101 protein-coding genes and 2 pseudogenes (1 of these 103 only partly in view) are annotated in these 115,046 nt (G+C 61.2%); 61 read left to right on the top strand and 42 right to left on the bottom strand.

The window, feature by feature from the left end; all coding sequences use genetic code 11:
- Positions 1-464: the start of a dihydrodipicolinate synthase family protein gene (locus A3AU_RS0130210; RefSeq protein WP_027056220.1), read on the bottom strand. 499 nt of this gene lie to the left of the window's left edge; the window shows 464 of its 963 coding nt (coding positions 1-464); the start codon lies at positions 462-464; its stop codon lies off the left edge, out of view.
- Between the two features lie 107 nt (positions 465-571).
- On the opposite strand from A3AU_RS0130210, the gene A3AU_RS0130205 reads away from it, so the two are divergent.
- Both A3AU_RS0130205 and A3AU_RS0130200 read left to right on the top strand, forming a co-directional pair.
- Positions 572-1,612 carry a proline racemase family protein gene (locus A3AU_RS0130205; RefSeq protein ID WP_027056219.1) on the top strand — a complete coding sequence of 347 codons (1,041 nt, stop codon included), beginning with the start codon at positions 572-574 and terminating at the stop codon, positions 1,610-1,612.
- Between the two features lie 91 nt (positions 1,613-1,703).
- Entirely contained in the window at positions 1,704-2,831 is a 1,128-nt protein-coding gene (locus A3AU_RS0130200; RefSeq protein WP_027056218.1) for a serine hydrolase domain-containing protein, read from the top strand.
- Between the two features lie 293 nt (positions 2,832-3,124).
- Here A3AU_RS0130200 and A3AU_RS0130190 read toward each other — a convergent pair whose 3' ends face one another.
- Positions 3,125-4,447, bottom strand: coding sequence for an MFS transporter (locus tag A3AU_RS0130190; RefSeq protein WP_032918359.1), 1,323 nt, complete (start codon positions 4,445-4,447; stop codon positions 3,125-3,127).
- 209 nt (positions 4,448-4,656) lie between these two features.
- Here A3AU_RS0130190 and cyoA point away from each other — a divergent pair, with 209 nt between their 5' ends.
- The 8 genes from cyoA (at position 4,657) to A3AU_RS0130150 (ending at position 12,935) form a co-directional block, all read left to right on the top strand.
- Positions 4,657-5,838, top strand: coding sequence for a ubiquinol oxidase subunit II (gene cyoA, locus A3AU_RS0130185; RefSeq protein ID WP_027056216.1), 1,182 nt, complete (start codon positions 4,657-4,659; stop codon positions 5,836-5,838).
- Between the two features lie 10 nt (positions 5,839-5,848).
- Positions 5,849-7,846 carry a cytochrome o ubiquinol oxidase subunit I gene (gene cyoB / locus A3AU_RS0130180; protein ID WP_027056215.1) on the top strand — a complete coding sequence of 666 codons (1,998 nt, stop codon included), beginning with the start codon at positions 5,849-5,851 and terminating at the stop codon, positions 7,844-7,846.
- A 9-nt stretch (positions 7,847-7,855) separates the two neighbouring features.
- Positions 7,856-8,482 carry a cytochrome o ubiquinol oxidase subunit III gene (cyoC, locus tag A3AU_RS0130175; protein ID WP_027056214.1) on the top strand — a complete coding sequence of 209 codons (627 nt, stop codon included), beginning with the start codon at positions 7,856-7,858 and terminating at the stop codon, positions 8,480-8,482.
- Positions 8,479-8,856, top strand: coding sequence for a cytochrome o ubiquinol oxidase subunit IV (gene cyoD, locus A3AU_RS0130170; protein WP_027056213.1), 378 nt, complete (start codon positions 8,479-8,481; stop codon positions 8,854-8,856). Before cyoC ends, cyoD begins: the two co-directional genes overlap by 4 nt.
- Positions 8,853-9,674, top strand: coding sequence for an SURF1 family protein (locus tag A3AU_RS0130165; protein WP_027056212.1), 822 nt, complete (start codon positions 8,853-8,855; stop codon positions 9,672-9,674). Before cyoD ends, A3AU_RS0130165 begins: the two co-directional genes overlap by 4 nt.
- Complete coding sequence (locus A3AU_RS0130160) at positions 9,671-11,023, top strand: ATP-binding protein (RefSeq protein ID WP_027056211.1); 1,353 nt, start codon at positions 9,671-9,673, stop codon at positions 11,021-11,023. The genes A3AU_RS0130165 and A3AU_RS0130160 overlap by 4 nt, the downstream gene beginning before the upstream one ends.
- A complete protein-coding gene (locus A3AU_RS0130155) occupies positions 11,013-11,549 on the top strand; it encodes a response regulator transcription factor (RefSeq protein WP_027056210.1) in 537 nt (178 codons plus the stop codon). Before A3AU_RS0130160 ends, A3AU_RS0130155 begins: the two co-directional genes overlap by 11 nt.
- Before the next feature lie 123 nt (positions 11,550-11,672).
- Positions 11,673-12,935 (top strand): DUF763 domain-containing protein, encoded by a 1,263-nt coding sequence (locus A3AU_RS0130150; protein WP_027056209.1) that lies wholly within the window; start codon positions 11,673-11,675, stop codon positions 12,933-12,935.
- 19 nt (positions 12,936-12,954) lie between these two features.
- On the opposite strand, the gene A3AU_RS0130145 is transcribed toward A3AU_RS0130150, so the two are convergent.
- The gene (locus A3AU_RS0130145; RefSeq protein WP_027056208.1) at positions 12,955-13,155 is read right to left on the bottom strand and encodes a KTSC domain-containing protein; all 201 of its coding nucleotides are present in this window, start codon (positions 13,153-13,155) and stop codon (positions 12,955-12,957) included.
- A 137-nt stretch (positions 13,156-13,292) separates the two neighbouring features.
- Here A3AU_RS0130145 and A3AU_RS1000000137035 point away from each other — a divergent pair.
- Positions 13,293-13,902 (top strand): annotated as a pseudogene (locus tag A3AU_RS1000000137035) (alpha-ketoglutarate-dependent dioxygenase AlkB).
- Positions 13,903-13,924: 22 nt separating this feature from the next.
- Here A3AU_RS1000000137035 and A3AU_RS0130135 read toward each other — a convergent pair.
- Positions 13,925-14,710 (bottom strand): SDR family NAD(P)-dependent oxidoreductase, encoded by a 786-nt coding sequence (locus A3AU_RS0130135; protein ID WP_027056207.1) that lies wholly within the window; start codon positions 14,708-14,710, stop codon positions 13,925-13,927.
- A 103-nt stretch (positions 14,711-14,813) separates the two neighbouring features.
- Here A3AU_RS0130135 and uxuA point away from each other — a divergent pair, with 103 nt between their 5' ends.
- Positions 14,814-15,998 (top strand): mannonate dehydratase, encoded by a 1,185-nt coding sequence (uxuA, locus tag A3AU_RS0130130; protein WP_027056206.1) that lies wholly within the window; start codon positions 14,814-14,816, stop codon positions 15,996-15,998.
- 12 nt (positions 15,999-16,010) lie between these two features.
- On the opposite strand, the gene A3AU_RS0130125 is transcribed toward uxuA, so the two are convergent.
- On the bottom strand, positions 16,011-16,868 hold the full coding sequence (locus A3AU_RS0130125) for a sigma-70 family RNA polymerase sigma factor (RefSeq protein ID WP_027056205.1): 858 nt from the start codon (positions 16,866-16,868) through the stop codon (positions 16,011-16,013).
- On the bottom strand, positions 16,868-17,344 hold the full coding sequence (locus A3AU_RS0130120; protein WP_027056204.1) for a carboxymuconolactone decarboxylase family protein: 477 nt from the start codon (positions 17,342-17,344) through the stop codon (positions 16,868-16,870). The genes A3AU_RS0130125 and A3AU_RS0130120 overlap by 1 nt, the downstream gene beginning before the upstream one ends.
- A gap of 311 nt (positions 17,345-17,655) precedes the next feature.
- On the opposite strand from A3AU_RS0130120, the gene A3AU_RS0130110 reads away from it, so the two are divergent.
- The 3 genes from A3AU_RS0130110 (at position 17,656) to A3AU_RS0130100 (ending at position 20,406) form a co-directional block, all read left to right on the top strand.
- Positions 17,656-18,675, top strand: a complete 1,020-nt coding sequence (locus A3AU_RS0130110; protein WP_027056203.1) for an isopenicillin N synthase family dioxygenase — start codon at positions 17,656-17,658, stop codon at positions 18,673-18,675.
- A gap of 395 nt (positions 18,676-19,070) precedes the next feature.
- Positions 19,071-19,760 carry an SDR family NAD(P)-dependent oxidoreductase gene (locus A3AU_RS0130105; protein ID WP_027056202.1) on the top strand — a complete coding sequence of 230 codons (690 nt, stop codon included), beginning with the start codon at positions 19,071-19,073 and terminating at the stop codon, positions 19,758-19,760.
- A gap of 394 nt (positions 19,761-20,154) precedes the next feature.
- Entirely contained in the window at positions 20,155-20,406 is a 252-nt protein-coding gene (locus tag A3AU_RS0130100; RefSeq protein ID WP_027056201.1) for a DUF768 domain-containing protein, read from the top strand.
- 53 nt (positions 20,407-20,459) lie between these two features.
- On the opposite strand, the gene A3AU_RS0130095 is transcribed toward A3AU_RS0130100, so the two are convergent.
- From A3AU_RS0130095 to A3AU_RS0130085, 3 genes are all read right to left on the bottom strand, one after another.
- Positions 20,460-21,596 carry a DmpA family aminopeptidase gene (locus A3AU_RS0130095; protein WP_027056200.1) on the bottom strand — a complete coding sequence of 379 codons (1,137 nt, stop codon included), beginning with the start codon at positions 21,594-21,596 and terminating at the stop codon, positions 20,460-20,462.
- A 2-nt stretch (positions 21,597-21,598) separates the two neighbouring features.
- Positions 21,599-23,164 carry an exodeoxyribonuclease VII large subunit gene (xseA, locus tag A3AU_RS0130090; RefSeq protein WP_027056199.1) on the bottom strand — a complete coding sequence of 522 codons (1,566 nt, stop codon included), beginning with the start codon at positions 23,162-23,164 and terminating at the stop codon, positions 21,599-21,601.
- Positions 23,165-23,242: 78 nt separating this feature from the next.
- Entirely contained in the window at positions 23,243-24,199 is a 957-nt protein-coding gene (locus A3AU_RS0130085; RefSeq protein WP_027056198.1) for a LysR substrate-binding domain-containing protein, read from the bottom strand.
- A 177-nt stretch (positions 24,200-24,376) separates the two neighbouring features.
- Here A3AU_RS0130085 and A3AU_RS0130080 point away from each other — a divergent pair, with 177 nt between their 5' ends.
- Positions 24,377-24,667 (top strand): DUF1127 domain-containing protein, encoded by a 291-nt coding sequence (locus A3AU_RS0130080; RefSeq protein ID WP_027056197.1) that lies wholly within the window; start codon positions 24,377-24,379, stop codon positions 24,665-24,667.
- Positions 24,668-24,838: 171 nt separating this feature from the next.
- Here the strand turns inward: A3AU_RS0130080 and A3AU_RS0130075 are convergent, their stop codons facing one another.
- From A3AU_RS0130075 to A3AU_RS0130060, 4 genes are all read right to left on the bottom strand, one after another.
- Positions 24,839-25,831 (bottom strand): DUF937 domain-containing protein, encoded by a 993-nt coding sequence (locus tag A3AU_RS0130075; RefSeq protein ID WP_027056196.1) that lies wholly within the window; start codon positions 25,829-25,831, stop codon positions 24,839-24,841.
- Positions 25,832-25,908: 77 nt separating this feature from the next.
- Positions 25,909-27,282 (bottom strand): glutamate--cysteine ligase, encoded by a 1,374-nt coding sequence (locus A3AU_RS0130070; protein ID WP_027056195.1) that lies wholly within the window; start codon positions 27,280-27,282, stop codon positions 25,909-25,911.
- A 144-nt stretch (positions 27,283-27,426) separates the two neighbouring features.
- The gene (locus tag A3AU_RS0130065) at positions 27,427-28,161 is read right to left on the bottom strand and encodes a 16S rRNA (uracil(1498)-N(3))-methyltransferase (RefSeq protein ID WP_027056194.1); all 735 of its coding nucleotides are present in this window, start codon (positions 28,159-28,161) and stop codon (positions 27,427-27,429) included.
- 31 nt (positions 28,162-28,192) lie between these two features.
- Positions 28,193-28,840: a hypothetical protein gene (locus A3AU_RS0130060; RefSeq protein ID WP_027056193.1), complete on the bottom strand. Its 648-nt coding sequence runs from the start codon at positions 28,838-28,840 to the stop codon at positions 28,193-28,195.
- Between the two features lie 88 nt (positions 28,841-28,928).
- Between A3AU_RS0130060 and A3AU_RS0130055 the strand changes: the two genes are divergently transcribed.
- On the top strand, positions 28,929-29,627 hold the full coding sequence (locus A3AU_RS0130055; protein ID WP_027056192.1) for a type 1 glutamine amidotransferase: 699 nt from the start codon (positions 28,929-28,931) through the stop codon (positions 29,625-29,627).
- A 381-nt stretch (positions 29,628-30,008) separates the two neighbouring features.
- Complete coding sequence (locus A3AU_RS1000000140830) at positions 30,009-30,140, top strand: hypothetical protein (RefSeq protein ID WP_257784452.1); 132 nt, start codon at positions 30,009-30,011, stop codon at positions 30,138-30,140.
- 31 nt (positions 30,141-30,171) lie between these two features.
- On the opposite strand, the gene A3AU_RS0130045 is transcribed toward A3AU_RS1000000140830, so the two are convergent.
- Genes A3AU_RS0130045 through A3AU_RS0130035 form a run of 3 tightly spaced genes read right to left on the bottom strand, consistent with a single transcriptional unit; the run spans position 30,172 to position 32,928 of the window.
- A complete protein-coding gene (locus A3AU_RS0130045; protein ID WP_027056191.1) occupies positions 30,172-30,939 on the bottom strand; it encodes a metallophosphoesterase family protein in 768 nt (255 codons plus the stop codon).
- Positions 30,940-30,958: 19 nt separating this feature from the next.
- Entirely contained in the window at positions 30,959-32,113 is a 1,155-nt protein-coding gene (locus tag A3AU_RS0130040; RefSeq protein ID WP_027056190.1) for an alpha-hydroxy acid oxidase, read from the bottom strand.
- Between the two features lie 11 nt (positions 32,114-32,124).
- Positions 32,125-32,928, bottom strand: coding sequence for a FadR/GntR family transcriptional regulator (locus A3AU_RS0130035; protein WP_027056189.1), 804 nt, complete (start codon positions 32,926-32,928; stop codon positions 32,125-32,127).
- 209 nt (positions 32,929-33,137) lie between these two features.
- Between A3AU_RS0130035 and A3AU_RS0130030 the strand changes: the two genes are divergently transcribed.
- The 4 genes from A3AU_RS0130030 to glcF all read left to right on the top strand — a co-directional run bounded on the left by A3AU_RS0130030 (position 33,138) and on the right by glcF (position 38,764).
- Positions 33,138-34,460, top strand: coding sequence for a DUF3422 family protein (locus tag A3AU_RS0130030; RefSeq protein ID WP_027056188.1), 1,323 nt, complete (start codon positions 33,138-33,140; stop codon positions 34,458-34,460).
- A gap of 125 nt (positions 34,461-34,585) precedes the next feature.
- Positions 34,586-36,082, top strand: coding sequence for an FAD-linked oxidase C-terminal domain-containing protein (locus A3AU_RS0130025; RefSeq protein WP_027056187.1), 1,497 nt, complete (start codon positions 34,586-34,588; stop codon positions 36,080-36,082).
- Between the two features lie 85 nt (positions 36,083-36,167).
- Positions 36,168-37,373 carry a glycolate oxidase subunit GlcE gene (gene glcE, locus A3AU_RS0130020; protein ID WP_027056186.1) on the top strand — a complete coding sequence of 402 codons (1,206 nt, stop codon included), beginning with the start codon at positions 36,168-36,170 and terminating at the stop codon, positions 37,371-37,373.
- Between the two features lie 65 nt (positions 37,374-37,438).
- Positions 37,439-38,764 carry a glycolate oxidase subunit GlcF gene (gene glcF, locus A3AU_RS0130015; RefSeq protein WP_027056185.1) on the top strand — a complete coding sequence of 442 codons (1,326 nt, stop codon included), beginning with the start codon at positions 37,439-37,441 and terminating at the stop codon, positions 38,762-38,764.
- Between the two features lie 10 nt (positions 38,765-38,774).
- On the opposite strand, the gene A3AU_RS0130010 is transcribed toward glcF, so the two are convergent.
- Together A3AU_RS0130010 and A3AU_RS0130005 are read right to left on the bottom strand one after the other, a co-directional pair.
- A complete protein-coding gene (locus A3AU_RS0130010; protein WP_027056184.1) occupies positions 38,775-39,695 on the bottom strand; it encodes a bifunctional 5,10-methylenetetrahydrofolate dehydrogenase/5,10-methenyltetrahydrofolate cyclohydrolase in 921 nt (306 codons plus the stop codon).
- A gap of 262 nt (positions 39,696-39,957) precedes the next feature.
- Positions 39,958-40,695, bottom strand: a complete 738-nt coding sequence (locus A3AU_RS0130005; RefSeq protein WP_027056183.1) for a L,D-transpeptidase — start codon at positions 40,693-40,695, stop codon at positions 39,958-39,960.
- Between the two features lie 213 nt (positions 40,696-40,908).
- On the opposite strand from A3AU_RS0130005, the gene A3AU_RS0130000 reads away from it, so the two are divergent.
- A complete protein-coding gene (locus A3AU_RS0130000) occupies positions 40,909-41,547 on the top strand; it encodes a DNA-3-methyladenine glycosylase I (protein WP_027056182.1) in 639 nt (212 codons plus the stop codon).
- A 79-nt stretch (positions 41,548-41,626) separates the two neighbouring features.
- Here the strand turns inward: A3AU_RS0130000 and A3AU_RS0129995 are convergent, their stop codons facing one another.
- Entirely contained in the window at positions 41,627-42,016 is a 390-nt protein-coding gene (locus A3AU_RS0129995) for a hypothetical protein (RefSeq protein ID WP_027056181.1), read from the bottom strand.
- A 48-nt stretch (positions 42,017-42,064) separates the two neighbouring features.
- Positions 42,065-42,316 (bottom strand): hypothetical protein, encoded by a 252-nt coding sequence (locus A3AU_RS0129990; RefSeq protein WP_027056180.1) that lies wholly within the window; start codon positions 42,314-42,316, stop codon positions 42,065-42,067.
- A 248-nt stretch (positions 42,317-42,564) separates the two neighbouring features.
- Here A3AU_RS0129990 and hisS point away from each other — a divergent pair, with 248 nt between their 5' ends.
- From hisS to A3AU_RS0129965, 5 genes are all read left to right on the top strand, one after another.
- Positions 42,565-44,067 carry a histidine--tRNA ligase gene (gene hisS, locus A3AU_RS0129985; RefSeq protein WP_027056179.1) on the top strand — a complete coding sequence of 501 codons (1,503 nt, stop codon included), beginning with the start codon at positions 42,565-42,567 and terminating at the stop codon, positions 44,065-44,067.
- 249 nt (positions 44,068-44,316) lie between these two features.
- Positions 44,317-45,438 carry an ATP phosphoribosyltransferase regulatory subunit gene (locus A3AU_RS0129980; protein WP_027056178.1) on the top strand — a complete coding sequence of 374 codons (1,122 nt, stop codon included), beginning with the start codon at positions 44,317-44,319 and terminating at the stop codon, positions 45,436-45,438.
- Positions 45,435-46,133 (top strand): ATP phosphoribosyltransferase, encoded by a 699-nt coding sequence (gene hisG, locus A3AU_RS0129975; protein ID WP_027056177.1) that lies wholly within the window; start codon positions 45,435-45,437, stop codon positions 46,131-46,133. The genes A3AU_RS0129980 and hisG overlap by 4 nt, the downstream gene beginning before the upstream one ends.
- Positions 46,134-46,231: 98 nt before the next feature.
- Positions 46,232-48,004 (top strand): AMP-binding protein, encoded by a 1,773-nt coding sequence (locus A3AU_RS0129970; protein ID WP_027056176.1) that lies wholly within the window; start codon positions 46,232-46,234, stop codon positions 48,002-48,004.
- 68 nt (positions 48,005-48,072) lie between these two features.
- Entirely contained in the window at positions 48,073-49,176 is a 1,104-nt protein-coding gene (locus A3AU_RS0129965) for a calcium:cation antiporter (protein WP_027056175.1), read from the top strand.
- A 46-nt stretch (positions 49,177-49,222) separates the two neighbouring features.
- Here A3AU_RS0129965 and A3AU_RS0129960 read toward each other — a convergent pair whose 3' ends face one another.
- On the bottom strand, positions 49,223-50,131 hold the full coding sequence (locus A3AU_RS0129960; RefSeq protein ID WP_027056174.1) for a LysR substrate-binding domain-containing protein: 909 nt from the start codon (positions 50,129-50,131) through the stop codon (positions 49,223-49,225).
- A gap of 92 nt (positions 50,132-50,223) precedes the next feature.
- On the opposite strand from A3AU_RS0129960, the gene A3AU_RS0129955 reads away from it, so the two are divergent.
- On the top strand, positions 50,224-51,054 hold the full coding sequence (locus A3AU_RS0129955; protein WP_027056173.1) for a class I SAM-dependent methyltransferase: 831 nt from the start codon (positions 50,224-50,226) through the stop codon (positions 51,052-51,054).
- Positions 51,055-51,066: 12 nt separating this feature from the next.
- Complete coding sequence (locus A3AU_RS0129950; RefSeq protein ID WP_027056172.1) at positions 51,067-51,591, top strand: hypothetical protein; 525 nt, start codon at positions 51,067-51,069, stop codon at positions 51,589-51,591.
- A gap of 54 nt (positions 51,592-51,645) precedes the next feature.
- Here A3AU_RS0129950 and A3AU_RS0129945 read toward each other — a convergent pair whose 3' ends face one another.
- Both A3AU_RS0129945 and A3AU_RS0129940 read right to left on the bottom strand, forming a co-directional pair.
- Positions 51,646-52,320 carry a TetR/AcrR family transcriptional regulator gene (locus A3AU_RS0129945; protein WP_027056171.1) on the bottom strand — a complete coding sequence of 225 codons (675 nt, stop codon included), beginning with the start codon at positions 52,318-52,320 and terminating at the stop codon, positions 51,646-51,648.
- 180 nt (positions 52,321-52,500) lie between these two features.
- Complete coding sequence (locus tag A3AU_RS0129940; RefSeq protein ID WP_027056170.1) at positions 52,501-53,445, bottom strand: nucleoside hydrolase; 945 nt, start codon at positions 53,443-53,445, stop codon at positions 52,501-52,503.
- 103 nt (positions 53,446-53,548) lie between these two features.
- Between A3AU_RS0129940 and A3AU_RS0129935 the strand changes: the two genes are divergently transcribed.
- The 4 genes and pseudogenes from A3AU_RS0129935 to A3AU_RS0129920 all read left to right on the top strand — a co-directional run bounded on the left by A3AU_RS0129935 (position 53,549) and on the right by A3AU_RS0129920 (position 57,252).
- On the top strand, positions 53,549-54,562 hold the full coding sequence (locus A3AU_RS0129935; RefSeq protein ID WP_027056169.1) for an isopenicillin N synthase family dioxygenase: 1,014 nt from the start codon (positions 53,549-53,551) through the stop codon (positions 54,560-54,562).
- Positions 54,563-54,593: 31 nt separating this feature from the next.
- Complete coding sequence (locus tag A3AU_RS0129930; protein WP_027056168.1) at positions 54,594-55,451, top strand: ABC transporter substrate-binding protein; 858 nt, start codon at positions 54,594-54,596, stop codon at positions 55,449-55,451.
- 57 nt (positions 55,452-55,508) lie between these two features.
- A pseudogene (locus A3AU_RS1000000137030) lies at positions 55,509-56,449 on the top strand (amino acid ABC transporter permease).
- A gap of 50 nt (positions 56,450-56,499) precedes the next feature.
- Positions 56,500-57,252 carry an amino acid ABC transporter ATP-binding protein gene (locus A3AU_RS0129920; RefSeq protein WP_167335253.1) on the top strand — a complete coding sequence of 251 codons (753 nt, stop codon included), beginning with the start codon at positions 56,500-56,502 and terminating at the stop codon, positions 57,250-57,252.
- A 9-nt stretch (positions 57,253-57,261) separates the two neighbouring features.
- On the opposite strand, the gene A3AU_RS0129915 is transcribed toward A3AU_RS0129920, so the two are convergent.
- A complete protein-coding gene (locus A3AU_RS0129915) occupies positions 57,262-58,170 on the bottom strand; it encodes a hydrogen peroxide-inducible genes activator (protein WP_027056166.1) in 909 nt (302 codons plus the stop codon).
- A 164-nt stretch (positions 58,171-58,334) separates the two neighbouring features.
- Here A3AU_RS0129915 and katG point away from each other — a divergent pair, with 164 nt between their 5' ends.
- On the top strand, positions 58,335-60,533 hold the full coding sequence (katG, locus tag A3AU_RS0129910; RefSeq protein ID WP_027056165.1) for a catalase/peroxidase HPI: 2,199 nt from the start codon (positions 58,335-58,337) through the stop codon (positions 60,531-60,533).
- A gap of 72 nt (positions 60,534-60,605) precedes the next feature.
- Here katG and A3AU_RS0129905 read toward each other — a convergent pair whose 3' ends face one another.
- Entirely contained in the window at positions 60,606-61,283 is a 678-nt protein-coding gene (locus A3AU_RS0129905) for an MIP family channel protein (protein ID WP_027056164.1), read from the bottom strand.
- A gap of 302 nt (positions 61,284-61,585) precedes the next feature.
- Here A3AU_RS0129905 and A3AU_RS0129900 point away from each other — a divergent pair, with 302 nt between their 5' ends.
- From A3AU_RS0129900 to guaA, 5 genes are all read left to right on the top strand, one after another.
- Positions 61,586-62,875, top strand: a complete 1,290-nt coding sequence (locus A3AU_RS0129900; protein WP_027056163.1) for an RsmB/NOP family class I SAM-dependent RNA methyltransferase — start codon at positions 61,586-61,588, stop codon at positions 62,873-62,875.
- Positions 62,876-62,949: 74 nt separating this feature from the next.
- Entirely contained in the window at positions 62,950-63,402 is a 453-nt protein-coding gene (locus A3AU_RS0129895) for a TspO/MBR family protein (protein WP_027056162.1), read from the top strand.
- 96 nt (positions 63,403-63,498) lie between these two features.
- Entirely contained in the window at positions 63,499-63,957 is a 459-nt protein-coding gene (locus tag A3AU_RS0129890; protein ID WP_027056161.1) for a PaaI family thioesterase, read from the top strand.
- A complete protein-coding gene (locus A3AU_RS0129885) occupies positions 63,957-64,622 on the top strand; it encodes a 5'-methylthioadenosine/S-adenosylhomocysteine nucleosidase (protein ID WP_032918355.1) in 666 nt (221 codons plus the stop codon). Before A3AU_RS0129890 ends, A3AU_RS0129885 begins: the two co-directional genes overlap by 1 nt.
- A 55-nt stretch (positions 64,623-64,677) precedes the next feature.
- Positions 64,678-66,240, top strand: a complete 1,563-nt coding sequence (gene guaA, locus A3AU_RS0129880) for a glutamine-hydrolyzing GMP synthase (protein ID WP_027056159.1) — start codon at positions 64,678-64,680, stop codon at positions 66,238-66,240.
- Between the two features lie 910 nt (positions 66,241-67,150).
- Here guaA and A3AU_RS0129875 read toward each other — a convergent pair.
- Positions 67,151-67,879 (bottom strand): Crp/Fnr family transcriptional regulator, encoded by a 729-nt coding sequence (locus tag A3AU_RS0129875; RefSeq protein WP_051355503.1) that lies wholly within the window; start codon positions 67,877-67,879, stop codon positions 67,151-67,153.
- 107 nt (positions 67,880-67,986) lie between these two features.
- Here A3AU_RS0129875 and A3AU_RS1000000139265 point away from each other — a divergent pair, with 107 nt between their 5' ends.
- Positions 67,987-68,391 (top strand): hypothetical protein, encoded by a 405-nt coding sequence (locus tag A3AU_RS1000000139265; RefSeq protein WP_154674694.1) that lies wholly within the window; start codon positions 67,987-67,989, stop codon positions 68,389-68,391.
- Between the two features lie 193 nt (positions 68,392-68,584).
- Here the strand turns inward: A3AU_RS1000000139265 and A3AU_RS01000000136365 are convergent, their stop codons facing one another.
- Positions 68,585-70,885 (bottom strand): mannose-1-phosphate guanylyltransferase/mannose-6-phosphate isomerase, encoded by a 2,301-nt coding sequence (locus A3AU_RS01000000136365; RefSeq protein ID WP_032918354.1) that lies wholly within the window; start codon positions 70,883-70,885, stop codon positions 68,585-68,587.
- Between the two features lie 418 nt (positions 70,886-71,303).
- On the opposite strand from A3AU_RS01000000136365, the gene A3AU_RS1000000139260 reads away from it, so the two are divergent.
- The 3 genes from A3AU_RS1000000139260 to A3AU_RS0129850 all read left to right on the top strand — a co-directional run bounded on the left by A3AU_RS1000000139260 (position 71,304) and on the right by A3AU_RS0129850 (position 74,633).
- On the top strand, positions 71,304-71,639 hold the full coding sequence (locus tag A3AU_RS1000000139260; protein ID WP_154674693.1) for a hypothetical protein: 336 nt from the start codon (positions 71,304-71,306) through the stop codon (positions 71,637-71,639).
- A gap of 174 nt (positions 71,640-71,813) precedes the next feature.
- Positions 71,814-73,670 carry a GumC family protein gene (locus A3AU_RS0129855; protein ID WP_081294030.1) on the top strand — a complete coding sequence of 619 codons (1,857 nt, stop codon included), beginning with the start codon at positions 71,814-71,816 and terminating at the stop codon, positions 73,668-73,670.
- A gap of 168 nt (positions 73,671-73,838) precedes the next feature.
- Positions 73,839-74,633 carry a sugar transferase gene (locus tag A3AU_RS0129850; RefSeq protein WP_081294031.1) on the top strand — a complete coding sequence of 265 codons (795 nt, stop codon included), beginning with the start codon at positions 73,839-73,841 and terminating at the stop codon, positions 74,631-74,633.
- 12 nt (positions 74,634-74,645) lie between these two features.
- Here the strand turns inward: A3AU_RS0129850 and A3AU_RS0129845 are convergent, their stop codons facing one another.
- From A3AU_RS0129845 to A3AU_RS0129835, 3 genes are all read right to left on the bottom strand, one after another.
- Positions 74,646-74,888, bottom strand: coding sequence for a hypothetical protein (locus A3AU_RS0129845; protein ID WP_027056154.1), 243 nt, complete (start codon positions 74,886-74,888; stop codon positions 74,646-74,648).
- 322 nt (positions 74,889-75,210) lie between these two features.
- Positions 75,211-76,536: a polysaccharide biosynthesis/export family protein gene (locus A3AU_RS01000000136360; RefSeq protein ID WP_032918352.1), complete on the bottom strand. Its 1,326-nt coding sequence runs from the start codon at positions 76,534-76,536 to the stop codon at positions 75,211-75,213.
- A complete protein-coding gene (locus A3AU_RS0129835; protein ID WP_027056153.1) occupies positions 76,536-77,408 on the bottom strand; it encodes a glycosyltransferase family 2 protein in 873 nt (290 codons plus the stop codon). The genes A3AU_RS01000000136360 and A3AU_RS0129835 overlap by 1 nt, the downstream gene beginning before the upstream one ends.
- Before the next feature lie 259 nt (positions 77,409-77,667).
- Here A3AU_RS0129835 and A3AU_RS0129830 point away from each other — a divergent pair, with 259 nt between their 5' ends.
- Complete coding sequence (locus A3AU_RS0129830) at positions 77,668-78,900, top strand: glycosyltransferase (protein ID WP_027056152.1); 1,233 nt, start codon at positions 77,668-77,670, stop codon at positions 78,898-78,900.
- Here A3AU_RS0129830 and A3AU_RS01000000136355 read toward each other — a convergent pair.
- Positions 78,893-79,927, bottom strand: coding sequence for a glycosyltransferase family 4 protein (locus tag A3AU_RS01000000136355; protein ID WP_335337259.1), 1,035 nt, complete (start codon positions 79,925-79,927; stop codon positions 78,893-78,895). The two genes, A3AU_RS0129830 and A3AU_RS01000000136355, sit on opposite strands and share 8 nt — an antisense overlap.
- A gap of 280 nt (positions 79,928-80,207) precedes the next feature.
- On the opposite strand from A3AU_RS01000000136355, the gene A3AU_RS0129820 reads away from it, so the two are divergent.
- The 4 genes from A3AU_RS0129820 (at position 80,208) to A3AU_RS0129805 (ending at position 85,023) form a co-directional block, all read left to right on the top strand.
- Complete coding sequence (locus A3AU_RS0129820) at positions 80,208-81,449, top strand: glycosyltransferase family 4 protein (protein WP_081709721.1); 1,242 nt, start codon at positions 80,208-80,210, stop codon at positions 81,447-81,449.
- Between the two features lie 170 nt (positions 81,450-81,619).
- Positions 81,620-82,987, top strand: coding sequence for a polysaccharide pyruvyl transferase family protein (locus A3AU_RS01000000136350; protein WP_051355502.1), 1,368 nt, complete (start codon positions 81,620-81,622; stop codon positions 82,985-82,987).
- Between the two features lie 43 nt (positions 82,988-83,030).
- Positions 83,031-84,008: a glycosyltransferase family 2 protein gene (locus A3AU_RS01000000136345; protein WP_051355501.1), complete on the top strand. Its 978-nt coding sequence runs from the start codon at positions 83,031-83,033 to the stop codon at positions 84,006-84,008.
- Between the two features lie 85 nt (positions 84,009-84,093).
- Positions 84,094-85,023 (top strand): glycosyltransferase, encoded by a 930-nt coding sequence (locus A3AU_RS0129805; protein ID WP_027056150.1) that lies wholly within the window; start codon positions 84,094-84,096, stop codon positions 85,021-85,023.
- Between the two features lie 65 nt (positions 85,024-85,088).
- On the opposite strand, the gene A3AU_RS01000000136340 is transcribed toward A3AU_RS0129805, so the two are convergent.
- The gene (locus tag A3AU_RS01000000136340) at positions 85,089-86,546 is read right to left on the bottom strand and encodes an oligosaccharide flippase family protein (RefSeq protein WP_032918347.1); all 1,458 of its coding nucleotides are present in this window, start codon (positions 86,544-86,546) and stop codon (positions 85,089-85,091) included.
- A 282-nt stretch (positions 86,547-86,828) separates the two neighbouring features.
- Between A3AU_RS01000000136340 and A3AU_RS0129795 the strand changes: the two genes are divergently transcribed.
- From A3AU_RS0129795 to A3AU_RS0129775, 5 genes are all read left to right on the top strand, one after another.
- Positions 86,829-87,899 (top strand): acyltransferase family protein, encoded by a 1,071-nt coding sequence (locus A3AU_RS0129795; RefSeq protein ID WP_027056149.1) that lies wholly within the window; start codon positions 86,829-86,831, stop codon positions 87,897-87,899.
- Positions 87,900-88,202: 303 nt separating this feature from the next.
- On the top strand, positions 88,203-89,585 hold the full coding sequence (locus A3AU_RS0129790) for a DUF4214 domain-containing protein (protein WP_245235600.1): 1,383 nt from the start codon (positions 88,203-88,205) through the stop codon (positions 89,583-89,585).
- Between the two features lie 14 nt (positions 89,586-89,599).
- Positions 89,600-90,961: a glycoside hydrolase family 140 protein gene (locus A3AU_RS0129785; protein ID WP_154674691.1), complete on the top strand. Its 1,362-nt coding sequence runs from the start codon at positions 89,600-89,602 to the stop codon at positions 90,959-90,961.
- 203 nt (positions 90,962-91,164) lie between these two features.
- Positions 91,165-92,226, top strand: coding sequence for an NAD-dependent epimerase/dehydratase family protein (locus A3AU_RS0129780; protein ID WP_027056146.1), 1,062 nt, complete (start codon positions 91,165-91,167; stop codon positions 92,224-92,226).
- 5 nt (positions 92,227-92,231) lie between these two features.
- Positions 92,232-93,551, top strand: a complete 1,320-nt coding sequence (locus tag A3AU_RS0129775) for a DUF4910 domain-containing protein (protein ID WP_032918344.1) — start codon at positions 92,232-92,234, stop codon at positions 93,549-93,551.
- On the opposite strand, the gene rfbC is transcribed toward A3AU_RS0129775, so the two are convergent.
- Complete coding sequence (gene rfbC / locus A3AU_RS0129770) at positions 93,546-94,097, bottom strand: dTDP-4-dehydrorhamnose 3,5-epimerase (protein ID WP_027056144.1); 552 nt, start codon at positions 94,095-94,097, stop codon at positions 93,546-93,548. The two genes, A3AU_RS0129775 and rfbC, sit on opposite strands and share 6 nt — an antisense overlap.
- Positions 94,098-94,426: 329 nt before the next feature.
- Between rfbC and A3AU_RS0129765 the strand changes: the two genes are divergently transcribed.
- From A3AU_RS0129765 to A3AU_RS0129755, 3 genes are read left to right on the top strand one after another with little or no spacing between them, the layout of a single operon-like run.
- A complete protein-coding gene (locus A3AU_RS0129765) occupies positions 94,427-95,722 on the top strand; it encodes a class I SAM-dependent methyltransferase (RefSeq protein ID WP_027056143.1) in 1,296 nt (431 codons plus the stop codon).
- Positions 95,719-96,534, top strand: coding sequence for a sugar phosphate nucleotidyltransferase (locus A3AU_RS0129760; RefSeq protein ID WP_027056142.1), 816 nt, complete (start codon positions 95,719-95,721; stop codon positions 96,532-96,534). The genes A3AU_RS0129765 and A3AU_RS0129760 overlap by 4 nt, the downstream gene beginning before the upstream one ends.
- Positions 96,531-97,184 (top strand): PIG-L deacetylase family protein, encoded by a 654-nt coding sequence (locus A3AU_RS0129755; protein WP_027056141.1) that lies wholly within the window; start codon positions 96,531-96,533, stop codon positions 97,182-97,184. Before A3AU_RS0129760 ends, A3AU_RS0129755 begins: the two co-directional genes overlap by 4 nt.
- Positions 97,185-97,347: 163 nt before the next feature.
- On the opposite strand, the gene A3AU_RS01000000136335 is transcribed toward A3AU_RS0129755, so the two are convergent.
- The 3 genes from A3AU_RS01000000136335 to A3AU_RS0129740 all read right to left on the bottom strand — a co-directional run bounded on the left by A3AU_RS01000000136335 (position 97,348) and on the right by A3AU_RS0129740 (position 100,569).
- Positions 97,348-98,775 carry a glutamate-1-semialdehyde 2,1-aminomutase gene (locus A3AU_RS01000000136335; RefSeq protein WP_081709710.1) on the bottom strand — a complete coding sequence of 476 codons (1,428 nt, stop codon included), beginning with the start codon at positions 98,773-98,775 and terminating at the stop codon, positions 97,348-97,350.
- A gap of 338 nt (positions 98,776-99,113) precedes the next feature.
- Positions 99,114-99,881 carry a LuxR C-terminal-related transcriptional regulator gene (locus A3AU_RS01000000136330; RefSeq protein ID WP_081709709.1) on the bottom strand — a complete coding sequence of 256 codons (768 nt, stop codon included), beginning with the start codon at positions 99,879-99,881 and terminating at the stop codon, positions 99,114-99,116.
- 463 nt (positions 99,882-100,344) lie between these two features.
- Positions 100,345-100,569, bottom strand: coding sequence for a hypothetical protein (locus A3AU_RS0129740; protein WP_027056140.1), 225 nt, complete (start codon positions 100,567-100,569; stop codon positions 100,345-100,347).
- A gap of 545 nt (positions 100,570-101,114) precedes the next feature.
- On the opposite strand from A3AU_RS0129740, the gene A3AU_RS01000000136325 reads away from it, so the two are divergent.
- Positions 101,115-102,641, top strand: coding sequence for a hypothetical protein (locus A3AU_RS01000000136325; RefSeq protein ID WP_418001084.1), 1,527 nt, complete (start codon positions 101,115-101,117; stop codon positions 102,639-102,641).
- Positions 102,642-102,831: 190 nt separating this feature from the next.
- Here the strand turns inward: A3AU_RS01000000136325 and A3AU_RS0129730 are convergent, their stop codons facing one another.
- Complete coding sequence (locus A3AU_RS0129730; protein WP_027056139.1) at positions 102,832-103,065, bottom strand: DUF6894 family protein; 234 nt, start codon at positions 103,063-103,065, stop codon at positions 102,832-102,834.
- Between the two features lie 500 nt (positions 103,066-103,565).
- Here A3AU_RS0129730 and A3AU_RS0129725 point away from each other — a divergent pair, with 500 nt between their 5' ends.
- The gene (locus A3AU_RS0129725) at positions 103,566-105,074 is read left to right on the top strand and encodes a phosphomannomutase/phosphoglucomutase (RefSeq protein ID WP_027056138.1); all 1,509 of its coding nucleotides are present in this window, start codon (positions 103,566-103,568) and stop codon (positions 105,072-105,074) included.
- A gap of 19 nt (positions 105,075-105,093) precedes the next feature.
- On the opposite strand, the gene A3AU_RS0129720 is transcribed toward A3AU_RS0129725, so the two are convergent.
- The 5 genes from A3AU_RS0129720 to A3AU_RS0129700 form a co-directional block, all read right to left on the bottom strand.
- The gene (locus A3AU_RS0129720) at positions 105,094-105,789 is read right to left on the bottom strand and encodes a hypothetical protein (RefSeq protein WP_245235599.1); all 696 of its coding nucleotides are present in this window, start codon (positions 105,787-105,789) and stop codon (positions 105,094-105,096) included.
- 386 nt (positions 105,790-106,175) lie between these two features.
- Positions 106,176-106,853 carry a class I SAM-dependent methyltransferase gene (locus tag A3AU_RS01000000136320; RefSeq protein ID WP_154674690.1) on the bottom strand — a complete coding sequence of 226 codons (678 nt, stop codon included), beginning with the start codon at positions 106,851-106,853 and terminating at the stop codon, positions 106,176-106,178.
- A 244-nt stretch (positions 106,854-107,097) separates the two neighbouring features.
- A complete protein-coding gene (locus tag A3AU_RS0129710; RefSeq protein ID WP_161633545.1) occupies positions 107,098-109,053 on the bottom strand; it encodes an FkbM family methyltransferase in 1,956 nt (651 codons plus the stop codon).
- 94 nt (positions 109,054-109,147) lie between these two features.
- Positions 109,148-111,952, bottom strand: a complete 2,805-nt coding sequence (locus A3AU_RS0129705; protein WP_027056135.1) for a glycosyltransferase family 25 protein — start codon at positions 111,950-111,952, stop codon at positions 109,148-109,150.
- Between the two features lie 10 nt (positions 111,953-111,962).
- Entirely contained in the window at positions 111,963-112,205 is a 243-nt protein-coding gene (locus tag A3AU_RS0129700; protein ID WP_027056134.1) for a glycosyltransferase family protein, read from the bottom strand.
- Positions 112,206-113,401: 1,196 nt separating this feature from the next.
- Here A3AU_RS0129700 and A3AU_RS0129695 point away from each other — a divergent pair.
- Positions 113,402-113,716 carry a hypothetical protein gene (locus A3AU_RS0129695; RefSeq protein WP_154674689.1) on the top strand — a complete coding sequence of 105 codons (315 nt, stop codon included), beginning with the start codon at positions 113,402-113,404 and terminating at the stop codon, positions 113,714-113,716.
- 89 nt (positions 113,717-113,805) lie between these two features.
- A partial coding sequence (locus A3AU_RS1000000140190; protein WP_209444683.1) for a DUF4347 domain-containing protein occupies positions 113,806-115,046 on the top strand: 1,241 nt, incomplete at its 3' end.

Here is a 115,046-nt window from a genome sequence, read left to right as displayed (position 1 = left end):
GCGCGCAGTGCGAAGAACAGGTCCGCACGCGTGGCAAAGCCGTAATAGGGGCTGTTGTAGATGACCGCCGGCAGGTTTGGCGCGGCGGCAAGGATTGCCTTGAAATGATGGCGCTGCGCCGTCACCGACGGCCCGCGCGACAAGACGCGCGGGATAACCATCAGGCCCCGTGCGCCGACCTTCTGGGCGTGCGCCGCGTGGGCCACGGCCTTGGCGCTGTTGACCGCACCGGTTCCCACGATCACCGGCACGCCGGCCTTCACCAGGCGCTCGACGCCCTCCATTCGCTGCTCGTCGGTCAACAGTGGCCAGTCGCCCATCGAGCCGCAATAGACGACGGCCGACATGCCGGCCGCGATCAGCTCGCGTCCCTTGCGCACCAGCGCGTCGAAGTCAGGCTGGCGGTCCTGCGTGCACGGGGTCATCAACGCCGGCATGCAGCCGGAAAAGACATTGGCGGTCATTCGAATTCTCCTTGAGGCCAGCACGCGGATTGGTCAGTTTGTCCCGAAGCGGCATGGCTTGCCAAGCAAAATAGTCGTAGTCGCGCAAACCAGCACGGGGAGCACCAATGCGCACCAGAACCAGCATTCATGTCGTCGGCTGCCATGCCGAGGGCGAGGTCGGCGACGTCATCGTCGGCGGCGTGCTGCCGCCGGCGGGCCGTACGATGATGGAAAAGATGATCACGATGGAACGTGATCACGACCACATCAGGCGAATGCTGATCTGCGAGCCGCGCGGCAGTGTCGCGCGCCACGTCAATCTCTTGGTCCCATCGACGCGCGAGGATTGCGCCGCCGGCGCCATCATCATGGAGCCGACGGAATATCCGCCGATGTCCGGTTCGAACACCATATGCATCGCCACTGTGCTGCTCGAAACCGGCATGGTGCCGATGCAAGAACCCGAGACGCGCTTCAAGCTCGACATGCCGGGCGGCGTCATCGAGGTGCGCGCCGAATGCCGCGACGGCAAATGCGTCTCGATCACCTTCCGCAACGCGCCCGCCTTTGCCGAACGTCTGGATGCATTGATCGAGGTTGAAGGGCTTGGCACGCTCACGGTCGACGTCGCCTATGGCGGCATGTTCTATGCCATCGTCGACGCCAAGGCGCTCGGCTTCTCGGTCGCCCCCGACGAGGCCCGTGAACTGGCGGTGGCCGGCGAGAGGATAAGGCGGGCCGCGCGCGAACAGCTTGACGTCTTCCACCCCGAATTCGCCCATGTGCGCGGCGTGTCGATCGTGCAGTTCGCCATGCCGTTCCAGGGACCGGGCAACGTCACCCGCAACACCTGCATCGTCTCGCCGGGGCGTTCGGACCGCAGTCCGACGGGAACCGGCACATCGGCCCGCATGGCCGTGCTGCAGGCCCGGGGCTTGATGGGCGTCGGCGACGTGCTGATCCATGAATCGATCATCGGCTCGCGCTTCACCGGCAGGATCGTGGAGCTGGCGGAGATCGGCGACCGCAAGGCGATCGTTCCGGAGATCACCGGCCGGGCCTGGATCACCGGCGAGCACAGCTACTATCTCGATCCGACCGATCCTTATCCCCAAGGCTACGTGCTGTCGGATACCTGGGGCACCTCCACCTCGGTGAAGCAGTAGGCGGGCAATTCGCTGGACTGGCATGTCCCCGCCAAGCCAGAATAGTCTACGGCGACACCCCTTCACGTCCAAACTTGGTGAGAATTCTCGCATGAACATAGACGGTCTTTGCGATCCGCGCTTTGCCGCCGTGCGCGAGGCATTCGCCGAATGTTTCGCCCAAGGGCTGGAACATGGCGGTGGCGTATCCGTCGTCGTCCATGGCAGGACTGTCGTCGACCTGTGGGGCGGCCATGCGGATGCCGCGCGAACCCACCTTTGGCGGCAGGACACGCTCATCAACGTCTGGTCCTCCACCAAGGGCGTCGTGGCGCTGGCGATCGCAATGTTGGTGGAGCGCGGCAGACTGGACTATGCCGCACCAATTGCCCGCTATTGGCCGGAATTCGCGGCCGACGGCAAGGAGCGCATCACGCTTGATCAGGTGATGTCGCATCAAGCCGGGCTGAATGGTCTTGCCGTGCCGATGGACGAAAAGGGTTTGCTCGCGTGGGCGCCTTTTGTCGACGCGCTTGCGGCCATGTCGCCACTATGGGAGCCCGGCAGCCGCTCCATCTATCACGCCCTGACCTACGGCCATCTTGCTGGCGAAGTGCTGCGACGCGTCGACGGGCGAAGCATTGGCCGCTTCATCGCGGAAGAGATCGCGGGCCCGCTTGACGCCGACTTTCATGTCGGTCTGCCCGACCGCGAGGATTCCAGGGTCGCCGAAATGATCGAGGGCCCCAAGGCTTCGGACTGGGTCGACTTTGTCCGCGCTTCGCCATTTCCCCACGCAAGCCACAATCCGGCGCCCCGCGCATTGGCTCCCAACGACCGCGCCTGGCGCGCAGCCGAAGTGCCGGGCGGCAATGGCCAGTCGACGGCGCACGCACTGGCACGCATTTACGGCATGATGGCGGCCGGCGGTGTCTGGCAGGACCAGTCTCTGATCAGCCGCGCGGCAATCGAGGCGGCGACGTACCTCCGCTTTCGCGGCACGGATGAAAGCTTTGCCTCACCGGCCGCCTTCGCCGCCGGCTATCAGATGGAGGATCCTGTCTATGCCGGCCGTGCGTCGCCGCAAACTTTCGGCCACACCGGCTGGGGCGGCGCCATCGGCTTTGCCGATCCCGGTGCTGGCGTCGGTTTCGGCTATGTCACCAACCGCATGCTGGGTTTTGACGATCTCGACCCACGCCGCAAATTATTGATCGACGCCGTTTACGACGCCCTTTGACCGGGTTTGTCCGAACAGGTCTTTACGCGTCACGCTACCCCGGCTCCATCTCGTCCATCATCTGCTTGACGGCATCGGCGGCCTTGCTCATCCCCGCTTCATCGATGGAGGCGACAGCCTCAGCTGCCCGCTTCGGACATGCCATTGCTGCGCGCCAGGTCGGCGAGGTCCTAGTCGCCTTGCGTCTGGCGGGGGCGGAACATCAGTCGGGCTTGCCCGGGTCGTTATCGTTGCTGCTCATGCTGGATCGCCCGTGCCATCGGCCACATCATCCGCGATCGCGAACCGCGAAATCAATCGGGTTGACGGTCCGCGGCAGGACGGCGCCCGTCGATCCATAGCGCAAGCAGGGTGCAGGCAGCGCCCGACAACAGATAGGCGCCGGCGGCGATGAGACCGAAATTGCCGGCCAGCAGCAGGGCTGCCAGCGGCGCGAAGCCGGCGCCGAACATCCAAGCCAGATCCGAAGTGATCGCCGAGCCGGTATAGCGATGCCGCCGCGAAAAGCTCGAGGCGACGACGCCAGACGATTGCCCGAAACTCAGCCCCAGCAGGATGAAGCCCAGCACCATGAACAGCGCCTCGCCGACGGTGCCGCCATCCAGAAGCTGCGGGGCAAAGCCGCTGAACGTGGCGATGGCGATCGCCGAACCGCCGAGCAGCGCACGGCGTCCGACGCGATCGGCCAATGGCCCCGACGCGACGATGGCTCCAATGCCGAACAGCGCGCTCACCGCCTCGATGACCAGGAAGCGTGCTGGCCCCTCATGGGTGAACAGGAACACCCAGGAGAGCGGAAACACCGTCACCATATGGAACAGGGCGAAACTCGCCAGCGGCGCGAAAGCGCCGATGACGACGTTGCGGCCCTCGGCCTTGATCGTGTCCCTGATGCGCGTCGGCTGAAGGTCGCCGCTCTCGTACAATTTCGAGAATTCGGGGGTGACGACGATGCGCAGCCTGGCGAACAAGGCCACGACATTGATGGCGAAGGCGACGAAGAAGGGATAGCGCCAGCCCCAGGCGAGGAAGTCGTCGGCCGACAGATTGGCGACGAAGAAAGCGAAGAGAGCGCTTGCCACGATGAGACCGATCGGCGCGCCCAGCTGCGGGATCATGGCATAGATGCCGCGCCGGTTCCGCGGTGCGTTCAGCGCCAAGAGCGAGGGCAGTCCGTCCCATGTTCCGCCGAGCGCCAGGCCCTGTCCGATGCGGGCAAGTGCCAAAAGCCAGATCGCGACCGCGCCGATATCGCCATACCCCGGCAGAAACGCGATGGCGACGGTCGAGGTGCCGAGCAGGAAAAGCGCGATCGTCAGTTTCGCGCCGCGGCCATAGGCACGGTCGATGGCCATGAACAGCACGGAGCCGAAAGGGCGCGCGACAAAGGCGAGCGCGAAGATGCAAAAGGAATAGAGCGTTCCAGCCAGCGGATCGTGCGTCGGAAAGATGAGCTTGGGAAACACGATGACGGACGCGATCGCATAGACGAAGAAGTCGAAGAACTCCGACGTCCTGCCCACGATCACACCGACCGCGATATCGCCCGCGCTGACCTGGCCATGATGCGAGCCGATCAGCTCGCTGTTCGTTTCGGCAGTCGAAGTCTGAGCCATCTTGTCCGTCGCCGCGTGGATTGAACTGTCCAGGATCCAATTTCGGGGGAATCCCCCGGGGGTGCCATTGTGCACTGCACACTGCGCCAAAGCCATGCCGGCTGGGCATTGGACAAATTGTCCAATGTTGCCGCGGCGCGGCGAGCAGTAGCCCTTGATACTGCACTGCAACATGAACGGTTGCCGTGGTCCATCGAGGGCAGCGTTTGATGAAACGATTTGGAGCCTTGCTTCTGTTCCCCCTGGCCGGGTTGTTGAGCGGCTGCGACCTGGTCGTGCTTGCGCCCGCCGGCGATGTCGCGGCCCAGCAGCGCGACCTGCTCGTGGTCTCGACCTTGCTGATGCTGATCATCATCGTGCCGGTCATGGCGCTGACCGTCTTCTTCGCCTGGCGCTACCGGCAATCCAACGCCTCGGCGACCTATGCGCCGGACTGGGACCATTCGACGAAACTGGAACTGGTGATCTGGGCAGCGCCGCTGCTCATCATCATCTGCCTTGGCGCGCTGACCTGGCTCGGCACGCACTTGCTCGACCCCTACCGCCGCATCGACCGCATAGAACCCGGCCAGCCGGTCACCGAGCTGCACAAGCCTCTCAAGGTCGAGGTCGTGGCGCTCGACTGGAAATGGCTGTTCATCTATCCGGACTATGGCATCGCCTCCGTCAACGAACTGGCGGCGCCGGTCAATCAGCCGATCGACTTCCGCATCACATCCTCGGCGGTGATGAATTCCTTCTACATCCCCGCCCTTGCCGGGCAGATCTATGCCATGCCGGGCATGGAGACCAAACTGCACGCCGTCATCAACCGGCCGGGCACCTATAGCGGCTTTTCGGCCAATTACAGCGGCGCCGGCTTTTCGGGGATGCGCTTTGCCTTCCACGGCCTGTCCGACCAGGCCTTCGACCAGTGGGTGGCACAGTCCCGGACAGCGTCGGCGGCGCTCAACCGCGACACCTATCTCGAACTCGAAAAGCCGAGCGAGAACGAGCCGGTCCGCCACTATGCCTCCGTCGATCCCGACCTTTATGGCGCCATCCTCAATTTGTGCGTCGAGCGCGGCAAGATGTGCATGAACGAGATGATGTCGATCGACGCCAAGGGCGGCCTCGGCCTGGCGGGCGTGCGCAACACGCTGCCGCTGCAATACGACAAGCTCGCCCGGCGCGGCGCGGTGTTCGGCAACGATCCGTCCTACGTCGCCAGCATCTGCACGGCGGAAGAGGCCGCCGCCGTCTCGCGCGCGTCCCGCGATGCCTGGCCGACATATTGGCCGGCGAAGAATCTGTCCCCGCTGCGTGGGGCGGGGCTGCTGCGTCCAGGGACCGACAGCCGTAGCGCCGAGGCGGAGACGACGCCGCTCGGCCTGCTGCGGCGTGAACTGTGAGAGAAAGCCGATGCCCGATTCGCTGACCAAATTCATCTTCGGCCGCCTCACCTGGGACTCGCTGCCGCTGCATGAGCCGATCGTGGTGGCCACTTTCGCCGCGGTGGCGCTAGGCGGCATCGCCCTTCTTTGCGTCATCACCTATTTCAAGCTGTGGACCTACCTCTGGCGCGAATGGTTCACCAGCGTCGACCACAAGAAGATCGGCATCATGTACATGGTGCTAGGCCTGGTCATGCTGCTGCGCGGCTTCTCCGACGCCATCATGATGCGCCTGCAGCAGGCCATCGCCTTCAACGGTTCCGAGGGCTACCTCAACTCGCATCACTATGACCAGATCTTCACGGCACACGGCGTGATCATGATCTTCTTCGTGGCGATGCCCTTCGTCACCGGGCTGATGAACTTCGTGGTGCCGCTGCAGATCGGCGCGCGCGACGTGTCCTTCCCCTTCCTCAACAATTTCTCTTTCTGGATGACGGTCGGCGGCGCCATCCTGGTCATGGCCTCGCTGTTCGTCGGCGAATTCGCCCGCACCGGCTGGCTCGCCTATCCGCCGCTGTCGGGCATCGGCTACAGTCCCGACGTCGGCGTCGATTATTACATTTGGGCGTTGCAGGTGGCGGGTGTCGGCACCACGCTGTCGGGCATCAACCTGATCTGCACCATCATCAAGATGCGCGCGCCCGGCATGACGTTGATGCGCATGCCCGTCTTCACCTGGACGTCGCTGTGCACCAACGTGCTGATCGTGGCATCCTTCCCGGTGCTGACGGCAGTGCTCTCGCTGCTGGCGCTCGACCGCTATGTCGGCACCAACTTCTTCACCAACGATTTCGGCGGCAACCCGATGATGTATGTGAACCTCATCTGGATATGGGGTCACCCGGAAGTCTACATCCTCATCTTGCCGCTGTTCGGCGTCTTTTCCGAAGTGACCTCGACCTTCTCCGGCAAACGCCTGTTCGGCTACACCTCGATGGTCTACGCCACGGTGGTCATCACCATCCTGTCGTACCTCGTCTGGCTGCACCACTTCTTCACCATGGGCTCCGGCGCCAGCGTCAATTCCTTCTTCGGCATCACCACGATGATCATCTCGATCCCGACCGGGGCGAAGATCTTCAACTGGCTATTCACCATGTATCGCGGCCGCATCCGCTTCGAACTGCCGATGATGTGGACGATGGCCTTCATGCTCACATTCACCGTCGGTGGCATGACCGGCGTGCTGCTTGCCGTGCCGCCGGCCGACTTCGTGCTGCACAACAGCCTGTTCCTGATCGCGCATTTCCACAACGTCATCATCGGCGGCGTGCTGTTCGGCCTGTTTGCCGGCATCGCCTACTGGTGGCCCAAGGCTTTCGGCTTCAAGCTCGATCCATTCTGGGGCAAGGTGTCATTCTGGTGCTGGGTGGTCGGCTTCTGGTTCGCCTTCATGCCGCTCTACGTTCTCGGCCTGATGGGCGTAACGCGCCGCATGCGTGTCTTCGACGACCCGTCGCTGCAGATATGGTTCGTCATCGCCGCTTTCGGCGCCGTACTGATCGCAATCGGCATCGCCGCCTTCCTGATCCAGATCTACGTCTCCATCCGGAACCGCGAGGCCTTGACGGATCCGACCGGCGATCCCTGGGATGGCCGCACGCTGGAATGGTCCACGTCTTCGCCGCCGCCTGCCTATAACTTCGCCTTCACGCCTGTCGTGCGCGACAACGACGCCTGGTGGGACATGAAGAAGGCCGGCTACGTCAGGCCGCTCTCGGGCTTCAAGCCGATCCACATGCCAAGCAATACCGGCACCGGCGTCATCCTCGCCGCCTTCAGCGTGGCGCTCGGCTTCGGCCTCATCTGGTACATCTGGTGGCTGGCGGCGCTGAGCTTCGTCTGCCTCATCGCCACCGCGATCGGCCACACCTTCAACTATCATAGAGACTTCCACATTCCGGCCGCCGAGGTGACGCAGACGGAGGAGGCGAGGACGACGCTCCTCGCCGCCCAGGGTTAGGGTTTGAGCATGGCTTCAAGTGCAACCACGGCCGGCGCCGAGCCGGTCTTCCACCTGGAAGAAGAGCATGCGCACGCCGAAGGCGGCAGCACCATGCTCGGTTTCTGGCTCTATCTGATGAGCGACTGCCTGATCTTCGCCATGCTGTTCGCGGCCTATGGCGTGCTCGGCGGCAACTACACGGCGGGGCCGGCGCCGAAGGACCTGTTCGACCTCGACCTGGTGGCGCTCAACACCGCCATGCTGCTGTTCTCCTCGATCACCTATGGCTTTGCCATGCTGACCATGGACAAGGGCCGCGTCGCGGCGACGCAAGCCTGGCTTGCCGTGACCGGCCTGTTTGGTCTGGCATTCCTCTCCATCGAACTTTACGAGTTCTCCCACATGATCCATGAGGGCGCGACGCCGCAGCGTAGCGCCTTTCTGTCGTCTTTCTTCACCCTGGTTGGAACCCACGGCCTGCACGTCACCTTCGGCCTCGTCTGGCTGGTGACGCTGATGACGCAGGTCGCCCGGTTCGGCCTCGTCGAGGCCAACCGCCGCCGGTTGATGTGCCTGTCGATGTTCTGGCATTTCCTCGACGTCGTCTGGATCGGCGTCTTCACCTTCGTCTATCTGATGGGGATGTTGCGATGAGCGCTCATGATCACGCTGAGGATCACGGCCACGCCCATGGCGGCGCCGCGCATGGATCGTTCAGGGGCTACCTGATCGGCTTCGTCCTGTCGGTGATCCTGACCGCCATTCCGTTCTGGCTGGTCATGAGCGGCGCCATCGACGACAAGCAGGCGACGGCCATCGTCATCATGGCCTTCGCGGTGGTGCAGATCGTCGTACACATGGTGTTCTTCCTGTATATGAACACGGCTTCCGAGGGCGGCTGGTCGATGCTGGCGCTGATCTTCACGCTGATCCTGGTCGTCATCGTGCTGACCGGCTCGCTCTGGGTGATGTACCATCTCAACGCCAATATGATGCCGGGGCTGCACGACATGCGCGAGATGCCATGAGCCCGACGCCTGGGGCGGGGAGGGCTAGCATCGAGACACGGACGGGGCAGGCCGGCATTGGTTTGGCCGCCGCGCCACGAACGGACGCGGGCAGATCGCCCGCATCGCGGCTGTTCCTTGCGCTGCTCGGCCTCCTCGGCGTGCTGATGTTTGTCGGGCTTGGCATCTGGCAGCTGGAAAGGCGGGTCTGGAAGCTCGACCTGATCGCCCGTGTCGACCAGCGCATCCACGCCCCCGCTGTTGACGCGCCCGGCCCGGCAAGTTGGAGCGGCATCACGGCGGCCGGTTCCGAATACAGCCATTTGCGCTTGGCCGGGCGGTTTCTTGGCGGCGCCAACACGCTGGTGCAGGCGGTTACCGAGCTTGGCGGCGGTTATTGGGTGCTGACGCCGATGCGAACCGACCGCGGCTTCGTCGTTCTGGTCAATCGCGGCTTCATTCCCCAGGAGCGCAAGGCCGAGTTCGAACAAGAGAGCGGCGGCTCCGCCGCGACGGCCGTCATCGATGGGCTGTTGCGCATGAGCGAGCCCGGCGGCGGTTTCCTGCGCAACAACGACGCCGCGGGCAATCGCTGGTATTCGCGCGATGTCGAGGCCATCGCAGCCGCGCGCGGCCTGACGGACGACGTCGCCCCCTATTTCGTCGATGCGGAGGCGTCGGGCGTGGAAGGCTGGCCGCGCGGCGGCCTGACCGTCGTGACGTTCCGCAACAGCCACCTCGTCTATGCTTTGACCTGGTTCACGCTCGCTGCGATGCTCGCCACAGCCCTGGCCGCGCCGATCATCGGCCGCCGCCGGCGGCAAGGACCGGCAAGATGAGCGTCACGACGCCGACGTTTCGCAATGACAAATCCTTCGCGGCGGCATCGCTTGCCGGCAAGAATGATGCGGTCCCCGATCCCGATGCGGCGAACCGCAAGAACCTTCTCCTACTGATTCAACTGCGTTGGCTGGCGGTGGCGGGCCAGGTGCTTACCATTCTGGTCACGGAATACGGGTTCGATATCCCGTTGCCGCTGCCGGAGATGGCTGGCGTGGTGCTTTTTCTCGTCGGGCTGAACATCTTCAGCCTCCTCGCTTCGCGCGGCCGGCGCCCGATCAGCAACGCCCAGCTCTTCGTCGCGCTCATCTTCGACATGGCGGCGCTGACGATCCAGCTTTACCTGAGCGGCGGTGCCTCGAACCCGTTCGTTTCACTCTATTTGCTGCAGATCACGCTTGGCGCCGCCCTGCTGACACCCTGGTCCACCTGGAGCCTGGTGGCCGCCGCTTCGGCCTGCTTTGTTTTCCTCACTTTCCAGTTCCAGCCGATCGCGATCCCGCATCACGGCGGCAGCGACCTGTTGGCCCTGCATATCAGGGGCATGTTCATCTGCTTCGTGCTGGCGGCAGGCCTGATCGTGATTTTCATGACGCGCATCAACCGCAATCTGCGCGAACGCGATGCCTATCTCGCCGATTTGCGCCAGCACTCGGCCGAGGAGGATCACATCGTGCGCATGGGGCTGCTGGCCTCTGGTGCCGCGCACGAGCTGGGCACACCGCTTTCGACAATCTCCGTCATCCTGTCCGACTGGCGCCAGATGCGCGGCGTCACCCGCAATCGTGAGCTGGTCGGGGACGTGGCCGAGATGCAGGCGCAGATAGAGCGCTGCAAAAGCATCGTGTCCGGTATCCTCATGTCGTCGGGGCAGGCGCGGGGCGAAGGTACGATCCGCACCAGCATCAGGCATTTCCTCGACGATCTTGTCCAGGAATGGCGCGTCAGCCGCCAGCCGACCAATCTGGAATACAGAAACGATTTCGAACCCGACGAGCAGATCGTCTCCGACCGGGCGCTGAAGCAGGTCATCTTCAACGTCTTCGACAACGCCCAGGAAGCCTCGCCCGATTGGGTCGGCGTCACCGCCGAGCGGCAGGGCGAAAAACTGGTGATTGCCGTGCGCGACCGCGGGCCGGGTTTCGACGAGGGTATTCTGGCGGCGCTCGGCCAGCCCTATATGTCGAGCAAGGGACGGCCAGGCGGCGGCCTCGGCCTTTTCCTCGTCGTCAATGTGGTTCGAAAGCTGGGGGGCGACTTTTCGGCGCTTAACATGGAGCAGGGCGCCTGTGTTACCCTTTCGCTGCCGCTCGCGGCGCTGACCGATGGAGATGATCATGAGGCCTGATCGATCCCTGTTTATCGTCGAGGACGACGCCACTTTCGCGAAGACGCTGAAACGCTCTTTCGAAAAGCGCGACTACGACGTCATCGTCTGCCACGGCAGGGAAGATCTGCTCCGCGCCCTCGAAACAGCCGTTCCGGCCTACGCCGTCGTCGATCTCAAGCTTGGCGCCGGCGGCTCCGGGCTGGAGTGCGTCAAGCTCTTGAGCGCCCGCGACGCGTCGATGAGGATCGTCGTGCTGACCGGCTTTGCCAGCATCGCCACGGCGGTCGAGGCGATCAAGCTCGGCGCATGCCATTATCTAGCCAAGCCCGCCAACACCGACGATATCGAAGCCGCCTTCGGCCGCGCCGAGGGCGACGTTTCGGTGTCGCTCAGCAGCCGTCCCACCTCGATCAAGAATCTCGAATGGGAGCGCATCCACGAGACGCTGGTCGAGACCGGTTTCAACATCTCCGAAACCGCGCGCCGGCTCGGCCTGCACCGGCGCACCCTGGCCCGCAAGCTCGAGAAACGCGTGGTGAGATAGAGTTCGGCTTGCGGACGGGCCGGAACCGGTTTGGCCATCGATCAGCCACCTCCCGACATTTGACACTTTCCCGCGCGGTCGTCGGTACTTATCTGTCGAGGGAAAACGGAACAGGCAACAGACTTGGCGCAACGATCGGGCAGTGCTGATCTTCCACTTCACGGCGGACGCGTGCCGAAATGGCTGGGTGACCGCATGACGCGCCTTGGCGCCGTCATGTGCGAGGCGATCATTCATCATTATGGCCGCAACGATTTGCTGCGGCGTCTGGCGCACCCGTTCTGGTTCCAGTCCTTCGGCGCCGTCATGGGCATGGACTGGCACTCGTCCGGCATCACCACCAGCGTCGTCGGCGCCTTGAAACGCGGTCTGACGCCGCTGTCGGGCGAACTCGGCGTTCATGTGTGTGGGGGCCGTGGCGCGCATTCGCGCAAAACCCCGCATGAGCTTGCCGCCATTGGTGAGCGCATCGGCTTCGACGGAACGCGCCTGGCCACCGTCAGCCGGCTCGTCGCCAAGGTCGACAGTGCCGCCGTTCAGGATGGCTTCGACCTCTATCTGCATGGCTTCATCGTCACCGACGACGGCGACTGGGTAGTGGTGCAGCAAGGCATGAACGGCGACAGCAAGGTCGCGCGCCGCTACCATTGGCTATCTGAAGGGTTGAAGAGTTTCGTCGATCAGCCGCACGCCGCCATCGAAGGTGCCAACCAGGGCGAGATTGTCAACCTGACCGACCGCCGCGCCGAGGCTTCGCGCCAGGGCCAGTTGGACCTGCTGCAGGACCTCGGGCCGGATCGCATCCTGCGGGAATTCGCTGCCCTGGATGCCGGCACAGCACCGGCTCCGGAGCAGCCGTTGCTGCCTCACCTGGTCATGCCGGCTCACCATGATGTTCGCGAAAGCGATATCGTCATGCGCCGCCTGCATGGAAACATGGCGGCCGCCGCCGAACGTGGCCCGACGGATTTCTCCGAGTTGCTGCTGGTTCCCGGCGTCGGCGCGCGCACGGTGCGCGCGCTGGCCCTCGTCGCCGAAGTGGTGCATGGCGCGCCGTGCCGTTTTTCCGATCCAGGCCGTTTCTCACTCGCCCATGGCGGCAAGGACAGGCATCCATTCCCTGTTCCGCTCAAGGTCTATGACGAGACGATCGGCGTGCTGAAGTCCGCCGTGCAGAAAGCCAGGCTTGGCCGCGAAGAGGAAATCGGTGCGTTGAAGCGGCTCGACGATCAATCGCGACAAGTCGAGCGATACGTCACCGGCCCCAGCCTGAAGGAAATCGTTGCCGGAGAATTCGACCAGTCGCATCTGCTTGGCGGCCGCAGCGTCTTTGGCTGGGAACCGGCGCCGGACCAGGCGCCAGCGGAGTTGAACAAAAAGGCATGAGAGCTGCTACTCCTCCGCGTCACGCCACGCGACGGTAGCTGTAGTGGTCGCGGATGAATTCATTGAAGAAGCGCCCTTTCGAGGCGGCCTTCCTGAATGCCGCATAGGTTGCCGGGGCAACGTCCATATAGTCGTAGCGATGGCCGCTTGGCACAAACCAGACGGAGAGGGTCCCGGTCGAAGGGTCGTATTGGGTGTTTCGGATCGCTGTCGACGGCATGGCGGCACCTGACGGCTCAACCCGATTAACCCACCAGTATGGGTCCGGTTCCCTGCCGTTGCGCAGGATATCATCCGCCACGCACGCAAGCACGGCTCCGTATTGCCTTGCAGTCCGGCCCTCACCATCTAGGCGGGATGTCACCACTGAAACCGAAAGGCGCCGACCGCATTCCAGCATTCCAGCACGATCTCTTCGGCGCTGCGGAGGATCTGCCCCACGGCTTTTCCTACCAGCCCGGCCTGATCACGCCGCAGGAAGAGATAGAGCTTTCCCGGCGAAGGGCTGCCGTTCCAGGCGTTCGATTTCCATGGCCATTTGGCAAACCGGCGCGTCGTCGGTTTCGGCCTGCGTTATGATTATGACCGGCGCGAAGTCGTCGCGGCGGCGCCGATACCCGCGTTTCTGTTGTCTCTACGCCGGAAGGTCGCGGCCTTCGCGCGCCGGCCTGCCGAGGCCTTCGCGCAAGTGTTGATCAATGAATACCGGCCTGGCGCCGGCATCGGCTGGCATCGCGACAAGCCACACTTCGAGGATGTCGCCGGCGTTTCTCTGCTGGCGCCCTGCAGCTTTCGACTGCGGCGAAAGCACGATGACAGATGGGAGCGCCGGACCGTCGTCGTCGAGCCAAGATCAGCCTATCTTATGACCGGGCCTTCACGGACTGAGTGGGAGCACAGCATCCCGCCGCTTGCTGAACATCGCTACTCGATCACCTTGCGGACGCTGCGGTCGCGAGACCCCTGACGTCGAACCCAATCCCGAGATACTACTTCACGCCGATGCCGGCGGTGAGGCCGCCGTCGATCTTGTAGTCGGCGCCGGTGCAGAAGCCGGCCTTGGACGAGCACAGGAAGGCGATGAGTTCCGCCACTTCCTCCGGTTCGCCGATGCGGCCGAGCGGATGGGCCGCGCCGAAGCGCCTGAAGGCCTCTTCGACATCGGCATCGCTGCCATGGTCGCCGCGCGCGGCTTTCTCCAGGATCGGTGTGCGGATCGAACCCGGACTGACCGAATTCACCCTGATGCCCGATGCCGCGTAGTCGAGCGCCAGCGAACGCGTCAGCGTGTGGATGGCGCCCTTGGTCGTTGCATAGGCGGCAACATTCTGCTGGCAGGCGAAGCCCTGCACCGAAGCGACGTTGACGATGGCGCCGCCGCCGCGCTTGATCATTTCCGGGATACCGAAATGGGCGGTCAGGTAGATCGAGCCGACATTGACCGTCATCGCCCGGTTCCAGGTTTCCCAGTCGGTCGTCGTCGCGGTTCCGTAGGGATGGACCGCGGCGGAATTGACGATGATGTCGATGCCGCCGAATTTCGCGACGCCGGCCGCGACCGCGTCGCGCACCTGATCGGAGACGGAGACGTCGACCGTTCGCACCAGGGCGTTCGCTCCGGCTTTGGCAAGGCTTTGCTGCATGGCGGTGTTGGCTGCCCGGTCAATGCCGCAGGCGATGATGGCGGCACCCCCCTGCGCCAGCCGTCTTGCGGTGGCGAGTGCGATGCCGGTCGTCCCCGTCACCAATGCCACCTTGCCGTCGAAATCCGTCATCGTGGAAGCTCCTTCATGCGCTATCGAAAACTCGGGTTCTCAGTTTGACACTCATCAGTGTCAAACAATAGGTTGCCGGTCTCTCGCGAAAAGGAAAGTTGCAATGGAACAGTGCTGGCGCTGGTATGGTCCGGATGACCCGGTAACGCTTGAACATGTCAAGCAGGCCGGTGCTACCGGCGTGGTTTCAGCGCTTCACCACATCTACGATGGCAGGGCCTGGCCCGAAGCCGATGTGCTCGAACGCAAGCGGATCATCGAGGCCGCAGGCCTGACATGGTCTGTCGTCGAAAGCATCCCGGTCCACAATTCCTTCAAGATCGGCGCGCCCGAACGCGAGCGCTATGCCGGTTACTACCGTGACAGCATCCGCACGCTCGCCAAGGCCGGCATCAAGACGATCTGCTACAATTTCATGCCGGTGGTGGACTGGACGCGCACCGACCTCATGTATCGGCTGCCGACATCCGGCTACGCGCTGCGCTTCGATGCCATCGATTTTGCCGCCTATGACCTCTTCGTGCTGCAGCGCAAGAACGGCGCCGCCAGCTATACGCCGGCACGTATCGCCGAGGCCGAGAAGCGGCTTAAGGCGCTGACGCCGGAGCAGATCGAGCAGATCGAGCGCAATCTCATCGCAGGCCTGCCGGCGACCGAGCGCAAGTATGACCGCGACAGTTTCCGCGAGGCTTTGGCGGAGTATGAGGGGATCGGGCCGAAGGAATTGCGCGATAACCTCGCCTGGTTCCTGCGCGAGATCATTCCGGCGGCGCAAGAGGAGGGCGTGCGCATGTGCATCCATCCCGACGACCCGCCCTTCTCGCTCTATGGCCTGCCGCGCGTCGTTTCGACCGCGCAGGATGCGCGCTTCATCCTCGACGCCGTCGACAGTCCGGCCAATGGCCTGACCTTCTGCACCGGCTCTTATGGGACGCGCGCCGACAACGACATCGTCGCCATGGTCAAGGAATTCGCCGACCGCATCCATTTCGTCCATCTGCGCAACATCACCATCGAGGACGATGGTTCGTTCTACGAAGCCGAGCATCTCGAGGGCGGCACCGACATGGCGCATGTGATCCTCGCTCTGATGCAGGAGGAGGCGCGCCGCCGCAAGGACGGTCGCGCCGACTGGCGCATTCCGATGCGGCCGGACCACGGCCATCTGCTCGCCGACGACATCGGCAAGAAGAAGATCAATCCCGGCTATTCCCTCATCGGCCGCCTGAAAGGCCTCGCCGAACTGCGCGGCATCATGCGCGCCGTGGAGAAGTTCGGGATGGCCTGAGCAATCCATTCCTCAGTGCAGGTGCCTGAGCTTGTCAGGATTGCGCACGACATAGATGGCGGCGATCTTCCCGTCCTCGATCTCGAGTGCTGTGGTCTGGAGTTCGCCATCGGCTTCCAGCGTGACGAACCCCGGCAATCCATTGATGAAACCGACGCGGACAAGTTTCGAGCCATGCGCGCGCAACCAGGCCGCGACCTGCTCATACTGTTTCATGACGGCATCGAAACCCAGGGCCGGCTGCGTGGCTGCCGGGCGCTTGCCGCCACCGTCGGCATGGGCGATGACGTCGGCGCTCAACATGGCGCCAAGCGCTTTCATGTCACCGCTGCGCGAGGCCGTAAAAAAGGCCTCCGCAAACTCGAGGCCGCGTTGTCTTTCCACCGTGAAGCGCGGCCGCGCCTCGCGGACATGGCCGCGCGCCCGGGTCGCGAGCTGGCGGCAGGCCGCAGTGTCGCGGTCGATGGCGGCCGCGACCTCGTCGAATCCGAGCCCGAACACATCGTGCAGCAGGAAGGCGGCGCGCTCTAGCGGAGACAGGCGTTCCAGCGCCAGCATCAGCGGCAAGGTGACGTCTTCCACCTCGTCCTCTTCCACCACGGGATCGGGAAGCCAGGGGCCGACATAGGTCTCGCGTTTGTGCCGCGCCGATTTGAGCTGGTCGAGACAGAGACGCGTCACCGTGCGGCGCAGGAATGCCTCGGGTTCGCGCACGGCGGCGCGGTCGGCCTTCATCCAACGGATGAAGGCCTCCTGCACGGCATCCTCCGCGTCCGACACCGAGCCCAGCATGCGGTAGGCAACGCGCATGAGCTTCGGACGCAGCGGGCCGAAGCCCGCTGCCGCATCGTCGGCCTCTGTACTCGTCATCAGGCGGCGGCCACCCGGGCGGCCTTCACGGCAGCCGGGTCGGCATACAGGCCGAAACCGACGGCGATGCGGTTCCAGGCGTTGATGATGTTGATCGTCAAGGTCAGCTTGATCTGTTCCTCCTCGGTGAAATGCGCCTTCAGCTCTTCATAGGCGCCTGCGCGACCGGTGTCTTCCGAAAGCCGGGTCAAGGCCTCGGTCCAGCCAAGGGCCGCCCGTTCGCGGTCGCTGTAGCAGGGCGCCTCGCGCCAGGCCGGCAGCAGGTAGATTCGCTGTTCGGTCTCACCGTTCTCGCGCGCCTCGGTGGCGTGGAGATTGATGCAGTTGGCGCAGCCATTGATCTGCGAGGCGCGCAACTTCACCAGTTCGGTGAGGCTGTGCTCGAGGCTGGCGGCGGAGGAGAGCTCGATCGAGGAACGCTGCCAGTTCTTCATCAGCGAAGGGGCGGCGGCGAAGAGGTCGATTTTTGTGGTCATGGTTGGCTTCCTTCTGTTGGTGCCGATCTCATGACGAGCGAGGACTCGCCGGTGTGACATCCCCGACAGTTTTTTAGGCCGCCGCCGTTCCGATCGCGATCATCATTCGCTTGCTCCTGCGGATGGAAAAATTGTTCGTCACGGCCGCGACGAAGGGCCGATCGTTCCTTTCCCGACCATCCGAAGTCGATAAGACTTGCGCGTATTGATCGTGGCCACGGTCGCGCAAGAGTGCGTGCATGTTCAATCGGCTGGGTTTTCTGGTGGTGTCTTCAAGCAACGCCCGGAAAGCACTGGGAAAGGAGCTTGATATGCCCAGAATAGTACCCATCCTCGATCTGAGCCGTCTTGAGCAAGGCGCGTCGGAACGCCGGACGTTTCTGGCTGACTTGCGTTCCGCTTCGCGTGACATTGGTTTTTTCTATCTGGCTGGACATGGCATTTCTTGGGCCGAGATCAGCGAGGTGCTCATCGCATCGCGCCAGTTCTTTGCCTTGCCGGAGGCCGACAAGTTGGCGATCGAGATGGTCAAGTCTTCGCAGTTTCGCGGCTACACCCGCGCCGGCGGTGAACTGACCAAGGGGAGGGAGGACTGGCGCGAACAGCTCGACATCGGTGTCGAACGCCAGGCAATCGCGCAAGGGCCGGGAGTTCCCGCCTGGACACGGCTGCAAGGGCCGAACCAGTGGCCCGTGGCGCTACCGGATCTCAAGCCGGCACTGCTTGCCTGGCAAAGCAAGGTGACGGCCGTGGCGATCCGACTGCTGAAAGCCTTCGCGCAATCGCTCGATCAGCCCGAGGATACGTTCGACCCGATCTACAGCAGCGAACCCAACCATCGCATGAAGATCGTGCGCTACCCCGGCCGCGATGCAACCGGTGGCGACCAAGGTGTCGGCGCGCACAAGGATGGCGGGTTCCTGACGTTGCTGCTCCAGGATGACAATAAGGGGCTGCAGGTCGACTATGATGGAAGCTGGGTCGATGTCGACCCCATTCCCGGCACGCTCGTCGTCAATATCGGAGAATTGCTCGAACTGGCCTCCAACGGCTATTTGCGCGCGACCGTGCATCGTGTCGTGACGCCGCCTGCCGGCATCGAGCGCATCTCGGTGCCGTTCTTCTTCAGTGCCAGGCTGGATGCGACGATCCCGCTGCTTGGGCTTTCCGAGGAATTGGCGGGCCAGGCGCGCGGACCGGCCAGCGATCCGGACAATCCGCTGTTTCGCGATGTCGGAACCAATGTGTTGAAAAGCCGGCTGCGCTCGCATCCTGATGTCGCGCGGCGCCATTATGCGGATTTGCTCGAAAGGGAAAGCCGGGTTGGCTAGAGCTGAAAAGGACAAGATTTTTCCATCTTGGCCGTTTTTTAGAAAGTCATCCGTCGTATCTGTCTGAGAATCGGTTCAAAAGAGAAAAATCCGTTCGGTGTTTTCCTCCCATTTCGCCGAGCGGTGTTCCCCTCTGAAGGTTATGACCTTCTTTTTTGGCCGGGCCGTTTTCGCGCCCGGCCATTTTTCTCATGCACGTCGCCCGAAAGTGGTGTCGGTTTTGGGCGAACGATATGCATAATCACAAAGCCCCAACGCGCATCGCATGAATCCGTCTCAACGCGACGCGCTTTAGCTGCCGTCGGCGTTGCCGCCGTCGTGCTGATCCGGCAAGCTCCGACACAGCTCATTCGCCCAGCCATCGACCGCAGACCGTGCAAGGAAGGAAAGGTCTCATGACATCCAATGTCGCCGTCATCGCCGGTGCAGGCTCCGGTTTGAGCGCCTCGCTGGCGCGCCTTCTCGCCAAGCAAGGGTTCAGCGTCGTTCTGGCCGCCCGCAATGTCGAAAAGCTTGACGCATTGCGGGGCGAGACAGGCGCGCAGGTCGTGGCAACCGATGTCTCCGATCCCGCTTCGGTGGAGCGTCTGTTCGATGTCGTTGACAAGGCCGGTCCGCTCTCGCTGGCGATTTTCAACGCCAGTGGACGCGCCCGCGGACCGATAGCCGAGCTTGATCCCGAGGCGGTCCGGCAGGCTTTGCTGGTTGGGGCCTATGGCGGGTTCCTGGTCGGCCAGCAGGCGGCCCGCCGGCTGGTGGCTCTGGGTTCGGGTTCGATTCTCTTCACCGGCGCGACGGCCAGCGTGAAGGGCTTTGCCGGCTCCGCCGGTTTTGCGATGCCGAAATTCGGCTTGCGCGGGCTGGTTCAGTCCATGGCCCGTGAGCTGGCACCGAAGAATGTCCACGTCGCGCACTTTATCATCGATGGCGCCATTGCCTCGGCCGCGTCCGGGCAGGAGACAGATACGCAGGATCGCCGGCTGTCTCCGGACGCGATTGCCGAGGCCTATCTCTCTATTCATCGCCAGCACCGTAGCGCCTGGACCTGGGAAATGGAGTTGAGGCCTTGGGTCGAGACCTTCTGATGGGGTGCGCGGGGTGCGACTTTGGTGCAAGCCGCGGGCACGGTTGGGAGGAGTCGACATTGCGTTTGGATATCACTATATAGCGGCGGCTTCGCTGGCTCGCGCCTGGAAGTGCAATGTCAAAGGTGGCTGTAGCGACAGCCATTGAGATCAAGACACGGACTGAAAGCCGTAAAGGTAGAAGCAATTGCTCGGAGCGGGCAGATCCCGCCAACGGTACAGTCCTTCAGAATCAGAAAATGTTCTTCATCCCTCGATTTCCTTCGGCTCTGTGGACCTTGGACGGCATTGACTTGCCGGCTGGCCGCGACTCGGCTCGAATGGCAGGATGCATCCTTTGCGGGATGCCGACGTTTATGATTACCAACCGGCTTTGCCGCCAGGGAACAGCAGTATGAGTGAACACGCGATCGAGTTCTTGCGGGGATGGATCGGCGAAAAGGTCCATTGCCAGTCCCAGGCCCGGATCGACAAGCAGGCCGAGACATTGGCCAAGGAATGTGCCGCCAAGGCTGCCGAAGTCGGTATTCCCCTGGAGGACATTCAGGAAGAAGTCGGCGATATCCAGGAACTCATTGCTTCCCGACTCGAGGAAGCCGCCGAGGCCGACGAGCACGAGCATGCGGCCAGCAAGGCCGCGGAATAGATTTTAACGGCCAGTCTTTGCGAGCGCGCGGGCTTTTGGCCCGCGTTTTCGTCTCAGCCGAGCTTTTCTTTCAGCCCAAACCTTTCTTTCAACCAGGCCTTCGGCAGCGCCGGCACGAAATTGCCGTCGCGCCCGGTCATGTCGTCATTGGCGATGAGGGCGTTGAGGATCGATTCTTCTACGGCCTGGATGACGGCATCGAAAAACGCATCGATGTCTGTGTCGGGAATGAAATCGGCATTGGCAATCCGGCCGGAAGGCGCTAGTGCCGCGGCAGGATTGGCTGTTGAGAAGGCGATAAAGATGTCGCCCGAGCTGTGGTAGCCGAAACCGCCGGTCATGGCGACGCCGAGCGGCACGCGGCGAGCCAGCCGCTTCATCTGATGCGGCAGGAACGGCGCATCGGTGGCGACAACGGCGATGATCGAGCCCTTTTCGGCACGTGGCGTGCCTTCGCGGATCGCCGGCTCCGCGAGTTCGGACCCAGCGCGCAGGCCACGAAGGGTAAAATTGCGCCGCTTGCCGAAATTCGACTGCACGAAGGCGCCGACCGTGTAGGAATGTCCCTGCCATCCAACGATGCGCGATGCCGTGCCCGAGCCGGCCTTGAAGCCGAAGGTGATCATGCCGGTACCGCCACCGACGCTGCCTTCCTCGATCGGACCGCCGGCCGCGCCGTCAAGCGCTTCCGCGACATGCTCTGATGTCAGATGGTGGCCGTTTATGTCATTGAGGAAGCCGTCATAGGTCTCCGCCGCCACCGGCAGGCCCCAGCCGCTGTCAAGCGCGGCCGGCAGCACCTGGTTCATCCAGCGCAGCGTACCGTCACGCGAAACACCGCAGGAATGCGTGTTGGTGATGGTGATCGGGAAGTTGAAGGCGCCGGTTTCCTCGACGATGTGCGAGCCGGTCAGTTCGCCATTGCCGTTCTGGCTGAAAATGCCGGCGAAGACCGGCGTGGCGAGGTCGGCGCGCGGCCTGGGCAGGATCGCGGTGACACCGGTGCGCACCGGTCCCTTGCCGACGACGAGCGCGCCGTCGCCGGAAATCAGCGTCGCATAGCCGACCGCGACGCCTGAGACGTCGGTGATGGCGTTGAACGGCCCGGCTATTCCGTCGAAGCCGATGCCGAAGCTTCGCGCGCGCGGCTTGCCGCCGGGCGTTGCCTGATGGTGCGGATTGTCGGTCATGATCAGAACAGAGATCCCTGATTGCCGGGTTCTTTCGCCTTGACCGCCGGCCTGGCAACCGGCTTCGGCCGCGCCGCACCGCTGGTTGCCACCGCGTCCGCCGTCCCGTCCGCGAACTCCAGCGAAAGCGCCATCCCCGACGCCACATCGGCGGCCTGCTTGATAACGGCGCCGTCGGCATCCTTCACCAGCGCGAAGCCGCGCGCCAGAACGGCCTTGTGCGAAAGCGTGGTCAACAGGCGCTCGGCCTGGCCCAACTGGCCACGCAGGCGTTCGAGCCGCAGCGAGATGACCCGATCCTGCCGTCTGGCGAGCGCCGCCAGTGTGTCGGCCTGCTGTTTCTGGCGGCGCGCGATCGGCGCCGGCGAGAGCCGCGCCGCGCTTCGCGCAAACCGCGTGCGTCGTTCGCGCACGATGGCAAAGAACGCCGCCTGCGCGCGGGCAAGGTCACGGCCGGTCAGGGTGCGGGCCTCGTTCATGCGCCGCGACAGCGTGGCCGGCGTCAGCCTTTGGCCCTGAAGCCGTGCGCGCTTGCGATCGACACTGACTGACAAGCCACGACCGAGCCTCGATGTCGCCTCGTCGAGGCGCCGGCGCGGCAGCGCCAGCAATTGATCGGGCGACGGCAGAGCGCGCGCCGCCGCACGTGCAGCCTGCCGCTTGCGTTCGAAATTGCGTGAGATGGCCGCCTTGAGCCTGGCGCCGAGGCTGGCCAGCGCCGCTTCGAGGTCGGCCTTCACCGGCACGGCGATTTCGGCGGCGCCCGTCGGTGTCGGCGCCCGCACATCCGCGACGAGGTCGATCAGTGTCCAGTCGGTCTCGTGGCCGACGGCGGAAAGCACCGGAATGCCGGAGGCGGCGACGGCGCGGGCCAGCGCCTCATCGTTGAACCCCCACAGATCCTCGAGGCTGCCGCCGCCGCGCGCCACGATCAAGAGATCGGGACGCTGGATGGCACCATCCCAGGCCAGTGCGTTGAAGCCTGTGACGGCATTGGTCACTTCAACGCTCGCGGTCTCGCCCTGCACGCGCACCGGCCAGACCAGCACATGCAGCGGAAAGCGGTCCTTGATGCGATGGATGATGTCGCGGATGACGGACCCGGTCGGCGAGGTGACGACGCCTATGACGCGTGGCATGAAAGGTAGCCGGCGTTTGCGGCCGGCCTCGAAAAGCCCTTCCGCCTGCAGTCGGCGCTTGCGCTCTTCCAGCAGCGCCATCAGCGCCCCGGCGCCGGCAGGCTCCAGATTGTCGATGACGATCTGGTAGTTGGACTTGCCGGGGTAAGTGGTGAGCTTGCCGGTGGCGATCACTTCCATCCCTTCCTCGGGGCGGAATTTCAGCCGGCTCATCGTGCCTTTCCACACAACCGCGTCGAGCCGGGCGCGGTCGTCCTTCAGCGCGAAATAGGCATGGCCTGATGAATGCGGGCCGCGATAGCCCGAGATTTCGCCGCGCACCCGCACATTGCCGAAGACGTCCTCGACCGTGCGTTTCAGCGCGCCGGAGATCTCGCTCACCGTGTATTCGGTGGCGTTGGTACGTGATTCGGTTGCTGCTTCGCTCATCGGTCGATTGGGGGCCGGTTGGCGCCTCACGTCAAGGCGCCCGTGTGGGGCCAGTGTGTCATGACCCCCTGATGCTTCCTACCAGCCGGGCAGGATCTGGTTCGGTCTCGTCCGCTTCATCTTGGCGAAGGCCAGGGCGGCGAAGTCGAATGATCCCGTCTCCTCGCCAAGCGGCACCGAGATGTTGTCCAGGCTCTCGGAGATGTGGCGGGCGAGCGCATCGACGATCTCCGGCCGCGAGGTCTGGCCGCGCATGATGCCGATGCGGCAGTCGGGCAGGGCGCCGAAGCCGTCGGCGTCGCCCAGCACCCGCATGCCGGGCCTGAGCGCGCATTCCGGCAGCACCGAGATCGCCAGGCCCGAAAGGACGGCGGCGGTGATCACGGTCGCCGAGAAGCTGGTGAACAGGATGCGGTAGTCGCGGTTCTGCTGGTCCAGCACATCGACGGCGGCGCGCCGCCAGATGCAGTTCGGCCGGCCAAAGGCCATCGGCAGCGTCACTTGTTCATGCGTCGCGTGGTTGGCCGAGGTGACCCATAGCAGCGGTTCGCGCCGCACCACTTCCGACTGGCCGCGCACGTCATTGTGCGTCACCAGCGCCAGGTCGAGATTGCCGCGCTTGATATGCTCGACCAGCCCCGGCGTCGGCTCGCAGATCACAGTCAGTTCGACGCGCGGATTGGAGCGCGTGAAGCGCGCCATGATCTCCGGCAGGAAACGGTCGGCATAGTCGTCCGGCGTGCCGATTCGGATCGTGCCTTCGAGCCGCTGGTCGTCGAAGGCGGCGAGCGTTTCGCGGTTGAGGTAAAGCAGCCGCCTTGCATAGGAAAGCAGCTTGTCGCCTTCCTCGGTCAGTTTGTTGGTGCGCCCTTCCTTCTCGAACAGCGGCTTGCCGATCCGCTCCTCGAGCCGGCGCATCTGCATCGACACCGCCGATTGCGTGCGCAGCACCTCTTCGGCCGCCCGCGTGAAGCTGCCGGTGTCGGCAATCGAGATGAAGGTCTGCAACTGATCGAGATCGAGCGGCGCTTTCATCGGCATGATCCATCACTGGTGTTGATGCTAAAGATTAGAAACATTCGTTGGATTAATCAATCGGCTGATGGCAAATTGGCATTGTCCACATGAAGGCATGTGAATTGGGACCGGAGCGGCCGCTGTTATCGGCGCCGCTTGGCTGGTTTCGTCCGTTCGAGTCTGAAGGAGACCGACATGACCACGATCGATTTCGCCACCGAGACCTCGCGCATCACCTCGCGTCCGGCCGTTGCGATGCGCGTGGCCAATACCGTCGTCAATTTCTACCGCGCCTGGAAAAACCGTCGCGCCTTCTACCGTCTTGGCGAGATGTCGGACGCCGAGCTTGCCGATATTGGTCTGAGGCGCGCCGACTTGCATGTGGCCATAGACGTGCCGTTCGGCCGCGACCCGACGGCGATCCTGCGTGAAATCGCCAGCGATCGTGTCGAGACGATCGAGGACATCGCCCGCAAAGTGGCCTGATCGTCAGAGTTTCGGTCCTGTTGAACCTTTTCGGGGTTCAGCGCGACCAAGGTTCATGCAGGCTCCCACTCCCTGCCGGTTCCCCGCCGGCCCGCCTGCACGCTGCCCGGTCCTCCCAAGGACCGGGCTTTTCTTTTTTGGCTTTATCGCAAATGGCCACTGGCCCGGCACCTACCGCCGGTCCATGTCCCGCTTGAATTGGTCGAAGATCGTCTCCACGCCCTTCTGGTATTCGTCACGCTGCTGGGCGCCGGTCTCGAACATCTTGCCGAAGATATCGTCGAACGGATTCCTCGGCCTGCCGCTCGGGTTGGCCTGCGGCTGCGGTGCCTGAGGCTGCGGCGCCGGCTGCCCACCAGGCATGCCGAGGCCACCGCCGCCACGCAGCATCTCTTCGAAGATTTTGCCCAGCGGGTTGTCGCCATAGGGGCTTTGCGTCTGTTGCGGCTGCTGCTGCGTCCGGCCTTGTGGCTGCGGGGCGCCGCCACCGAACATGTCCTGCAGCACCTTGCCCAACGGATTGTCACCATAGGGATTGGGTGCTGGCTGCGGCTGGCTTTGCGGTTGTGGGGCACCCCCGCCGAACATGTCCTGCAAGACCTTGCCAAGCGGGTTGTCCATCGGGGTCTGCGGCGGCGGTGCCTGCGGAGCCGGCGCTTGCATGCCGCCTTGTCGCATCATCTGCTCGATGATCTCACCAAGTGGATTGTTGCCGCCGCCAAAACCGCCGGCGGCCTGCATCTGATTTGTCGTCTGCTTGAACAGGCCACCCATCACCATCGAGGCGATCGCCGGCAGCATCTGCTGCAGGATCTGCTGGCTGACGCCGCTTGCTTGTGCCGCCTGGTTGGCCACGGCGCGTGACAGGTCCTTCGAGCCGAACAGATGTCCGAGAATGCCATTGCCTTCGTCGACGCCTTGCGGCGAGAAGGCCCGGGTCGCGTCCTCGAAATACTTGGCGTGCTGGCCGCTTGCCATCGCCGTCATGAAGGCGCCGAGCCCGTAGGGATCGGCGGTGTTGCGTTGCAGCCCCTGCGAGAAGGCCGGCAGCAGGGCGGCGACCGCCGCCTGTGTCTGCTGCATCGAAAGCCCGTATTGCTGGGCAAGCGCCTGCATGCCGTTGCCGTTCTGGGCCTGCGCCAGCATGTCGAACAAGGTAGGCATCGGCTTCTCCTCCTGAATTCCTCGGAGGAGAGCCTAATTCGTTTCAACGCTCGATTGAAGCGGCTTTTGCCGCCGGGTTAGTAGGCGTATTCCATGAACACCGGCTCGATCGAGCCGCCCCAGCGCGTGTGGTAGGCCGAAAGCATCTCCTCGGCGCTGGTGGTGCCGCGCGCTACCACTTCGTCCAAAGTGTTGAGGAACGAGGTTTCGTCATAGCCGTCGCGGTTCTTCTTGCCGCGATTTTTCAACCCGGTGCGCGAAATGGCCATGACGTCGCGTGCGATCTCGCGCAGCGTGGTGTTGCGGAAGGGCGCGGCAATGCCGAGTTCCGGCACCGCGTTGCGCATGGCCAGCACTTCCTTGTAGGTCCAACTCGCGGTCAGCGCCTCCGCCGCATCGAGTGCCGCCTCGTCATAGAGAAGGCCGACCCAGAAGGCAGGCAGCGCGCAGATGCGACGCCACGGTCCGCCGTCGGCCCCGCGCATTTCTAGGAACCGCTTCAGCCGTACGTCGGGGAACAGCGTCGACAAATGGTTCGCCCAGTCGCCCATCGTCGGCAGCCCGTCCGGCACTTCGTTTCGGGCGGCACCGGCCATGAACTGGCGGAAGGTGATGTGCGTCATGTCGTGATAGCGGCCGTCGCGGATGACGAAATACATCGGCACGTCGAGCGCCCATTCGACATAGTCGGCGAAACCGAAATCGGGCGAGAAACAGAATTCGAGCAGGCCCGAGCGCTGGTTGTCGGTGTCGCGCCAGATGTCCCCGCGCCAGCTTTGCAGGCCGTTCGGCCGGCTCTCGGTGAAGGGTGAGTTGGCGAACAGCGCCGTCGACAGCGGCTGCAGCTTCAGCGACACCTGCATCTTGCGACGCATGTCGGCTTCGCTCTCGAAGTCGAGGTTCACCTGGATCGTGCAGGTGCGGTACATCATGTCGAGACCCTTGGTGCCGACCTTGGGCATGTAGCGCGTCATGATCTCATAGCGCGACTTCGGCATTTTAGGCGTCTCGGCCAGCGACCATTTCGGGCTGCCGCCGAGGCCGAGGAAGCGGATGCCCATCGGCTCGGCGATCTCGCGCACCTGTGCCAGATGCGCATTGCCCTCGCGGCAGGTCTGATGGATCGTCTCCAGCGGCGCGCCGGAAAGCTCGAACTGGCCGCCGGGCTCGAGCGAGATCGCGCCCTGTCCAGTCGGCTCGACCAGGCCGATGATGCGGCCATCGTCGATGATCGGATCCCAGCCGAGCTTTGTCTGCATGCCTTCGAGGATGGCGCGGATGCCGCGCTCGCCGCCATACGGCACCGGCGCGTTGCCATCGACATAGAAGGGAAACTTCTCGTGCTCGGTACCGATGCGCCATTTGTCGCGCGGTTTGTTGCCCTCGGCCAGGTGCTCGACGAGTTCGTCGACGCCTTCGATCGGCCGGAAATCGGTTGTGTCGCGCGCCATCACTGTGCCCTCAGAGGCGGTCGGATGACCGCCGGCGGTAGATGGACGAAATGTTAGCAGCCGATCAAGCGAAAAATCCTGAGCCACAGGTCAAGAGGAATTGAAGGCCACGATCCGGGCCGCCTCCTTGCAAGAAAAGCAGTCCTACCAGTCTCCGACAGTTGCCTGCATCACCGCAAGGGCGGCCACGGCCGCGGTGTCGGCGCGCAGGATGCGTGGTCCGAGCGGAATGGCGGTCACGAAGGGAAGGGCGCGCAACATCTTGCGCTCGTCGTCGGAAAAGCCGCCCTCGGGCCCGACCAGCAGCCCGAGTTTCCTCTCCTTTATGGCCTGCAACGCCGGCAGCGGATTGTTGGTCGAGGCATCCTCGTCGCAAAAGACCAGCCGCCGCTCCTTGTCCCAGCCGGTCAACAGGCGCTCGAACTTTTCCGCCTCGCGAAGCTGAGGTACCGCTAGGATGCCGCATTGTTCGGCCGCCTCGACGACATTGGCACGCAACCGGTCGATGGATGGCTTGGCCACTTGCGTGTGCTGGGTGATGACCGGTTGGAGGATCCCGGCGCCCATCTCGACCGCCTTCTGCACAAGATAATCCAGCCGGCCCTGCTTCAACGGCGCGAAACAATAGATAAGGTCGGGCAGGGGCGGTTGCGGCCGCTGCGATGCCAACACCCTGAGTTTGACCGCTTTCTTCGACTTCGCCGCGATGGCCGCCGACCATTCGCCATCGCGGCCATTGAAGACCAGGATCTCCGCGCCTTCGGCGAGCCGCAGGACATGCATGAGATAATGGCTCTGCTGCTGCCCGGCATCGAACTCCACATCGGGCGCGAGGTCGTCAGGCACGAACAGGCGTTGCATCTTGTAATTGGCGCGCATCGCCGAGGAATGGGCGAGCCGGCCGCCGGCGTCAAGTCTCGGCGGACGGGTGCCACACCGGCCGGAAGCCATGACGCAGGACATCGAGCGTCGTTGCTGGAGTGAGCAGGGAAAGTGTCTTTTCGTTCAGGGAGCCGAAATCGGCGGGTGGGCCGTACCCGGCAAATGACCAACGCAGTGCCTTGCCACCGCGCAGGGCATAGGCCGTGCCGCCATTCGCAACCATGGTGCCGTCCGGCAGGTCACGAAAGTCTTCAACGACAACGACAGGTGGCTTGCCGCCGGACGCCAGCCGTTGCCTGTGCAGCCTTTTGTCGACCTCGGGCGCGCGCGGCTCGGCGATGCCGAAGGCTTCGCCGAAGCGGCCGACAAAATCCTTGGCCCGTTCGCGCTGACAGAAAAAGCAGGGGCGATGTCCGGCGGCCAGCGCCGTCACTTCGTCGAGGAAGAACAGCTCTGTCCAACCAGCCTTGCCGCCGGCACCATTTCTGCCCATCGGCTCGCGCCGCACATTGCGGAATTGGCATACGCAGATGATCCAGGCCTGAAGCGCCCAGCGCTTCCTCAGCAGCGTTCTGCTCTCGGGATCGTGGATGATGCCGCGATTGCCGGTGAACAGGCCGCGTTCGGGCACGGCGTGGATGGCGCCGAACGGATCGACCCGGTTCTGCAGTGGCATAGTTTTCTCCCCGAACACGCTTCTTGGCTGCGATATGGACGGCATGATATCGCTCGTCCCGTCATTTTCATGTCAGCAGGATTTTGCGATGCGGGTGCTGGTGGTCCAGAACTACGACAATACCGGCCTCGGCCAGGTCGGTGCGGCACTTGCGGAAGCGGGCGCCGATCTCGACGTGCGCCTTCCCTACAAAGGCGATCCGCTGCCGGACGACGCCGCCGGGCACGATGCCATGGTGGTGCTCGGTGGCGGCCAGAATGCGCTGGCCGATGATGAGTATCCCTATTTCCCCGCATTGCTCGAACTCACCCGTGATTTTGCCGGCAAGGACCGTGCCGTACTCGGCATCTGCCTTGGCAGCCAGCTCGTCGCCCGGGCCTTCGGCGGTGAGAACCGCATCGGCGGCGCCAATGAATTCGGCTGGCGCGGCGTGTCGCTGACGCCTGACGCCAAGCTCGATCCTGTGCTGGCCGCGCTGCCGGAGAAATTTCCGATCTTCCAGTGGCATGACGACACGTTCGTGCTGCCGCAAAACGCCATCCGGCTCGCCGGCAACGATGTCGCCGAAAACCAGGCATTTCGCGTCGGCCGTGCCGTCTATGGCTTCCAGTTCCATTTCGAGGCCGACCGGCCCATGGTGAAGGACTGGAGCACCGCGTTCGCGCCGACCATCGCCGCGCTGCATCCCGACTGGGAGGACAAGCTCGACATCGAAATGGCCCGTAACGGTCCCGACGCCGACGCCGCCGGCCTGGCGATAGCGCGCGCCTGGGTGGCCACGATCTAATGCATATCGCCCAAAAGTCGCTCCGGTTTGGGAGAACGACCTGCATCCTGCAGCGCGGCGCATGAATCCGTTGATACGCGACGCGCTTTAGGAGCCTGCCCTTGCGCTCCGCGTGACATTATTGGCACGCAGCCGTGAAACCGGCTTGGGGAAAACCCCTTTCATCCTTGGCTTGTGTCCGCCCGCCATCCTAGAAGGCGCGCGCTCTGCATCGGCTGTGCAACCGCGATGAACCTTTTGTGTGACCCGTGCGACACACCTCCGACACAGAACGCGCTTAGAAGCGCGAAATCGTCGAAACTTTGAAGCGAATTCTCCGTTTCAACGCATTGGTAACCGCCTGGTGCACAGATGCACGAAGCTCAACAAGAGATGACGTCCGTGAAAGCTGCGCTTCTGTCCTTTGCCATGTTGTCCGCCATCGTGCTGTGCGGCCTCGGCATCTATTCCGCCGACGCCGCCAACAACCATAACGCCGTCGACGGCTACGGCGTTACCGCCTCGCTTCGCTAAAGCCGGCTGGCGGCGCCTCCTGCGGCGCGGCTCAGGCTTCCTTTATCGCCATTTCCAGGATGCGTTTGTCCGCACCGTCGATGACGAGCGCGGTCAGCATGCCTGATTGCCAGGCAAGCGTGTCGACATTGACGCGGTTGGCCATCACTTCCGCCTCGGGGACGGGCGTGTGGCCGTGCACCACGATCTTCGGGAACAAGCCGGTGTGATCATGGAAAACGTCGCGGATCCAGATCAGGTCCTGCGGGTCTTGCTTGTCCAGCGCAATGCCCGGCCTGATGCCGGCATGGCAGAAGAAGAAGTCGCCTGATGTCAATGAGAACGCCAGCGAGCGCAGGAAATCGACATGGCCTGCAGGCATCGCCTCGAGCAGCGCCGCATGTCCCCGTTTCATCGTCTCCGCCTTGCCGAACCAGCTGGCATCGGCGGTGAGCGACACGCCATAGGAAAGCGCCGTCTGGACGCCGCCATAGCGCATGAACAGCCCTTCCGGATCTGGGGTCCGGAGAAAGTCGAGAAAGCCGATGTCGTGATTGCCGGCCAGCATCAGATGGCGCGGATCGCGTTCTCGCGCCGCGATCAGAAAATCGATCACACCCTTGGAATCCGGCCCGCGGTCGACATAGTCGCCGAGGTGGATCACCCGCCAGTCGCGAACCGGTTTCCACTCCAGCTCGCTCTCGATCCGCTTGTGCATGGCGGCCAGCAGATCGAGCCGGCCATGGACGTCGCCGATTGCATAGAGACGCACACCCTCCGGCCCGTGCGCGTCGAGAAAATGGATGCCGGTTTCCGCCAACGCCTCGTGGTCTCCGTGGTCAGGCCGTCACCGGACCCTGGCGCCGGAGCTGGTCCTTGCCCATGTCGGTGACCAGACGCTTTCCGCACAGCGCCAGCGTGATGTCCATCTCCTTGCGGATGATTTCCAACGCTTTGGTAACCCCTTCCTTGCCGAGAGCGCCGAGGCCGTAAAGAAATGGCCGGCCGATATAGGTGCCCTTGGCGCCGAGGCATAGCGCCTTCAGCACATCCTGTCCGGAGCGGATGCCCCCATCCATATGCACTTCGATCTGGTCGCCGACCGCATCGGCGATCTCCTCCAGCGCCATGATCGAGGACGACGCGCCATCGAGCTGGCGGCCGCCATGGTTGGAAACCACGATCGCGTCGGCGCCCGTCTTGGCCGCCATCAGCGCATCCTCCTTGTCGAGAATGCCTTTTAGGATCAACTTGCCGCCCCAGCGTTCCTTGATCCAGGCGACATCTTTCCACGACAACTGCGGGTCGAACTGCTCCGTTGTCCACGACGACAGCGACGAGACGTCGCCGACACCCTTGGCGTGGCCGACGATGTTGCGGAAGGTGCGTCGCTTGGTGCCGGCTATGCCCAGGCACCAGCGCGGCTTCGAGGCCAGGTCGATGATGTTGGCCAGCGTCATCTTGGGCGGTGCCGAAAGCCCGTTGCGGACATCCTTGTGGCGCTGGCCGAGGATCTGCAGGTCGAGCGTAAGCACCAGCGCCGAGCATTTCGCCGCCTTCGCCCGATCGATCAGGTCGAGCACGAAATCCTTGTCGCGCAGCACATAGAGCTGGAACCAGAACGGCTTCTTCGTCACCGAGGCGACATCCTCGATCGAGCAGATGCTCATCGTCGACAGGGTGAAGGGCACGCCGAATTCCTCGGCCGCCCGCGCGGCCAGCATCTCGCCATCGGCGTGTTGCATGCCGGTCATGCCGGTCGGCGCCAGCGCCACGGGCATCGACACTTTCTCGCCGATCATGGTCGATTCCAGCGAGCGGTTGCTCATGTCGACCAGGACGCGCTGGCGGAACTTGATCTTCTGGAAGTCTTCCTCGTTGGCCCGATAGGTGCTCTCGGTCCACGCGCCGGAATCGGCATAGTCGAAAAACATCTTCGGCACGCGCCGGCGGGCGAGGTCCTTGAGGTCTGCAATGGTGAGAATCTCGCTCATGGTGGTCCCCTCTAGGAGCGTCTGCGTGCTGGTTCGGTATCGCCGGCTTCCAAGCGCTGCCGCAGCCGCAGCCGCGACACGCGTTGCCAGTCGCCGCTGCGCTCGGCTTCGGTCATCGACCGCTCGACATAGGTCATGTGGTCCATCGCCGCCTGGCGGGCGCCGGCCGGATCGCCGGCCTTGACCGCGGCATGGATCGCCTTGTGCTGCGCCAGCAGCGCCTCGCGCGCGCCAGGCACGGTGAAGACCAGCAGCCGGTTCTGGAATACGCCTTCCGACAAAAGCCTGTAGCATGAGCGCAGCGTGTGCAAGAACAGGATGTTGTGCGCGCATTCGCAGATCGCCTGATGGAATTCGACGTCGATCTCGGCCTCGTCGTCGAAATCGCCGGTGCGGTGTGCCCCGTCCATGCGCGCCATGATCCGGTCGAGCAGAGCAAGGTCTTCCGGGGTGGCGCGCCGCGCCGCATATTCGGCGGCTATACCTTCGATCTCGCGGCGATACTCCAGGTAATCGGCCACAGCCTTGCGATGCATCGAGATCAGGTCGGCCACCGGCTTGGCGAACAACTGGCCGATAATGTCGGCGACATGTGTGCCGCCGCCGGCCTTGGTCGTCAGCAGCCCGCGCCCCTCCAGCGCCTTGAGCGCATCGCGCAGGATCGGCCGCGACACGTCGAACTGGCGTGCCAGCTCGCGTTCGCCCGGCAGCCGGTCGCCGGTGCGCAGCACGCCTTCGAGGATGAGGCTCTCGATCTGCTGCACCACCTCGTCGGCGGTGCGCGAATGCTCGATCCTGGAAAAAATGTCGCTCAACAGGTGTGCCTGGAAGGTGAACCGCTGTCGCGTAGGATAAAGCCTGCGTCGCCAACTGGTCAAATTATTTATCCAATTGGCCGAAGCGCGTCGGTTTCGCCGCCCAAGGCTGTATCATCTTCGGCTAACTTTGCCGTTTGCGTCCTCAGGGGATTGGCCATAGAGGGACGCGAACACAAGAGGGTTCACAGAAACCCGGGGGACAAGCCGTGTCAGACGACCCGTCCAATCTCGAGTTCCAGCCGCGCGCCAAGGGCAGCGTCATGGGTTTCCCCGCGCATGAGGGCCGGCCTGGTGCGCTGGGAGAGGTGCACGCCCGGCCGCATCCGCTGATCGACAAGCCGCGCGTCCTGGTGCAACTCGCTTTCATGACCGAGGGGGGCTCCGGCGTCGACCATGCCGTGCTTTCCGAACTGTCGCGGCGCCTCGGCATTGCCGCGCCCGACCGCCAGGCCCGTCACCACGCCATGAAGTGGGGCAAGGGCTCGCTGCGCTGGGAGCGGCATACGGAATTCTCGACCTATCTGTGGGAAGGGCCGCTTTCCGAAAGCGGCAGGGCGCAGGAGGATACCCCCTTCGGCAACGGCTTTTCACCGCCTGGCACCGTCATCTCGGGCATCCGGCTCGAAATCCGCAAATGGACGCAGGCGAGCGAGCGGCTGATCGCCGCTTTCGACCCGACCAGCCTGTGCTATTCGCTGGTCGAGCGCGGCAATGCCGCCATCGTCACCGACTTCCGCCAGGACGGCGACGGCATGACCCGCATATTGGTGCTTGATCGCGGCCTGACGCCGGCGCGCACCGGAGCGCTGTCGCAACGGCTGATCGACATCGAGACCTACCGGACGCTGGCCATGCTTGGCCTGCCGCTGGCGCTGACCCTGTCGGGCCGCGCCCGCCGCATCGAGGACAGGCTGGCGCAGACCACGCTGGAAATGAAGGTTGCCGAGACCCGCGACAGTCAGACGCTGCTGGCCGACCTGACTGAACTAGCCGCCGAACTGGAGGCCGATGCCGCATCCAGCCTCTACCGCTTTGGCGCCAGCCGCGCCTATGACGGCATCGTCGTCGAAAGGCTGGAAGCGCTCGAGGAAGAGGCCGTGCCCGGCTATGACACCTGGGGCGGGTTCCTGCAGCGCCGCGTCGCGCCGGCCATGCGCACCTGCCGCTCGGTCGAGGAGCGGCAAGCCAATCTGTCGCGCAAACTGACCCGTGCCACGACGCTGCTACGCACATGGGTCGATGTCGAGGTCGAGAAGCAGAACCGCGATCTGCTCGCGTCGATGAACAACCGCGCCCGCCTGCAACTGCGTCTGCAGCAGACCGTCGAAGGCCTCTCGGTCGCCGCCGTCTCCTATTATGTCGTCGGCCTGATCGGCTACGTCGCTAAGGGCGCCTCGATCTTCGGCCATGCTTTCGCGCCCGAGGTCGTCACCGCGGCCTCCGTGCCGGTCGCCATCCTGCTGGTCTGGTGGGGCGTGCGCCGTGTGCGCCAGATGCATTCCGAGCCGGCGAAGCACCCGGGCGAATAGCGGCAGATTGCCGCTGCGGAAGCTTGTCGCGACCCCGATGCTGGTTGGTCCATCGCCTCAGCATTTGCAAACAATGCGCCTCACTGGTAAAAGATTTTGACCAGTAAAGAAAAATGAGGCTGCTGATGTCCGGCCTGGCCATGCCGAAACCAGACGACGCCACGCTGCGCCGGCGCGACGAGATCGTCGCCGACATGCGCATCATCGTGCCGGGCGAGGGCGTGGTCGACGCGGCCAATGCCATGCGCGCCTTCGAGAGCGATGGCCTGACCGCCTATCGGCAATTGCCGCTGGTCGTGGTGCTGCCCGAAACGGTGGCGCAGGTTTCCCGGGTGCTGAAATACTGCAACGACCGCAACATCCGCGTCGTGCCGCGCGGCTCCGGCACCTCGCTGTCGGGCGGCGCGCTGCCGCTCGAAGATGCGGTGCTGCTGGTGATGAGCCGCTTCAACCGCATCCTTGCGATCGATTTTCCCAACCGCATCGTCGTCGCCCAGCCGGGCGTCACCAATCTCGGCATCACCACCGCCGTCGAGCAGGAGGGCTTTTACTACGCCCCCGATCCATCCTCCCAGATCGCCTGTTCGATCGGCGGCAATGTCGCGGAAAATTCCGGCGGCGTGCACTGCCTGAAATACGGCCTCACCGCCAACAATGTGCTCGGCATCGAGATGGTGCTGATGAATGGCGAGGTGGTGCGGCTCGGCGGCAGCCATCTCGACGCCGAAGGCTACGACCTGCTCGGTGTCATGACCGGTTCCGAAGGCCTGCTCGGCGTCGTCACCGAGGTCACGGTCCGCATCCTCAAGAAACCGGAAACGGCCCGCGCCCTGCTGATCGGCTTTCCGACCAGCGAGCAGGGCGGCCAATGCGTCGCCGACATCATCGGCGCCGGCATCATTCCGGGCGGCATGGAAATGATGGACCGGCCGGCGATCCATGCGGCGGAGGATTTCGTCCATGCCGGCTATCCCCTCGATGTCGAGGCATTGCTGATCGTCGAACTCGATGGGCCGGGCGTTGAGGTCGATCACCTCATCACCGCGGTCGAAGCGATCGCCATAAGCAATGGCTCGACCACCTGTCGGATCTCGCAGTCCGAGCAGGAGCGGCTGAGTTTCTGGGCTGGCCGCAAGGCGGCCTTCCCGGCGGTCGGCCGCATCTCACCCGATTATTACTGCATGGACGGCACCATCCCGCGCAAGGAACTGCCGCGCGTGCTGGCCGGCATGCGTGAGCTGTCGGAAAAATACGGGCTCGGCGTCGCCAATGTCTTCCACGCCGGCGACGGCAATCTGCATCCGCTGATCCTCTACGACGCCAATGTGCCAGGCGAACTCGACAAGGCCGAAAGTTTTGGCGCCGACATTTTGCGGCTCTGCGTCAAGGTCGGCGGCGTGCTGACAGGCGAGCATGGGGTGGGGGTCGAGAAACGCGACCTGATGCCGGAAATGTTCAACCAGGTCGACCTCGACCAACAGATGCGCGTCAAATGCGCCTTCGACCCCAACCACCTGCTCAATCCGGGAAAAGTGTTCCCGCAATTGCGCCGCTGCGCCGAACTCGGCCGCATGCATGTGCACCGGGGGCAGGTGGCATTTCCGGACATTCCGAGGTTTTGATGGGGGTTCAAATTCGCTCGTTGGCGCTGGATCGCGACTTATCTCTTCTCACCCGCCTTGCGGGGGCGAGGAACCAGGCGCGAACATGACCACCTTCACCCCCGCCACTTCATCCGAAGTCCTCTCCACCGTCCAATGGGCGGCGGCGGAAGAATCACCGCTCGAAATCCTTGGCCATGGCTCCAAGCGCGGCATCGGCCGTCCGCTGCAGACGGAGCACACGCTCGACCTCTCGAAACTCACCGGCGTCACGCTCTACGAACCCGCCGAACTGGTGCTGTCGGCAAAGGCCGGCACACCCTTGGCCGAGATCGAAAGGTTGCTGGCGGAAAACGGCCAGCAGCTTGCCTTCGAGCCGATGGATTGCGGTCCGCTGCTCGGTGGCGAGCCGGGAAAGGGCACCATCGGCGGCGTGCTCGCCGCCAACCTTTCCGGTCCGCGCCGGCTGAAAGCGGGTGCGGCGCGCGACCACATACTGGGTATCAATGTCGTGTCCGGGCGTGGCGAGGCTTTCAAGTCGGGCGGCCGCGTGGTCAAGAACGTCACCGGCTATGATCTGTCGAAGCTGATGGCCAACAGCTGGGGCACGCTGGCCGTTTTCACCGACGTCACCTTCAAGGTGCTGCCATCAGCCGAAACCGAGGTGACGCTCGCCGTCCGTGGCCTGCTCGACGACGCCGCGGCAGGCGCCATGGCGCTGGCGCTCGGCTCCAGCGCTGAAGTCTCGAGCGCCGCCCATTTGCCGGAGCGGATCGCCGCGCATGTCGCCGGCGGCGCGCTTGGCAGCGAAGCCGCCACGTTGCTGCGCGTCGAAGGCTTTGGCCCTTCCGTCGCCTATCGCATCGCTGCGCTGAAGACGCTGCTCGGCAAGGCCGGGCCGCTGGAGGAGATTGCCGGCGAGGCTTCAAGGCTGATCTGGCGTGACGTGCGCGATATCAAGCCTTTCGCCGACGGTACCGAGAAACCGGTCTGGCGCGTGTCGATGACGCCTGCCCAGGGCCACCAGATGGTGCTGACGCTGCGCATGCAAGCTGCCGTCAGCGCCTTCTACGACTGGCAGGGTGGGTTGGTGTGGTTGCGCATGGAGGAGGGCGACCCGGAGGCTGCTCTGCTGCGCGGGCTGTTGCGCAAACATGGCGGCGGCCATGCGACGCTGGTGCGCGCTGCCCCTGCCCATCGCGCCGCGCTGCCTGTGTTCGAGCCGCAGCCGCCGGCGCTAGCCGCGCTCAGCCAGCGGCTGAAGCAGGAATTCGACCCCAAGAACATCCTCAATCCCGGCCGCATGGCCTAGAGCAATTCCAGGAAAAGTGTGAAACGGTTTTCCGTCCGGAATTGCGTCTAAACAGAGCGTCAGCGATGCAGACCAATTTCTCATCCGTCCAGCTTGCCGATCCGCATGTCGCGGAATCGGAAAAGATCCTGCGCAAATGCGTGCATTGCGGTTTCTGCACCGCCACTTGCCCGACCTATGTGACATTGGGCAATGAGTTGGACTCGCCGCGCGGGCGCATCTATCTGATCAAGGACATGCTGGAGAACGGCCGTCCCGCCGACAAGGAGATCGTCACCCATATCGACCGCTGCCTGTCGTGCCTTGCCTGCATGACCACCTGTCCGTCTGGCGTCAACTACATGCATCTGGTCGACCATGCCCGCGCCCATATCCAGGAGACCTATAAGCGGCCGCTGCTCGATCGGCTGACCCGGGCCATGCTGGCGTTCGTGCTGCCCTATCCCCAGCGTTTTCGCGCCGCGCTCAAACTGGCAAAGCTGGGCAGGCCGTTCATCGGCCTGTTCGAAAAGGTCCCTGCGCTGAAGCCGCTGGGCGCGATGCTCAAGCTCGCGCCGGCCTCGATCCCGGCGGTCTCGCCGATGGCCTCGCCTGGCGTCCATGCCGGACAAGGGACGAAAAAGGGCCGCGTCGCCATCCTCAACGGCTGCGCGCAATCGGTGCTTGATCCCGCCATCAACGACACGACGATTTCGCTGCTGACGCGCCTCGGTGTCGAGGTCGTGGTGCCGCCCGGCGAGGGCTGCTGCGGTGCGTTGGTGCATCATATGGGGCGCGAGGAGGCAGCACTTGCCTCGGCAAGGCAGAATGTCGATGCCTGGACGCGCGCCATCGACCAGGGCGGGCTCGACGCCATCATCATCACCGCATCCGGCTGCGGCACGACCATCAAGGACTACGGCTTCATGCTGCGCCTCGATCCGGCCTATGCCGACAAGGCCGCGCGCGTCTCGTCCTTGGCCAGGGACATCACCGAATATCTCGCCGCCATCGAGTTGCCCGAGCCGGCGCGCAAGCCCGGCACCATCGTCGCCTATCACTCCGCCTGCTCCATGCAGCACGGCCAGAAAATCACCCGCCAGCCGAAGGAACTGCTGGCCAGGGCCGGCTTCATCGTGCGCGAGCCGCGCGAGGGCCATCTGTGCTGCGGCTCGGCCGGCACCTACAACATCCTGCAACCGGAGATTTCGGCAAAACTTCGCGATCGCAAGGTGAAAAACATCGAGGCGACCGGCGCGGAAATCGTCGCCACCGGCAATATCGGCTGCATCACGCAGATCGCGTCTGCGGCGAAGCTGCCGGTGGTGCACACGATCAAGCTGCTGGACTGGGCCTATGGTGGCCCGAAGCCGGAAGGCGTTCGTGACGAAAGCCTGGTTGCCGCTGAGTAAGGGCCGCCGCTTACTCCGCCGCGAGCCTGTCCGCCGTGCCGTAGGTGGCTTCATAGAGCGCGCGCTGGCGGCTGAGCGCCACCATGGTGTTGCGCAGCAAGATCGCCACGGTGATCGGGCCGACGCCGCCCGGCACCGGGGTGATCCAGGAGGCGACCTCGCGCACGCTTTCGGTGTCGACGTCGCCGACGATGCGGCTTGTGCCGTCCGGTCCCATCTCGGAATTGATGCCGATGTCGATGACGGCGGCTCCGGGCTTCACCATGTCGGCCTTGATCAGCCGCGGCTTGCCCACCGCCACGAACAGCGCATCGGCGCGGCGCGCGTGGGCCGCGACCGACCGTGTCATGTGATGGCAGACCGTCACGGTCGCGCCTTCGCTCATCAGCAGGAAGGCGATCGGCTTGCCGACGATTTCCGAATGGCCGACGATGACGACCTCCAGCCCCTTGAGGTCGAGCCCGGTTTCCCTGAGCAGTTCGACGGACGCAGCCGCCGTGCAGGGCGCCAGGTCAAGCTGGTTGTAGACGATGTTGCCGATCGAGGCCGGGTGCATGCCCTCGACATCCTTGAGCGGATGCACCGCCGCCTGCAATGTCTTGACTGGAATATGGGCCGGAACCGGCCGCTGGATGATGATGCCGGTAACGCGCGGATCGGCGTTCAGGCCGTGGATGGCCGCTTCCAGTTCACCCGACGTGATGGTGGCGGGAAAACGCCGTTCCTCGAAATCGATGCCGGCAAGCTCGGCCTTGGCGCGCTGGTTGCGCACATAGACATCGACGGCATCGGTATCGCCGACGGTGATCGAGATCAGCTTGGGCGCAAACCCCTCGGCCTTGGCGATGGCCGCATCCTCGCGCACGGCGGCGATGATGCGCTGGGCAACCGGGCCGCCCTTCAGGTAGCGGCTGTCATGGGACGGGGACATGGCTGGGCTCTTTCATCTTGATGGCGCCGACATAGCAAAAGACCATCGAAAATGGCAGCATGAAAGCGAACCGCCATGCCGCAGCGCGACGCAACGACGCGGGCCATGTCGCTGACGCCGGTCGCAGATCAAAAGGAAAGGGCAGCGCGGTTTCCCGTGCTGCCCTTCCTGACCGACCGTATCCCCATACGGCCCGTCCCCCGTTATTCCTTCCGACTTCGGGAAACGACGTGCTCCCCGATCAGGTGATTCGTGACAATTATTATATCACCTCGACGGTGGTTCCGACATTGACCCTCTCGTAAAGGTCAACCACGTCCTCGTTGCGCATGCGGATGCAGCCCGACGACACCGCACCGCCGATCGTCCACGGCTGGTTGGTGCCGTGGATGCGGTATTCGGTCGTGCCGAGATAGAGCGCACGGGCGCCGAGCGGATTTTCCATGCCGCCGGCCAGATAGGTCGGCAGATAGCGGCCCTTGGCGGCTTCGCGCTTGATCATTTCCGCCGGCGGGCGCCAGTCTGGCCACTCGCGCTTGTTGGTGATCTTGTGCGTGCCCGACCATTCGAAGCCCGGCTTGCCGGTGCCGACGCCGTAGCGCCGCGCCTTGCCGTTCTTCTCGACCAGGAAGAGGAAATTCTGCGTGGTGTCGATGACGATCGTGCCCGGCTTCTGCGGGCCGTCATAGGCGACTTCCTGCGGCAGGTAGATCGGGTTGATCTGCGGGCGCATGACCATGCGCTTGGCCGGCGCCTGCACGGTCGCCGTCTGCACCCGGTCGGGTTGCGCGGCGCGCAGGCGCGGCTGCTGCTGCTGCACGACCTGGCGATTCTGCCGCACGATGCCTGGCGCGCGGCCAAGCTGCAGTACCCACGGGGCGGAAAGATCGGGGCTCACCATCACCGGCGGCCTGTCGGCATAGCGGTCGCCGGCGGCCGAGGGTGTGACGGCGGCGAACACAGCCACGGCGCCGAGCACGGAAAACAAAACTCTCTTCATCGGAACGCACCTTGATCGTCTGATACAACCAGGGTTGAAACGCTCCCCGGTCCAGCGATCATTGGCGCGCAAGCAGCAACCGAAAAATGAATCGGAATGCGTAAAATGCGGCTTTGTCAGTAAACCTTTTGGTGTGGTTACCACCGCGTTCAGGAATCTGGTAAAGCCGCAGTAAATGCAGCGCAAAAGCGCGTTAACGGATGGATTTTCGCAATGAGCAATGAAAACAGCGGCCTGCTTGCCGGTCCCGACGGTGTCGCGCGCTGCTTCTGGCACGGCAATCTGCCCGACTATCTGCACTATCACGACCATGAATGGGGCCGGCCGATGGCCGACGACCGCAGGCTGTTCGAAAAGATCTGCCTCGAGGGTTTCCAGTCGGGCCTGTCGTGGCTGACCATCCTGCGCAAACGCGAGAATTTTCGCGAAGCCTTCGCCGGCTTCGATTTCGACAAGGTCGCCGCCTTCACCGACGAGGATGTCGAGCGTCTGCTCGGCAATGCCGGCATCATCCGCCATCGCGGCAAGATCGTCTCGACCATCAACAACGCCAAGCGCGCCCGCGAGATGGCCGACGAATTCGGCTCGCTCGCCGCCTGGTTCTGGAAGTTCGAACCCGGCAAGGACGAGCGGCCGGAGATTGTCGACCTCGCCCATCTGCGCGCCAACCCGACCACGGCGGTCTCGGTGCGGATATCGAAGGAATTGAAGAAGCGCGGCTGGAGCTTTGTCGGCCCGACCACGGTCTACGCCTTCATGCAGGCCATGGGATTGGTGAATGACCATCTCGAAGGTTGTGCCTGCCGCAAGGAGGTCGAGAAGGACCGCAAGGCTTTCAAGCGGCCGAAGTAGCTTCCTTCTCCCGCTCACGGGGAAAAGGTGCCGGCAGGCGGATTAACGGCGGCGCGAAGTTTCAAATGCTCGCGTTGCCCTACCTCTCAAAGCGGCCCTTGTGGCCGCTGCCGTTGATGTCCCACACCAAGCTGCGGCCGGCAATGCTCAGCACCAGTCCGCTGAAGCCGCTGTCGTCGGGTGTGTGGTGGGTAGATGCCGAACTGCGCCCGGCCGGAATGACCTCGACTGTCGATCCCTTCTTCACCCAGCAGCCCTTGCCGTACTGGTCGTTGGCGCCGTAGGCCAGCATGAACTCGAAGCTGCCGTCTTTCCTGAGCAGCAATTCGGAACCGACCTCCATGACGCCACGCAGGTAGTAGTGGCCGGCGAGGCCCGCATCGCCCGGTTTGCAGCCGCCTGCACTGGCCGGATTGACTGCCCCGAGTAACAATGCGCAGCCAAGCGCGTATGCGTAGCCCAGTCGCATGCTCAATCCCCCGATCAGGAAATATGGAACCCGCCGAAGCCGTCAGTTTCAGGTGCCGTTGACGCTGGCCAGGAACAGTCCGGCGACGATCGCCACCACCGTCGCGACCGTCGGATAGATCACCAGCAGGCCGGTGACCAATGCGTCGCGCAGGGAAGACTCGTTGTCGGTGGCGACCGGTACATCGAACGGCCCGGCATCCTGGCCAATCATTTTCGGAGCATGGGGGCGGGCCGGACGCAGGCGCGCGGGCAATTCGCCGGCATCGCCATCGGCATGGAATTTCACTGCGCTGGTCATGTCCCGAACCCTTCATGTCGTGCGCTATATCGGCCGCGATTGTGTCGGCACGATGCCGCGCTCATGACGGGATTGTTTCATTTTCGGTGCGTTTCTGTTTCAGGGAGGTTCGAGTTGGGCTGTTTGCACCGGGCGTGGTGCGAGGTGCCGACCCTTGCCGCTCCCGGCTGCATCGGTTAGGAAACGCGCGCTGCGGAATGGGAAATTTTCCATCCACGCAGCGCCACGAAACACCGGGTGCTCATCTGATGGCCGACAAATCGGAAAAGACGAAAGCGCGGCTGCCGCGCGGGTTTGCCGACCGCAGCGCCGAGGACATCCGCGCCGTCGAGAAGATGATGGCGACGATCCGCTCGGTCTTTGAACTCTATGGTTTCGAACCGGCCGACCAGCCGCTGATCGAATACACCGATGCGCTGGGCAAATTCCTGCCCGACCAGGACCGGCCGAATGAAGGCGTCTTCTCGTTCCAGGACGACGACGAGCAATGGCTGTCGCTGCGTTACGACCTGACCGCGCCGACGGCGCGCTTCGTCGCCGAGAATTACGAGCGCCTGCCAAAACCCTATCGTAGCTACCGCTCCGGCTGGGTGTTCCGCAACGAGAAGCCCGGCCCCGGCCGCTTCCGTCAGTTCATGCAGTTCGACGCCGACACGATCGGCACGCCGGGCGTCGCCGCAGATGCGGAGATGGCGATGATGATGGCCGACGTCATGGAAGCGCTCGGCATCAAGCGTGGCGACTATGTCATCCGCGTCAACAATCGCAAGGTGCTCGACGGCGTGCTGGAGGCGATCGGCCTTGGCGGCGACGAAAATGCCGGCCGCCGGCTGACCGTGCTGCGCGCCATCGACAAGCTGGACAAGCTCGGGCCGGAAGGCGTGAAGCTTCTGCTTGGCCCGGGGCGCTGGGATGGCGGCAAGGAAGGCGAGGGCGATTTCGCCAAGGGCGCCGGGCTGAGCAATGGGCAGGCTGAGGCGGTTCTTCAGGCAACGGCGAGAAACGCACAGGCCGGCCAGGATGCCATGGTCAGTTCGAACGCCACCTATCAGGAAGGCGTCAGCGAACTCGCGACAATCGAAGCCCTGGTCCGGGCCGCCGGATATGCCGAAAACCGCATCATTATGGACCGCTCCGTGGTGCGCGGTCTCGAATACTACACCGGCCCGGTCCTAGAGGCCGAGTTGCTGGCCGAAATCCCCAATGAGGACGGCCAGATCGTGCGGTTCGGTTCGGTCGGCGGCGGCGGCCGTTATGACGGCCTGGTCTCGCGCTTCCGGGGCGAACCGGTGCCGGCGACGGGTTTCTCTATCGGCGTTTCCAGGTTGATGACCGCGCTGAAGAATCTCGGCAAGCTCGACAGCGCCGACGTGATCGCGCCGGTCGTCGTGCTGGTCATGGACAAGGATACGGAAAGCCTCGGCCGCTACCAGAAGATGGTCGGCGATCTGCGCGCCGCCGGCATCCGTTCCGAAATGTATCTCGGCGGCGCCGGCATGAAGGCGCAGCTCAAATATGCCGACCGGCGCGGCTGTCCCGTCGCAATCATCCAGGGCGGCGACGAGCGCGCCAAGGGCGAGCTGCAGATCAAGGATTTGATCGAGGGCGCGCGCATGTCGGCCGAAATCACCGACAACGCCGAATGGCGCGCGGCACGCCCGGCGCAGGTGACGGTGGCGGAGAGCGAGCTGGTCGCCGAAGTGAAGAAGATTCTCGCGGCGCAGGCCGAGGAGAGGGCACGTGGCAAGTAGAGGCAGCGTTCCGTCGCGCCCCCCTCTGTCCTGCCGGACATCTCCCCCACTAGGGGGGAGATTGGCAGCTTCATCCGCCTCGCTTTTCTTGCAATGTAGGCGATTGGCGAAAGCCGTCGAGGCATCTGATCTCCTCCCTTGTGGGGGAGATGTCCGGCAGGACAGAGGGGGGCGCCGTAGAGCGCCGGCTTCCGCTTGGAGACGCTCTGGTTTGAGACCAGAGGGTCGTGGATCACTGAGGTCGGCAAATTGACCACCCGCTACCCCGCCATCTCAGCCGCCATCACCAGCCTCTTCGCCACCCGCGACACGCATGCGGTCGAGGTCGCCATCCTGCAGCCGGCTGACCCGTTCCTCGACATGGCCGGCGAGGATCTGCGCCGCCGCATTTTTCTCACCGAGAGCGAGACGGGGCAGACATTGTGCCTGCGGCCGGAATTCACCATTCCCGTCTGCCTCGACCATATTGCCAGCCAGGCCGGCACGCCGCGCCGCTATTGCTATCTGGGCGAGGTATTTCGCCAGCGCCGCGAAGGCGGCAATGAATTCTTCCAGGCCGGCATCGAGGATCTCGGCGACCGCGATACCGCGCAAGCCGATGCCCGCTCCGTGGTCGATGCGCACGCGCTGCTGTCGCTGGTGCTGCCCGGCCAGTCCCTGGCGATCACGCTCGGCGACCAGACCATTTTCGAAGCCGTGCTCGCCGCGCTTGGCCTGCCGCGCGGTTGGCGCATGCGCCTGGCCCGCGCCTTCGGCTCGGCGCCGATGCTCGAGGCGGCACTCGCCGACCTTGCCAACCCGCCGCGCAACGGCCAGCTTTCCGGCGAAGTCGCCACCCTTGTGCTTGACGGTGATGTCGAGGGCCTTTCCACCCATATCGCCAGTGGCATGGAAGAAGCCGGCCTGTCGGCATCCGCTGGCCGCTCGCCATCCGACATTGCGCGGCGGTTGATAGAGAAAGCCGAATTGCGCAGCGTGCGGCTGTCGAACGAGGCTTTTGCGGCATTGAAGAATTTCCTCGCCATCGACGTGCCGCTCGATGGCGCGGCGCGGGCGCTGGAGACCTTCGCCGCCGGCGCCGGCTTATCGCTGGGCGCGGCGCTGGAGAAATTTACGGCCCGCGCCGGCGCGATCGAGGCACATGGCTTGCCGGCGGGACAAATCCGTTATGATGCCGCCTTCGGTCGGCCGCTCGACTACTACACCGGCGTGGTCTTCGAGATCGCGGCGCAGGGTGGCGAGCGTCCCTTGGCCGGTGGCGGCCGCTACGACCGGCTGTTGACGCTGCTTGGCGCCAAGACCGCCATTCCCGGCGTCGGCTTTTCCGTCTGGCTCGACCGCATCGAGGCGTTGCGGGAGACGGCACCATGATCACGCTGGCGATCCCGTCGAAGGGCCGGTTGAAGGAGCAGGCCCTGGAGGTGCTGGCCAAGGCCGGCCTCGCCATCAGCCTGCCCAGTGATGAGCGCAAATATCATGCTCGCGTCGAGGGCCTGGACAATGTCGAGGTCGTCTTCCTGTCGGCTTCCGAAATAGCGGGCGAGATCGGCCAGGGCGCTGTCGATCTCGGCATCACCGGCGAGGACCTGGTGCGCGAGAATCTCGCCGATTGGGAGGTCCGCGCCGAGATTGTCGCCCGTCTCGGCTTCGGTCATGCCGATGTCGTGGTGGCGGTGCCCGAGATCTGGCTCGATGTCGACACCATGGCCGACCTCGACGACGTTGCCGCAGATTTCCGCCAGCGCCATGGCAGGCGGCTGAGGATCGCCACCAAATACTGGCGGCTGACGCAGCAGTTCTTCTCGCAGAAGCACGGCATCCAGGTCTATCGCATCGTCGAAAGCCTAGGTGCCACCGAAGGCGCGCCGGCCGCCGGGCTTGCCGACGTCATCGTCGACATCACGTCGTCGGGTTCGACGCTGCGCGCCAACCACCTCAAGGTGCTGGGCGACGGCGTGGTGTTGAAATCGCAGGCCTGTCTGGTGGTATCGAAGAAGGCGCGTATCCCGGGCGATGAAGCCGTCGTGCGCGACATCGCTGCAAAAATGGCGGCGGCGACCGGATAGCGGTGCCGCCCTCCAGCGGAGCGGCCTGCGCTACCATCAGCGGGATTTCCACCGCCCCGGCAGGCTGATAGGCTCGGGCGTCCTCGGAGGAGACAGCGATGCCGGTCAATCTCGACGAGCTGAAGAACGCCAGCAACCTTCGCGGACGCGGCGCGCGCACCGGCAGCGTCTTTATCGCGCCTGTCGATGGCCGGGCGCATGTCTCGGGCGAGCGCAAGGTGCCACTGCTCGACAAGACGATTCCGGCACTGTTTTCCGAAACGGCCAGCAAATACGCCACGCAAGATGCCGCTGTCTTCGTTGGCCAGGACAAGCGCTTCACCTGGAGCGAATTGTCGGACACGGTGGATGCGCTCGCCGCCGGCTTCCTGGCGCTCGGCCTCGAAAAGGGCGATCGCGTCGGCATCTGGTCGCCCAACCGCTGGGAGTGGCTGGTGACGCAATTCGCCACCGCCCGCATCGGCCTGATCCTAGTCAACATCAACCCGGCCTATAGGCTGACCGAGCTTGACTATGCGCTGAACAAGGTCGGCTGCAAGGCGCTGGTCACCGCCGCCAGCTTCAAGACTTCGGACTATCTCGGGATGATCGAGACGCTGGCGCCGGAGATCGCCAATGCCACGCCGGGCAAGTTGAAGGCGCAAAAATTGCCTGATCTGAAGATCGTCATCCGCATGGGTGAGGACAGTTCGCCGGGCATGTTCAATTTCGGCGATGTGCTGGCCATGGCCGGCCGCGACGAGCATGACAGTCTCGACCGGATTTCCGAGGGGCTGAAGCCGAACGATGCCATCAACATCCAGTTCACTTCCGGCACGACGGGCGCGCCGAAAGGCGCGACGCTGACGCACCACAACATCGTCAACAACGGCAATTTCGTCACCTCGGCAATCAAGCTCACCGTCGACGACCGGCTGTGCATTCCGGTGCCGCTCTACCACTGCTTCGGCATGTCGATGGGCACGATGGGCTGCGTGTCGAAGGGCGCGACGATGGTTTTCCCGGGCGAAGGTTTCGATCCCGGCGCAACGCTGAAGGCGGTGGCGCAGGAGCGCTGCACCGGCCTCTACGGCGTGCCGACCATGTTCGTCGGCATGCTCGACCATGCCGATTTCGCGACCTTCGATCTCTCCAGCCTGCGCACCGGCATCATGGCCGGCTCGCCATGCCCGATCGAGGTGATGAAGAAGGTGGTGTCGCTGATGCATATGTCGGAGGTGACTATCGCCTACGGCATGACCGAAACCAGCCCGGTCTCCTTCCAGAGCGGCGTCGACGATCCGCTGGAAAAGCGCGTCTCGACGGTTGGGCGCATCCATCCGCATGTCGAGGTCAAGGCGGTCGATGCCGATGGCGCCACCGTCGCCGTCGGCGCGCCTGGCGAACTCTGCACGCGCGGCTATTCGGTGATGAAGGGTTACTGGGACGATTTGGAAAAGACCCGCGAGGCGATCGACAGCGACGGCTGGATGCACACAGGCGACCTCGCCACCATCGATGCCGAGGGCTATTGCAACATCGTCGGCCGGGTCAAGGACATGGTCATCCGCGGCGGCGAGAACGTCTATCCCAGGGAGGTCGAGGAATTTCTTTATCGCCATCCCAAGGTGAGGGAAGTGCAGGTGTTCGGCATTCCCGACCAGAAGTATGGCGAGGAGCTTTGCGCCTGGATCGTGCTGAAACCCGGCCAGATCGCGACCGAGCAGGAGATCAGGAACTTCTGCGCCGGCCAGATCGCCCACTACAAGATCCCGCGCTACATCCGCTTCCGCACCGAATTGCCGATGACGGTTACCGGCAAGCCGCAGAAGTTTTTGATGCGTCAGGCGATGGTGGAGGAACTGGGGCTGGTGGCGCAGAAGACGGCTTGAAGGGGTGAACGCTTCGATCTGTCGGTGCGCGAATGCAGCCAGGTTCGCAGAGACGCACAGGGGCTTGGATGAGCGGTTTGGGACGATCGGCGATTTCCTACGCGATGCCCCTCGCCGCGCTGGCGATGGCTGCCGCGGTCAGAGCCAGCGGGCTGTCGGTGGACCAGGGTTCGCTGAATGCAAGGATCCTTGTCGGTGCGCTGTCGTGCGCGATCATGTTTGTCACTATTTTCGTGGTGCTCGACCACGCCGAGGCGGTAGCTCGGCGGGTAGGGGAGCCGTACGGCACGCTGGTGCTGACGTTTGCCGTCACGGCAATCGAAGTGTCGATCATTGTTTCCATGATGCTGCATGGAGAAAACAACCCGACGCTGGCACGGGAGTCCGTTTTCTCGACGGTGATGATCACATCCACAGGCGTTGTCGGCACGTGTCTCGCGCTTGGCGGCTGGCGTCATCGCAAGCAGGTCATCGTGCGGCAAGGGACCAGTGCCTATCTGGCGGTTCTGATCGCGCTGACCGTCATGACGCTTATTCTGCCGACCTACACCCAGACCACGGATCCCGGCACGTTTTCCGCAGCCCAACTTAGCTTCGTCAGCGTCCTTTCACTGCTGCTCTACGCAAGCTTCGTATTCGCGCAGACCGTCCGGCACCGGGAAGACTTTATCCAGGGACAACCACACGACGTTTCGGTGCACGCTGCCCCTCACGAGAACGTCTCTGCCAGCGCTCTGCTGCTGTTGGCCGGGCTGATCGGAATTGTCATGCTCGCCGAGCAGGTCGCGGCAAGCGTCGAAGATTCGCTCGTTGCCTACCAGGTAACCCAAGCTGACAGCATCGTGGGGGCAATGATCGCGGGGCTGGTTTTGATGCCGGAGGCCATTTCGGCCGTGCGCGCTTCACTCAACAACGAGTTGCAGCGCGGCTTGAATGTCGCGATGGGTTCGGCTTGCGCCACGATCGGCCTGACCATACCGGGAGTCGCGGCCGCCAGCCTGCTAACGGGGAGAGGACTGACCCTGGGATTGCCGGCCGCTGATACGGTTCTTTTGGTGTTGGCACTTTTCATATGCAATGTGAGCTTCAGCACCGAAAGAACAACATTCCTGACTGGAATCGTTCATCTTGTAGTATTTTTTACGTATATATTTCTGATATTTATACCGTGAACGCTTTAGTGCAAGCGAATCGCCAAGGGAGGCATACTTCGCTAACTCAGACTGCCGATTTGAGGTGGTCGATGAAGGCGCGCAGCTTCGGCAGGATCTGCCGCTTGCCGGGATGATAGAGGAAGACGCCCGGCGTCGTCGCGGAGATGCCTTCCAGCACCGGCCTGAGTTTTCCCGCGGCGATCGGACCTTCGGCGACCGGTCGAGGGATTTGCGCCAGCCCTACGCCCTGCATCGCGGCCCCCAGCAATGTCGGATAGTCATGCGCGATCAGCGGGCCTGAGACCGCCGCCTCGATCGTTCCGTTGCCGTCGACGAAGGACCAGGGCGCGATGGCGCCGTTCGAGCGGCGCAAGCGCAGGCATGCGTGGTGGCGCAAATCCTCCACGCGCTCGGGGCGCCCGTGCCGCTCGAAATAGTCCGCGCTGCCGACGACCACGAACGAGAACGCCGGAGTGAGCCGCACGGCGATCATGTCCGGTGCGATGAACTGGCCAAGGCGAATGCCGGCATCGAACCCGCCGGTCGCCAGATCGACCATCTCGTCGCTCGCGGCGATCTCCAGTTCGATCTCGGGATAGGCCCGGCAGAACGAGGCGATCATCGGCTCCAGGATCAACGGCACGACGGCGCGCGGGACCGACAGGCGCAGCAGGCCGGTCGGCCGTTGACCGACATCACGCGCGGCCTCGCCGGCGGCGACGATTTCCTCGAAGGCAGGGCCGGCACGATCGAGGAACCGCTGACCGGCCTCGGTCAGACCGACGCTGCGCGTCGTGCGGACGAACAGCGCCGCACCGAGCCGCCCTTCCAACGCACGCACCGCCTGGCTCACGGCCGACGGCGTCACGCCGAGATCGGCGGCGGCGCGGCGGAAGTTGCGGCGCCTGGCGACAGCCAGGAACACCTCGACCCCCTCCAGCGCTCCGTGCCGGACTGTGTAGTTCTGCTTCATGGCTTGTTACAATTATACCGGATAGTCGAACGATGGAAGCGGGCCTAACTAGGGAGACGAACCAAGGAGACGAACCAAGGAGACATCTTGCCATGACCGACGAACTTGATGGTGTGCGCGACCACTATCGCGCCACCGGCCTGACCGAGCGGTTGAGGACGGTACTGGCCGCCCTTGGCCCTGAGGATCAGCTTCTCACGCCCCAGCAATTAGGCACCCTCGACCAATTTCACACCCGTGGGCTAGCGGCGACCGCCGAGCTTGCCCAATTGGCTGACATCACCGCGGGCATGTCGGTTCTGGACGTCGGCTCGGGCATCGGCGGGCCAGCGCGCTTTCTGGCTGCGACCTATGGCTGCCGGGTTGCCGGCGTCGACCTCAGCGAGCCTTTCGTGGATGCCGCGCGCTATCTGACCGAGCGCACGGGACAGAGCGGGCAATTGTCATTCCAGACCGCCAGCGCCTTGGAGCTTCCATTCGATGATGGCCGTTTCGACGTCGTACTGCTGCAGCATGTGGCGATGAACATCTCCGACCGGGCGCGGCTCTATGGGGAGATTCGGCGCGTGCTGAAGTCAGGCGGCAGGTTCGCAACCTTCGACGTCGTCTCGGGCAGCGGCCAGCCGCACTACCCGCTTCCCTGGGCGCGAACACCGGCGACGAGCTTTCTCCTGACAATCGACGAGACGCGCAAAGCGATCGAACAGGCAGGCTTCCGCGCTCTGGCATGGCACGACGACACAGGGGTCGCCAAGGCCTGGTTCGCGCAGTTGCGTGCGTCAGGTCCGCCGCCGTCGCCGAATCTCGGCGTGGTGATGGGACCGGACTTTGCCGAGCTTGCAGCCAATTTGGGGCGAAATCTCATCGAAGGCCGGCTCGGCATTCTGACCGCGGTATTCGAGGCCGCGTCGACCAACAGCTGACAGGAGACCGCAATGTCGACGGAAATCCTTTTCCAGACTCATCTCGTTCTGGGCTATGTCGCATGGCTGCTTTGCTTGCGCGCGTACATCTGGCCCTGGCTCGGATCGATGGACCGCGGCGCGGCGCAGCGCGCCATCGCTACGCTGCACAGCTTCCGCTTCTTCGGCCTCGTCTTCATCCTTCCAGGCGTCGTCAGCCCAGACCTGCCAGCCAGCTTTGCCACCTTTGCCGCCTATGGCGACTTCGCGACAGGCGTGCTGGCCATGCTGGCGCTGCTCGCGGCGCGGATACGCCAGCTCTTCTGGCCGTTCGTCGTCGCCTTCAACATCATTGGGACAGTCGACCTGGTCGTCGACTATTACCTTGCCATCCAGGCCGACCTTCCCGCCCATGCAGGGTTGTTTGGCGCCGCCTACGTGATCCCCGTCATCTACGTGCCGTTGCTGATGATCACGCACATCGCCGCGTTCTATTTTCTGCTGCGTCCACATCAGAACCCGAGCCGCTTCCCTGCGGAGGAAGCGACTGCTTCCTAAATCATCTGAAGGTCAAGGGGCGCACCGCGGCTCGCTATCGCTCTACGCCCCTCGCTACCGCCGCCCACCCCGGCTTTCGCTCGGCCGTGGTGCTGAACCCGGCTCTTGCACCAGCGGCCCGAGCAGCACCTCTCCGAACAGCGGCTGGTAGCTCCGGCGTACCGCCGGATCCTCCTTGAAGGACAAAGTGTACTGGCCGATCTGGTGGAAATAGGTGATGCGCGCCCGGACCAGGCTTTCGTCCTCGGGATAGCCCATGGCGCGGAAGGAGCGGATCAACAACGCGATGCGCAGATCGTCCATGTCCTTGACCTCCTGCGCCAGCTTCTTCGACGTTCGCGACCAGTCGCGTACGGCGAGATCGAGCAGCGGGCTGAACGGCGCTTCATCGACCCAGACATGCACGATGTCGGTGAAGAACTGCAGGCCGTCGATGTCGTGCATGTCGCGCATGGCCCAGAATGGCGCGCAGTTGATGTTGCGCCATTCCTGCAGCAGGCCGTCGCGAAGGTCGGCCAGGCTGGTAAAGTGGAAGTAGAAGGAGCCGCGCGTCACCTTGAACTGCTGCGCCATGCGGTCGATCTTGACCTCGGCGATGCCACGTTTTTCCAGCACCTTGCGCGCCGCTGCGATCCAGCTCTCGCGGCTGAGTGTCTGCCGTGAAGCTTTCGGGTGCGAGGCTGCTTTGGGCGATCTCTTGGCTTTGGCCGGGGCGCTGTCCGCTTTCATCTGGTCGAGACCTTCATCGCCATGCGCAGCGCCTGCAATCGGTTTGCCGGCTCCGCTGCGCTTCGCGACTCATCAAGCTTGCGAGGTTAGAGCAATTCCGGAAAAAGTGTGTAACGGTTTTCCCGGCATAAGCGCGTCGTGCTCTGCCGGGGGAATTGCGTAAAAACAAGGAGATAGAGCTCACGGCAAGGCGCTGATCCGCTCCAGCATGAGCTCGAAGAACGGCGCCGGATCGATCCGGCGCAAGACATTGCAGTTCTTGGCACGGCCGGTCACATGCCACCAGTCGACGACGGTCATGCCGATCGTCTCCGGCGAGACGATGTCGACCGTCACCGCGCACTGGCGCTGCTCATAGATCTGCGGCGCCAGGAGATAGCCGGTGACGCAGGCGTCGTGGATGGGACGCGCCGGCGTTTCGAATTTGTGCGTGCCGTACTGGCGAAAGAAATCGGCCAGATTGGCGGCCTCGACCGCGGCGCGCCTGCCAGTGGCGCGCAGCCGGTCGAGCCACTCCGGCGTCATCAGCGCGGTGTAGGTGCAGTCTATGCCCGCCATGGTCACCGGCACACCGCTGTCGAACACCTTGTGCGCCGCATGCGGGTCGACGAAGATGTTGAACTCCGCGGCAGGCGTGGCGTTGCCCCCCTGGAAGAAGCCGCCGCCCATCAGCACGACTTCGCGCAAGCGGGGCACGATCCTCGGCTCCATGGTCATGGCCATGGCCAGATTGGTCATCGGCCCGAGCGTGCAGACGGTCAACTCGCCCTCCGGCGCATCCATGATGGCGCGCACCATGTAGTTGACGGCGTGTTCGCCCTGCAGCGGCGTCACCGGTTCCGGAAGGTCGGCGCCGTCGAGGCCGGTCTCGCCATGGACATACTCGGCCGTGATCAGCTTGCGTACCATCGGCGCCGGGCAACCCGCATAGACGGGCACATTAGGCCGCCCGGCAAGCTCCACCACCTTCAGCGCATTCTTCGATGTCAGGGCAAGCGGCACATTGCCGCCGACCGTGGTGATGCCGATCACGTCGAGTTCGGCCGGAGAGCCCAGCGCGAAAAGGATGGCGAAGGCGTCGTCCTGGCCCGGATCGGTGTCGATGATGATCTTGCGTGGTGCCATGGTTCAGCGCTCTTCCTTTTGCGATCGAAAGCCTATTGATGAGGCCGTTCGGATGTGTAGAAATACAGTACTGTATCTTATGTTCAAGACAGGGTGTTCGAAAATGGATGGACAAGAGCGCGGCGATTTTTCCGAAATTCCGATCCTCGACGTTTCGGCGCTCTATGGCGACGATGAGGGCGCGATCCGGGCAACGGCGGCGACGCTGCGCCGCTATCTCGAGACGATCGGCTTCCTCTACGTGACCGGCCATCCCATTCCGCGCGCCGATGTCGAAGCCGTCCGCGAAGCTTCCAGGCGCTTCTTTGCCCTGCCCGAGGAAGAAAAGGCGAAGCTCAAGATCGACAAGAATTTCCGCGGCTTCCTGCCCTTTGCCGGTTCGACCATCGTGACCTCGTCCGTGGCCACCGTCAGCAAGCCCAACCAGAGCGAATCGATCTTCTTCATGCACGAGGTCGGCGCCGACGATCCCCGCGCCCTGGCCGAAAAACCCTTGCAGGGCCCCAACCAGTGGCCGGATGAGGCCGCCCTTGCCGGCTTCAGGGAAACGATCGAGCACTACGTTCAGGAGATGGGCACGCTCGCCCGCAAGATGGTCCGCGCCATCGCGCTCTCGCTCGGACTGCCCTCCGACAGTCTCGACCGCTATTTCGAGCAGCCGACGACGTTCCTGCGGCTGCTGCACTATCCGACACAGCCCCACGAGGAAGGGCTCTTCGGCTCGGCGCCGCACACCGACTATGGTTTCATCACCTTGCTGGCACAGGACGATGTCGGCGGCCTGGAAGTCAAGAACAAGGCTGGCGACTGGGTTCCGGCGCCGCCGGTTCCGGACTCCTTCGTCATGAATGTCGGCGATATACTGGCGCGCTGGTCGAACGATCAGTTCGTCTCGACGCCGCACCGGGTCATCAACCGGTCGGGACGCGAACGCTATTCGCAGCCTTTCTTCTTCGATCCGTCCATGGACGAAATGATCGAAGCGCTGCCGGTCTGCGTGCCGGCGGGCACGCAGCCGAAATACGGGCCGGTGCTCTACGGCGACTATCTGATGGAGCGCATCGACAAGAACTACCACTATCGCAAGAAGAAGGCGGCGGAAGCGGCCGGCGCCTGACGGCAAACAAGCAAAAGAAAGGGGAACAGCAATGAATGCATATCTGCGAATGACCGGCCTTGCGCTGGCGATATCCACCATGGCCTGGAGCGGCATTTCGCGAGCCGCCGAGGTTGCGAAATCCACCGACGTCAAGCAAAGCGGAACGCTCGCCGTTGCCAATACGCTGGACTACGCGCCGTTCGAATATCTCGACGCCGACGGCAAGCAGACCGGCATCATCATCGAACTGGCCGGCGAGGTTGCCAAGCTCGTCGACGCCAAGCTCGACGTCCAGCGCACGCCCTTTCCCTCGATGATCCCCGGCTTGGCGGCCGGCCGCTTCAAGATCGCCTGGGAGACCTTCTCGGCCACGCCGGAGCGGTTGAAGCAGGTCGATTTCGTCATGTTCCTCAAGGCCGGCCTCGCGGTCTCGACATCGCCCGACAAGAAGGCGAGCTTCAGCGGCGACACCCCGCTCTGCGGCAAGCGAATCGGCGTCTCGGCCGGCAGCGCTTCCGATTTCCTGGTCGACAAGCTCACCAAGGAATGCACAGACAAGGGCCAGAAGCCCATCGAGAAATCAGTGTTCAACTCTTCGACCGACATCGTCCAGGCCGTGCTGTCCGACCGTGTCGACGCCCGCATGGACGATGCGACCGCTTCGAGCTATTTCGAGGTGACGAGTAAGGGCCAGCTGGTGGTGCTGCCGACCCTTTACGATGTGGCGCCGCTCGGCATGGCGATCGCCAAGGACGACAAGGAGACCGCCGACATGATGGTGGCAGCACTTGCCGAACTGTTCAAGAACGGCACCTACAAGGCTATCCTCGATAAATACGGCATGGGCGCCTACGCGATCAAGGAACCCTATTTCGTCGGCACCATGGATGCACTTCGCGCCGAATAGAAATGACCCGGCGCCTGATCATAAGTCAGGCGCCGGCCAGCGATCAGGAGACCATTGATGGGCGTGGCCCACCCGACCGAGACCGGCGTCGAGCCGGGTATAGCGGCCGCCGTGTCACGGCTGACCGTCGTGCCGCAGCGCCGCTATGGCATCTGGATCGGCACTGCGCTCGCCTTGCTGCTGGCCTTCCTGATCGTCCGCGCTTTCGCCAGCAATCCCGCCTTCGCCTGGGGCACGGCCGCCGGCTACCTGTTCCATCCCTCGATCATGCGCGGCCTTGGCAACACGCTGGTGCTCACCGTCATCATCATGCTGCTGGCGATCGTGGTGGCACAATCATCGCCATCATGCGGGTGTCGCCGAGCCCGGTGCTGCGCGCCTTTTCCGGCGTCTATGTCTGGTTTTTCCGCGGCGTGCCGGCATTGATCCAGCTGATCTTCTGGTTCAACCTGTCGCTGCTGGTGCGCGAAATTTCTCTCACGCTGCCTTTCGTCGGCACGCTGTTTTCCGTGCGCACCAATGATTTCATGACGCCGTTCTTCTCCGCCGTTGTCGCGCTTTCGCTGTGCGAGGCCGGCTACATGGCCGAGATCATCCGTGCCGGCATCAAGTCGGTGCCGTCAGGCCAGTCGGAAGCGGCGAGCGCGCTCGGCATGCCCTATCGCATGATCCTGAAGCGCATCACCCTGCCGCAAGCCATGCGCTTCGTGCTGCCGCCGACCGGCAATGAGGCGATCAACCTGTTGAAGATGACCTCGCTCGTGACTTTCATTGCCGTCGACGACCTGTTCTATACCGCGCAAAGCATCTATGCCCGCACCTTCGAAACGATCCCGCTGCTGATCGTGGTCGCCTTCTGGTATCTCGCGGTGGTCAGTATCATGTCTGTCGGGCAGCATTTCCTGGAGCGTCATTTCGGCCGCAGCGATGCCAGACGAGAACCCCTGACGATGCGCGCCTTGCGCAACTTGATCAGCCTGCGCGGCGTTGCCCGATGAGCGATGTGAAGTCCGAGAATCGTGCCCGCTTCGGCGTGCCGGCCGACTCCATGGTGTTCGCGCGCGGCGTGCGCAAGACCTATGGCCAACTCGAAGTCCTCAAGGGCGTCGACTTCGACGTGCCCGAGGGGACTGTGGCCTGCATCATCGGCCCGTCGGGATCCGGCAAGAGCACGTTCCTGCGCTGCATCAACCATCTGGAAAAACTCAGCGGCGGCATCCTTCTGGTGGACAGCCAGTTCGTCGGCTACGACCTCCAGGGGGACAGGCTTTACGAGGTCAAGGACGATCTCCTGTGCCAGCGCCGGGCCGAGATCGGCATGCTGTTCCAGTCGTTCAACCTGTTCTCGCACATGACGGTGATGGAGAACCTTATCGAGGCGCCGACACAGGTGCGGCGCATCCCCGTCGATCAGGCCAGGGCAGAGGCGGAGGTGCTGCTGCGGCGCGTTGGCCTCGCCGACAAGGTCGACCGCTATCCGCGCGAACTGTCCGGCGGCCAGCAGCAGCGCGTGGCGATCGCGCGCGCCATGGCGATGAAGCCGAAAGTCCTGCTGTTCGACGAGCCAACATCGGCGCTCGACCCCGAACTGGTCGGCGAGGTGCTGCAGGTGATGCGCGATCTGGCCGAGAGCGGAATGACCATGGTCGTCGTCACCCACGAGATCGGCTTTGCCCGTGAGATCGGCGATCAGCTCGTCTTCATGGACGGCGGTGTGATCGTCGAGCGTGGCGCGCCGCGCGAGATGATCGCCAACCCGAAATCGCCGCGAACCCGCGAGTTCTTGTCCCGGGTTCTGTAACGCGTGGCTTCACGCGGCCAGCATCGCCGCACCCAGCCCGCGGATGATCTTGGCGAGTTCCACGCACTCGCCATGCCTTACATTGTTGCGCCGCCAGGCAAGGCAGATCATGCGCTGCGGCATCGGTTCCTGGAACGGCACGATCTTGAGGTCGGGGATGGTGCCGGCGGGCCCGGTCGCCATTTCGGGGATGAGTGTGACGCCGAGCCCGTGCGCCACCATCTGCAACAGCGTGGTCAGGCTGGTGGCGCCATAGCTTGCCATCGCCACCGGCCGCACATTGCCGCAAACGGCGAGCGCCTGTTCGCGCAGGCAATGGCCTTCCTCCAGCAACATCAGCCGTTCCAGCGCCGGGCTTTCAGGCGGTACTGGCGGCGAGGCGAACGCCGGATCGCCTGCCGGCACGGCGAGGAAGAACCGGTCGGAAAACAGCGCCTCGGTGATCAGGCCGGGATGATCGAGCGGCAGGGCCGCGATGAAGGCATCAAGTTTTCGCGAGGCGATGTCCTCGACCAGAGAGGTCGTGACCGCTTCGCGCAATTCCAGCAGCAAGGCCGGGAAATGCGTCTTCAGTTCTGGCAGGGCCCGCGGCAGGAGATAGGGCGCGACGGTCGGGATGATGCCCAGCCGGAAGCGCCCCTCCATGGCCGTGCGACCGCGCCGCGCGGTGGTTTCGACGTCGCGTATGTCGGCCAGTATGCGCTCGATGCGCGGCAAAAGCGCGATCGCTTCGTCGGTCATGCGCACCGACTTGCCTCCGCGTTCGAACAGCCGGCAGTTCAGCCGCTGCTCCATTTCCGCGATCTGCGAGGACAGCGCCGGCTGGCTGACACCGGCCAGTTTTGCCGCGCGGCCGAAATGCAGCGTCTGCGCCAGCGCGTCGAAATAATGCATCTGGCGAACTGTCAATCCAATCATAAGAAATTCCTATCGAAATAAACAGCAAAGGCAATTTGTTTTTATCGCAAATGCGGCCTAGTCTGGAATCGTTCCAGATTGATGCGGTCGCTGGCCGACCCCAAAATCCTGGCAAAAAAATCAACCTTGGCAAAATCAAACCTCGGCAAGATCGGAGCAGTAAGATGGACGCGAAAACCGACGACAACAGCGCGGGCAAATGCCCTGTGGCGCATGGATCCGCCGGCCGGACCAACCGCGACTGGTGGCCGAACCAGTTGAACGTGCAGATTCTGCACCAGCAGTCGTCCCTGTCCGACCCGATGGGCGAGGCGTTCGACTATGCCGAGGAATTCAAGAGCCTCGACCTCGACGCCGTCATCAAGGACCTGCATGCGCTGATGACGGATTCGCAGGAATGGTGGCCGGCCGACTTCGGCCATTACGGCCCGCTGTTCGTGCGGATGGCCTGGCACAGCGCCGGAACCTACCGGATCGCCGACGGCCGTGGCGGCGCCGGAGCCGGCCAGCAGCGTTTCGCGCCGCTCAACAGCTGGCCGGATAACGTCAATCTCGACAAGGCCCGCCGGCTGTTGTGGCCGATCAAGCAGAAATACGGCCGCAAGATCTCCTGGGCCGACCTTCTGATCCTCACCGGCAATGTCGCGCTGGAATCGATGGGCTTCAAAACCTTCGGCTTCGCCGGCGGCCGCGCCGACGTCTGGGAACCCGAGCAGGACATCTACTGGGGCCCCGAAGGCAAGTGGCTGGCCGACGAGCGCTACAGCGGCGACCGTGACCTGCAAAACCCCCTTGGCGCCGTGCAGATGGGTTTGATTTACGTCAACCCGGAAGGACCGAACGGCAAGCCTGACCCGTTGGCCGCGGCGCGCGACATCAGGGACACCTTCGCCCGCATGGCCATGAACGACGAGGAAACCGTCGCGCTTATCGCCGGTGGCCACACCTTCGGCAAGACCCATGGCGCTGGCGATGCGGCGCTTGTCGGCGTCGAGCCGGAAGGTGCCGATATCGAGCAGCAGGGCCTCGGCTGGGCGAGCAAATTCGGCACCGGCAAGGGCGGCGACGCCATCGGCAGCGGTCTGGAGGTGATCTGGACAACGACGCCGACGAAGTGGAGCAACAACTTCTTCGACAATCTCTTCGGCTTCGAATGGGAATTGGCCAAGAGCCCGGCCGGCGCGCACCAGTGGACGCCGAAGGGCGGCGCCGGCGCCGGCACGGTGCCGGACGCGCACAATTCGTCCAAGCGCCACGCGCCCTCCATGCTGACCACCGACCTCGCCTTGCGCTTTGATCCGTCCTACGAGACGATCTCGCGGCGCTTCCACGAGAACCCGGATCAGTTCGCCGACGCATTCGCCCGCGCCTGGTACAAGCTGACCCACCGCGACATGGGCCCGGTCGCACGTTATCTCGGCCCGTTGGTCCCCAACGAAGAACTGCCCTGGCAGGACGTCATCCCGGCGGTCGATCATGTGCTGATCGACGAACAGGACGCTGAAGCTCTCAAGGCCAAGATCCTGGCGTCCGGGCTGTCGGTGTCGCAGCTTGTCTCGGCGGCGTGGGCGTCGGCCTCGACCTTCCGCGGCTCCGACAAGCGCGGCGGCGCCAATGGCGGGCGCATTCGCCTGGCACCGCAGAAGGACTGGGCGGTCAACCAGCCGGCCGAACTCGCTAAGGTGCTCGACAAGCTCGAAGCCATTGCCAAGGACTTCAATGCCTCGCAGACCGGCAACAAGAAGGTCTCGATCGCCGACCTGATCGTTCTCGGTGGCAATGCCGCCATCGAGAAAGCCGCGAAGGCTGCCGGCCACAATGTGGACGTTCCTTTCTGGCCGGGCCGCATGGACGCCTCGCAGGAGCAGACGGACATCCATTCCTTCGCGCCGCTGGAGCCGACCGTCGATGGCTTCCGCAATTATGTCGGCGGCAAGCAGCGCCTGACTGTCGAGGAAGCCCTGGTCGACCGGGCGCAGTTGCTGACGCTGACGGCGCCGGAAATGACTGTGCTGGTCGGCGGCTTGCGCGTTCTCGGCGCCAATGCCGGGCAGTCGAAGCATGGCGTCTTCACCGAGCAGCCGGAAACGCTGAGCAACGACTTCTTCGTCAACCTGCTCGACATGGGCACGGAGTGGAAGGCGACGTCGGATGCCAAGGACGTGTTCGAAGGCCGTGACCGCAAGACCGGCGAAGTCAAATGGACCGGCACCCGCGCCGACCTCATCTTCGGCTCGCACTCGCAGCTGCGCGCGCTGGCCGAAGTCTATGCGACGGCGGATGCAAAGACGAAGTTCACGAAAGACTTCGTCGTGGCATGGACCAAGGTGATGAACGCCGACCGCTTCGACATCACCGGCTGATCCAGGCTCAAGGACAAACAAAAAGGCGCGGGCGACGGCCCGCGCCTTTTTGCATCTGATTTCGCTTCGAGATCAATCCTTCTCGAAGATGCGTGCCTTGGCGACGACGCCGGCGATGGCGCCGCCGATCAGCGGCGCGACGATGAACAGCCAGAGCTGGCTGAGCGCCGCACCGCCGGTAAACAGCGCCGGACCAATGGAGCGGGCCGGATTGACCGACGTGCCAGTGACCGGGATCATGGCGAAGTGAATGCCTGCCAGCGTCAGGCCGATCACCAGACCGGCAAACGCCGTCGAGTGTTTTTCGGCGGTAACGCCGAGGATCACCGTGACGAAGGTGAAGGTGCCGATCAGCTCCCACAGGAAGGCTGAACTCATGCCCCATTTCGTCTCGTCCCAGCCATTGGCGCCGAAGCCGCCGGTGTGGCCGCCGGTCTGGCCGGAAACGATGATCCACAGCGCCAGCGAGGCCAGGATGGCGCCGATGATCTGGGCGATCCAGTAGGGGATGACGTCCTTGGCCGGCAGCCGGCCGGCAAGGAAGACGCCCAGTGTCACCGCCGGGTTGAGATGCGCGCCCGAAATCGGGCCGATCGCATAGGCCGCGGCGATGAGGCCGATGCCGAACGCGAGACCGATGCCTTCCTGGCCAAGCGGCAGCGCGCCGCCGAAGCCGCCCGTCACCACCGACGCAGTGCCGATGAACACCAACAGAAATGTGCCTAGAACTTCCGCCACATAAGTTTTCATTGCCCTCTCCTCGTAGCGATCCGCCGGTCCGCGTTTACCGCGCCGCGAATCATGGCGTGAAGAGTATTCCCTAGCGAAAAGCTTGGAAAGCAGAGCGGTTGCGCCACAGGCCGTGCTTGCAGTCGCCAGTCGTCAACATTAGTGACCTTGCATTTATTGACCGATCTGCTGGTGCCGGCCCGCGATATCTTTGGCTTGGATGGATATCAAACTGCCTCTTCGTCGCGAGATCGATCGGGGTTCAATCCGGACGCGAAAGGCTCTAAGAGCAGGCGATAGATCACGATTTGATGGAATGACCGATGCGACTGGGCGGACGGCTGGCTGCGGCCATCGAAGTGCTGGATGAAATTGGCCGCCGGCACCGGCCGGTGGCCGATGCGCTGAAGGATTGGGGCCTGTCGCATCGCTTCGCCGGCGGCGGTGATCGCGCGGCGATCGGCAACATCGTCTATGACGCGCTGCGCCACAAGCGTTCCGCCGGCTGGCTGCTCGGCGAAGACACGCCGCGCGCCATCGGCTTCGGCGCATTGCTGCTCGAATGGAGCCAGACGGTGCAGTCGCTCAACGATGCGCTGAATGGCGACAAGTTCGCGCCGCCGCTGCTCAGCGCCACCGAGCTGCAGACGATCGCCGGCCGCCGGCTTCCCGACGCGCCGCCCGCGGTTCGTGCCGACATACCCGATTGGTGCGAGCCGCTTTTCGAACGCGCTTTTGGCGAGGCATGGGTCGGCGAGGGTGCGGCGCTGGCGACGCGCCCGCCGCTCGACATCAGGGTCAACACGCTGCAGGCCGATCGCGCCAGGGTTCTCAAGGAACTGGCCGATACGGGGGCAGAGGCCGCCCGGATTGCCCCGCTCGGCATCCGCATTCCGCCCATCGATGGCGACGGCAGGCACCCCAACGTGCAGTCCGAGCCCGCCTTCCAGAAAGGCTGGTTCGAGGTTCAGGACGAAGGCTCGCAGATCGCGGCAACACTTGCCGGCGCCGAGGCCGGCATGCAGGTGCTCGACTTCTGCGCCGGCGCCGGCGGCAAGACGCTGGCGCTGTCGGCGTCGATGGACAACCGCGGGCAGATCTTTGCCCATGATGCCGAAAAGGCGCGGCTGGCGCCGATCTTCGACCGCATCCGCCGCTCGGAAAACCGCAATGTGCAGGTCGTCACCAAGCCGGCCGAACTCGCGCCGCTCTCCAGTCACATGGACATCGTGCTGGTCGACGCGCCCTGCACCGGCAGCGGCACTTGGCGGCGCCGTCCCGATGCCAAATGGCGTCTGACGCAAAGACAGCTCGACGCTCGCAAGGGCGAGCAATCAGCGATCCTCGATGCCGCCAAGGCGTATGTGAAACCTGGCGGCCTGCTGGTCTACATCACTTGTTCGGTGTTCGACGAAGAGAATGGCGATCAGGTCGCCGCCTTTCGCGAGCGCAGCAAGAGCTTTGTGCCCATCGATCACCGGGCGTTATGGGACGGCCATTTTCCAGGCCATGCGGCTGCCGCGCGTATCGGCGCTGGCGCGGATGTCTCGCTGTCGCCTGCGCTAAGCGGCACTGACGGGTTTTACTTCTGCGCCATGCGCAGAGCAAGTTGAACGCTGCCGTTGACGGGGAACGATAGCGCCCCAGTTTGATAGGCGTGGCGTCATGCCAACACGGGGGGAACTTCTTGCAAAGATATCTGTCGCTGCTGCTTTTCCTTGTCCTGGTGCTGGGCGGTGGCCTGCTCATCGGCTACGCGACCCTGCCGGGCGTCTGGTATGCGTCGCTGGTCAAGCCGCCCTTTAATCCGCCCAACTGGGCCTTCGCGCCCGCCTGGACCATTCTTTACGTGCTGATCGCCGTGGCCGGCTGGCGGACATGGCAGCGAGAGCCGGCGGGCACCGCCATGAAGATCTGGGGCGTCCAGCTCGTCCTGAACTTCCTGTGGTCGCCAACCTTCTTCGGCGCAAAAATGATGGGACCCGCCCTGGTCGTCATCGTGCTTCTTCTCGCCAGCATCCTGCTGTTCATCGCGAGAGCCTGGAACCGCGACCGGCTTTCCAGCTGGCTGTTCGTGCCCTACGCCGCATGGGTGGCATTCGCCACCGTGCTCAACGCTTCGCTCCTCTGGTTGAATTAGCGACTTGACGTCGCTTTGTTGCAGTGCAGCAAAAGCATTTGCCTGCCGCCCGTGCCTCTGCGATAAGCTTTCCCGGCAAAACTGAAGGCAATTGCGATGGCAGCAAAGATCGTACCGGCTCCGGACTATGAGGATCGCGTCAGGGCATCCTTCGCCCGCCAGCAGGCGATGGCGACGATCGGCGCCGAGCTGACATTGGTGACGCCCGGCATCATCGAGATCGAGATGCCCTATTCGGCGGCGCTGACCCAGCAGCACGGCTTCCTGCATGCCGGCGTCATTTCGACGGCGCTGGACTCGGCCTGCGGTTACGCCGCGTTCTCGCTGATGCCGGAAAATTCCGGCGTGCTGACCATCGAGTTCAAGGTCAACCTCCTGGCGCCGGGCAAGGGCGAGCGCTTCCTGTTTCGTGGCTCGGTGACCAAACCCGGCCGCACCATCATCGTCGCCGATGGCCAGGCCTATGCCTTCGCCGCCGATGGCGAGGCCAAGCTGATCGCCACCATGACCGGGACGATGATGACGGTGGTCGGGCGCGATGGGATTGCTGGCTGATGACCAACGTTACCCGAATTGGTGGCAAGGACGTCCTCTTCGTCATGGCGGCGCAGGCCGAATATGGCCCGCATCTGCAAAAACTGTTCGCGCCGCTGATGACAGGCATCGGCCCGGTCGAGGCAGGCGTTCGGCTCGGCGCCGAACTCTCTTGGCTGAAGTCTGAAAAGGCATTGCCGGACCTTCTCGTCTCGCTCGGCTCGGCCGGCAGCCGGACCCTCGAACAGACGGAAATCTATCAGGCCATCTCGGTCAGCTATCGCGACATCGATGCCTCGCCCTTGGGTTTCGAGAAAGGCGCGACGCCGTTTCTCGACCTGCCGGTGACCGTGCCGCTGCCGTTCCGTATTCCCGAAATCAAGCAGGGGACGCTGTCGACCGGCGGCGCTGTCATCACCGGCGCTGCCTATGATGGCATCGCGGCCGACATGGTCGACATGGAAACCTTCGCCTGCCTGCGCGCCTGCCAGCTCTTCGATGTGCCGCTGATCGGGTTGCGCGGCATTTCCGACGGCGCGGCGGATCTCAGGCACGTCGGCGACTGGACCGAATATCTGCATGTCATCGACGAAAAGCTGGCCGACGCCGTCATGCGCCTCGAACAGGCGATCGGCTCGGGTCTGCTGCGGGCGGCTCCATCCAGCGATCAGGCCAGGCCCGTCTGAAAGTCAGCCTACGCAACCCATTGCGCCGACTCGTTTCTTTCTCTAAACGCTCGCCATGAAAACAGCCAATCATCCCGACACCGTCCTGATTGTCGATTTCGGCAGCCAGTTTACCCAGCTCATCGCCCGCCGCATCCGCGAGGCCGGCGTGTTTTCCGAGATCGTGCCGTTCCAGTCGGCCGAAGCCGCGTTCAAGCGCATCAATCCGAAAGCCGTGATCCTGTCTGGCGGTCCGGCCTCGACCTCGGATATCGGCAGCCCGCGCGCGCCACAGATCGTCTTCGACGCCGGCGTGCCGGTGCTTGGCATCTGCTATGGCCAGATGGCCATGTGCGTGCAGATGGGCGGTGTCGCCGAAAGCTCCAACCATCGTGAATTCGGCCGCGCCTTCGTCGAGATCGAGAAGGACAGCCCGCTGTTCGAAGGCCTGTGGGCGACCGGCCAGCGGCACCAGGTGTGGATGAGCCATGGTGACCGCGTCATCGCCCTGCCGCCCGGCTTTCAGGTCTTCGGCAAATCGGAAAGCTCGCCCTTCGCCATCTTCGGCAATGTCGAGCGCAAGATGTACGGCATCATGTTCCATCCCGAAGTGGTGCACACGCCGGACGGCGCCAGGCTGCTCAGGAACTTCGTCCACAACATCGCTGGCATCGAAGGCGACTGGACGATGCGCGCCTACCGCGAACACGCGGTCGAGGCCATCCGCAAGCAGGTCGGCAAGGGTAAGGTCATCTGCGCGCTGTCGGGCGGCGTGGACTCCTCGGTCGCGGCGCTGCTTATCCACGAAGCGGTCGGCGACCAGCTGACCTGCATCCTCGTCGACCATGGGCTGATGCGCAAGGACGAGGCGGCGAGCGTGGTGGCGATGTTCCGCCAACACTACAATCTGCCGCTGATCCTGGTCGACGCCTCGGACAAATTCATCTCGGCGCTGGAAGGCGAGGCGGACCCGGAGAAGAAGCGCAAGACCATCGGCCGGCTGTTCATCGAAGTGTTCGAGGAAGAGGCAAAGAAACTCGGCGGCGCCGATTTCCTGGCGCAGGGCACGCTCTATCCCGACGTCATCGAAAGCGTCTCCTTCACCGGCGGCCCGTCGGTGACCATCAAGTCGCACCACAATGTCGGCGGCCTGCCCGACCGTATGAACATGCAGTTGGTCGAGCCGCTGCGCGAACTGTTCAAGGACGAGGTGAGGGCGCTCGGCAGGGAACTCGGCCTGCCCGAAAGCTTCATCGGCCGCCATCCGTTTCCAGGCCCCGGCCTCGCCATCCGTTGCCCTGGCGGCATCACTCGCGAAAAGCTGGAGATCCTGCGCGAGGCCGACGCCATCTATCTCGACGAGATCCGCAAGGCCGGCCTCTACGACGCCATCTGGCAGGCCTTCGCCGTGCTCTTGCCGGTACAGACCGTCGGCGTGATGGGCGATGGGCGAACCTATGAATTTGTCTGCGCGCTGCGCGCCGTCACCTCGGTCGACGGCATGACGGCGGATTTCTACCACTACGACATGGCCTTCCTGGGCGCCGCCGCCACCCGCATCATCAACGAGGTCCGCGGCATCAACCGCGTCGTCTACGACGTGACGTCGAAGCCGCCCGGCACGATCGAGTGGGAGTAGGGGGCAGCGTAATCTGGTGGTCTGGTGTAGTTTTTCGACGAAAGAGCAACGATTTGCGGTTCGTCTCATTCACAATCGGCGCTGCATCATCAACTGACGTCCTCGACTGTCTAAGTCACTGATTTTTTGACTCCGAGCAGACCAGGCGCGCATTCGACGGTAGGGCAGCAGATCAATCTGACTGTACTTTTCATTCGCGGCTCAACGTCGAGGAAAAGTACCGTCACGGATTTGCGGGCCTGACGGTACCTTTTTTGACCGACATTTTGAAGCGTCCGTCCTGTCCGCGTCGGGGCCAGAGCGGTACTTCCGCGGCCGTGATCGTTACTCCTTAAAGCGCGTGGCAATTGCGGCGGTCGCCGACCCTACCGATGAAGTCGGACCCGCATTGGCCGCTTACCGCTGGACAGGACTTCAGTCTTAGTTGAGCAATAGCTAATATGTCTATAACTTAGGCAATGCGGGGGACGATCCCAACCAAACGCCCAATCCCGCGATGGCCGGTGCTGCCCGCTTCCAACCCAAGCATCCCTGCACCGGCCATCTCTTTTGCGGACCGATCCTCTTGAAATCGTTGCCGCACTTTTGAGCTGGATTGCCTACGTTGTTGGGTGGGCACGACGCGAAAAATCGCCCGAGTGATCCCGTTAGCCGGCTTTTGGGGCAGCAATAAAATGCCAGGTATCAATGATCTCGCTGGTATGAAAAACGATCGAGTAGGAATAGCGTAATCTGTAGTGCTCCGGCCTAGTTTTGCAGACCGACAGAAACGCACTCTAAATGGCCGCGCTGTCCGAAATTCGGCAGACCAAAGATCTTGCTTCCTTCGCAACATTGCGGCGCAAAGCAGGCAAACCCAAAAAGTCATCCCTCTTCGTTGTCATGCGATAGCTCGTCATCACGGCATCGCTCACGATCGCGCCGCTCCGTCGATATATTTGGTTTCGAAACCCGCGAATTTCGTCATGCTTGGTAGATCGAGCACCCTAACACGGCCTTGCCGGAATTCGAGAAGCTTACGCTCCCGAAGTTCGCGCAACATCCGATTGACATGAATCGGAGTAAGACCGAGGGCATCCGCGAGATCGTACTGGGTTAAGGGACACTCGAAGCTATTGCGGGTGACAGAGCCTATTAGTTCCATACGCGCCCTCAATTCGAGGAACAGATGCGCCGTCCGCGTCAAGGCGCTCCGTCGGCCTACATTGGTGAGATGTTGAGCGACGACCGCTCCATTGCGCCCAAGAGCCTCCACTATCAGGGAGAAAATATGGGGTGATTTCATGGCAGCGAGGGTAAGTGTTTTGGTTGAGGCTACCAACACGCATAGTTCGGTTTGCGCAACAAACGTTTCAAGAGCGCCACCCGCGTAGGACCGAGACAGGATGATATCGCCTCTCAGGGCAAAATCCACAATCTGTCGCTGCCCCCCCTCCAGTTGATGAGAAATGCAACCCCAGCCTGACTCGACTATGAAAGCGCGATCGTTGTTCTCACCCTGACTGAAGATGACCGTCTCAGGTGGATAGCGCTTCGGCGTGAACCCCAGCGTCTTTATGATCGCCGCATCGTCGTCGTTGAGCCCTATGTACGATGGCCGATCTCCGTTTCCACGCAAAGAAGGTGAAACATACGACATTTACAACCCCGCCCAATGTCTCCATTTCTAGTCCCCTCCGAACCAATGTACATTAAATTTGGTGTGATGAGTACCTGTTCTGCAGTTGCAGTCAGGATGGCTTAGCGATGCAAATTTTCGGCGAACATGCAGACGCCTGCAGGCCCGAGCAAAGAGTTGAAATCGCAGCTGAACACGTCGGTCAGCTTTTATTCCTTGTGAAATTTTCCCGCATCGAATCGACTATTTCGCTGGCGATGAAGCAACTGCGGTTGTCCACTTGGCCGGCGGCGTTCCGCAAGGTCGTTGATGCATCCTTGAGCAGTCCTCTTATTTGTCTTGCGGACAATAACTCCGATGCCTCGAGTTCAAGCAGCACGGATTCACTCACGTGCAGCGCAGCAAGCGCAACCGCTCGAGGTCTGGTGGCAAGCAGTTTAAGGAGATCGCTGCTGGGCCTGGTCCGTGACTTTTTTTTTGCCATAGTTACGTCTCAACTGTCCGTACAAGAAGGGCATGTCTGCTCAAAATGACGTTGCTTAGAGGCCTTGATCGCAGCCCGGCATCGGAACGAGGTTGGAGAGGGTCAATCGACGCTTCTCTTTAGACTTGTCTTATGAGCCATGCTATTCCGGTTTGTAGCGGCGACACAGAGGCGGAAGATACCGAATTAGCCGTAGCCGGCACTTCCACCTTGGGACATCACAACAACGTAGATTGTCCGGTTTAGCCGTAAGCTTTCTCCAAGGCGGCCTTGCTCAAATCCAAAGCTGGCAGCGGGAAAGGTTGGATTTGGCCTTCGGTCTTGTCCAAATACTGCATCAACGCGGTCACCAAGTGGTAGAAGATGCTCGCGGGAACCTCCGTCGCAACTGACCTCCCGCGCTCATCGATTCTGTCGATCCACAAGCCGAGCGGCGCAGGCTCTATATGCCATCTGAAGAGGCGTGCGACACGCGCTTCGATCTCGGGTTTCAGGTCAGGCCCACCAATGCTGTCCAGGGCGACGGCTGCCTTGACGGCCTCGCATTGCGGCCAACTGCGGGAGAGCCGGTCGAGGGGCAATCCCTGCCGCGACACTGCCCCATAGGCCAGGCCCGTAGCCCGGTTCAATCCGCTGGCGACCGCGGACGAATAGAGCTTCCTTGCGTAGGGTGCCAAGTCCTTCTGCCCGCTCTCTCGCGCGAAATCGATCAGTAGCGAGGCCCATTCGAAATGGTGCCCCGGTTCGGTCCACTGTCCCTGGTCACCCGGCAACGGCAGCCAATCGACATCGAAACGTTCCCCAAGAGTCCAGCTTTCCTGGTCGAAGAAGTGGCACCGGAAGAGATCGATGACGCGTGCCGCTCGACGCAGGTACGCGCGGTCGCCGGTGACTTTGTACCAGGCGAGAAAGGATTCCAGCATGTGCATGTGCGGGTTCGAAAACCGCACCCCTTTCCAACCGGGGGTCTCGAGGAAGCCGTTCAGCCTGTCGTCCTCGAGATGGGCGTCGATGAAATGGAATGTCTCTTGTGCAAGTTGCAGTGCATCCTGATGGCCGCATCGGTGAGCGTGGGCAAGCGCCAGGAGCACGCAGGAATGGTCGTAAGCGTCCTCCGCCGGGTCAGCCACGCTGCCGTTTGCATTCAGGGTCCGCACCCAGCCGCCGCGGTCGGTTCGGCCATGTTTCGCGATGAAGTCGATGCCGTGCCCGATCAGCCTGTCGGACGGTCCGGCCCAGCCGCGTTCCTTGGCCACCGCGAAGGCATAAATCTGGCGAGCCATTGTCCGTATCCGCTTGGGCTTGCCCAACGGCCTTGCATCGAAGCCGAGAGCTTCGTGAAAGCCACCGTACACTTCGTCGACACCCGCAGTGGACCAAAGCGGCAGGGTTTCCTCGAAAAGCCAGTGCTCGACGCGCTTGCGCCATGATCCGCTGACGATGATCCGGTCTTCCGATGCCGTGAACTTCGTCTCGAGGCGTCCGCTCTTCTCCAACTGTTCGACGACTTTCTTCACGTTCTGGCTGTGGCTGACGGGGGCTACGAATACCGCGTCAGGTGTCGCCACCACCGCCACATCGTTCATTCCAATGACGGTCAGCAGCCTGCCCTGACTTCTGAGGTAGGAGCTGCCGCAATCCATGGCGACGACGTCGCCCATTACGACATTGCCGTCGCGGTCTGTGGGGCTAGCTTCGAGCAGCGATTGCCAGGATCCTAGGTCGTTCCAGCGAAAGGAAGCCGTAACCATCGCAATATCGCGCGTATGCTCCATGACCGCATAGTCGATCGACGTGGAGGGGACGGCCGAGTAGAAGCCTTGGGGAAGATAGATACCGGAAACGTCGGCCCGTGCTGTCTTGTGGGCCCGTTCCGCAGTGTCCCAGATTTCCGGCTGGAAAGCGAGAAATGCCCCTCGCATCGTGTCGGCACGAAACAGGAAAATGCCCGCATTCCAGTAGAATCTTCCCGACGACACGTATTTGCTCGCGGTCTCGGCATTTGGCTTTTCGACGAAGCGCGAAACTGCAGCCACTCCACCATCATTTGCTGCAACCTCAATGTAGCCGTATCCAGTTTCGGGATGTGTTGGTTTGATGCCGAAGACGACAATGCTTCCTGAATCGGCGGAAGGGACGCCCGAATCGACGGTCTCCCAGAATTGCGCTTCGGTCGATATCTCATGGTCGGAAGGAACCACGAGCACTAAAGCGTCGCTGCCATGTTCCGAGATTGTCTGCAAGGTGGCGATAGCGACCGCCGCGGCGGTATTGCGGCCGACGGGTTCGAAGATTGGTCTTCCGCCGTTCAGGCCAAGCGAAGCAATGTCCGAGATGACGCGATCGGCATGCCGTTCGGAGGCTATCAGGTAGATTGGCGTCTGATTGTCTGGCCGCGCCTTGAGGCGTCGGACAGTCTTCGCAAGCATTGAGCCGTCGCCTGAAAGGTCATGGAACTGCTTGGGATTGTCTTCGCGCGAGAGCGGCCACAGCCGTGAGCCCACGCCCCCGCTCATGACAAAACTTACCAACTTGTATGCCATGCTCAAACCTCGTCTCGGAATGCCCGGTTGTAAGCTCCCACCCTCTGGATTTCGACGCAGCAGCGGAGTGAGAGCATTGAAAATCTCGCTGCGGAAGTCATGACCGGTGACAGTGAGCCGGTAGCCTTTATGACAGCACTGGTTTCGAACGCGAATGTAGTCGGCCTGGCTCGGCCGACTTTGTTCAGGGGCACGTCACGCTCGGCGAAATTGCGTTTCGAAATCAAGGAAGTCTTAGCACGCTGTCCGGCACCGGCCTCGTAATGAATTCGGGTAGCCTCGACGCCCAGCTACGCACCCCTCATCCAATGGGAGATGCCAGTCGACGGCCGAAAGGATGTCTCGTCCAGGCGAGGAGGTTTTGTATTCTGGAACGTGCGTCCTATCCGGGCGCTGATATCCAAGGATTGGCTGCAAGATGCTGTTCGCCGCATCTAGATATTCATCCCGCGAAGCTGTCGATGAAAAGCGTTTCGGACGCCTGGTTGTCCTTCTCCAAGGCATTCAATTGGAAATCGAGAAGGAATCGACCCAACTCCATCCATTTGGGAATGCGATGACGGATTGCGCCGCTTTCTCTCTCGAGGCGATGGAGAACGGCGACAACCCCGAAATCATGTCCGCGAAGATCGATACCCTCACGCGCAGCTTGATATTCGACCACAGACGTCAGGTCTCGCTGGATCAGCAGATGTCATTTCTCAATAGAATGCGAGCGGAACTGCAGCGCATTCTGCCTTCCAATAGGGCGTAGCACCATACGCCGATTGGTGGCGTTTACCTTTCGTACCGCCGACGTAATCTTCTGCGGCAACCTGGGATCGCGGGGCCTCAGCTTTCAATGCAGACATCGGCCGGACACCATGCACCGCCTGCGTCAGGACGGCGCGTGCGCTGGAATTTCCAGCACGCCTGCAGGAGAGTTTGAATGGACCGTATGTTACCCCACCAATGGCCTTCGACGACGAACCAGCCGGTTTCAGTCAGCCAGGAGTTTATCGGCCTCTCCGACATAACCGGATTTTTCAGGCGTTACATCGGAACGATCATCGCCTGCCTTGGCGCCGCTCTCTTGGTAGGATGGTTCTACAATTCGACCACCGACCCGGTCTTTACTGCCAGCGCGCAGATCCTGATCGAGCCGAAATTGCCGCAACATCTGCAGGAGGGCGGAGAAGTAAATCTGTCATTGGATACCGCCCAAGTGGAAAGCCAGATCGCAGTGATGCAATCGGAAAAGATTGCCGCGATGGTCATCGACCAGTTGAAACTCGTTGCAGACCCCAACTTCAACCGTCCGCCGACTCCGATCTTGCCGGAGAGATTCAGAAAGATAAAAACACTCCTGGTTGACGCTTTCGGGGCCCAGAAGATGGCCCGGTTCACCGAGCTCTGGGAGTATTTCGGCTTAGGCAGCCCCGAACCGACTGCGTCGCTGACCGATTACCAAAAGTTCCGGCGCACAATGTTGATTTTCCGCAACGGCCTCGACATCCGCAGGGTCGGCGTTTCCTACGCCATAGATATATCCTTTACGTCGGTTGACCCCGAGGGCGCAGCCAATATTGCGAACGCTACAGCCGATTCCTTCGTGCGTGAGCAGATCGAAACCAAAGCCGACGCGGCAAAGGAAGGTGGCGCGTGGCTCGAAAAGCGACTTCAGCAGCTTCGTGCCGAGATGAACGCGGCCATGGCGAAGGCTCAGGAATTCCGTTCTCGGCATGACTACAGCGTCGGCAACGAGGTCAAAAAGGAAGACGGGAATTCCATGGACGGGGTCAACGCTGTGCCTACGCTTGAAGAGCTTGAGGTGACCGCCGAAACCTACCAGAAGATGTATGAAAGCTTCCTCCAGGCCTACACCAATTCGGTAAGCCAGCAATCTTATCCGGTGGCTGACGCAAGGGTGATCACGGCCGCGACAGCGCCCCTTTATCCGAGCGCTCCAAGGCCGAAGCTGATGCTCGCCTTCGCCGCGATTGCCGGCATCATTCTCGGCATTGGGGTTGCATTTGTAAGGCAGACGCTCGACTGGACCATCAGGTCGCCACGGCACATCAGGGACAACCTGGGTATCGAATGCGTCGGAGAGTTGCCATTGACGAACAAGCGAAGGGAGTCTGGCTACGTCGACGAAGTGAAACGACACCCCTACTCACGATACAGCCAGAGCCTCAGGAGAGCACGGACCGAAATCAGCCTTGCGGAAACCAACCATCAGGTCAAATTCCTTGGGTTGACCGCCGTATCCGACGACAGCCCCAAGAGTTCCGTCGTCAGCAATCTCGCCACGCTATACGCGATGTCCGGTCTGAAGACGTTGGTGATCGACGCCGATGTTCGTCGGTCGGCGACGACCATGCGGCTGCTCGGCCGTTCGGTTGCATACGACAAACAGTGCCAGGATCCATCCCGACTCAACATCGTCCGCGCTCCGGGGCGGCCGTTCGACATGCTTCCAAGTTCAGTGGTTGACGGCAGAAACCTGTTGGCGCCACGCAATATGGAGGCGTTCCTCCAGGAACTCACCGCCTTTGATCTCGCCGATTTCGAACTTGCCGCCTACGAGGTTATCATCGTCGATCTGCCGACACTGGCCTCGGGAGCCGACGAACTGGTTGTCGGATCCGTTCTGGATGGTGTCGTCATCGTTGCCGAATGGGGCAAGACACACGCAGAAACTCTACGGGAACTTGTCAGGACGTTGCAGGCCAGCAGGACGCACGTGCTTGGTGTGCTTCTGGCGAATGCTCGGGCGATGACATCCAAACACCGCAAGGCGTGAAAAAGGAGGTGAGATGCGTCTCCTTGGAAAGTCGGCAAGGCCTGGAGGATCATTCCTTGGGATTAGGGGTAGTGTCAGGGGTATAGCGCTACCTCCTTTGCCTTTCTTGCCGACAGCCCTCGACATTGGAAAAGTGTCACTGCCGAACAGTTCGAAACAACCATCATCATGACAAACGCCTTCGAGAACCAGCAACATCACACGCCCCCGATTTGGCGTCAGCCCTCGGTGCCGGTAGCGATCGACAGCCGAACTGTCCTGCATGTTGTTTCTGCTTCCGACCATGACAGTGGCGGGGCTGTATTGACCGATCTGTCGCCCGCCATCGGGACAGGCTCGAAGAATCCTCCCGTGGGAGGTCTCCTGAAGCGAATCCTGGATTTGATCATAGCAACCACGGCGCTTGTGATGGCCGCGCCCGTGATGATCGTCGTTGCTCTGCTAATCAAGATGACGGCAGGAGGCCCCGCGGTGTTCTCACACAGCCGGGTCGGCTTCGGCGGAAAGCCGTTCAGTTGCTACAAGTTCCGCTCGATGGTCGCCAATTCGGAGGACGTTCTGAAATCCTATCTCGAAGCCAATCCTAACATCAGAATGGAGTGGGAGAAGACCCACAAGATCAGGAACGACCCTCGCGTTACATTCCTCGGGCGCATGCTCCGAAAATCGAGCCTCGATGAGCTACCCCAACTCTACAACATCATTCGCGGCGACATGAGTTGTGTAGGGCCAAGGCCCATCGTCAAGGAAGAACTTTTGCGTTACGGCGACCACGTAGGGGAGTATCTTCGCACGAGGCCGGGACTGACCGGTCTCTGGCAGGTGAGCGGAAGAAGCAGCATGGACTATGCTAACCGCGTTGCGCTGGACAGCCAGTACGTTCGGAACTGGTCGGTCTGGTTCGACATCGCGATCCTGTTCAGGACCATCTTCGCAGTGATGCGCTTCGACAGAGCCTCCTGACGACCTGATGTGTCACTCTGCTTTTCGCTTCCAGCGGACGGACAGGGACAGGCCGACGATATACGCACAAGCCAATATGAATACCAGGATCAGGAATTTGCCGACGGTCACATGGCCCGGCAATCCAAAGCCATTCCAGGCAAAGCTTCCAACCACAAGCAAAGCTGTCGCCGCGATAAGGGCTGCAACCTTGAACCGCAGCCCCATCAGAACGCCTGCAGCCGACACGGCGATTATAGTCATGAGCACCGACATCTCCAGTGGCACCCGCAGGACGGATCAACTCACTGCGGCAGGAAGGTTTTGTCCGGGCCTGAGGGTCCAGGGCGCTCACTGATATGCGGCCTCGAAGGGCAAGGCAAGTGCCCGAAGCACTGCGTGGATGGCCCGTTTACGCCGTCGCGCTTTGTCTCGGCGTTCCGGGTGTTCTTCGCCTTTCCTGGAGTCTTCCGCGATCGCGATTTCGGCGCCTAAAGCCAATGCCGATCATGCCAATATCGAAAGCCATCGGGCACTTCGATTTTCGATGCGTGATAGATCAGCGAACTAGGTGAGCGTCCCGGAAGTATAGACTTGATCAATTGATACCCTGAATTGGGATCGTTTCGGCCTGAAGGCTACCGCTTGCCGGCAGGGTGGCCAAATCTGCCTCCGGTGGCGGGATCTCGACCTTCACTGTATCGCCGGGTTCGACAGGTGTCGTCTCCTCGGCCGTGAGTTCCGCCGCGCCACTATCCGTCGTCCTAACGATCTTAAAGATTGGCTTGGCGCTTTCGGCGCGTTTCCTGAGGGCGAGCAGGGCAGGGGCTGTCACCTCGGTTTCGTGGAGTAGCTGCACCGCGGTATCGGCTTTGCTGGTAACTTCATTGAGCTGCAGCTGGGTTTCCCGTAAACTTTCAGCGACTTCACTTGCGCGACGGTTGCTGAGGTCGAGAATCTCGATGTCGGTCTTGCTGATCTCCTGCCTCACCCGCAAGAGTGAGGTCTCGGCAGCCAATCTCTCTCCCTGCATCTGGGCGACTGTCCCCTCCAGAGAAAGTTCACGCGGTGCAGCCGCCAGTCCCTTCTGGACAAGGGTCGAAACACCCTCCAGCTCCTTCTGTATGAGCTCGATCTGCTTGTCGTGGAATGTCAGTTGCTGTCCGAGCGAGTCCAGTTCCTTTTCAAGGAACTCCCTGAGTTCGTGGAGCGAACGGAGTTGTGTCGTCAGCGCGTCCTTGCGGATGGCAAAGATCTTGCGCTCCTGGTCCATCGCCAAAGAGATTGTTTGGTTCGAAGCCCTATCCTTCAATTCCGCAGGGAAAGAGATATCATCGCTGGCGGCCAGTTCGGCTTCCAGGCGCGCCTTGCGGGCGAGAAGGCCGACATTGCTCAGCGCCAGTAGTCCCACGTCGCCCTGGCCCGAGATGACTTCCCGCCCGAGCCTCGATATGTCGTCCTCGCGAATCGGCAAGCCACCCGCGATCCCCACCGCCTGCAGCACGGTCAGTGCGGGCCGATAAGGAAACTCGCCGGGCTGCTTGACGTTGCCGACGATGTAAAACGGTCTGTACTGTACGATCTCGACGGCGACGTCCGGCTGGCGGCCGAGACCCATGTTCTGCATCAAGCGATCGCCAATCGCGCGGGCGAGATCGCCAGGAGCGGTGCCCTGCGCACGTATCTGGCCGACAAACGGAAGGAAGAGCGTGCCGTCGGCACCAACAACGAAAGCGTCGTTGAGAGCCGTCCATTCGAAAATCACATCACGTGAGGCGCGCCATTCATAAACCTTGAGCCTGACCTTGTCCTGAGGTCCGAGGAGATACTCGGCGGCCACCGAAGGCAACGGGCAGGCGACCGCCGCAGCGAGTGAAGCAGACGCCATCGTCAATAACCATTTGCGCATTGTCTTCCCCGTCATCAGATTTTCAAGATGTACTCGGGTTCGATTCGTCCGATGGCGACGTGCAGGATCGCGCGCAGGTTGCCCCTGAGCCTGCCTCGTCGGTCAACATACGGCTCGGGCCACAAGCTCTTCGCCAGGTTAGCGGCGATATTCCTGAGCATAAGGGGAAGCGCGAAAGAGGCCGGCACGGAACCCTTCCTGATCAGATAGATAGCATTCGCGACCTGGGAGTAGCCGAACCGCTCTCCGCTGACGCGCCCCGTCTTGATGCCGAGATGGACTCCCGTGATCGACGTCACGCTGACCACGCGACCTTTGGATCTCATTCGGCTGGTGAAGTCGATGTCTTCCTGCCAGCCATACAGGACAAGCCGCTCGTCGAAGCGCAAATCGCCCACAAGCGAGGAACGGAGGGACATGTTGCATCCGTATGCACCGACATGGTCGACCACCGACGGCAGGTCACTCCTCTTGCCCTCGGCTTCTCGCAGGGCGGCTTCGGCATCTTCCCAAGTGAGGCCAGCATTGGTGGCCCCGTCCCTGACGACCCTGCCCATCACCACCGCCCATCCGCCATTTGCGATGAATGCTTCTTCGACCTGCTTGAGGTACTCGGCGGATGGGACGAAATCATCGTCGAAGAACGTGATGATCTGGAAACGCCCCAGGGAAGGGATCAGAGCCGTGTTCCGCTGGGCAGCCAGCCCCTTCGGGCCGAAAACGAGAGACACGGGGAATGGACAGCCCTCCGGCAGTTCGACATGTGTGGCGTCCGGTGCCGACAATATGACCTCATCGGGAAGTCTCGTCTGGCCACCCAAATGCCGAAGCAGGCGCGCGACCTGTTCGCTGCGGCCAAGGGTCGGGATGATCACTGCGAGTTTCATGCCAGGTCCATGCTTCGCTGCCAGCCAACCCTAGAACAGCGAGCAGAGCAGGACAGCCTGCATAAAAGGGTAGTGAGAAGCCTGGTCTACCTCGGAACACAGGCTTTTGGAGTATTCCGGGGAAAGTCCCACAACCATAAGTATTAGGCCCGCCCGCTCCCGGAGCTGTCTGTAACCGATCGGACAACTTGCAGGAGCCATGACTTGAAAAGGAGACTGCCGGGAATGGGGATTGCTGGCCTGCGGGCAAGGGGGAACCATGCTCCACGAACGCTCTTCCGACCTGGCAATCGCAGCCAAGGTCAACGTGCCAATCGAGACGTTGCCGGCCACCCCCGGGGTTGGTGTCGACAAATATGCAAGAATAGCGGTCGTTCACGACTGGTGCCCGAATTTCCGGGGAGGCGAGCGGGTCCTTGCGCAGATCTGCAAGCAATTTCCGAATTCGGAAGTCTTTACGCTTTTCGATTTCCTGCCGGCGGAGATCAAGGAGCAATATTTCCGGGACGTGGAATTCCATACGTCGGCGGCCAACCGGATCCCTATGGTGCGGAAATTCTACCGGTCTCTCTTCTTCTTTTGTCCCTTCCTGATCGAGCAGTTCGACGTGACGGGTTACGACGCGGTGATCTCGTCTTCGGCCGCGTTTTCGCGCGGTGTGATCACCAGGCCGGATCAGCCGCATCTATGTTATGTGCACAGCCCCGTCCGCTATGCCTGGGATGAGCAGTTCTCCTACCTTCAACAGGGAAAGCTGGGTTTTGGCCCGAAGGGAATGCTTTATCGGTATATGCTGCACCGGCTGAGGACGTGGGATACCAGGACCGCGCATGGTCCGGACCTGATGCTGGCGAATTCGAACTATGTTCGCTCCCGCATCCAGCACATTTATGGGCGCGAGGCGCGCGTCGTCTTTCCGCCGGTTGCGCTCGGAGAACTGCCCTGTGTGGGGGACAAGGATGACTACTATGTCTCTGCATCCTTCTTGGCACCGTACAAGCGCACCGACCTTGTCATCCGCGCCTTCAACGAGATGCCATCCCGGCGGCTGGTAATCGTTGGCGAAGGGCAGCAATCAGCCAGCCTGCGGGCGCTTGCCGGTCCGAATGTCACCTTCTCGGGCTATCTGCCCCGGCAAGATTACGTGGAGACCCTGGCACGGGCAAAGGCGATGGTCTTTGCGGGCTGCGAGGATTTTGGCATAGCGCTGGCGGAGGCGCAGGCCTGCGGAACGCCGCTGATCGCTTTCGGCCGCGGTGGGGCGGTCGACATTGTGCGGCGCCTTGAGTCATCGCCCGAACCGACAGGGGTATTGTTCAAGGCTCAAACCGTCGATCATCTCAAGGATGCGGTCGACCTGTTCGAAGAAAACAGCCATGCCATCACACCGCGCGCCTGCGCCAGCAATGCGAGGCGCTTTTCCGAAGAAAACTTCGACCGCGCGATCCTGGAATCGCTCGGCGCGGTCCAGGCTCTTCACGAGATCATGTGAGCTCCCGAGCCCTGACGACCTTCGTTTCGGTATCAACGCCGTCTGCCTCGGCCATCGCCTCGAGATAGCGCAAGGCTGTCGCCTTCCAAGTATATGCCGAGGCTCTCGCCTCTCCCTTGGCTATCATCTGCTTCCGTAGCGCCTCGGAATTGCGAAGCTGCATGAAACGGTCGAACCATGCCTCCGGGTTGTCGGGAGGCGCAAACAGCGCAGCGTTTCCGCAGACTTCAGGCAGGCTGGCGCGGTCGGAAACCACGACCGGGCAGCCGACCGCCATCGCCTCGAGGGCGGGGAGACCGAAGCCCTCTGTGAGGGAGGGGAAAGCGAGGCATAGCGAGTCCCCGAGGAGAGCAGCCAACTCGCTATCGGAAATACGGCCGAGCCAGTGGATGTTCTGGGCTTCGGCCCTGGTTGCCCCCGACCTGTAAACGCGCGACTCCGACATGCCGACAATCGCGATCCTGAGCCCGGCTTCGCCAAGGCGTTCAGCCATGTCGAGGATCAGTTCCACATTCTTGTGGGGTGCGGCACTGCCGATCATGACGATGGTTGCCCGCGAGGCCGACAATCGCGTTTTGGCCGAGTGTTCAGGCACCCATCGCAAGGCATGCTCATGACCGTTAGGGGTTACGAAAGCCCGGTGCTCGGGGATGACGCCGCGGCCAACCAGTTCGCCCAGCGAGAAATCGGAAACGGTCGAAATACGCCATGCCGTCTTGCCCAAGCATGGCAACAACGTTCTGTAGAAGCCCTTGAAAGCACGGGAATAGCTCTGCGGCGCATTCCAGACGTTCGCATCGTGGATGCAAACGATGTGCTTTCGGGAAAGCAACGGACCCGTGTTGCAGAGGCTGAGCAGTCCGCTTCCATCGAGCGACAACGGGAGCTGCGTCTGTTCCCAGACATGGCCGCTCGAGCCACTGATCTCGGACTGTTTAACGAAAGCGAGTGGCATCTGATCGGATCCAGCCGGGCAGTGGAGCTTGACTTCGAGGCCCCGGACGAGAGGCCCCTGTTCCGCGATCAAGGCGTCTAGCGAACGGACGACCTCGCGCGCGTAGCGCTGGACGCCTGTTGTCGGCTGCGAAAGAAAACGCCCGTTGATTGTCCAATGCCGTGCCATATCTGCCCCTTTGAGGTGTTCAGTGTGGAGCCGCGAAGACGCTGGGTCACCATGGCCATCGGGTCGTCCGCCTAGCGGCAATCATCCGTATAGGCGAGGCGTCTCTACCTCGAACGTTTGAGGACCTGAGTACTCCCGGCAATGCTACTCTCGCTCAGGTGCCGAAGGGCCGGGGAAGATGGACATGGGCAAGCTCGAGTTCGACGCGACGGAGTCGCCACCACCAGGACTGGCTAAACAGTTGAATGGTCACCGGGCCGGAACCCCAAATGGATCTTTCGCTCTCCCATGGGCGGATCATGAAGAGCCCAGACGACGCTGGACGATAAATGGGGATTTCACGACGCTTCGACCGACCGGAGTAGCCCGCTACGCCCGCGAGGTGACCCTGGCCCTCGACGCGCTCATTTCGGAAGGGCATCCGCTTGGTCGCGACCTCGAGATCGATCTCGTGGTGCCGCGTCCGCTGTCCGAAGGTTTCCGCCTCAATGCTATCCCTGTCCGTGTCGTTCCTGAATTTAACAGGCCGCGACTTCCCCAATTCTGGGTGCAGGCGCAGTTGCCTTGGCATGTGCCCGGAGGATTGCTGAGCTTCTGTAACCTCGCTCCTGTCGTCCTGAAGCGCCAGATCGCGTGCATCCACGACATGCACACGAGGCTCATGCCGTCGAGCTACCCGCGCGGGTTCCGGTGGGCGCACCGCCTGATCCTGCCGGCACTAGGCAGGCGGGCCGCCCGTATTACCACGGTCTCGCAACTGTCGCGCAGCCATCTGGTCGAGTTCGGGATCGCGCCGGAAGAAAACATCGTCGTCACCTACAACGGCAGCGACCATGCGAAGAGATGGGATGCAGCGAGGTCGTCGTTGGCCGTCGGTCGCGGCCGGCCGTATGTCCTCTGCCTCGGAAGGCGGGATCAGGAATACAAGAACATGGGGCTGCTCGCCAGGTTGGCGCCACTGCTCGACGAGATGGGCCTCGACCTGTGGATGCCGGGCGATGTCGACGCGACCACGGTTCGGCGCTACGCCCCCGAAATGCCCGGCAATATCGTCCTCCTTGGCCGTATAGGGGATGACGACTTCAAGAAGGCGCTCGAAGGCGCCCTGTGCTTCCTGTTTCCGTCACGGATCGAGGGCTTCGGGCTGCCTGCCGTCGAGGCGATGGCTTCGGGCTGCCCGGTCGTGGCCTCAACATCACCGTGTCTTCCTGAAGTCTGCGGGGATTCGGCTCTCTATGCCGATCCCGACGACGTCCAGTCGTGGGTCGAAGCTATCCGCCTGCTGATGCTCACCCCAGACTTGCGGCAGCGGCTTGTTACCAAGGGGCACGCGAGGGCGAGCAGCTATTCGTGGCGCTGGATAGCGTGGAAATACCTCGAACTCATGATTCAGGTCGACGCCGATTTCGGAGAGTTCGGCAGTTGATCGACTGCCAGTGCCTCAACCAAAAAGGTGTGTTGTTCTGCCTATAAGTTGAAGCGAGGAAATAGGTGCGGGGGTTCTATACTAGGGTAATTGGCATTCATTCGACGGGCGTGTTGGCCCCTTCATCGCAGAATGAGTGTGGCTTCACGAATTGAGAGCGAACGGTTTCGATGCAGTCCCAAAATGCGCAACTTGAAACCGTGCTTGAACCTCATGTCCATGAGCTGCGACGGGTCAATGGCTACGACCATATGCATGTCACGCGAAGCACGAAGCGACTTCGGATCGCCCTGATAGGACAGTTCGGCGTCGGCAATTTCGGCAATGACGGCTCGCTTGAGGCAATGATAGACACGCTGAGGCGGATCTGCCCAGAGGCCGAGCTTACCGTGATTTGTACATGGCCCGAAGCCGTCGAGAAAGCCTTCGCCGTGAAGACCATCAAATTGACGCGGCCCGCCATCAAATCGCGTTGGCTCGACCAGGCCAACCGCATCCTCGGTCGGGCTCCGCACAAGATGCTGGGACCGATCCGGGCCTTCCTCAAGCTTCGGGGTTTTCATGCTGTCGTGCTGCCCGGAACCGGTGCATTCGATGATTTTGGCGACAGACCATTTGGAATGCCCTACCTTTTTATGAAATGGCTGCTGATGGCGAGACTGCGTGGCTGCGTCGTCGCATTTGCCAGCATTGGGGCCGGACCTGCTTACCACCCGCTGAGTCGGATGTTCTTTGCCTGGGCTGCCCGCTGTGCGTCATACCGCTCGTATCGTGACGCAATTTCACGCGATTTCATCCGGTCCCTCGGGATCAATGTCGCGAGGGACCGGATTTTCCCCGATCTTGCCTTTGGCCTTCCAGTTCCACGTGTCGAGCGCGAGATTTCGGCATCCACCGTCGTGGGCGTGGGCGTCATGAACTACCGTGGCCGCACAGGTGGAAGTGAGGCGATCTACAATGCCTATATTTCCAAACTCGGCGAGTTTGTCGCACGCATTGTTATGCGCGGCTTTGCCGTTCGCCTTATCCTGGGCCAGGACAACGACGAAGTCGCGGTGGTCGATGTCATGGAACAGCTTCGCGGAATGCTCTCCGACGCTGATTTGGCCCGGGTCGTTTACACTCGGTCTGCATCGCTTCACGACGTTATGGCGCAAATGCAGACGACTGACGTCGTCGTCGCTACCCGGTTCCACAATGTTGTCTGCGCCCTGCGGGTGGGTCTCCCTGTCATATCTCTCGGATACCTCGAAAAGCATGACGCGCTTGCGGCCGACACCGGTCTGTCGGCCTTCTGTACCAGCGTCGAAACGTTCAGCGTGGAATGGCTTGAGTCCCGGCTGGACACACTTCTTGCGGAACGGGAGTTGCGAGCGCTGCAGGTGCGCGAAACCGTTGTGCGATACAGGCAAGAGCTTAGGGACCAGGAGGTTCTCCTGCGGACACAAGTTTTCGCCCGCCGGGAGGTCAGGACGGACGACGCAACGATCTGCGAAGGCAAAACCGAAGATCGGAGTGCCGTCTCGGGAAACAGATGAGCAATTGTGTTCCAAGGCTCAACGAATTTGTGAAGGCTGATCGATGCCACTAGTCGACATTCTGATTCCTAATTACTGCTACGGGCGTTACTTGCCCCAGTCTGTCGACAGCATTCTGCGGCAGCAGGTGGACGATATCAGGATCTTGATCGTCGATAATGCTTCCACCGACGACAGCGTCGATGTTGCAAAAAATCTGGCCAAGCGGGACAAGCGCATAACGGTCGTGGCACGAGAGAGAAATCTCGGCCTGCACGCATCGTGTAACGAGGGTGTGGACTGGGCTAGTTCGAAGTATTTTGTGATACTTTGCGCCGACGATCTGCTTGTCGAGGGTTGTTTCCACCGAGCCATCGCGGTTCTTGAAAAAGAACCCGACGTTTCCTTTGCGTGTGGAGCCGAGTTGGTTTGGCATGAGGAGCGTCCCTTTCCAGTCGTGGAGAATTCGGCCGTCGACGACTGGCGATTCCTGTCGACGGAAACATTCGCTTTGGAGCGGTCCCTCCCGAGCAAGGTTCTATTCGGGGGCGGCGCGGCGCTGATCAGAACCTCCGACCTAAAACGGGTTGGCCATTTCAGGTCGGAGATATCCTACAGCGAGGACCTGGAAATGTTCTTGCGGCTCTCGCTGGGTCGCAGAGCGGCTGTGACAAACGCCATCCATGGAATAAGGCGGGTGCACGGCGCAAATCTATCCGCGGTATTCTGGCAGGACTTCAAGCGCGACATGATCGAGAAGAAGCTCACCTTCGACAGCTTCTTTTCGCACGAAGCGGCCGGCGTGCCTGGGGTGGAGCAACTGCGGCGCAGTGTGTATCGAAATCTTGGAAAGCGGGCATACTGGTCTGGTCTATCGCATATCGCCCGCGGCCAGCGGGCAGCTGGTCTTGATCTCCTCAGGTTTGCGGCCGAGCTCTCGCCGAGCCTGGCCTACCTGCCGCCGGTCGACTACTTGGTCCATCTCCCCAATCCGCTAAGCCACATCCGCTCGCGCCTTGCGGAGGCCTGGAGCCGGAATTGATGGCGAAGCCACGAGCACATGGCTACTGGCGCGGAAGCATTGTCTCGGGTCGGATGTCCGCTTTCATCCGCGCAGAGGATAACCCATGACCGAAAAGCGCATCGGTGTCGTTTACCTGACCGACGGCAGGCGCGATGACCTGACTTACGCCAGCGTCGTGGCGTTGGGATTGTGCCATAAGCGGGAAATAGACATCCATATTGTTCAGTCCGGATTCCGTTCGGTTCCCCCACCGGCGGTGCTCAGGGTGCTCCAGGCGAAGGGCCACCGGCTGGCGACCCACACCCTATCGACAGTTCACCGGGGTTTGTGCGGTCATGGCCATATAACATCGACGGCATACGAGAAAACCGAAGCTATCGCCGCGGTTTCGGGCGAACATGATGTGGTCTGCTATCTCGACAATGATACGCTTGTCATGCGGCCCCTTGATCTGGCGGTTACCGCGCCGAAAACACAGCCTCTCGCCGCCGTGCCCGACCTTTCCATATCCACAGGTTTCGACAATCCCGCATTCTTCGAAAACTGCGAAAAACACGGCCTCGAACGGCGCTACTTCAATTCTGGACTGATTGTCATCAATGTCCCCCGATGGATTGGCTCGGGAATTCCTGAACGGTACGATTCCCTCATCCAGAGGCATGCGGAGTTTTGTCCCTATTGGGACGGGTCGTGTATCCATGTCGACCAATGCGCCTTCAACATCGCTGCCAATCGGGCATGGGAGACGCTTCCTGTGGAATTCAACGTTCAGAAGTCGGCATTCCAGACAAGATATTGGGATCGGGCATTGATCCGGCACTACACTGGGCCGGAGAAATTCCTCCCGGCGAGGGCGCACCGCATCGACAGGCAGGAGCGATCCGTGCTCGGCCGCATATCGCGAGACTGCGGGGAACTCGGTCTGGAAATTCCCCCTGGATATCTGGGGTGGACTTACTGGGCCAACAGATTGCGAAGGAATGCGGAGCGGAGCAAGATTTCGCGGCTCATTGGCCAGTTTCTAGCGGTATGAGGCCTTCCGTCGCTTTCTGCATCACGGGGGTGGCAGGCCGCTTGTCCCCTGCCGGCAGCTGTGGGTCAACCTGCTGAAGCCCGCGCTCGCTTGAGTGCCGGGAAAATCTTGATGATCTCGTCAAGAAGGGGATGCCGGGTGATGATCAATCCGGCCACCCATCCTCCCAACGCTAAACATCCCGCGACAATCGCTTCCATGTTGGAGAGGCGGAAACCGGAACCGGATATTCCGATGGCTGCCAGGGGTGGGACCGTGCTCGCGAAGGCAACGACGGCGCTTTTCCACAATGCTGCGGTCACGTCCCTGCGTTCCAGTCCTAGGCTGCGTCGGACGAAGCTCAAGGTAATATACGCCTGGAACGGCACGGTCACCAGCATGCACCATGCGGCTGCCTGCAATCCGCCAAGGACGATGGCTAAGGAAAGGAGAATGCCGGAAACCGGGAAAACGATCAATGCGCGGATGAACGAGTCTCGGATCGCTCCCATCGCAACCATTACAGGGTAGTTGAGTTCGAAACTGAAGGAAAAGAGCAGCGCGATCGCGACGATTTGCACGAGCGGCGCGACCTCGGTCCACTGGTGACCTAGCGCGATGTTTACGATCGGATACGCCAGAACCGCCAGCACGAGGAGCGCCGGCCAGTGAAGCGCCGTGATGAGGGAAAGGGCGGACAGATAGGGACGCTTCAAATCCCCGCCTTGTCTGGCCTCGGCCGAGAAGGCGGGCAGCACGACAGCTATGGCGCCGCCGATGACCAGTTTGTCGGGTATCTGGCCGATCCACAGTGTCCTGCTGAACAAGGCAGCCGCATTCGGTGACACGAAGCGGCCCAACAGGAGCAGGGGCAAGGCGTCAAACATGCGGAAAAGTATGGCGATAGCGCCGTTATATCCACCAAACGAGATCATCCCACGCCAGTTGGCCAAGGACGGCTTGAACATCCAGAAATGCGGGCACAGGGCAAGGGCGACACCTGCGGAGAGACCGCTGCCGATAAACCAAGCCCAGGCGAAACTCATGTAGCTGAAGCCCGCCAATGCCAGCACAATCGTCGCTGCCGAGTTCGTCACAGCTCCTGCTATGTCGATTGCCGCTATCTTGCCGAAGGACATTTCCCTCCGCAGGAGAGCGGTTATCAGGTTGAACGAGGCATCGAGGAAGAGGCAGACCGAGATGACCCTGAAGTAAGGAATGAGGCCTGGCTCGTTGTAGAACGAGGCGAGGAAAGGGGACGCGACGACGAGGGTGGTGGCGATGGCTCCGGTGAGGATGAACGTCACCGTAAAGGCGCCGCGGATATCCTCACGGCTGATATCCTTGCGCTGGATGAGGAAGCTCGAGCTGGAGAATTCCCTGATCGACAGGGCTATCGCCAGGATCGCCATGCCGATCACTGACACCCCGATCTCCCGAGGTGTCAATATTCGGGAAATCAATGCCGCGGTGGCAAAGTTCGTCACGAGCAGGACGTAGCGTTCACCCACGCTCATAAAGAGTGCGCGTTTTACCATGAGCATGGGTGTCCTTTCCCTGTGACGCGGCCGCCTGCGCCCCGATGGATAGTCCGACAAACAGAGTTGCCGGTCAGTAGGCCCAATAGGCTAGGGAAGGACACCGACTAAAGCGGTAGCGGGGAGGCGGGAACCCGGGTGCCCGGACTGCCTCCCGGCCAGTTCAGGATTGATCCGACTGGATAAATAAGGTGCAAAGAGGCCCAACCCCATCCACCGGAGGTATGCATTGGTATTACTTGAGGGAGCACTTACGGTGATCCACCTTCTTCTCATCCGGGGGGCGAGATGAACCAGAAAAATCGCGATCTATATGGACTTCAATCGCTTCGCGCGATCGCCGCATTGGGGGTCATACTTCGCCATACCCTTGACATGTCGGATGGATCGGAAGTTGGCCGGTTCAGCCCTGCCTGGATGTCGGCATCTGGCGGTGCTGGCGTCGATCTATTTTTTGTGATTAGCGGATTTATCATGGTGTATGTCAGCTTTCCGCCAGGCCAGCCTTCTGAATCACCAAAGCGCTTCCTCATCAAGCGGGCAACGCGTATATTCCCTTTGTATTGGATTTGCAGCGCGGTCATCGCTGGGATCTGCGCAGCAGGTTTCCTTAAGAACAAGAACGTAGATCTATTTACAGTATTGAATTCAATATTCATACTTCCAGGTGACAAGCTTGTCTATGTCGCATGGACGCTTTCATATGAATTATACTTCTACATAGTTTTTGCCGTCTGCCTAAATCTGAAAAGAATTATCCCGGCGGCTATTTCGACGATTTTTATAATGTTGAGTGGAATGCTGGTCGGGCGCGAAATTCAGGAATCGACCTTCTCCAATTTCATCTCCAGCCCTCTCGTGATGGAGTTTTGTTTTGGTATTGTTCTGGCGTTGTCATTTTCCTTCGCCAGGCAGTGGAGAGTGCCGATAATAATAGGCGTTATCGGATTTATAGTTATTATTGTTGCTCCGATTTTCGTAGATCATCCCGATAATTTGTCCGAAGTTTTTCGGGTCGTTGTGTGGGGGCTTCCAGCAACCATGATAGTGGCCGCATTCCTACAAATCAGACGGCCGCAATCGAAAGCCGGACGCGCGGTAGTCCTTCTCGGTGATGCGTCTTATGCTCTCTATTTGAGCCACATCTTCGTCATGATCGCTTACGGCTGGGTAATCAAATCGACGTTTGTCGGAGGAATGTCACAAGTTATCTTCGCCCCCGCCGTCGTATTTGTGTGCATTATTGTCGGGGTGCTGACACACATCTTTGTGGAAAGGCCGACTCTCGACTTCGTCCGGAAGGTCACGAGGCGCCAACGAGGACAGCCGCTCCTGGAGGCTGGAACCGTTTCGAACTGACCCGGCGCGCCGGCTTCATAAACTTGCGGAGCCGAGGAGCGAACCGAAAGTGCCGGCACGGCTTTCATCCCCTCGCCAACACGACAGTGCGTACTTCTGTCCTTACCAACGCGGACCAATGGCGTGATTCCAATGGGTAGGACGCGACCTCCGAAAGGGGTAGCGCGAGCTGCCCATTCACCCGTATGGGCAGATTGCGTCCTGCGGTTGCAGTCTCGACTATCCAGTCTCAATTTGGCCGGGAGGCGAGTTGCCATGTCCATTCGTTTCACAGCCGCTGCGGTCTGCCTGCTGGCGACAGCAGTGCCCGCTTCCGCCGATCTCCTCTGGGGCGTCAATGGCCATCCGATAACTGCCTATCCGGGCATCCCGTTTGAAAGGCAACTGGATTTCATCAAGGACCTGGGCCTGAAGTCATACAGGGTCAACGTTACGGGCGAGGACAATGCAGATATGCTTGCCGACCTTGTCGATGCCGGAAAGGCGAGGGGGATCGAGATTTTGCCGGTCCTCACGCCGGTCGTGGACATGGACAAGGAAAGCCCGGACGAGATCTATGCGAAGACCCGAAAACTGGCGGTCACCCTTGGCGCTAGGTTCAAGAACGATATCCGCGTTTGGGAACTCGGCAACGAGGTGGAGAACTATGCCATCATCAAGCCGTGCGAGAAACGCGATGACGGCTCCCAATATCCGTGTGGATGGGGACCGGCAGGAGGAACGGGAACACTCGATTACTACGGCCCGCGCTGGGTGAAGGTGAGCGCCGTCCTCAAGGGCCTGTCCGAAGGCATGACAGAGGTCGATCCGGGCATCAGGAAGGCGATCGGCACCGCCGGATGGGGCCACACTGGCGCGTTCGCCCGGATGAAGCACGATGGAATCGCTTGGGACATCTCGGTCTGGCACATGTATGGCGAAGATCCGGAATGGGCTTTCCGCGAGATCGCGGGCTACGGCAAGCCGATCTGGGTAACCGAATTCAACAATCCCTATGGCAGCCAGCGTAGCGAACGGCAGCAGGCCGACGGCGTGCAGCAGACAATGACACGGCTTCGCCAGCTCAGCGACAAATACAAGGTCGAAGCCGCGCAAATCTACGAACTGTTCGATGAAACCTACTGGGCCCCCAGCTTCGAAGCCAATATGGGATTGGTGCGGCTCACCGCCACCTCCGATGGCAAATGGAGGGTCGGCGAGCCGAAGCCCGCCTACAGGACCGTGCGTGACTTCACTCGCGGCCCGCAGCCGTTACCCAAGCCAAATCGGAAGTGCGATCCCGAGACCACAGCAGCGAACAAGCCGAAATATTTCAGGCAGGCAAGCTTCGCCTACTGCCTCGTGCTTGGCCACGAGGGTGATGCCGCCAGTTTGAATCGCTGGTCGGCGGCACTTGAAAGCGGCGACAGCAAACTCGCCGGCATGGTCGTGGAAATGATGGGTACGGGTGAATTCGAAACCAGATATGCCACGATCGGCCTCACCGACCGCGCCTATGTCAGTTTCCTTTACCTGCTGCTGCTCGACCGTCCCGCGGACGACTATGGGATCGAAACCTATGCCCGGCAGTTGCGTGCGGGAACCATGAGACGTGAGGACGTGGCTTTCGGCATCGTTGATTCAAGCGAGTTCAACGCCAAACACACTGCCATCCGTGAAGCGTCCGCCGTGCCGAACCCTGGGTGAACGAGAGGAGTGTCATGACAGTGCGCATCGCGCCTGTTTTCATGGCCGGCGCCCTTCTCGCAGTCATGGCGACGGGAAGCTTGGCCTGCGGAAGCAGCAGCGGAACAGTGTTCCCGCTCCGGATCGAATCGGGGAAGAGCTATCCGGTCGACGGGGACGACCACCCGTTCTTCATGCAAGGTGACTCGCCGTGGTCGCTGATCGGCGATCTGACCGAGGAAGACGCATATCTCTACCTCGAGGACCGCAAAGCTCGCGGGTTTAACACCGTTCTGGTCAACCTTCTCGAACACCGGTTCTCCCGAAACGCGCCTGCAGACGCATACGGCGAGAAGCCATTCGCTGAAAACGGCGATTTCGTTGCTCCGAACGAGGCGTATTTTGCTCATGCAGACCGCGTTCTGCAGAAGGCATGCGACCTTGGCTTCCTGGTGTTGCTCGCTCCGGCATATCTTGGATATGGCGGTGGCCCTGACGGTTGGTATCAGGAAATGTCCGCGGCAGGGGTAGGCAAGCTTAGCGCTTACGGCCACTTTGTTGGACGTCGCTACCGGCATTTCGACAATATCATGTGGGTCAACGGCGGCGACTACAATCCTGCGGACAAGGATCTCGTCAGGGCTCTCGCCAAGGCCATCATGGAAGAGGATCCTAAAGCCCTCAGCACTTTCCACGGCGGTTCCGACACGGCGCCAGTCGATTTCTGGGGGCACGAACCCTGGCTGGAGGTGAACAACGTCTTCACTTACGGCCCGGTCTACACTGCAGCGATCAGGGAGCACAATCTTAACAGGGGCATGCCCTTCTTCCTGATGGAGACCGCCTACGAATTCGAATATGGCGCCGACGAGTACCGGATCCGAATTCAGGCCTACCAGGCGATCCTATCGGGTGCGTTCGGGCATCTCTACGGCAACAACCCGATATGGCATTTCGGTGGGCCTGGCTTGTTTCGACCGACTATGGGGTGGAAGGAGGCTCTCGACAGTCCCGGCGCGAAGAGCATGGAGGGGCTTTTCGATTTCATCTCGTCAATAAAGTGGTGGCTGCTCGAACCTGACAGCAAGAACAGATTGCTGGTCGACGGCATGGGCAAGGACATGGGGAGGGCGGTCGCCGCGACGGCCAGGGACGGCTCCTATGCCGTCGTCTATATGCCCAACAATGACGGCGTCACCATCGACCTTGCGCAACTGTCGACGACTTCTATCCGCGCCCTCTGGCGCGATCCTACGAGTGGGGAAGTGACCGATGTCATAGGTTCGCCCTTCAAGGCGGAGCGAACAGGATTCAAGCCGCAAGAACTCAACAGTCGCGGATATAGGGATTGGATTCTGGAACTCATACCTCAAGACCCTGTGGCGCAAAGCCAATAAACGCGGCGCTCCTTGCGGCAAGGGAGGGCCAGGCGTGCGCGCCAACTGGCCCGAAAGGATTAGACAGCACCGCTCCGAAAGAAGTAGCCGGCGACTACGCTTCGTCCAACAGGGCATCCTGGTCGCCCATTGGCGTTCTCCTCCATTCCTCTGGGTCCAAGTAGCCTCTGCGCGATCACTATCCACTTGAGAAGAGGTGCACGATGAAAGTCATGGTAACCGGCCATCAAGGCTATATCGGCTCGGTGATGGTGCCGATGCTGCTCCGTGCAGGGCATTCGGTGACCGGCTATGACAGCGATCTGTACCGGCGCTGCACGTTTGCTTCGGGAGGAGAGCGGGCTTCCGTTCCCTCCATCCAAAAGGACGTCCGGGACGTGCGTGCGCACGACCTCGAAGGATTTGATGCCGTCATTCATCTGGCAGCGCTTTCCAACGATCCGCTTTCCAATCTCGATCCGGACATCACTTACGAGATCAACCATAAGGGAAGCGTCCGTTTCGCGACGGCGGCCAAGGAGGCCGGCGTGTCGCGCTTCCTTTTCGCGTCGTCGTGCAGCAACTACGGACAGGCCGGCGACGGGATGGTCGACGAAACAGGCGACCTGAACCCGGTTACGCCCTATGGCTGGTCCAAGGTGCTTTCGGAACGGGATATATCCGAACTGGCCGACAGCAGCTTCTCTCCCGTCTATTTTAGGCCCGCCACGGCCTATGGGCTGTCGCCCCGGCTCCGATTCGATATCGTGCTGAACAATCTCGTTGCCTGGGCGGTTACCAAGGGCGTCATCCTCCTAAAGTCCGATGGAACGCCATGGCGGCCGATCGTCCACATCGAGGATATTTCCAGGGCGTTCATTGCCGGGCTGGAAGCGCCGCGCGAGAGCATCCACAACGAAGCCTTCAATGTGGGACGGACGGACCACAATTATAGGATTCGAGACATAGCCGAAATCGTTGCCGAGGTCGTGCCGGACTGCCGGCTTGAATTCGCGTCCGATGCCGGACCCGACAAACGCTCCTACCGCGTCAACTTCGACAAGATCGCGCTTGCCCTTCCTGCCTTCAAACCGCAATGGGATGCGCGCAAGGGTGCCGAGCAACTTTACCAAGCCTATCGGAAGTCGAATGTCACCCTTGAGGAATTCGAGGGCCCGCGCTTCCAGCGCATAGGCCACATCAGGCATCTTCTCGCGAGCGGACTTCTGGACGAGCGGATGCGGGTCGCCGAAGCCTCGAGGACATTGGAGGCTATGGCGGGATAGCCGGGATGGAACATGTGAACCCCGACGGGCTCGGCTCGCCACCTGCTTCTATGAGTGTCGGCCAGGAAATCTACGCTCTGGCCGAACAACTCTTTCCGATCTGCAGGAGCATCACCGGAGACGGCGTGCGACGAACTCTGGATATCCTGTCGGAGCACGTCAATCTGGAGCGTCATGAGGTACCCACCGGAACGCAGGTGTTCGACTGGACCGTTCCAAAGGAATGGAACATCCGCTCGGCCAGTATCAGAGGCCCGGATGGGCAGACGGTCGTGGATTTTGTCGACTCCAACTTGCACGTCGTCAACTACAGCACTCCCTTCAAGGGAACACTGACGCTCGAAGAATTAAAACCGCACATCCATACGCTGCCTGACCAGCCCCAACGCATCCCCTATCGTACGTGCTACTACGCCCCGACCTGGGGTTTCTGCATGGCTCACGACCATTTGACGAGGCTGCCTGACGGTCTTTATCGGGTGGATATCGATACCGAATTGAAGGACGGCAGCCTGACCTATGGCGAATATCTGCACCGCGGGCAGACGGACCGGGAATTCCTTCTTTCCGCGCATATCTGTCATCCCTCCTTGGCCAACGACAATTGTTCAGGACTAGCCCTGCTGGCGCTTCTTGCAAGAAGTCTAAAGGCAAAGCATACGCGAAACAGCTACCGCTTCCTGTTCGCTCCTGGCACGATCGGCTCGATCGCATGGCTGTCTCGCAATGAAGACCGGACACATCTCATCGACCACGGCCTGGTCCTTTCGTGTGTTGGGGACGCCGCAAGCCCGGCCTACAAGCGCAGCCGCCGCGGCGACGCCTTCATCGACCGCGCGATGACGCACGTGCTCGGGCGTGAAGCCGGAGCGAAGCTGATGGATTTCTCCCCCTACGGCTATGATGAGAGGCAATACTGTTCGCCGGGCTTCAACCTTCCGGTCGGTATGTTCCAGCGGAGCGTTCACGGGACCTTCCCCGAATACCACACGTCGGCCGACAACCTCGACTTCATCCGCCCGGAACATCTCGAGGATTCTTTTCGCATCTTGACGGACGTGATCGACATTGTTGAAGAGAACTGGACGCCGTTGAACCTCTTCCCCAAGGGCGAACCACAACTCGGCAAGCGCGACCTCTATGCAGCCGTAGGAGGGCAGAAATCGTCAGGCGTAACGTCGATGGCCCTGCTTTGGGTGCTTAACCTCGCCGACGGCCAGCATTCGCTATTGTCCATGGCGGAGCGTTCGAACCTGCCGTTCAAGGAACTGGCCGCCGCGGCGATACTTCTTTCGGAATACGGTCTCCTGACAGCAGCCTTATGAGGCTCCGGCAGCGGTCCGCCGTCTGATAAGGGGCCACCTTTTGTCCCGGTCCGACATTGCTGTCGGCATCAGTGGCCAGCTAATCGAAAAGGCAGGGTCGTTGTAGAGGACGCCTGTCGATGCGTTGGGCGTATAGAACTGCGATATGAGATACGAGACCTCGGTGTCGTCCGTAAGAGTCTGGAGCCCGTGAGCGAACCCGGCAGGGATATAGACTTGCTTCATGTTCTCGGGCGTCAGCTCGAAACCAAGCCAGTTATAGCGTGTAGGCGAATTCGGGCGCAGGTCCACGACAACGTCAAAAATCGCGCCGCGGACACAAGAGACCAGCTTGATCTCGGCATAAGGCTCCTCTTGGTAATGTAGCCCCCTGAGCGTTCCCTTTTTGACCGAATGAGCACGGCTGTGCTGGACAAAACGCGTCGCCAGACCGCAGTCAGCCATTTCCTTTTCACAGAAAAGACGAGTGAAAGAACCACGGTCGTCAACCATGGAAGTAGGCTCGATCAGCCAGACGCCTTGAAGCTCTGTTTCGGTAAACTGCATGTCGCCCTGAATCCCCGGTGCCGAGCTAGACCGGCCCGTTAATTGTCAGCGTGGTCAGCCTAAGCTGGAAGGGCTACCTAAGCCTTAGGTGGCCTCTCCGATAGCGGTAGATCCGCAACATCGCTTTAGCCGTTCGGCGGGCTGGCGGCGGCATTGCCGCAGCCAGTTCTCTATAAGGACTAAGGCACCCGACGGATTGGCAAATCGAACCAAGGGGGGCGGGGTTCTAACCTGCCGCCATCTGCCTACGGAGGCGCTGGCGGCAAGCATAGGTTCTTCGTAGCCCACAGCGTCTCCGTTTTTCCAAACCAGCCGTCCAGGAGTAGGGAATGAACATTCAGGCTGTCGAAATCGTTCGCGATCGTGGTGCGGCACGCCGGAATGTCGGTTGCAGGCTTTGCGGGTCGCTCCTGCGCAATACCCTGGTCGATCTTGGCATGTCGCCGCCTTGCGAGAGTTTCCTGCAGGCCGACCAGCTTGATCAGATGGAACCCTACTATCCGCTTAACGTGCTTGTCTGCGACACCTGCTATCTGGTGCAGCTCAAGGAGTACATGAGCCCTGAGACTATCTTCAGCGAATACGCCTACTTCTCCTCGTTCTCGACAAGCTGGGTGGCTCATTCGAAAGTCTATTGCCAGGCGATCACAAAACGCCTTGGGCTTGGCTCCGACAGCCTTGCAGTGGAGCTCGCAAGCAACGATGGTTACCTGCTGCAGCACTTTCTACCGCTCGGCGTTCCTGTGCTCGGCGTCGAGCCCGCCGCCAATGTTGCGCGCGCCGCCGTCGAGAAGGGCGTGCCCACCCGGGTCGACTTCTTCGGGGTTCGGCTGGCAAATCAAATGGTGGCCGAAGGACTTCGCGCGGACCTCATTATCGGCAACAACGTCTTGGCGCAGGTGCCGGACCTCAATGACTTCGTCGCTGGGATGAAAATCCTGCTCAAACCAGAGGGCGTGGTCACCCTCGAGTTTCCACATATCGAGCGACTGATGGCGGAGAACCAGTTCGACACGATTTACCACGAGCATTTTTCATATTTCTCGCTGCTGACGATCGACGTGATGGCTGCTCGCCACGGATTGCGGCTGGTCGACGTCGAGGAGTTGTCCACCCATGGCGGCTCACTGCGCGTCTATCTCGCCAATGAGGGCAGTAGCTGGGGCGTCAGTAGTCGAGTTGCCAAACTTCTCGACCGCGAAAAGCGGCACGGGCTGACGGAGATGGCTACCTATACCTCGTTCGGCCACAAGGCACAGCGTGCGAAGCGCGACCTCCTGGCTTTTCTTATCTCGGCCAAAAGCGAAGGCAAGAAAATCTGTGGCTACGGTGCGCCCGGAAAGGGCAACACGCTGCTCAATTACTGCGCGATCGGCACCGACTTCCTCGACTTCACCGTCGACCGTAATCCTTACAAGCATGGCCGCTTCACACCGGGAATGCATATCCCAATCAAATCCGTCGAGGCGATCGACGAGGCCCGGCCAGATTACATCCTGATCCTTCCATGGAACCTGAAGGACGAGATCATCGAGCAGATGCGCCATGTCGCTGCTTGGGGTGCAAGGTTTGTGGTGCCAATTCCTTTCGTGACAGTGATTGATCCATCGGAGTTACGGAGATGAAAGTTGTCCTTTTCTGCGGCGGTCGCGGGACCCGGATCCGCGACTATTCCGACAGTATACCGAAGCCGATGATTCCACTCGGCCACCAGCCGATTCTGCGCCACGTAATGCAGTGGTACAGCGACTATGGACATGACGAATTCGTCTTATGCCTGGGCTACAAAGCCAACGTCATCAAGGATTTCTTCCTCAACACACGACCGCAGACTTTTTCCGATTGCGTGGTGACGCAGGGAGGCCAGGATGTGAAACTGCTCGGTGACAAGGTCAAGGACTGGAGCATTACCCTGCTTGATACGGGGGTCTGGCGCAATATTGGCGAACGCCTCTGGGCAGCAAGGGACCAGGTCAAGAACGAGAAGATGTTCCTGGCCAACTATTCCGATGGCCTGACCAATGTCGATCTCGACGATGTGATCGCGAGATTCGAGGCCAGCGGCAAGATCGGCTGTTTTCTTGCGGTGCGCGCGCCGCTGACATACCATTTGGCCGACATCGCGGAAGACGGTCGTGTGCGCGAGTTCCGCACCACGGATACGTCGGAGATCTGGATCAATGGCGGCTACTTCGTGTTTCGCCCGGAGATTTTCGACTATATGAGAGACGGCGAGGAGCTTGTTCTCGAACCCTTCAGACGATTGATCGATGACAACATGCTTATGGCGTACAAGCACGAGGGCTTCTGGCGTTCGATGGACACGCTGCGCGATTGGCAATCGCTCGAAGACATGGTCGAACGAGGCGACATGCCCTGGAACAAGAAGGTCACCGCCGAAAAAATCAGGCGCAGCATGGTGTTGGCCGCATCATGAGAGGGCTTGGCCTCGCACGTCGCGGGGAGGAACTTTCGATCCTCTGCCTTGGTGCACATTCCGATGACATCGAGATCGGAGCCGGCGGCACTATTCTCGGATTGATCGAGTCTGGGGTCAAACTAGACGTCCACTGGTGTGTACTGAGCGCCGGCGGCCAGCGGTCGGCCGAGGCCAGCGCTTCGGCCGAAGCGTTTCTTGAGGGATCGAAATCGTCCAGGATTGATATCGCGGATTTCGAGGATAGCTACTTCCCGGCCCACAGCCGAGCGATAAAGCAGTGGCTGATAGATTTGAGATCTCGCGTTCATGCCGACGTCGTGTTGACCCACGCGAGGTTCGATGCGCATCAGGACCACCGGGAAGTCAACCAACTGACCTGGAATGTCTTCCGCGATCATCTCGTGATCGAATACGAGATTCCCAAATGGGATGGCGATCTTTGCCAACCAAATGCCTATGTGCCGCTTACGGCCGCCGTGCTGGAACGCAAGATCGAGCTTCTACACCAGCACTTCGGGACGCAGCGCTCCAAGGACTGGTTCGACCGTGAGACATTCGCCGGGCTGGCAAGATTGCGCGGGATGGAGTGCCGGGCGCCGGAACATTTTGCCGAGGCATTTACGCTCAGAAAGGCCAGGCTTCTTTAGCAGGTGGCTACATTATCTCGCGAAGAAGCTGTGGGTGCGCGAACTCTGACCAAGCGGTCCATTTACCCCACGAACGTTCCCTACCTCGCCACTATCTCTCGGCCGAAATGCGATGCCGCGCTGGCTCAATCCAAGAGAATGAAAAAGCAACGTCTTCACAACGTCATGACGTTGCGACGAGCCGGTGGGCCTCTGACTGCCGGCTTGTTGCACTGCTTGCAGCGAGTGGGTTCGCAGAGGCCACAGGCATCCTTGCCTGTTCATCGCCATTGTTAAAGCGACGGAACACGGGTTGCGAGGGGCGACCGACCAAAAAGTGGCTTGGTCCCGATTCCAAGGCCCGCGCGTACACTGCCAGCGCCCCGTCAACGGCTTCGATCGTCTTCATGACCGCGGCGTCGTCGTGAGTGTAGCTGACGACGAGAGATGGCATGAGCACACCACGCTTGATCGTCTCCTGCAGGAACAGGGAACGGTATGTCTGCGAGGGCTTGCCGCCTGGATCGAACGTGGTGTACGCCAGACAACTGGGACGGCCGACAACCTTGAAATGCCTATCAACTCCATGGTGTCTGGCAACCTCTGCGATGCCGTCCCTTAATTTCGTTCCCTGACGGTGCAGATGTTCGATGACGGGCTCGTCCCGATAGGTGCGCATGGTCGCGATCGCCGCGGCAAGCGCGTGGGTTTCCGCCCCGTGCGTGGTCGACAACAGAAACACCCTGGGGCGATCCGTATGATCGAGCCCACCGAGCCGCATATATTCGCGTTTGCCTGCCAGGGCCGAGACCGAAAATCCATTGCCAAGGGCCTTGCCGAACGTCGACAAGTCCGGTTCGATGCCGTAGAGCGCCTGTGCGCCAGCCGCATGCCACCTGAACCCGGTGATCATCTCGTCGAGAATGAGCAGTGCGCCGTTTTCCCTGCAAAGATTCTGGACTTCATGCAGGAACCCGTCCGCCGGATCGTCGCCACGGGAGGGTTCGAGGATCAGGGCGGCAACCTTCCCCGGGTACCTGTTGAACAAATCCACTACACTGGCGATGTCGTTGTACCGGAAAGAGACGGTCAGGTTCCGGACCGCTTCCGGGATTCCCGCATTCATCGGTGTGGTCCCAATGAACCAATCGTCTGTTGAAAAGAAGGGGTGGTCGGCGCAGCATGCGACGAGATCGCGACCCGTATATGCGCGGGCAAGGCGGACAGCCCCCGAAGTCGCGTCCGATCCGTCCTTGCAGAACTTTACCATCTGGGCGCCAATGAGCTCCAGGAATGTTTCGGCGCAGTCGACCTCGATCCTGGCTGGTCGCGTGAAGTTTGAGCCACCGCTGAGCGCCGTCTCCACCGCTCTGAGCACGGTTGGGTAGGCATGCCCCAGCCCGACGGAACGGTTGCCCATGCCGAATTCGATGTATTTGTTACCATCGACATCCCAGACGTGGCACCCCAGACCACGTTCGATGAAGCCAGGCGCGAGAATGGGATACTGATCCTCGCCTTTCGCGTAGGTGTGGCTTCCGCCCGGGATCAGTTCACGACCACGTTCTTGAAGGCGTCCGGATTTTCGAAAACAGGGGTTTTGCTCAGACATGCGGACCACTCCATGTTGATAGAAAGTCTACATGTTTGGCCCTGGATTTTCGCGTTCTCCATAAGGTCACCGGTTAGCACTTATGGTGGATGGAAGGCGCGGATCCGCCCTTGGCTCCGCATGATGAGGCGATCTTTGGAATTTTAGAACAGCCGGATCCGTGCGCTTTTGGAACGCTCATGAAAAATCGGCTGCGGCATCGTTTTGCGCTCTGGGTAGCGAGCCGCGCCAGAGCGCGCCCATTGTCGCGGATCAAAAATTGTCAGCGTTCGCGAGCGACCCGATTTTGAAGCAGAGTAGTTTAAGAACGGCCCCTCCGCTTGAAGGAGGGCCGCTTGTTACTGCGATAAGTCTTCAGCCGGGGTTCCTTCCGCGAAGAGATCATTGACCTTGTAGGCGACTTCCGTACGGTTGGTCGCCTTGAGCTTCTTCATGATGTTGCGGATGTGCACCTTCACGGTGCTTTCTCGCAGATTGAGCTCATAGGCGATGATCTTGTTCGCCTTGCCGCGTCGGAGCGCCTGGGCGACCTCAGCCTGCCTAAGCGTGAACATGCCGGTTAAAGGCCTCGTGTCACGGCTGCCTGCATCTATCAGGTGCCGCATGGATAGGACGCTGCTTGCCGGAACAAATATGCCGCCCGCCGCCGCGAGATTGATTGCCTCGACACAGACATCGATCCCTACAGAGGTGGGAATGTAGCCACGTGCGCCGCATTCGAGAGCCGTCAATATCTGTGCAAGGTCGTCTGTGTCGGCCAAAATCACCACAGGCACCGACTCGAATTCGCTCGAAATGCGCCTGATCTGCTCCACCATACCATGATCGGTTACCTTCCGACCTCCAAGGTTGAAGAGAATGGCTGCAAGGGGAGGGGGCGTCCCCTTTTTCGCGCGCCATTCGTCGATTGAACCCATGGCCTGGACCGCCATGCCGAGTTCGTGATCCTGAAGGGCCGATGCGAGACATTCGCGGTCTAGGGCCCTTCCGTCTAAGATGAGGAGGCATTCCCTGCCTACTTGTTCGTTGACTATTCCCGTTCCGTCGGACGGAATTTCTTTGTGATTTGCCAATGTGTACTTATGCAGTCCTACTGCGGAACTCATATTTCTACCCACCCTTTTCCCACAAGAATCCGCCCTGCGGCGGCCAATTAGCCCCTCATTCTTCACATACTTCGGAATTTCAAAAGTTTGATACCCAGCCCGTTTTGAGAGCTTTAGCTGGGATTTCCCAACTTGGCGCCCTCTGCTGCTCCTTTTTGCCCAATCAGAACAACCTGATCAGCTTATGGGCTATTCGCAAGCAGTCGCTAACATAGGTTAATTTTTGGTAAATAATTACGCCGGCGACAGAAGCCGATGTCGAGCCACGCCATATGCGCTGCAATCTGACTAAGGCGGAAGAGATGCCGGTCCTTATCCGATAGGGGGAAGTTGCGGCTTCTTGCATCCCCTGACAACGTCAAACCTTGCCCGAAAGGTCCCCTGCCGGCCCGGCAGGACGCCAAGCCGTGCAGATGAGCCGCGGTTACCCCGAGACAGAGGTACGAGTGATGAATGCCCGGCCTCAGGCGGTTCCCTGAGGATCAGCTTCGGTCAGCCAACACACATCCAGAACGGTTCCGTCATTCTGGAGCTCAGCTTCGAAAGCGTCGATGAGCCTTTTGGCGGCTTTGCTCGCAAGATGGCTCTCGGGGTACTTAGCCTTCACCGCCCGTGCACACTCGTAAACCTCCTTGAGTTGCCTGACCTGCTTGGGCCCGAATGCGCGATATACAACCTGGGTGGTCATATCGCCTGTCCTCCTTGTGCTGGAGCTTTAGACAACCGCCCATTGCCGAGCCTCCCATTTCCGTCATCATTGACACAGGTTTTGCGACAGAAAGCAAAAGCTGCCTACGACTTTGGTAAGGTCACAGACTTCCCTAGTCGAGCCGTTCTTTAGGCGGCGTGCCGGGATTGAGGGTTAGCCATTTGCAGGAGGGTACAGGAACAAGAATACAAAGGCTCGCCATCACTAAACACCTCAATGGCTCCACGGCGCCGACTCGCTTACCGCTCCTCCGAGGGCCTATTTTGTCCTCCGTCATGACCACATGCATTTTCAATGCGAGAGCGATAGCAGCTACATTCGGCCTCAGAGCGATGGTGAGCGGGCCACCACTTTCATTGTTAGCCGTAAGGGAGGTGGAAACGCATCTGCGCTTTCTACCTTCGCAGGTGAGGCTACCCCCTTTGACTCTCTTGCCCGGGATATCCACCTGCCGAAAGATCGACCGTCGGACAGCTTGCTGTATCCGCGTCACTGGGGCCAACCAAGCGGGAAGCTCGATCGGCATGCAGGTGTCTTTGCCGGGACTGCTAATATGCGCGGCTATTTTGGTCGTTGCCTACTATTCAAGGGGAATGCTGATCATCGGCTTGATCGCTTCCCAGGCCTTCGGTGCGACGGCCGTCATGACCCTTACCTTTCTGGGCGGGTCATCGCCGTTGATCTACACCATATTCGCGGTCCTGCTCGTCACGGCCGTCGCGGCGAGGCGTCGAATCTGGTTTGACCTCGGAACCGTATTCGGAAGCATCCGGCCAGTCTGGATTCTTACAAGCCTCATGGTTTACGCAATCATCGGATCATGGCTGTTTCCTAGGTTATTTGCAGGACAGACAGCGGTCTTCGTGCAGTCCAAGACCCGGGGCACAGTCGTAGAAGATTCTTTGGCGCCGGTAACAGGCAACATTTCTCAGACGGGTTATTTCATTCTTGGTGGACTCGCCGCGATAGCGCTTTGCACTCTGCTGCTGCACTCCAACCGGATCGACCAAGTCCGCCGCGGCTTCTTCCTTTGGTGTGGCCTGCACACGGGAATGGGGTTGATCGATTTTGTCGGCAAGAACGTGGGAGCGGGAGACTTGCTGGCCCCGATCAGAACCGCCAACTACGCGATCATAACGGACGCGATCGAGGCCGGATTCGTACGGATCACCGGGCCTTTTTCGGAGGCCTCTTCGTTCGCCAGCGTTTCCCTCGCCTGTCTGGCATTCTGCTACAGCTACTGGAGGAAGACAAAATCACCTCTTGCGAAATGGCTGTCGGGTATCCTGCTCTTCCTGTCCATTCTGTCGACTTCATCGACCGCCTACGTCGGGCTGACTCTGGTATGCATTCCTGTTGCTTTTTCTATGTTGGCTTCGGTCCTTAAGGGAAAAGTCGAGCGCGAAGAGATGCTGATAATCGCTCTCATGGTGGTGGGCGGGACAGCCATATTGGGCATCAGCCTTTACAAAGCCGAGGCCTTGGACCCTTTTGTCAGGCTGATCAACAGCACTATCGTTAACAAAGCGGATTCCGCGTCGGGCCATGAGCGCACCTATTGGAATGTGAAGAGTCTACAGTCCTTTCTCGATACCAGTGGACTGGGCGTTGGTTTCGGCAGTTCAAGGGCATCGAGTTGGCCGATCGCCGTCCTTTCCCAGCTGGGCTTATTCGGATCGCTGATGATGGCTATCCTGCTCTGTATTCTGGCCAGGGGGCTGGGCGCGGCTCGTGAGTGGGTGGACCCAGAGACCGATGCGGTCGTGGCAAGCGTCAGGAGTGCTGCCCTTGCAAGCATAATTGCCATGTCGGTGTCGGGTGGCAGCGCCGATCCAGGCATTCTCTTCTTCATAGCACTTGCAGTCGTTTCCGCCACGCGGGCCCGCGCTCTGCGCGGTATGACCGCATTAGGACGAAGCGCCCCGCCGTCGGGTCATGGTACGGTCAACGTCGTGTACGGCGGTTCCGCCGGATTGGCTTTGCAGCGGCAAAGATTCTTGGCGATGTGCCAGGGCCCCGTCCAGTTCAATACCGACAGTGATACCGAATAACGGACGGCCATGGACTGCCGAGTATGGGAGACGCAGCCCTCAATCTGCGAGTTATCAACGCCCGCAACTTCCAAACTGCGTATGTCTCAAGCACCAGAAGCACATCTAAGGCTACGAAGTAGAAGCCTTCAAATTCTTTGGAATACCTTCGCCACGGTTGACGACTGACCGCACGCGAAGCTGGAACGGTTCAAAAAACCTTTATGGTGCAATCGATGTTTGCTTCCATAACGGGCCGACGGCTTTCGTCGGACACAGTGACCGAGAGTTTGCTCTGCAATTCGTCCCGAACTTCGTCCTGCGCCATCGCGACGAGCATTCTAACTGCGTCTGCGCGGGCCTCAAGCGCACCTGCGTAGTGCGTGCCCTCTGTGTCAGGAGAATGGGATTTGCCGTCTTGGACGTCGAAAAAAAACAGCGGCATTTTTGAATCCGTGATTAACAGCAATGCGCTCTTAAGGGCAGAGATCTTGTAGGTTCGCTCACGGCTGCTTAAGGCATTTTTTTGGAGGATTCCAGCAACTGCAGATAGGGCAAGTGGCTGCGGCTGTGGACAACTCGAATCATCTCGATCACAAGACATTAAAGAGAGTTATGGACCCGTTACCGGCTGAAAAGCAGGATCTTTCAAGCCGCGATAATGCCGCTGTAGCGGGCGGCAATCTGGTCTTTGTCGGAACGCCGTATAGACCCAAATCACATCGCAAACGGCACCGCGAAATCGAACGCCAAAGTCTGCATCTCGCTGACGATATCAAGCCTGCGGGCATTGCAAGAACGGCCAGGCAAAAAGCCTCATCTCGGATTCGCCCATCCTATCGTGGAAGCCTGGTCAACCAAAGTGATAGATAGGGGCTTGCGAATGGTTCTGGTAACCTGCCGCCTCGACAACATGGCATTTCCTGCTGTTCGGAGTTTCCAGTCTTGTCGCTGAATTTCGTTGACGAAGCCCGGCCCAACACATTCGAGTTTGAAACATCGGCGCTGATCAAGGCGTCCGGGTTTAGGGAGTATGACGCGCGCTGGTGGTTTGGTCAGGTAGCACCCGAACTGAACCTGATCGGCGTCCAGGCGCTCGGAATGGGGCTCGGCACGCTGATCCGCCGTCTCGGCGTTGGACCCGATATCGTCACCGGGCATGATTTCCGCTCCTATTCGCTTTCTATCAAGCTGGCGCTGGTGTCCGGGTTGATGGCCGCTGGCGCGAGGGTCAAGGATATCGGTCTGGCCTTGTCGCCGATGGCCTATTTCGCCCAGTTCGCGCTCGATACGCCGTCGGTCGCCATGGTCACCGCCTCGCACAACCAAAACGGTTGGACTGGCGTTAAGATGGGTGCCGCACGGCCACTGACCTTCGGTCCCGAAGAGATGAACGCGCTGAAGACGATTGTGCTGGCCCGCGATTTCGATCTTGTTGGCGGCGGCTCTTATGATTTCATTTCCGGCTTTAGAGAAGCATATCTAGACGATCTGACCCAGGACAAGCGCATCTCGAAAAAGCTCAAGGTCGTGGTCGCTTGCGGCAATGGTACTGCCGGCGCCTTTGCGCCTGAAGCGCTGGAACGGATCGGCTGCGAAGTGATCCCGCTCGACATCGAGCTCGATCATACATTTCCGAACTACAATCCAAACCCAGAAGACATGCAGATGCTGCATGCCATCAGGGACAAGGTGCTGAAGACCCGGGCAGATGTCGGGTTGGGTTTCGATGGCGATGGCGACCGCTGCGGCGTCGTTGACAATGAGGGCAACGAAATCTTCGCCGACAAGGTCGGTGTGATGCTGGCGCGGGATATTTCGCTTCGCTATCCCGGCTCGACCTTCGTCGTCGACGTCAAATCGACCGGATTGTTTCACACAGATAGCGTGCTGCAGGCCAACGGCGCGGTCACCGACTATTGGAAGACCGGCCACTCTTACATCAAGCGTCGCGTCGCCGAACTCGGCGCCGTCGCCGGCTTCGAAAAATCTGGTCATTTTTTCTTCAACCCGCCTATCGGTCGCGGTTACGACGATGGGTTGATCACCGCCATCGCCATCTGTCAGATGCTGGATCGCAGTCCCGGCAGTTCGATGGCCGACCTGTATCGCGCGCTGCCACTGACCTTCGGCACGCCGACCATGTCGCCTCACTGCGCGGACGACGTGAAGTATGGCGTCGTCGAGCGGGTGGTCGCCGACTTTCAGGCTATGAAGCAGAATGATGCCGCATTCGCCGGCCAGAAGATCGCTGACCTGATCACCGTCAACGGCGTGCGCGTCGTCGCCGAGGACGGCACCTGGGGGCTGGTGCGCGCTTCGTCGAACAAGCCGGAGCTTGTCGTGGTCGTTGAAAGCCCCATATCATCGTTGCGCCGCCGGGAGATGTTCGAGGCCGTCGACGTCGTGCTGCGCCGCAGTTCGCAAGTGGGCGCTTACAACCAGACTTTCTGAGCGCCCTTTCCTCCACTGGTCAAGTGATCCCCAACAGCTGGCGCAGGCGGATTGGCAATCGGGGCGAGGCTTGCAGTTCGCCACAACTTGCCTCCCATTTTAACAGATACTCGGCGATCGGAATCCCGGTCCGTCCAGGCCAGCAGTTGAGCGCGCCCAGCGCCTCGATGCAGTCCGGCGCGCGCTCGTATTCGGCGAGGATGGTCAGCGACATTGCCTGAGCGAACGGATTGAGAGCGGGCGTTTCGATCTCGCCGCGATTGCCGGCGAACCACGCCGCGGCGTCGCCGGTAAGCCCCTGGCTGTCGGCGAGCGCCGTATAGCGGTCGATGATATCCTGGCGGTATCGGGCGATGGCATCGCCGAAGGCGTTGTCGCCAGCGAAGGGCGGGGTCTCCTTCCAGCTTCTCGCCAGACGCCCGAGCCCGCGCAGCGAGTGGGCCTCCACCATGGCTTCCTCAAGCCATTGGCAGGGCGGCGCAGGCTTGGCGTCGGCCTGCCAGCTGTTGCAGAGGACATGGCCGAGCTCGTGGCCGAACTGGTAGGCGAGCTTCGACCAGTCACGCTCACCGATATCGACGATGATCCAAGCCATGCTGCTGCCGTCCGGGTGCAGCCAGATGGCCGGCGTGCCGGAAGTGTGCTCGTCGACACGCAGGCGCGTCGGCTGGCGGTCAGACAACAGGCGAACGCCGTCGAGGCAGGCATGGCGCATGCGTTCGAGAACCTGAACGGCAGCACCCTCCAGCATGCGGCCCCAGTCGCCGGCAAGCTCGATGGGCGCGGTAAGGAGGGTTGGCGATGGGTGGGCCAACGTAGATTTGGGAGACATGGCCGCGTAGGCTTTCCGAGAGTGGCTCAACAGCGCAACTGATGCCAAGCCGGTAGCCAATGAGACGGCCGCAAGTATACTGAACTCTCGCCTGTTCGTCAGCTTATGCTCCTTTGTCCAAACATACCCTTCGAGGCATGATGCGGAGCGCGCGATCGCTGAACTTACCGCAACCCCACACCCATTGAACAACGCTTAGGTGGTATGTAATTTGCTAAGGCCTTCGCAGCGGCGACTAGCACTTGAATCGGGAATGGCACTGGTCTCTCTCATGCACCGATTTGCGCCATGTCCCACAGACACATCGCCTTCGATGCGTAGTGTTCCTCCGGCATGACCAGGAGTGGCAGAGGCAACGAGAATGGCGGTTGCTGTAAGTTGAGAAATCCGAATCCGCCCGTTTCCAGCGCAATGTCCTGTGCCGAGGTCGAATGGCTTGAGGTGAGCAGCCAGCGCGCGCCGCACTTCTTGAAGTTGCGCAGCACGCGCCAGATATCGGGCTCGGTCAGATGCTGCAGACAGTCGCGTGAAAAAATGAGATCGACGTTCGGCAGCGGATCTGCAGCCAGATCGAGGACGCAAAATTCGCGATCCGCATATCGCATGCGATTCGTTTCGATGACTTCCGGAACAATATCACAGCCGACGTAGTGCGTTTTGCCCAAATCGACAAAGCGCATCCAGTTGAAGTCGCCGCAGGGCGCATCAAGCATGGACTTTACATCCAGTGCGCGCAAAAGCATCGGCAATACGGTTCGCACACGATGCGTCGTCGCGTACGCTGAACCGAGCCCGGAGCGCGATTCCGCGGAGCCCCACTCGTTGGTTTGGTAAATGCGCGCGAAGGCTTCGTGGGAATCATCGGGCGTGCTTTGCGTCATCGAATGCAACCTCATCGACGTGCTCAATCCCGATTCCAGCCGCAAAACGGAAAGGTCGTCAAGCACGTTTCCTGGAAGGGGACGTGCGCTATGCGTTGATGCGAGCCAGCGTCACCACTGTGGAGCTCGTTCTCCAGTCGCCTTACCGGGCCAACCCACCGGCGTCACATAACCGACCGATGAACCCGCAAGCATTGCTATGAAATCTCGTCGCCTCACCGCCTATTCCTGTCGCTTCGCTGAATGATATCAGATCTCGTTCCACCTATGGCGCTGGAATTAGATTTAGCACGAGGGCAGCGGCGGCCAACTATCTTGTTAGGTATGACTGTGGGTCAACCATGCGGTTCGATGTCGTTATGGACCTTTCAAGGGCCCCGGCAGACTCCTCAAGCATAGGTAGGAATGGATAGAACCAAAGTGTGTGGTCAGGCCTGGGCGGCCAATTTGGAAAGTCGAATTCAGTCGGATATACGGTCGTCGACGGGGCGCGCTCGATCAGGTCCGATCTCACGTACGACAGCTCCATCACGGGCGCGACTACGTACCCATCGACAATTCCCAAAGGCTCATTATTGTTTGAATGCACATGAAATAATGTGAACTCGTCGTTAATTTTCGATAGTGCCGCCACGAAACCAGTTCTGTAAGTCGGATCGCTCAGTCTGTCCAACCAGTGAAGTTCCATCGTAATTTGCCGGAATTGTCGAAGCACCGCTTGCGGCATCGCCGAAAACACCTCGAACTCAGCACCTTCGATATCGATCTTCAGAAGCAGATCAGTCCGCCCCTCATGGCCGAGCCTGTTAAGCTGATATGCTAGCGTGTATAAGGACGCCGCTTCGCGGTTATCTGCCGCCAACCCGTGCTTTTGGAAATGGAAGTTCGGGTGCCCAAGCGGAGGCCCGTCAACGGTGTGGTCGAACATGAAGATATTTTTTCCCATGCCCGCCATTTCAATATCAAATGAAACCTGGTTGCCAATGCCGAAGCTGTAGACGATTTCTATCGGATCCAGATCATCAAGAATTACATATCCCCCATCACTTTTGCATCCGACCCGCGTCTTGAGGAATGGTTTTACGTCGTACGGCTTGAGAAGGCGCAAAGCATGGAAAATCTCTTGTGAGCGAGGAGGCTCCGACAGCGAAAAACTCTCGTAGCCGAGGCAATGGGGTCTGGAAAGAGTTATGCGTCCATCAAGCTCGGCGCAAAGGAACGTGTCGCCAACATGAAAACCTACCCAAACCCAGTGCTTCGGGAAGATTTCCAACCTAGTGGGCGCCGACGTCTTGGGGTCCTTAGCGACCAGCGAGCAATCTGACTGAAAAGCAATTGGAAGACGGTGATCATCGCCACTGAATATCATCTGCCCTTGCTTTCCATCGGACAGAAATCTGACATTTGTAGACCAGCTGTCGATCGGACCATGACGCAGCTCACCAGTGTCGACTTTCACGTACAGCACCGTGCCGTGAGCCGTATATATCCAAGGGAGTGTTTCGAACTGCTCCTTGGTGATGATGTCCGATGTGGCATCAGGCTGAGACTTGGTGGATCCACGCGACTTCAAGACGCTCAGTACCCGCTTATACCGCTCCAGATTTCCCCCGCTTTGCAGATGGATTGCATCCTTCTCTGAGGAGTGAGGAAGCGAACCCGTGGGGTAAAAAGGTTCAATTTCGGAAGGCGAATTCCATATGAAAATAGGAAGCTGGCGAGATGAAAAGTAGAGAGAGAGAACCACATCGTCACTTTGCCGGCAGTCCACGTCTTTCGAAGTCTCTTTTACGTACTCTTGGAAGTCGTCTCCAATGCACGCAGGTGGGTACAGCACTGTACCAAATCCCTCGAACATTGATACTTGCGTTTGACCGAATTTGAAAGTAATGCTGCCGTCTGAGTTGAAGTCTCCCCCATGCCTCGCAAGTATGCGATGTTCAGAATCGCGATGTCCGCGACATAACATTGCCAGCTGATTTTCAGGATATGCAAAATCGTCGTCGACAGACCATAGGTACGTTTCCTGATCGTCCTTGTGTCGCAGCAGTGTGGGGGCAATTTTTGTAATCGGGCCGAAGTCGTCCGTTCGAAAAATCTTTACCCGTTCCATTTCCGTGAGCCATGTCGGCAGCGTGTACGGTTCGTCCGTACGCGCACACACATATGGAACATTTAATTCAATATGCTCCACCGGGACGGTTTGACTGAGCGCGCTCTCAAGTGCAGGACCAATTCGATCAATTCGCGAGGGAATGGTGGTCATTGAAGCGATTATTCGCATAGCCTGTCCTATCTGTACGGATCGAAACGCCGATGCTGATATTGCAGACTCCGCTAGGGTGGATGGGGGCAGAGTCCTATTCGGGCTGCGAGCCGTCTACGTCTATCCGGTCTGACGGCGGTTCGGTATCGTGGATGACGAGTGGTGGTATGGAAACGTAAGCTTGCATCGAGCCATATGCCGCACACATCGCGCAATCGATACCCGTGTCATCGAGGATGACGGCAGTTCCAGGAAATGGGATCTGTCTGCTTCGTAGCGGCAGACATTTTTCCAGGAGTATTCGTGCGCCTCTTGGTGTCAATGTGTACGCCTGAAGTCCAAATGAATGCTCTACCCTGATGAGGGAGCGCGAAAATCTCTCGATCTGAAACAAGGCAGGTTTATTTTTATATCGACGATCGTAAAATTCGAGCTTGGCTTTGGAGAAGCCGAAATCCAACCAGAGAAACAATGGGTCGAATATATATCCCCACTGTATCAAGTCCCATCCGGCAGGTGCTTGAGATATGATATTGGCGGAGTCCTCCATGAATCGAAACGATGCTCGAACGTCATCTTCGAAAATGGTTATCGTCTTGTTCTCTGACGCCGACAGCTTCCACAAGTTGATATGGGATAGAGCGCACCCCAACGTGCCCGGGGGATACGGACAATCACTAGTAATCAGCCCTTCCTTGATGAGCGCCTCCCTGTCGAGAGAAGTGCCGTCAACGGCCGATACCCGAACCGTATTGTGTGTTAGGTGCCAGTTATTACTTTGATACCTGTTCCAGCGCTCGACGCTACGGTCGAGGTTTATCAAGTGTATTTTCGGCGAACCCTTCGGCTCGACATGTCGATCTGGTGTCGCTAGGGAGCCCGAAAGCGCGGCGCCAGTGAATACGGGGGCATCGCCCGCACCGTGAAGCAGCGTTCGAGCACGCTCGATCCCGTCACTCACATGGTATTGGCCGTCGCCGAAGGTGATGTAGCCGTAGACCTGCCGGTTGTCCATGTACTGGACGACGCCGGCCTTCCTGGCGCTGTCGGCAAAGATGACATACTCGTACCTCGACGTGCCGTCATCATATGTCAGTTCCGTCAGTACGTCGGCGCGGATAAGATAGGTGCAGTGCACGAGCGGCATCTCGATAATGCCGCGCACGTGGCGGTTGAGCACCCAGCCATATTGATCGCACTGCAGATAGTAGCCGTTGGCGTCGACCTCGGCATGGTAATTCGAATAGTATTGGCCGGGCGAGATAGAGCGCAGCAGGGGAGCGACGATAGGCAGGTCGAGCGCGACAAGCTCTCGTAGCGTGGCCGGTCGCACAAAATTGTCGACGTCGACGACGAAATAGAAGTCGCAATTGTGCTCGAGGGTCTTCCCCAGGCTGATGTTACGGATTCGGCCGAGCACCTTGAAACGCGTCTCGTTCCATTCGTGCTCACGAAACTGCTCGACCCGATCGGCCACGTCTGAGGCATCGAATTCAACCGCCGCATAGAGGTGGCGTACACGCTCCACCCATTCGCGGAGTATGTGCTCGGTCTTGTCGGTGTTGTTGTTTGTCCTGATGTACAGCACGATCGACGCCTTCGGGTAGTCGAGCGCCTCGATGCATTCGAGGTAAAGGGGTAGTGCCGGCTCTTTCTGCTTTGCCAGGATTGTAACCAGAACGCGCGGCGTGCCTTTCATTCGCGATCGCAACGAGCGCTGCGGGATGAGCTTGTGCTGTTCAGCAAGGCTCTCGGCGCCGAGTCTCCCCAAAGCCGGGGGCTCGCCGACCTGAAGCTTGTCGGTGGCGAAGCGCGCGTTGGCGACCACGCGCTTCAGCATGTTTGCCGGCAACTTGTCGCTGGCCAGTAATTTCAGGCAGGCATCGAGTGATTCCCGGTATGCGCCTGCCCAGTATGCGTTGACCGAAAACTCATCGAGAAGCCCATAGTCGTAGACCCAGGGCTGCACGAAAAGGCCGGCGGGTTGAGCAAGGTCGAGCCCTCGACGCGCAAATTCCATTCCTTCCGCATTCCGGCCTTGGTTGCGGCAAAAGAGGCTCGCGGCGTGAATAGCCTCCGCACGGGCGGGAACGGTCTGCGCGGCACGTTCAAAGGCGGCAATGACCTCGGCGAATGGCCGTCCCAGCGCTGCCATGAGGTTGCCCGCCTCTAGAAGGCTGACATAAACCTCCTGCTCCCAAAAACCCAGCTCGGCGCGCTTCAGATAGTTCCCCAGTGATTTTTCACGTTCACCGAAGTCCCTGTAGCTCTGCGCCAAATAGAAGGTGTATCGCGAAACAAGGAAGGGGTCAGTCTCCGTCGCAAGCGCATTCTCCAAAACGGCCGCGTCGTCCTGGTACTTTCGCGGGTTTTGACTGCGTGCTCCGCCGCGCCCCGTCGCTATGCTGAACCCCTTTGCTGTTTCGCGGGTGAGATGGCCAGGAGGAGCCTCGAGATACTCGTGCAGAACGCCCTTGAAGGTGAAGGCCATTCGGTTCCGAGATATCTGCGGGCGATAAAACGAAATGCCCCCATGAGACACCTCAACGTCGTACAGGTCGTGTGCCATCTGCGACTTGAATGCGACTGGATTGAAGTTGGGGTCCAAGATGAGGACATCGTCCGCATCGATGATCATTGCATAGTCGACAGTCTCGACCTCACGCAATCTTTCAAGGGCGAAGGTACGGTTGTATGCGAAGTCCCGCCACGGCTCGTCGATGACAACGCCTTGGACATTGTGAGTGGCGAGGAAGCTGCGGATGATTTCTTGCGTGCCATCCTCGGAACCCGTGTCGACGACGAGAACATAATCTACAAGGGGGAGCACGCTGGCGAGGCATTGCAGGATGACCTTCGCTTCGTTCTTGACGATCATGCACAGGCCGATGGTGCTCATGCCGTTTCCTTCAGCGATCGAGTGCCGCGTTGCGCGCCTGCTCGAAATTGTGAAATGGGAATTCGTGCAGCTCGCCCGGCAGGTTGCGGGCAGCGAAGAACGATTTGATGAAGTCCTGGGTCCCGTCCGTCGAGCCGCTATCGCCGATGACCCGGCAGTCGATGTGGTCGGCGACCGCCCCGAGACAGCGCTGCAGGTTCGCCATCTCGTTTTTGATGATCATGTTGAGGCAGAGCCTTTTGCCGTTTGTCATGTGGGATCTATCGGCTCTTTGCCAGGCTTCGATCGCTCATGCATTTCCCCGCTGCCTCTGCCCTCTTGCCGGTTCGGCCGCGGGAACAGCCTGTGTTCCTAACGATCCGACCATTCCTTCTGACGGTTCGTGCGGCTTCGTCCCCAGGAAGCCGCGCTTAACCTTATCCATCACGGTTAGCTGTCGCCCGTCGCGCCACGAAGGTTTTCGCCGAACTGCAACTGCCTGCTCTCACTCCTTCGTCCAGCCCAACCGGCTTACGCCGTATACTTCATACTTCGCCGCCATTTGCCAACTGCCGTCAAGGTTTCGACAGCCACATCCGCGGACGAGGCGTCCCGGCTGGCATCCCTGCAAGCATCAGTGCTTGCAACGCAGCATGGACGACGAACACCTTCAACTACAGCATGTAGCTGACAGCATTTGAATTAATGTCGTTAAGCTACGGATTTTCAGACCGATTTTTTCCCATCTTGCCTGCTGGTCTCGCTTACGCGGGGCTCCCTGTTTGCCGCTAATTTAGAACATGCTTAATTAATAGTTTACAATTTGCTAATTTTATAATTTACTAAAATACGGTGTTGAGGGGCGCCCGCGGATTGGACGGCCGCTCGCCCGAATCTCTGCGAAGGTCTCTCTCAGGGAGTTGGGTTAGCGGGGTCTGGGTTATCAAGGCCGTTCCACAGATTGCAAGGCGCGTCCACGGGCGCGCCAGCGATATGTCTTGTGCATGCCTCCGTGCGAGGCGGACGGCTTCCCATTCCCCCCGAGAGTTGTCGGCGAGGCGTTAGCGTCACGGTAACGGGAGTAGGTTGTGAATCGGGTAGTATCGCGTGCGTATCGTAAGGATCGTGCAGGCCCCGGTCTGGGTGGTCTCCACGCAACATCGCCGCTGGGAAGCGATCGGCCGAATTGGCTGACCGACGCGCCTCGGTCCCGCGCTTTCGAACTCTCTTTCACCGATCCCTCGATATCAGATCTCGGCGTGATCTTCCGAAATGGGACGCCGGAATCCGACGCGATCATGCTCGACGCTAAGCGTCCGCCCGTGCGGCCGGGCGCTCGGAACGAACTCATCAATGCACTCTCGCACGCATTTCGAACGCCACATGCGCTGACCCAGTCGGACGGCGGGCATCCGGCGGCAAATGGAAATTGACGGCGCGGCACGGTGGCCGCCGACCAAGGAGGATAAGATGAGCTACACAGCAGGTTTTGCGGTTATGGAAGTCACAGTTAGAGGCGTCTTGCCGATTGGCGACACGACCGAAAACGTGACTTATTTCATTCTCGACACGGCCAAGAGCGCCATCGTCGGCCAGGTCGTTCTTCCCAAGGCCGTCAAGCGAAGCCTCGCCGTTGCACTCACCGTCAAGGTCCCAGGCACCGCCGCATCACTTGCAATCGGTACGTTCGGCGATGGCGGGAATTTTGAGGCCGCCAGCTTCCTGCGTGTAGAAACCCCCGCTGTCGAACAGCCCGACGCCGCTGCTGGCCCACTCGGAAGATGACGCTCCCAAGCCCATCGTCCCTAGCATTCGCCGCCCAAGCTAATGGGCGGTTTCCCTTCAATTGAATTCGAAGCCAACAGGAGCCAGTCATGGCCCGCGCCTCTGAAATTCTCTTTGTGGATCCTTCAATCTCCGACCTCGATACGGTTCTCGGCAACCTCAGGCCTGAAGTCCAGGCTGTCGTGCTCGATGGCCGCCGGCCGGCCGCGCAGCAGATCGCTGCCGCGCTCGCGGGGCACGAAGGCCTGGATGCGGTCCATATCATGGCGCATGGCGCGCCTGGCCGGGTTGGTTTCACTGCGGGAGAGTGGGCGATCGGGATCTTGAAAGAAGCGGCTGACGATTTCGCCGCGATCGGCAAGGCGATTGCTGCCGACGGCGAGCTGCGGCTGTGGAGCTGCGAGACGGCATCCGGTGACACGGGCGAGACCTTCGTAGCAGCACTGGAGGAGGTGATCGGTGCGGACGTCCGCGCATCCAAGTTCCTTGTTGGTGCAACGGTCCTTGGTGGCGCTTGGGAACTGTCCGGGCGTGCGTCCATTCCCTTGCCCCCGCTGACATCGGATGGGTTGGCGCACTACGCCGGGGTGCTTGCCGGAGGCGACCTGACGCTTACTGGCATCACGGATGCTGGTTCCAGCAAGAACATTAACACGTACTATCTTGTAGATACAAATGGCACGGCGCCTACCACTGACGACACCGTCGTTGGCAGCTTCAATCTTCCCTCAGCAGCAAATTCAGCAGCTCCAAATTTTTCAATATCCATAACTGTTCCAGATGCTACTCACACATATCTTATTTACGATTCCGGATTTCACTTATACGGCACGCTCACGCCTATTGTTCCTGCGACTGTTCCTCCGACCTATACTTTCACGACCACGGCTATCAATAGCCCCGGCGGCTCAAGCAATGATGGCAACCACTTTACCGGAGGCCTTCTGACTGTCACGTCGACCGGAGCCCAGGGTGCAACAGGCCCGACGGGCGCAACTGGTGCTACCGGAGCTACGGGCGCGACAGGGGCTTCAGGTGCGACGGGCTCGACCGGCGCCACAGGTGATACCGGAGCTACCGGTTCGACCGGTGCCACGGGTGATACGGGAGCGACTGGCTCGACCGGCGCCACAGGCGATACCGGAGCAACCGGCTCGACAGGAGCAACTGGGTCGACCGGTGCGACTGGTGCCACGGGCTCGACCGGCGCCACTGGCGATACCGGGTCGACTGGAGCGACCGGCTCAACCGGTGCCACGGGCTCGACTGGCTCCACTGGCGATACCGGGGCAACCGGATCGACTGGAGCAACCGGTGACACAGGTGCGAC

Origin of the sequence: Mesorhizobium erdmanii USDA 3471 (genome assembly GCF_000472705.1) — a bacterium.
Lineage (GTDB): Bacteria > Pseudomonadota > Alphaproteobacteria > Rhizobiales > Rhizobiaceae > Mesorhizobium > Mesorhizobium erdmanii.
This window is presented reverse-complemented; position numbering and strand designations above follow the sequence as displayed.

Coding starts and splice junctions, on each gene's coding strand:
- A3AU_RS0130205 (WP_027056219.1), top strand. CDS start 572: ATGCGCACCAGAACCAGCATTCATGTCGTCGGCTGCCATGCCGAGGGC.
- A3AU_RS0130200 (WP_027056218.1), top strand. CDS start 1,704: ATGAACATAGACGGTCTTTGCGATCCGCGCTTTGCCGCCGTGCGCGAG.
- A3AU_RS0130190 (WP_032918359.1), bottom strand. CDS start 4,447: ATGGCTCAGACTTCGACTGCCGAAACGAACAGCGAGCTGATCGGCTCG.
- cyoA (WP_027056216.1), top strand. CDS start 4,657: ATGAAACGATTTGGAGCCTTGCTTCTGTTCCCCCTGGCCGGGTTGTTG.
- cyoB (WP_027056215.1), top strand. CDS start 5,849: ATGCCCGATTCGCTGACCAAATTCATCTTCGGCCGCCTCACCTGGGAC.
- cyoC (WP_027056214.1), top strand. CDS start 7,856: ATGGCTTCAAGTGCAACCACGGCCGGCGCCGAGCCGGTCTTCCACCTG.
- cyoD (WP_027056213.1), top strand. CDS start 8,479: ATGAGCGCTCATGATCACGCTGAGGATCACGGCCACGCCCATGGCGGC.
- A3AU_RS0130165 (WP_027056212.1), top strand. CDS start 8,853: ATGAGCCCGACGCCTGGGGCGGGGAGGGCTAGCATCGAGACACGGACG.
- A3AU_RS0130160 (WP_027056211.1), top strand. CDS start 9,671: ATGAGCGTCACGACGCCGACGTTTCGCAATGACAAATCCTTCGCGGCG.
- A3AU_RS0130155 (WP_027056210.1), top strand. CDS start 11,013: ATGAGGCCTGATCGATCCCTGTTTATCGTCGAGGACGACGCCACTTTC.
- A3AU_RS0130145 (WP_027056208.1), bottom strand. CDS start 13,155: ATGCCGTCGACAGCGATCCGAAACACCCAATACGACCCTTCGACCGGG.
- A3AU_RS0130135 (WP_027056207.1), bottom strand. CDS start 14,710: ATGACGGATTTCGACGGCAAGGTGGCATTGGTGACGGGGACGACCGGC.
- uxuA (WP_027056206.1), top strand. CDS start 14,814: ATGGAACAGTGCTGGCGCTGGTATGGTCCGGATGACCCGGTAACGCTT.
- A3AU_RS0130125 (WP_027056205.1), bottom strand. CDS start 16,868: ATGACGAGTACAGAGGCCGACGATGCGGCAGCGGGCTTCGGCCCGCTG.
- A3AU_RS0130120 (WP_027056204.1), bottom strand. CDS start 17,344: ATGACCACAAAAATCGACCTCTTCGCCGCCGCCCCTTCGCTGATGAAG.
- A3AU_RS0130110 (WP_027056203.1), top strand. CDS start 17,656: ATGCCCAGAATAGTACCCATCCTCGATCTGAGCCGTCTTGAGCAAGGC.
- A3AU_RS0130105 (WP_027056202.1), top strand. CDS start 19,071: ATGACATCCAATGTCGCCGTCATCGCCGGTGCAGGCTCCGGTTTGAGC.
- A3AU_RS0130100 (WP_027056201.1), top strand. CDS start 20,155: ATGAGTGAACACGCGATCGAGTTCTTGCGGGGATGGATCGGCGAAAAG.
- A3AU_RS0130095 (WP_027056200.1), bottom strand. CDS start 21,596: ATGACCGACAATCCGCACCATCAGGCAACGCCCGGCGGCAAGCCGCGC.
- xseA (WP_027056199.1), bottom strand. CDS start 23,164: ATGAGCGAAGCAGCAACCGAATCACGTACCAACGCCACCGAATACACG.
- A3AU_RS0130085 (WP_027056198.1), bottom strand. CDS start 24,199: ATGAAAGCGCCGCTCGATCTCGATCAGTTGCAGACCTTCATCTCGATT.
- A3AU_RS0130080 (WP_027056197.1), top strand. CDS start 24,377: ATGACCACGATCGATTTCGCCACCGAGACCTCGCGCATCACCTCGCGT.
- A3AU_RS0130075 (WP_027056196.1), bottom strand. CDS start 25,831: ATGCCTACCTTGTTCGACATGCTGGCGCAGGCCCAGAACGGCAACGGC.
- A3AU_RS0130070 (WP_027056195.1), bottom strand. CDS start 27,282: ATGGCGCGCGACACAACCGATTTCCGGCCGATCGAAGGCGTCGACGAA.
- A3AU_RS0130065 (WP_027056194.1), bottom strand. CDS start 28,161: ATGCGCGCCAATTACAAGATGCAACGCCTGTTCGTGCCTGACGACCTC.
- A3AU_RS0130060 (WP_027056193.1), bottom strand. CDS start 28,840: ATGCCACTGCAGAACCGGGTCGATCCGTTCGGCGCCATCCACGCCGTG.
- A3AU_RS0130055 (WP_027056192.1), top strand. CDS start 28,929: ATGCGGGTGCTGGTGGTCCAGAACTACGACAATACCGGCCTCGGCCAG.
- A3AU_RS0130040 (WP_027056190.1), bottom strand. CDS start 32,113: ATGAGCGAGATTCTCACCATTGCAGACCTCAAGGACCTCGCCCGCCGG.
- A3AU_RS0130025 (WP_027056187.1), top strand. CDS start 34,586: ATGTCCGGCCTGGCCATGCCGAAACCAGACGACGCCACGCTGCGCCGG.
- glcE (WP_027056186.1), top strand. CDS start 36,168: ATGACCACCTTCACCCCCGCCACTTCATCCGAAGTCCTCTCCACCGTC.
- glcF (WP_027056185.1), top strand. CDS start 37,439: ATGCAGACCAATTTCTCATCCGTCCAGCTTGCCGATCCGCATGTCGCG.
- A3AU_RS0130010 (WP_027056184.1), bottom strand. CDS start 39,695: ATGTCCCCGTCCCATGACAGCCGCTACCTGAAGGGCGGCCCGGTTGCC.
- A3AU_RS0130005 (WP_027056183.1), bottom strand. CDS start 40,695: ATGAAGAGAGTTTTGTTTTCCGTGCTCGGCGCCGTGGCTGTGTTCGCC.
- A3AU_RS0130000 (WP_027056182.1), top strand. CDS start 40,909: ATGAGCAATGAAAACAGCGGCCTGCTTGCCGGTCCCGACGGTGTCGCG.
- A3AU_RS0129995 (WP_027056181.1), bottom strand. CDS start 42,016: ATGCGACTGGGCTACGCATACGCGCTTGGCTGCGCATTGTTACTCGGG.
- A3AU_RS0129990 (WP_027056180.1), bottom strand. CDS start 42,316: ATGACCAGCGCAGTGAAATTCCATGCCGATGGCGATGCCGGCGAATTG.
- hisS (WP_027056179.1), top strand. CDS start 42,565: ATGGCCGACAAATCGGAAAAGACGAAAGCGCGGCTGCCGCGCGGGTTT.
- hisG (WP_027056177.1), top strand. CDS start 45,435: ATGATCACGCTGGCGATCCCGTCGAAGGGCCGGTTGAAGGAGCAGGCC.
- A3AU_RS0129970 (WP_027056176.1), top strand. CDS start 46,232: ATGCCGGTCAATCTCGACGAGCTGAAGAACGCCAGCAACCTTCGCGGA.
- A3AU_RS0129965 (WP_027056175.1), top strand. CDS start 48,073: ATGAGCGGTTTGGGACGATCGGCGATTTCCTACGCGATGCCCCTCGCC.
- A3AU_RS0129960 (WP_027056174.1), bottom strand. CDS start 50,131: ATGAAGCAGAACTACACAGTCCGGCACGGAGCGCTGGAGGGGGTCGAG.
- A3AU_RS0129955 (WP_027056173.1), top strand. CDS start 50,224: ATGACCGACGAACTTGATGGTGTGCGCGACCACTATCGCGCCACCGGC.
- A3AU_RS0129950 (WP_027056172.1), top strand. CDS start 51,067: ATGTCGACGGAAATCCTTTTCCAGACTCATCTCGTTCTGGGCTATGTC.
- A3AU_RS0129945 (WP_027056171.1), bottom strand. CDS start 52,320: ATGAAAGCGGACAGCGCCCCGGCCAAAGCCAAGAGATCGCCCAAAGCA.
- A3AU_RS0129940 (WP_027056170.1), bottom strand. CDS start 53,445: ATGGCACCACGCAAGATCATCATCGACACCGATCCGGGCCAGGACGAC.
- A3AU_RS0129935 (WP_027056169.1), top strand. CDS start 53,549: ATGGATGGACAAGAGCGCGGCGATTTTTCCGAAATTCCGATCCTCGAC.
- A3AU_RS0129930 (WP_027056168.1), top strand. CDS start 54,594: ATGAATGCATATCTGCGAATGACCGGCCTTGCGCTGGCGATATCCACC.
- A3AU_RS0129920 (WP_167335253.1), top strand. CDS start 56,500: ATGGTGTTCGCGCGCGGCGTGCGCAAGACCTATGGCCAACTCGAAGTC.
- A3AU_RS0129915 (WP_027056166.1), bottom strand. CDS start 58,170: ATGATTGGATTGACAGTTCGCCAGATGCATTATTTCGACGCGCTGGCG.
- katG (WP_027056165.1), top strand. CDS start 58,335: ATGGACGCGAAAACCGACGACAACAGCGCGGGCAAATGCCCTGTGGCG.
- A3AU_RS0129905 (WP_027056164.1), bottom strand. CDS start 61,283: ATGAAAACTTATGTGGCGGAAGTTCTAGGCACATTTCTGTTGGTGTTC.
- A3AU_RS0129900 (WP_027056163.1), top strand. CDS start 61,586: ATGCGACTGGGCGGACGGCTGGCTGCGGCCATCGAAGTGCTGGATGAA.
- A3AU_RS0129890 (WP_027056161.1), top strand. CDS start 63,499: ATGGCAGCAAAGATCGTACCGGCTCCGGACTATGAGGATCGCGTCAGG.
- A3AU_RS0129885 (WP_032918355.1), top strand. CDS start 63,957: ATGACCAACGTTACCCGAATTGGTGGCAAGGACGTCCTCTTCGTCATG.
- guaA (WP_027056159.1), top strand. CDS start 64,678: ATGAAAACAGCCAATCATCCCGACACCGTCCTGATTGTCGATTTCGGC.
- A3AU_RS0129875 (WP_051355503.1), bottom strand. CDS start 67,879: ATGTCGTATGTTTCACCTTCTTTGCGTGGAAACGGAGATCGGCCATCG.
- A3AU_RS1000000139265 (WP_154674694.1), top strand. CDS start 67,987: ATGCAAATTTTCGGCGAACATGCAGACGCCTGCAGGCCCGAGCAAAGA.
- A3AU_RS01000000136365 (WP_032918354.1), bottom strand. CDS start 70,885: ATGGCATACAAGTTGGTAAGTTTTGTCATGAGCGGGGGCGTGGGCTCA.
- A3AU_RS1000000139260 (WP_154674693.1), top strand. CDS start 71,304: ATGCTGTTCGCCGCATCTAGATATTCATCCCGCGAAGCTGTCGATGAA.
- A3AU_RS0129855 (WP_081294030.1), top strand. CDS start 71,814: ATGGACCGTATGTTACCCCACCAATGGCCTTCGACGACGAACCAGCCG.
- A3AU_RS0129850 (WP_081294031.1), top strand. CDS start 73,839: ATGACAAACGCCTTCGAGAACCAGCAACATCACACGCCCCCGATTTGG.
- A3AU_RS0129845 (WP_027056154.1), bottom strand. CDS start 74,888: ATGTCGGTGCTCATGACTATAATCGCCGTGTCGGCTGCAGGCGTTCTG.
- A3AU_RS01000000136360 (WP_032918352.1), bottom strand. CDS start 76,536: ATGACGGGGAAGACAATGCGCAAATGGTTATTGACGATGGCGTCTGCT.
- A3AU_RS0129835 (WP_027056153.1), bottom strand. CDS start 77,408: ATGAAACTCGCAGTGATCATCCCGACCCTTGGCCGCAGCGAACAGGTC.
- A3AU_RS0129830 (WP_027056152.1), top strand. CDS start 77,668: ATGCTCCACGAACGCTCTTCCGACCTGGCAATCGCAGCCAAGGTCAAC.
- A3AU_RS0129820 (WP_081709721.1), top strand. CDS start 80,208: ATGGGCAAGCTCGAGTTCGACGCGACGGAGTCGCCACCACCAGGACTG.
- A3AU_RS01000000136350 (WP_051355502.1), top strand. CDS start 81,620: ATGCAGTCCCAAAATGCGCAACTTGAAACCGTGCTTGAACCTCATGTC.
- A3AU_RS01000000136345 (WP_051355501.1), top strand. CDS start 83,031: ATGCCACTAGTCGACATTCTGATTCCTAATTACTGCTACGGGCGTTAC.
- A3AU_RS0129805 (WP_027056150.1), top strand. CDS start 84,094: ATGACCGAAAAGCGCATCGGTGTCGTTTACCTGACCGACGGCAGGCGC.
- A3AU_RS01000000136340 (WP_032918347.1), bottom strand. CDS start 86,546: ATGCTCATGGTAAAACGCGCACTCTTTATGAGCGTGGGTGAACGCTAC.
- A3AU_RS0129795 (WP_027056149.1), top strand. CDS start 86,829: ATGAACCAGAAAAATCGCGATCTATATGGACTTCAATCGCTTCGCGCG.
- A3AU_RS0129785 (WP_154674691.1), top strand. CDS start 89,600: ATGACAGTGCGCATCGCGCCTGTTTTCATGGCCGGCGCCCTTCTCGCA.
- A3AU_RS0129780 (WP_027056146.1), top strand. CDS start 91,165: ATGAAAGTCATGGTAACCGGCCATCAAGGCTATATCGGCTCGGTGATG.
- A3AU_RS0129775 (WP_032918344.1), top strand. CDS start 92,232: ATGGAACATGTGAACCCCGACGGGCTCGGCTCGCCACCTGCTTCTATG.
- rfbC (WP_027056144.1), bottom strand. CDS start 94,097: ATGCAGTTTACCGAAACAGAGCTTCAAGGCGTCTGGCTGATCGAGCCT.
- A3AU_RS0129765 (WP_027056143.1), top strand. CDS start 94,427: ATGAACATTCAGGCTGTCGAAATCGTTCGCGATCGTGGTGCGGCACGC.
- A3AU_RS0129760 (WP_027056142.1), top strand. CDS start 95,719: ATGAAAGTTGTCCTTTTCTGCGGCGGTCGCGGGACCCGGATCCGCGAC.
- A3AU_RS0129755 (WP_027056141.1), top strand. CDS start 96,531: ATGAGAGGGCTTGGCCTCGCACGTCGCGGGGAGGAACTTTCGATCCTC.
- A3AU_RS01000000136335 (WP_081709710.1), bottom strand. CDS start 98,775: ATGTCTGAGCAAAACCCCTGTTTTCGAAAATCCGGACGCCTTCAAGAA.
- A3AU_RS01000000136330 (WP_081709709.1), bottom strand. CDS start 99,881: ATGAGTTCCGCAGTAGGACTGCATAAGTACACATTGGCAAATCACAAA.
- A3AU_RS0129740 (WP_027056140.1), bottom strand. CDS start 100,569: ATGACCACCCAGGTTGTATATCGCGCATTCGGGCCCAAGCAGGTCAGG.
- A3AU_RS01000000136325 (WP_418001084.1), top strand. CDS start 101,115: ATGCAGGTGTCTTTGCCGGGACTGCTAATATGCGCGGCTATTTTGGTC.
- A3AU_RS0129730 (WP_027056139.1), bottom strand. CDS start 103,065: ATGCCGCTGTTTTTTTTCGACGTCCAAGACGGCAAATCCCATTCTCCT.
- A3AU_RS0129720 (WP_245235599.1), bottom strand. CDS start 105,789: ATGCGCCATGCCTGCCTCGACGGCGTTCGCCTGTTGTCTGACCGCCAG.
- A3AU_RS0129710 (WP_161633545.1), bottom strand. CDS start 109,053: ATGACCACCATTCCCTCGCGAATTGATCGAATTGGTCCTGCACTTGAG.
- A3AU_RS0129705 (WP_027056135.1), bottom strand. CDS start 111,952: ATGAGCACCATCGGCCTGTGCATGATCGTCAAGAACGAAGCGAAGGTC.
- A3AU_RS0129700 (WP_027056134.1), bottom strand. CDS start 112,205: ATGACAAACGGCAAAAGGCTCTGCCTCAACATGATCATCAAAAACGAG.
- A3AU_RS0129695 (WP_154674689.1), top strand. CDS start 113,402: ATGAGCTACACAGCAGGTTTTGCGGTTATGGAAGTCACAGTTAGAGGC.